At 73.9% G+C, this 112,385-nt stretch carries 99 protein-coding genes (1 of these 99 only partly in view); 54 read left to right on the top strand and 45 right to left on the bottom strand.

The features are described 5' to 3' along the window. Window positions 1–1,013, top strand: the 3' portion of a protein-coding gene (locus ACQPYD_RS21555; protein ID WP_433697406.1) for a DUF4352 domain-containing protein. The gene continues 250 nt to the left of window position 1, outside the view; only the last 1,013 of its 1,263 coding nucleotides appear in the window; the start codon falls outside the window, past its left edge; the stop codon is at window positions 1,011–1,013. A gap of 45 nt (window positions 1,014–1,058) precedes the next feature. On the opposite strand, the gene ACQPYD_RS21550 is transcribed toward ACQPYD_RS21555, so the two are convergent. The 4 genes from ACQPYD_RS21550 to ACQPYD_RS21535 all read right to left on the bottom strand — a co-directional run bounded on the left by ACQPYD_RS21550 (window position 1,059) and on the right by ACQPYD_RS21535 (window position 4,893). After that, window positions 1,059–1,919: a (2Fe-2S)-binding protein gene (locus tag ACQPYD_RS21550; RefSeq protein ID WP_433697405.1), complete on the bottom strand. Its 861-nt coding sequence runs from the start codon at window positions 1,917–1,919 to the stop codon at window positions 1,059–1,061. Between the two features lie 288 nt (window positions 1,920–2,207). Further along, window positions 2,208–2,942 (bottom strand): DUF2306 domain-containing protein, encoded by a 735-nt coding sequence (locus ACQPYD_RS21545; protein ID WP_433697404.1) that lies wholly within the window; start codon window positions 2,940–2,942, stop codon window positions 2,208–2,210. A 68-nt stretch (window positions 2,943–3,010) separates the two neighbouring features. Next, window positions 3,011–3,880: an ABC transporter permease gene (locus ACQPYD_RS21540; protein WP_433697403.1), complete on the bottom strand. Its 870-nt coding sequence runs from the start codon at window positions 3,878–3,880 to the stop codon at window positions 3,011–3,013. Continuing rightward, window positions 3,877–4,893, bottom strand: coding sequence for an ATP-binding cassette domain-containing protein (locus ACQPYD_RS21535; protein WP_433697402.1), 1,017 nt, complete (start codon window positions 4,891–4,893; stop codon window positions 3,877–3,879). The genes ACQPYD_RS21540 and ACQPYD_RS21535 overlap by 4 nt, the downstream gene beginning before the upstream one ends. A 119-nt stretch (window positions 4,894–5,012) precedes the next feature. Between ACQPYD_RS21535 and ACQPYD_RS21530 the strand changes: the two genes are divergently transcribed. After that, window positions 5,013–5,837 carry a TetR/AcrR family transcriptional regulator gene (locus ACQPYD_RS21530; protein WP_433697401.1) on the top strand — a complete coding sequence of 275 codons (825 nt, stop codon included), beginning with the start codon at window positions 5,013–5,015 and terminating at the stop codon, window positions 5,835–5,837. Window positions 5,838–5,939: 102 nt separating this feature from the next. Here the strand turns inward: ACQPYD_RS21530 and ACQPYD_RS21525 are convergent, their stop codons facing one another. Together ACQPYD_RS21525 and ACQPYD_RS21520 are read right to left on the bottom strand one after the other, a co-directional pair. Further along, on the bottom strand, window positions 5,940–7,142 hold the full coding sequence (locus tag ACQPYD_RS21525; protein WP_433697400.1) for a JmjC domain-containing protein: 1,203 nt from the start codon (window positions 7,140–7,142) through the stop codon (window positions 5,940–5,942). 254 nt (window positions 7,143–7,396) lie between these two features. Beyond that, entirely contained in the window at window positions 7,397–9,496 is a 2,100-nt protein-coding gene (locus ACQPYD_RS21520; RefSeq protein ID WP_433702096.1) for a prolyl oligopeptidase family serine peptidase, read from the bottom strand. A gap of 219 nt (window positions 9,497–9,715) precedes the next feature. Here ACQPYD_RS21520 and ACQPYD_RS21515 point away from each other — a divergent pair, with 219 nt between their 5' ends. After that, on the top strand, window positions 9,716–10,216 hold the full coding sequence (locus tag ACQPYD_RS21515) for a TspO/MBR family protein (RefSeq protein WP_433697399.1): 501 nt from the start codon (window positions 9,716–9,718) through the stop codon (window positions 10,214–10,216). A 90-nt stretch (window positions 10,217–10,306) separates the two neighbouring features. On the opposite strand, the gene ACQPYD_RS21510 is transcribed toward ACQPYD_RS21515, so the two are convergent. After that, window positions 10,307–11,527 carry an ABC transporter ATP-binding protein gene (locus tag ACQPYD_RS21510; protein ID WP_433697398.1) on the bottom strand — a complete coding sequence of 407 codons (1,221 nt, stop codon included), beginning with the start codon at window positions 11,525–11,527 and terminating at the stop codon, window positions 10,307–10,309. Window positions 11,528–12,141: 614 nt separating this feature from the next. Between ACQPYD_RS21510 and lnt the strand changes: the two genes are divergently transcribed. Together lnt and ACQPYD_RS21500 are read left to right on the top strand one after the other, a co-directional pair. Beyond that, window positions 12,142–13,833 carry an apolipoprotein N-acyltransferase gene (gene lnt / locus ACQPYD_RS21505; protein ID WP_433697397.1) on the top strand — a complete coding sequence of 564 codons (1,692 nt, stop codon included), beginning with the start codon at window positions 12,142–12,144 and terminating at the stop codon, window positions 13,831–13,833. Window positions 13,834–13,988: 155 nt separating this feature from the next. Next, window positions 13,989–14,573: an FxsA family protein gene (locus ACQPYD_RS21500; protein WP_267945292.1), complete on the top strand. Its 585-nt coding sequence runs from the start codon at window positions 13,989–13,991 to the stop codon at window positions 14,571–14,573. 95 nt (window positions 14,574–14,668) lie between these two features. Here ACQPYD_RS21500 and ACQPYD_RS21495 read toward each other — a convergent pair whose 3' ends face one another. Beyond that, window positions 14,669–15,148 carry a nucleoside deaminase gene (locus ACQPYD_RS21495; RefSeq protein ID WP_433697396.1) on the bottom strand — a complete coding sequence of 160 codons (480 nt, stop codon included), beginning with the start codon at window positions 15,146–15,148 and terminating at the stop codon, window positions 14,669–14,671. Between the two features lie 268 nt (window positions 15,149–15,416). Then, window positions 15,417–15,833 (bottom strand): MerR family transcriptional regulator, encoded by a 417-nt coding sequence (locus ACQPYD_RS21490; RefSeq protein ID WP_433697395.1) that lies wholly within the window; start codon window positions 15,831–15,833, stop codon window positions 15,417–15,419. 64 nt (window positions 15,834–15,897) lie between these two features. Here ACQPYD_RS21490 and ACQPYD_RS21485 point away from each other — a divergent pair, with 64 nt between their 5' ends. Continuing rightward, complete coding sequence (locus ACQPYD_RS21485) at window positions 15,898–16,866, top strand: NAD(P)-dependent oxidoreductase (protein ID WP_433697394.1); 969 nt, start codon at window positions 15,898–15,900, stop codon at window positions 16,864–16,866. Window positions 16,867–17,193: 327 nt separating this feature from the next. On the opposite strand, the gene ACQPYD_RS21480 is transcribed toward ACQPYD_RS21485, so the two are convergent. Next, the gene (locus ACQPYD_RS21480) at window positions 17,194–19,782 is read right to left on the bottom strand and encodes an HAD-IC family P-type ATPase (RefSeq protein WP_433697393.1); all 2,589 of its coding nucleotides are present in this window, start codon (window positions 19,780–19,782) and stop codon (window positions 17,194–17,196) included. A 314-nt stretch (window positions 19,783–20,096) separates the two neighbouring features. On the opposite strand from ACQPYD_RS21480, the gene ACQPYD_RS21475 reads away from it, so the two are divergent. Both ACQPYD_RS21475 and ACQPYD_RS21470 read left to right on the top strand, forming a co-directional pair. Next, a complete protein-coding gene (locus ACQPYD_RS21475; protein WP_433697392.1) occupies window positions 20,097–20,882 on the top strand; it encodes an NRDE family protein in 786 nt (261 codons plus the stop codon). A 423-nt stretch (window positions 20,883–21,305) separates the two neighbouring features. Next, window positions 21,306–23,060 (top strand): glycoside hydrolase family 6 protein, encoded by a 1,755-nt coding sequence (locus ACQPYD_RS21470; protein WP_433697391.1) that lies wholly within the window; start codon window positions 21,306–21,308, stop codon window positions 23,058–23,060. 114 nt (window positions 23,061–23,174) lie between these two features. Here ACQPYD_RS21470 and ACQPYD_RS21465 read toward each other — a convergent pair whose 3' ends face one another. Continuing rightward, window positions 23,175–24,176, bottom strand: a complete 1,002-nt coding sequence (locus ACQPYD_RS21465; RefSeq protein ID WP_433697390.1) for a LacI family DNA-binding transcriptional regulator — start codon at window positions 24,174–24,176, stop codon at window positions 23,175–23,177. Between the two features lie 239 nt (window positions 24,177–24,415). Between ACQPYD_RS21465 and ACQPYD_RS21460 the strand changes: the two genes are divergently transcribed. Genes ACQPYD_RS21460 through ACQPYD_RS21445 form a run of 4 tightly spaced genes read left to right on the top strand, consistent with a single transcriptional unit; the run spans window position 24,416 to window position 28,499 of the window. Further along, window positions 24,416–25,699 carry a sugar ABC transporter substrate-binding protein gene (locus ACQPYD_RS21460; RefSeq protein WP_433697389.1) on the top strand — a complete coding sequence of 428 codons (1,284 nt, stop codon included), beginning with the start codon at window positions 24,416–24,418 and terminating at the stop codon, window positions 25,697–25,699. Further along, window positions 25,696–26,640 carry a carbohydrate ABC transporter permease gene (locus tag ACQPYD_RS21455; RefSeq protein WP_433697388.1) on the top strand — a complete coding sequence of 315 codons (945 nt, stop codon included), beginning with the start codon at window positions 25,696–25,698 and terminating at the stop codon, window positions 26,638–26,640. The genes ACQPYD_RS21460 and ACQPYD_RS21455 overlap by 4 nt, the downstream gene beginning before the upstream one ends. 3 nt (window positions 26,641–26,643) lie before the next feature. After that, window positions 26,644–27,546, top strand: a complete 903-nt coding sequence (locus tag ACQPYD_RS21450; RefSeq protein ID WP_433697387.1) for a carbohydrate ABC transporter permease — start codon at window positions 26,644–26,646, stop codon at window positions 27,544–27,546. 29 nt (window positions 27,547–27,575) lie between these two features. Continuing rightward, a complete protein-coding gene (locus ACQPYD_RS21445; protein ID WP_433697386.1) occupies window positions 27,576–28,499 on the top strand; it encodes a nucleoside hydrolase in 924 nt (307 codons plus the stop codon). 243 nt (window positions 28,500–28,742) lie between these two features. Here the strand turns inward: ACQPYD_RS21445 and ACQPYD_RS21440 are convergent, their stop codons facing one another. After that, the gene (locus ACQPYD_RS21440) at window positions 28,743–29,435 is read right to left on the bottom strand and encodes a haloacid dehalogenase type II (RefSeq protein ID WP_433697385.1); all 693 of its coding nucleotides are present in this window, start codon (window positions 29,433–29,435) and stop codon (window positions 28,743–28,745) included. Window positions 29,436–29,690: 255 nt separating this feature from the next. Between ACQPYD_RS21440 and ACQPYD_RS21435 the strand changes: the two genes are divergently transcribed. After that, window positions 29,691–30,644, top strand: coding sequence for a GNAT family N-acetyltransferase (locus ACQPYD_RS21435; RefSeq protein ID WP_433697384.1), 954 nt, complete (start codon window positions 29,691–29,693; stop codon window positions 30,642–30,644). A 66-nt stretch (window positions 30,645–30,710) separates the two neighbouring features. Here ACQPYD_RS21435 and ACQPYD_RS21430 read toward each other — a convergent pair whose 3' ends face one another. From ACQPYD_RS21430 to ACQPYD_RS21420, 3 genes are all read right to left on the bottom strand, one after another. Next, on the bottom strand, window positions 30,711–31,082 hold the full coding sequence (locus ACQPYD_RS21430; RefSeq protein ID WP_433697383.1) for a VOC family protein: 372 nt from the start codon (window positions 31,080–31,082) through the stop codon (window positions 30,711–30,713). A 200-nt stretch (window positions 31,083–31,282) separates the two neighbouring features. Then, a complete protein-coding gene (locus ACQPYD_RS21425; RefSeq protein WP_433697382.1) occupies window positions 31,283–31,783 on the bottom strand; it encodes a DinB family protein in 501 nt (166 codons plus the stop codon). 39 nt (window positions 31,784–31,822) lie between these two features. Further along, the gene (locus ACQPYD_RS21420) at window positions 31,823–32,449 is read right to left on the bottom strand and encodes a class I SAM-dependent methyltransferase (RefSeq protein WP_433697381.1); all 627 of its coding nucleotides are present in this window, start codon (window positions 32,447–32,449) and stop codon (window positions 31,823–31,825) included. 87 nt (window positions 32,450–32,536) lie between these two features. On the opposite strand from ACQPYD_RS21420, the gene ACQPYD_RS21415 reads away from it, so the two are divergent. Beyond that, the gene (locus ACQPYD_RS21415) at window positions 32,537–33,127 is read left to right on the top strand and encodes a helix-turn-helix domain-containing protein (protein ID WP_433697380.1); all 591 of its coding nucleotides are present in this window, start codon (window positions 32,537–32,539) and stop codon (window positions 33,125–33,127) included. A gap of 157 nt (window positions 33,128–33,284) precedes the next feature. Here ACQPYD_RS21415 and ACQPYD_RS21410 read toward each other — a convergent pair whose 3' ends face one another. From ACQPYD_RS21410 to ACQPYD_RS21390, 5 genes are all read right to left on the bottom strand, one after another. Beyond that, window positions 33,285–33,884, bottom strand: a complete 600-nt coding sequence (locus tag ACQPYD_RS21410) for a DUF7691 family protein (RefSeq protein ID WP_433697379.1) — start codon at window positions 33,882–33,884, stop codon at window positions 33,285–33,287. A 184-nt stretch (window positions 33,885–34,068) separates the two neighbouring features. Continuing rightward, entirely contained in the window at window positions 34,069–34,815 is a 747-nt protein-coding gene (locus tag ACQPYD_RS21405; RefSeq protein WP_433697378.1) for a DUF3159 domain-containing protein, read from the bottom strand. 370 nt (window positions 34,816–35,185) lie between these two features. Beyond that, the gene (locus ACQPYD_RS21400; protein ID WP_433697377.1) at window positions 35,186–35,932 is read right to left on the bottom strand and encodes a phosphotransferase family protein; all 747 of its coding nucleotides are present in this window, start codon (window positions 35,930–35,932) and stop codon (window positions 35,186–35,188) included. A gap of 109 nt (window positions 35,933–36,041) precedes the next feature. Continuing rightward, window positions 36,042–36,203, bottom strand: coding sequence for a hypothetical protein (locus ACQPYD_RS21395; protein ID WP_433697376.1), 162 nt, complete (start codon window positions 36,201–36,203; stop codon window positions 36,042–36,044). Window positions 36,204–36,577: 374 nt separating this feature from the next. Continuing rightward, window positions 36,578–37,708 (bottom strand): methyltransferase domain-containing protein, encoded by a 1,131-nt coding sequence (locus ACQPYD_RS21390; RefSeq protein WP_433697375.1) that lies wholly within the window; start codon window positions 37,706–37,708, stop codon window positions 36,578–36,580. A gap of 637 nt (window positions 37,709–38,345) precedes the next feature. Here ACQPYD_RS21390 and ACQPYD_RS21385 point away from each other — a divergent pair. Together ACQPYD_RS21385 and ACQPYD_RS21380 are read left to right on the top strand one after the other, a co-directional pair. Beyond that, window positions 38,346–39,032, top strand: coding sequence for an RDD family protein (locus ACQPYD_RS21385; RefSeq protein WP_433697374.1), 687 nt, complete (start codon window positions 38,346–38,348; stop codon window positions 39,030–39,032). A gap of 102 nt (window positions 39,033–39,134) precedes the next feature. Then, window positions 39,135–39,731, top strand: coding sequence for a DUF6199 family natural product biosynthesis protein (locus tag ACQPYD_RS21380; protein WP_433697373.1), 597 nt, complete (start codon window positions 39,135–39,137; stop codon window positions 39,729–39,731). 111 nt (window positions 39,732–39,842) lie between these two features. On the opposite strand, the gene ACQPYD_RS21375 is transcribed toward ACQPYD_RS21380, so the two are convergent. Further along, window positions 39,843–40,622, bottom strand: a complete 780-nt coding sequence (locus tag ACQPYD_RS21375; RefSeq protein ID WP_433702095.1) for an SAM-dependent methyltransferase — start codon at window positions 40,620–40,622, stop codon at window positions 39,843–39,845. 154 nt (window positions 40,623–40,776) lie between these two features. After that, window positions 40,777–41,721 carry a DMT family transporter gene (locus tag ACQPYD_RS21370; protein WP_433697372.1) on the bottom strand — a complete coding sequence of 315 codons (945 nt, stop codon included), beginning with the start codon at window positions 41,719–41,721 and terminating at the stop codon, window positions 40,777–40,779. Between the two features lie 67 nt (window positions 41,722–41,788). Between ACQPYD_RS21370 and ACQPYD_RS21365 the strand changes: the two genes are divergently transcribed. Next, entirely contained in the window at window positions 41,789–43,306 is a 1,518-nt protein-coding gene (locus ACQPYD_RS21365) for a PLP-dependent aminotransferase family protein (RefSeq protein WP_433697371.1), read from the top strand. Between the two features lie 308 nt (window positions 43,307–43,614). On the opposite strand, the gene ACQPYD_RS21360 is transcribed toward ACQPYD_RS21365, so the two are convergent. Then, window positions 43,615–44,478 (bottom strand): glycoside hydrolase family 16 protein, encoded by an 864-nt coding sequence (locus ACQPYD_RS21360; protein WP_433697370.1) that lies wholly within the window; start codon window positions 44,476–44,478, stop codon window positions 43,615–43,617. 272 nt (window positions 44,479–44,750) lie between these two features. After that, window positions 44,751–45,548 (bottom strand): siderophore-interacting protein, encoded by a 798-nt coding sequence (locus ACQPYD_RS21355; protein WP_433697369.1) that lies wholly within the window; start codon window positions 45,546–45,548, stop codon window positions 44,751–44,753. A gap of 515 nt (window positions 45,549–46,063) precedes the next feature. Between ACQPYD_RS21355 and ACQPYD_RS21350 the strand changes: the two genes are divergently transcribed. Next, window positions 46,064–46,267: a hypothetical protein gene (locus tag ACQPYD_RS21350; RefSeq protein WP_433697368.1), complete on the top strand. Its 204-nt coding sequence runs from the start codon at window positions 46,064–46,066 to the stop codon at window positions 46,265–46,267. 367 nt (window positions 46,268–46,634) lie between these two features. On the opposite strand, the gene ACQPYD_RS21345 is transcribed toward ACQPYD_RS21350, so the two are convergent. After that, window positions 46,635–48,125 carry an NAD(P)-binding domain-containing protein gene (locus ACQPYD_RS21345; protein ID WP_433697367.1) on the bottom strand — a complete coding sequence of 497 codons (1,491 nt, stop codon included), beginning with the start codon at window positions 48,123–48,125 and terminating at the stop codon, window positions 46,635–46,637. A gap of 95 nt (window positions 48,126–48,220) precedes the next feature. Between ACQPYD_RS21345 and ACQPYD_RS21340 the strand changes: the two genes are divergently transcribed. From ACQPYD_RS21340 to mshC, 3 genes are all read left to right on the top strand, one after another. Next, window positions 48,221–49,078: a helix-turn-helix domain-containing GNAT family N-acetyltransferase gene (locus ACQPYD_RS21340; protein WP_433697366.1), complete on the top strand. Its 858-nt coding sequence runs from the start codon at window positions 48,221–48,223 to the stop codon at window positions 49,076–49,078. A 325-nt stretch (window positions 49,079–49,403) separates the two neighbouring features. Further along, window positions 49,404–49,586, top strand: coding sequence for a hypothetical protein (locus ACQPYD_RS21335; protein WP_433697365.1), 183 nt, complete (start codon window positions 49,404–49,406; stop codon window positions 49,584–49,586). 116 nt (window positions 49,587–49,702) lie between these two features. Continuing rightward, on the top strand, window positions 49,703–50,926 hold the full coding sequence (mshC, locus tag ACQPYD_RS21330; RefSeq protein ID WP_433697364.1) for a cysteine--1-D-myo-inosityl 2-amino-2-deoxy-alpha-D-glucopyranoside ligase: 1,224 nt from the start codon (window positions 49,703–49,705) through the stop codon (window positions 50,924–50,926). Window positions 50,927–51,074: 148 nt separating this feature from the next. Here mshC and ACQPYD_RS21325 read toward each other — a convergent pair whose 3' ends face one another. Further along, window positions 51,075–51,596, bottom strand: a complete 522-nt coding sequence (locus ACQPYD_RS21325; RefSeq protein WP_433697363.1) for a nitroreductase family deazaflavin-dependent oxidoreductase — start codon at window positions 51,594–51,596, stop codon at window positions 51,075–51,077. A gap of 119 nt (window positions 51,597–51,715) precedes the next feature. Here ACQPYD_RS21325 and ACQPYD_RS21320 point away from each other — a divergent pair, with 119 nt between their 5' ends. Together ACQPYD_RS21320 and ACQPYD_RS21315 are read left to right on the top strand one after the other, a co-directional pair. Next, complete coding sequence (locus ACQPYD_RS21320; protein WP_433697362.1) at window positions 51,716–52,912, top strand: hypothetical protein; 1,197 nt, start codon at window positions 51,716–51,718, stop codon at window positions 52,910–52,912. Between the two features lie 178 nt (window positions 52,913–53,090). Next, the gene (locus ACQPYD_RS21315) at window positions 53,091–53,501 is read left to right on the top strand and encodes an ABATE domain-containing protein (protein ID WP_267945254.1); all 411 of its coding nucleotides are present in this window, start codon (window positions 53,091–53,093) and stop codon (window positions 53,499–53,501) included. A 72-nt stretch (window positions 53,502–53,573) separates the two neighbouring features. On the opposite strand, the gene ACQPYD_RS21310 is transcribed toward ACQPYD_RS21315, so the two are convergent. Then, a complete protein-coding gene (locus tag ACQPYD_RS21310) occupies window positions 53,574–54,413 on the bottom strand; it encodes a PAC2 family protein (RefSeq protein WP_433697361.1) in 840 nt (279 codons plus the stop codon). Between the two features lie 281 nt (window positions 54,414–54,694). On the opposite strand from ACQPYD_RS21310, the gene metH reads away from it, so the two are divergent. The 7 genes from metH to ACQPYD_RS21275 all read left to right on the top strand — a co-directional run bounded on the left by metH (window position 54,695) and on the right by ACQPYD_RS21275 (window position 66,409). After that, window positions 54,695–58,168, top strand: coding sequence for a methionine synthase (gene metH, locus ACQPYD_RS21305; RefSeq protein WP_433697360.1), 3,474 nt, complete (start codon window positions 54,695–54,697; stop codon window positions 58,166–58,168). Window positions 58,169–58,436: 268 nt separating this feature from the next. Beyond that, window positions 58,437–59,144 (top strand): HAD family hydrolase, encoded by a 708-nt coding sequence (locus ACQPYD_RS21300; RefSeq protein WP_433697359.1) that lies wholly within the window; start codon window positions 58,437–58,439, stop codon window positions 59,142–59,144. 208 nt (window positions 59,145–59,352) lie between these two features. Continuing rightward, on the top strand, window positions 59,353–59,865 hold the full coding sequence (locus ACQPYD_RS21295; protein WP_433697358.1) for a cellulose synthase: 513 nt from the start codon (window positions 59,353–59,355) through the stop codon (window positions 59,863–59,865). Between the two features lie 723 nt (window positions 59,866–60,588). Next, window positions 60,589–61,629, top strand: a complete 1,041-nt coding sequence (locus ACQPYD_RS21290) for an ABC transporter permease (RefSeq protein ID WP_433697357.1) — start codon at window positions 60,589–60,591, stop codon at window positions 61,627–61,629. A 104-nt stretch (window positions 61,630–61,733) separates the two neighbouring features. Next, window positions 61,734–63,482: an ABC transporter substrate-binding protein gene (locus tag ACQPYD_RS21285; protein ID WP_433697356.1), complete on the top strand. Its 1,749-nt coding sequence runs from the start codon at window positions 61,734–61,736 to the stop codon at window positions 63,480–63,482. Between the two features lie 88 nt (window positions 63,483–63,570). Continuing rightward, on the top strand, window positions 63,571–64,584 hold the full coding sequence (locus ACQPYD_RS21280; RefSeq protein WP_267945247.1) for an ABC transporter permease: 1,014 nt from the start codon (window positions 63,571–63,573) through the stop codon (window positions 64,582–64,584). A 46-nt stretch (window positions 64,585–64,630) separates the two neighbouring features. Next, window positions 64,631–66,409, top strand: coding sequence for an ABC transporter ATP-binding protein (locus ACQPYD_RS21275; RefSeq protein WP_433697355.1), 1,779 nt, complete (start codon window positions 64,631–64,633; stop codon window positions 66,407–66,409). A gap of 95 nt (window positions 66,410–66,504) precedes the next feature. Here ACQPYD_RS21275 and ACQPYD_RS21270 read toward each other — a convergent pair whose 3' ends face one another. Beyond that, a complete protein-coding gene (locus ACQPYD_RS21270; RefSeq protein WP_267945245.1) occupies window positions 66,505–67,122 on the bottom strand; it encodes a TetR/AcrR family transcriptional regulator in 618 nt (205 codons plus the stop codon). Between the two features lie 65 nt (window positions 67,123–67,187). Between ACQPYD_RS21270 and ACQPYD_RS21265 the strand changes: the two genes are divergently transcribed. The 5 genes from ACQPYD_RS21265 (at window position 67,188) to rpmF (ending at window position 70,664) form a co-directional block, all read left to right on the top strand. Then, window positions 67,188–68,489, top strand: a complete 1,302-nt coding sequence (locus ACQPYD_RS21265) for an amidohydrolase family protein (protein ID WP_433697354.1) — start codon at window positions 67,188–67,190, stop codon at window positions 68,487–68,489. Continuing rightward, a complete protein-coding gene (locus tag ACQPYD_RS21260; protein WP_433697353.1) occupies window positions 68,486–69,223 on the top strand; it encodes a YqeB family protein in 738 nt (245 codons plus the stop codon). Before ACQPYD_RS21265 ends, ACQPYD_RS21260 begins: the two co-directional genes overlap by 4 nt. Window positions 69,224–69,931: 708 nt before the next feature. After that, complete coding sequence (gene rpmG, locus ACQPYD_RS21255; protein WP_267945242.1) at window positions 69,932–70,096, top strand: 50S ribosomal protein L33; 165 nt, start codon at window positions 69,932–69,934, stop codon at window positions 70,094–70,096. A gap of 79 nt (window positions 70,097–70,175) precedes the next feature. Next, a complete protein-coding gene (locus tag ACQPYD_RS21250; protein ID WP_267945241.1) occupies window positions 70,176–70,424 on the top strand; it encodes a type B 50S ribosomal protein L31 in 249 nt (82 codons plus the stop codon). Between the two features lie 69 nt (window positions 70,425–70,493). Then, window positions 70,494–70,664 (top strand): 50S ribosomal protein L32, encoded by a 171-nt coding sequence (rpmF, locus tag ACQPYD_RS21245; RefSeq protein WP_433697352.1) that lies wholly within the window; start codon window positions 70,494–70,496, stop codon window positions 70,662–70,664. 61 nt (window positions 70,665–70,725) lie between these two features. Here rpmF and ACQPYD_RS21240 read toward each other — a convergent pair whose 3' ends face one another. Continuing rightward, complete coding sequence (locus tag ACQPYD_RS21240; RefSeq protein WP_433697351.1) at window positions 70,726–71,682, bottom strand: NAD(P)-dependent alcohol dehydrogenase; 957 nt, start codon at window positions 71,680–71,682, stop codon at window positions 70,726–70,728. Between the two features lie 123 nt (window positions 71,683–71,805). Between ACQPYD_RS21240 and ACQPYD_RS21235 the strand changes: the two genes are divergently transcribed. The 5 genes from ACQPYD_RS21235 (at window position 71,806) to ACQPYD_RS21215 (ending at window position 78,229) form a co-directional block, all read left to right on the top strand. Beyond that, complete coding sequence (locus tag ACQPYD_RS21235; protein WP_433697350.1) at window positions 71,806–72,540, top strand: TetR/AcrR family transcriptional regulator; 735 nt, start codon at window positions 71,806–71,808, stop codon at window positions 72,538–72,540. Window positions 72,541–72,629: 89 nt separating this feature from the next. Further along, a complete protein-coding gene (locus ACQPYD_RS21230) occupies window positions 72,630–75,023 on the top strand; it encodes a lysylphosphatidylglycerol synthase transmembrane domain-containing protein (protein WP_433697349.1) in 2,394 nt (797 codons plus the stop codon). 381 nt (window positions 75,024–75,404) lie between these two features. Next, a complete protein-coding gene (locus ACQPYD_RS21225; protein ID WP_433697348.1) occupies window positions 75,405–76,238 on the top strand; it encodes a MetQ/NlpA family ABC transporter substrate-binding protein in 834 nt (277 codons plus the stop codon). A gap of 261 nt (window positions 76,239–76,499) precedes the next feature. Then, window positions 76,500–77,003, top strand: a complete 504-nt coding sequence (locus ACQPYD_RS21220) for a hypothetical protein (RefSeq protein ID WP_433697347.1) — start codon at window positions 76,500–76,502, stop codon at window positions 77,001–77,003. 227 nt (window positions 77,004–77,230) lie between these two features. Then, complete coding sequence (locus ACQPYD_RS21215) at window positions 77,231–78,229, top strand: MerR family transcriptional regulator (RefSeq protein ID WP_433697346.1); 999 nt, start codon at window positions 77,231–77,233, stop codon at window positions 78,227–78,229. A gap of 333 nt (window positions 78,230–78,562) precedes the next feature. Here ACQPYD_RS21215 and ACQPYD_RS21210 read toward each other — a convergent pair whose 3' ends face one another. The 5 genes from ACQPYD_RS21210 to ACQPYD_RS21190 all read right to left on the bottom strand — a co-directional run bounded on the left by ACQPYD_RS21210 (window position 78,563) and on the right by ACQPYD_RS21190 (window position 85,554). Further along, window positions 78,563–79,492 carry an alpha/beta hydrolase fold domain-containing protein gene (locus ACQPYD_RS21210; RefSeq protein WP_433697345.1) on the bottom strand — a complete coding sequence of 310 codons (930 nt, stop codon included), beginning with the start codon at window positions 79,490–79,492 and terminating at the stop codon, window positions 78,563–78,565. A gap of 319 nt (window positions 79,493–79,811) precedes the next feature. Beyond that, window positions 79,812–80,231: a CBS domain-containing protein gene (locus ACQPYD_RS21205; RefSeq protein WP_433697344.1), complete on the bottom strand. Its 420-nt coding sequence runs from the start codon at window positions 80,229–80,231 to the stop codon at window positions 79,812–79,814. A gap of 274 nt (window positions 80,232–80,505) precedes the next feature. Then, the gene (locus ACQPYD_RS21200) at window positions 80,506–81,618 is read right to left on the bottom strand and encodes a hypothetical protein (protein ID WP_433697343.1); all 1,113 of its coding nucleotides are present in this window, start codon (window positions 81,616–81,618) and stop codon (window positions 80,506–80,508) included. A 133-nt stretch (window positions 81,619–81,751) separates the two neighbouring features. Further along, complete coding sequence (locus tag ACQPYD_RS21195; RefSeq protein ID WP_433697342.1) at window positions 81,752–83,599, bottom strand: ABC transporter ATP-binding protein; 1,848 nt, start codon at window positions 83,597–83,599, stop codon at window positions 81,752–81,754. Beyond that, window positions 83,596–85,554: an ABC transporter ATP-binding protein gene (locus ACQPYD_RS21190; protein ID WP_433697341.1), complete on the bottom strand. Its 1,959-nt coding sequence runs from the start codon at window positions 85,552–85,554 to the stop codon at window positions 83,596–83,598. Before ACQPYD_RS21190 ends, ACQPYD_RS21195 begins: the two co-directional genes overlap by 4 nt. Window positions 85,555–86,070: 516 nt before the next feature. Between ACQPYD_RS21190 and ACQPYD_RS21185 the strand changes: the two genes are divergently transcribed. Further along, window positions 86,071–87,297 carry a glycosyltransferase gene (locus tag ACQPYD_RS21185; protein ID WP_433697340.1) on the top strand — a complete coding sequence of 409 codons (1,227 nt, stop codon included), beginning with the start codon at window positions 86,071–86,073 and terminating at the stop codon, window positions 87,295–87,297. 203 nt (window positions 87,298–87,500) lie between these two features. After that, window positions 87,501–88,100 carry a flavodoxin family protein gene (locus tag ACQPYD_RS21180; protein WP_433697339.1) on the top strand — a complete coding sequence of 200 codons (600 nt, stop codon included), beginning with the start codon at window positions 87,501–87,503 and terminating at the stop codon, window positions 88,098–88,100. Between the two features lie 26 nt (window positions 88,101–88,126). Here the strand turns inward: ACQPYD_RS21180 and ACQPYD_RS21175 are convergent, their stop codons facing one another. Continuing rightward, window positions 88,127–89,143: a glycosyltransferase family 9 protein gene (locus ACQPYD_RS21175; RefSeq protein ID WP_433697338.1), complete on the bottom strand. Its 1,017-nt coding sequence runs from the start codon at window positions 89,141–89,143 to the stop codon at window positions 88,127–88,129. A gap of 352 nt (window positions 89,144–89,495) precedes the next feature. On the opposite strand from ACQPYD_RS21175, the gene ACQPYD_RS21170 reads away from it, so the two are divergent. From ACQPYD_RS21170 to ACQPYD_RS21120, 11 genes are all read left to right on the top strand, one after another. Beyond that, entirely contained in the window at window positions 89,496–91,151 is a 1,656-nt protein-coding gene (locus ACQPYD_RS21170; protein WP_433697337.1) for a carbamoyltransferase family protein, read from the top strand. Next, window positions 91,148–92,650 (top strand): HAD-IIIA family hydrolase, encoded by a 1,503-nt coding sequence (locus tag ACQPYD_RS21165; protein ID WP_433697336.1) that lies wholly within the window; start codon window positions 91,148–91,150, stop codon window positions 92,648–92,650. Before ACQPYD_RS21170 ends, ACQPYD_RS21165 begins: the two co-directional genes overlap by 4 nt. Next, entirely contained in the window at window positions 92,647–93,669 is a 1,023-nt protein-coding gene (locus ACQPYD_RS21160) for a glycosyltransferase family 9 protein (protein WP_433697335.1), read from the top strand. The genes ACQPYD_RS21165 and ACQPYD_RS21160 overlap by 4 nt, the downstream gene beginning before the upstream one ends. Further along, a complete protein-coding gene (locus ACQPYD_RS21155; protein WP_433697334.1) occupies window positions 93,669–94,709 on the top strand; it encodes a glycosyltransferase in 1,041 nt (346 codons plus the stop codon). Before ACQPYD_RS21160 ends, ACQPYD_RS21155 begins: the two co-directional genes overlap by 1 nt. Continuing rightward, entirely contained in the window at window positions 94,706–95,965 is a 1,260-nt protein-coding gene (locus tag ACQPYD_RS21150) for a glycosyltransferase (protein WP_433697333.1), read from the top strand. The genes ACQPYD_RS21155 and ACQPYD_RS21150 overlap by 4 nt, the downstream gene beginning before the upstream one ends. Then, window positions 95,965–96,555, top strand: coding sequence for a D-sedoheptulose-7-phosphate isomerase (locus tag ACQPYD_RS21145; RefSeq protein WP_433697332.1), 591 nt, complete (start codon window positions 95,965–95,967; stop codon window positions 96,553–96,555). Before ACQPYD_RS21150 ends, ACQPYD_RS21145 begins: the two co-directional genes overlap by 1 nt. After that, window positions 96,552–97,940, top strand: a complete 1,389-nt coding sequence (locus tag ACQPYD_RS21140; RefSeq protein ID WP_433697331.1) for a PfkB family carbohydrate kinase — start codon at window positions 96,552–96,554, stop codon at window positions 97,938–97,940. Before ACQPYD_RS21145 ends, ACQPYD_RS21140 begins: the two co-directional genes overlap by 4 nt. An 80-nt stretch (window positions 97,941–98,020) precedes the next feature. Next, complete coding sequence (locus ACQPYD_RS21135; protein WP_330157124.1) at window positions 98,021–98,707, top strand: SDR family oxidoreductase; 687 nt, start codon at window positions 98,021–98,023, stop codon at window positions 98,705–98,707. Window positions 98,708–98,925: 218 nt separating this feature from the next. Then, window positions 98,926–99,936 carry a UDP-glucuronic acid decarboxylase family protein gene (locus tag ACQPYD_RS21130; RefSeq protein WP_433697330.1) on the top strand — a complete coding sequence of 337 codons (1,011 nt, stop codon included), beginning with the start codon at window positions 98,926–98,928 and terminating at the stop codon, window positions 99,934–99,936. A 6-nt stretch (window positions 99,937–99,942) separates the two neighbouring features. Further along, a complete protein-coding gene (locus tag ACQPYD_RS21125) occupies window positions 99,943–100,818 on the top strand; it encodes a glycosyltransferase family 2 protein (protein ID WP_433697329.1) in 876 nt (291 codons plus the stop codon). Next, window positions 100,815–101,720 (top strand): glycosyltransferase family 2 protein, encoded by a 906-nt coding sequence (locus ACQPYD_RS21120; protein ID WP_433697328.1) that lies wholly within the window; start codon window positions 100,815–100,817, stop codon window positions 101,718–101,720. Before ACQPYD_RS21125 ends, ACQPYD_RS21120 begins: the two co-directional genes overlap by 4 nt. Before the next feature lie 100 nt (window positions 101,721–101,820). Here ACQPYD_RS21120 and ACQPYD_RS21115 read toward each other — a convergent pair whose 3' ends face one another. The 10 genes from ACQPYD_RS21115 to ACQPYD_RS21070 all read right to left on the bottom strand — a co-directional run bounded on the left by ACQPYD_RS21115 (window position 101,821) and on the right by ACQPYD_RS21070 (window position 109,616). Then, window positions 101,821–103,056, bottom strand: coding sequence for an FUSC family protein (locus tag ACQPYD_RS21115; protein WP_433697327.1), 1,236 nt, complete (start codon window positions 103,054–103,056; stop codon window positions 101,821–101,823). 381 nt (window positions 103,057–103,437) lie between these two features. Continuing rightward, complete coding sequence (locus ACQPYD_RS21110; protein ID WP_433697326.1) at window positions 103,438–104,652, bottom strand: GTP-binding protein; 1,215 nt, start codon at window positions 104,650–104,652, stop codon at window positions 103,438–103,440. Between the two features lie 4 nt (window positions 104,653–104,656). Then, on the bottom strand, window positions 104,657–105,397 hold the full coding sequence (locus ACQPYD_RS21105) for a class I SAM-dependent methyltransferase (protein ID WP_433697325.1): 741 nt from the start codon (window positions 105,395–105,397) through the stop codon (window positions 104,657–104,659). A 137-nt stretch (window positions 105,398–105,534) separates the two neighbouring features. Next, window positions 105,535–105,840 carry a 30S ribosomal protein S14 gene (gene rpsN / locus ACQPYD_RS21100; protein ID WP_433697324.1) on the bottom strand — a complete coding sequence of 102 codons (306 nt, stop codon included), beginning with the start codon at window positions 105,838–105,840 and terminating at the stop codon, window positions 105,535–105,537. A 1-nt stretch (window position 105,841) separates the two neighbouring features. Further along, window positions 105,842–106,078, bottom strand: coding sequence for a 50S ribosomal protein L28 (gene rpmB, locus ACQPYD_RS21095; RefSeq protein WP_433697323.1), 237 nt, complete (start codon window positions 106,076–106,078; stop codon window positions 105,842–105,844). A 38-nt stretch (window positions 106,079–106,116) separates the two neighbouring features. Continuing rightward, window positions 106,117–106,374, bottom strand: a complete 258-nt coding sequence (rpsR, locus tag ACQPYD_RS21090) for a 30S ribosomal protein S18 (protein WP_433697322.1) — start codon at window positions 106,372–106,374, stop codon at window positions 106,117–106,119. Window positions 106,375–106,376: 2 nt separating this feature from the next. After that, window positions 106,377–107,477: a CobW family GTP-binding protein gene (locus tag ACQPYD_RS21085; RefSeq protein ID WP_433697321.1), complete on the bottom strand. Its 1,101-nt coding sequence runs from the start codon at window positions 107,475–107,477 to the stop codon at window positions 106,377–106,379. Between the two features lie 297 nt (window positions 107,478–107,774). Continuing rightward, window positions 107,775–108,179: a winged helix-turn-helix domain-containing protein gene (locus tag ACQPYD_RS21080; protein ID WP_433697320.1), complete on the bottom strand. Its 405-nt coding sequence runs from the start codon at window positions 108,177–108,179 to the stop codon at window positions 107,775–107,777. Beyond that, window positions 108,176–108,640: a hypothetical protein gene (locus tag ACQPYD_RS21075; protein WP_433697319.1), complete on the bottom strand. Its 465-nt coding sequence runs from the start codon at window positions 108,638–108,640 to the stop codon at window positions 108,176–108,178. The genes ACQPYD_RS21080 and ACQPYD_RS21075 overlap by 4 nt, the downstream gene beginning before the upstream one ends. Before the next feature lie 334 nt (window positions 108,641–108,974). Then, entirely contained in the window at window positions 108,975–109,616 is a 642-nt protein-coding gene (locus ACQPYD_RS21070) for a TetR/AcrR family transcriptional regulator (protein ID WP_433697318.1), read from the bottom strand. 284 nt (window positions 109,617–109,900) lie between these two features. Between ACQPYD_RS21070 and ACQPYD_RS21065 the strand changes: the two genes are divergently transcribed. Next, on the top strand, window positions 109,901–112,171 hold the full coding sequence (locus ACQPYD_RS21065; protein WP_433697317.1) for a glycoside hydrolase family 3 C-terminal domain-containing protein: 2,271 nt from the start codon (window positions 109,901–109,903) through the stop codon (window positions 112,169–112,171). Window positions 112,172–112,385 lie beyond the last annotated feature (214 nt).

The following is a 112,385-nucleotide window of genomic DNA, read 5'->3' as shown; positions in this document are numbered from 1 at the left end:
GGGACCGGCCCTTCGGGGCGCACCCCTACCGGGAGCAGCCCTACGGCGACCACCCGCAGGAGGACGGCGCACCGGGGGAGACCCCCGCCGGCGGATCGTCCGCGCCGGACACGGGTGAACTCTCCGAGGGACCCAACGGGCCCGCGCAGGCGGGCTACGAGCACGAGGGGTACCCGCCCGGCTACGGGGAGACGGACACCTCGGAGGCCGGCGCGGGAGGGGCCCCGGAGGGAGGCCCGCTCCCCGGGGACCGGAGCTCAGGCCAGGGACCCGGTTACGGCGAGGCGGGCGGCTACCCGTCCGGCCAGGGGCCCGGGTTCGCGTCGGACCCCGGATACGCGGCCCACCACGACCCCGGACAGGGCTACGGGCAGGGGCCCGGGTACGGCCCGGGCCAGCCGCCCGGGTACGGCCCGCCGGGCTACGGGCAGGGACCCGCCTACGGCCAGGGCTGGCAGCCGCAGCCCGGCTACACCTATCCGCCCCAGGGCGGTTACGGACCGCCGGAGACCAGACCCACGCCCTGGGGCAAGATCATCGGGATCGGCTGCGGCGTCCTGCTGCTCCTGCTCCTGCTCGGCGGCGGGTGCACGGCCATCGCGCTGATCTCGGCGGGCGTCGGCGACCGGGCAACGGAAGGGTCCGGGGAGCGGGCCCCCGGCGACGAGGGGCTGACCGAGACCCGGGGCGCGGAGGTCACCGCCGGCGAGACCGACTTCGAGCCCAGTCCGCTCTACGCCGAGGGCGTCTACACGAGCGTCTCCGTCTCGGTCACCAACTCCGGCGAGGAACAGCTGGACGTCAACCCGCTCTACTTCAGCATCGTCGACGAGGAGGGCTCGGTCCACAGCACCAGCGAGGCCATCGGCATGGACGCCAACGAGCTCGGCGCGCAGACCCTCGCCCCGGGACAGACCACGTCCGGGGCGGTCACGGTCGAGGGCCGGGTGGACGCGGCGCGCGTCGTCTTCGAGCCCTTCTACAGCGGCCCGGTCGAGGCGCCGGTCACCTGAGGCCGGCGGCGGGGCACAGGACCCCGGGCTGTGCGCAGGCGTGCGTCAGGGAGCCAGGGCGGGGTCGCGCAGCCACTCGGACAGGGCCTCCTGGCGCTCGCCGTCGCACTTGAGGGGGCAGGTGGTGCAGTAGCCGTGCTCGGGGTCGCCCTTGTAGTCGAAGCAGCACGTGCCCCGTACGGCCCAGGTCCCGCGCGGGTTCTCCGGGGCGAAGGGGAACAGGCGGGGCCGCTTGCGGGTCACGGCGCCCGCCTCGACCACGGCGTCCGCCAGCCGGGTGGCCAGCCCCCAGGCATCCTCGGCGTCGCGGCCCAGGTACCGGGCCGGGTTGAGCATGTAGAAGTGCAGGGTGTCGAGCACCCACCCCCACAGGGTGCGCCTGCCCGCGCGCGAGTGCGCGTGCAGGGCCTCGATCAGGGGCGAGAAGGTGGCGAACAGGCCCTCGGCGGCCAGGTGCAGCTGGTCGTCCTCGTCCCGGGCGACCACCGTCCCGGGACGGCCCGCGGCCGGGTCGTCCGGCAGCACCGCCAGCAGGGTGTCGACCGACGCGGGGGTGCGGAACCGCGCCTGGACGGTGTCCCAGGGCAGGTACAGGCGGTCCGGGGACAGCACCGGCGCGCGCCCGGTCAGGTACAGGGAGGCGGAGACCAGGAAGATGGGCTCGCGGAGGGTGACCCGGAGGAAGTTGGTGGCGGCCGGGAGCCGGTGCCCGGGACCGTGCTCGGTCTGCAGCTTGTCGAACAGGACCGGCAGCCAGCCCTCCGACGCCAGGGCGTCGGACCGGTACCAGTGCACGCCGCCGACCGTGTGGGAGTGCAGGTCGTCGAGGGTGACGAGGGCGGGCAGAGGCGCGAACCTGAGCCCCGCGCAGGCGTCGCGGAGCGTGTCGAGCGGGTCTGGAGTCACCGCGGAACCTGCCCTTCGTCGCTGATGCCGTCGTGTCCGGGGGTGCGTTGTCGCAGTTCACACCCCGGGGGTACGGGTACATCTGCGTCTCTTAAGTGAGGCTACCCTAACGAGTGGTGATGTCGCAATGAACGTCGGGGTGACCCGGATCCTTCCCCGAAGCGCGGTCGGAAAGTCCGGTTCGCTCAAAATCTGGGCAGTTTTAGTCTTTTGTCCGCTGTTTCGGGTGTCAGGGACGGGCGGTGCGGGGCCGCGGGAGCGCCGTCGCCACCGCGGCCCCGCACCGGATCACGCCGTCCTCGGGGCGCGTGCCCCGCGTCCGCGGGGGCGGCGGTACTTGAGCCACCACTCCACGAACAGCAGGGGGAGCACGGTGTTGAGGAAGGCCGCGCCCGGGGCGATGTCCAGGATCAGCGCCTCCATGTCACCGCCGTAGCCCGACTCCAGGCGGGGCAGCACAGCGAGCATCAGCAGGGGCACGCTCACCCTGGCGAGGGGGATGGACAGGATCAGCGCGAAGCTGCGCAGCATCCACTCCCGGTGCACGCCGTACCGGCGCCTGCGGGCCATCGTGTAGCCGATCGCGGTGAAGGCCAGCCACGAGAGGGCCCACACGGTGTTGATGAGGGCGACCGAGGTCCCGCCGTGGCTGTACGGCGCGATGAGCAGGGCCGGAACCCCGACGAAGGGGACGCCGAGCATGACGTAGGCGCGCCCGCTCCACCGGTGCACGGCGGGGTGCGCCAGGCGCAGCCAGGGCCACACCTGGAGGGTCACCAGTGCCATGAGCACGGTGCCGCCGAAGATGTGCGTCAGCAGCATCGGGTAGTACCAGCCCGGTTCCTCCCAGATCGGGATGGGCGCGGTCGCGGGGTCCAGCCGCGCGTAGGGCGGGACGGAGAACGCGGCGAAGGTCCCGCAGAGCAGGGCCAGCGGTGCGATCCAGGGGCGCTCCCACCAGCGCGCGGCGGGCCGCTCGCGAACGGCGCCCGTTCCGGGGGGCTTCGCGGTGGAGGTGGTCATGGGTCTTCTCCTCTGTCGTGAGGGGGCGAGGAGCGGGGCAGGGCTCGTGGTGGCGCGGCAGTCGCGGGTCAGCGGCTGAGCCGCCGGAAGCGCCGCACGGCCAGGGGCGCGGCCATGGCGACGGTGAGGACCGGGACGGCCAGCGCCAGCAGGAGGGCGTTCTCCGAGGGCCAGGCGTCGGAGGGCAGCGACGGGTTCCCGAACAGGTCGCGGGTGGCGGTGACCACCGCCGAGAGCGGGTTCCACTCGGACACCGGGGCCAGCCAGGACGGCATCGCCGAGGAGGGGATGAAGCTCGTCGAGAGCATGGTGACCGGGAAGACCAGCGGGTAGACGACCATGCTCACCGCGTCGGGAGTGGGAAGCAGAAGGCCCATGAGCACCCCCAGCCACACCAGGGCCAGCCGGAAGAGCAGGAGCACCCCGATCGCGGCGGCGGCGCCCCCGGGGCCGTCCTCGGCGCGCCAGCCCATCGCCAGCCCGACGAGGAGCAGCACGGCCACCTCGGCGCCCGCGCGGGCCATGTCGGTCAGGACGCGGGCGCCCAGCACGGCCACCGGGGACATGGGGAGCGTGCGGAAGCGGCTCATCACGTCGCGGTCGGTGTCGCGGGCGATGCCGGAGGCGGTGCCGCCGACGCCGTAGACCATGACCATCGCGACCATCGCCGGGACCAGGAACGCCCGGTAGCCGTCCGTCCCCGGCGGCGCCATCACGTCCCCGAACACGTAGCCGAAGAGCAGGACCATCATGACCGGCATGGTGATCGCGATGGCCGGCTCGAAGGGGTCGCGCGCCATGTGCAGGAGGTTGCGGCGGGTCAGGACCAGGGTGTCGGAGACCGCCTTGCGCCACCCGCGGCGGGCACCCGGCGGGCGGGGCGGGCCGTCCCCGGGCGGGGTCGGGCGGGGCGTGGTTCCGAGGCCGGCGGCGGTCATCGGTACTCCTTCCGGAGGGTGTCGTCGGAGGCGGTCGGGTCCCCGGTGCCCCCGCCGGAGCGGTCGGCGGCGGGCTCCCCGGTGAGGGCGAGGAAGACCTCGTCCAGGCTGGGGCGGCGCACGCCGACGTCCTCCACCCGCAGGCCCGAGCCGTCCAGAGCGCGGACCACCGCGGTCAGCACGGCCATGCGGTCCCCGGCGGGGACGCTGACGCGCTGCTCACGGCGGTGGACGCCGACCGCCCCGGGGACGGCGGAGCGCAGGAGTTCGGCGGTGGCCTCCAGGTCGGCGGGGTCGCGGACGATCACGTCGACGCGGTCGCCGCCCGCCCTGGACTTGAGGGAGTCGGGCGTGCCCTCGGCGATGACCCGGCCGCGGTCGATCACGGCGACGGAGTCGGCGAGCCGGTCCGCCTCCTCCATGTACTGGGTCGTGAGGAGCACGGTCGTGCCGGAGGCCACCAGGGCGCGGACCGACTCCCAGACCTGGAGGCGGCTGCGCGGGTCGAGCCCCGTGGTGGGCTCGTCCAGGAACAGCACGCTGGGCCCCTGGACGAGGCTCACGGCCAGGTCGAGGCGGCGGCGCATGCCGCCGGAGTAGCCGTCGGCGCGCCGGTCGGCGGCCCCGACCAGGTCGAAGCGCTCCAGGAGGGCCTCGGCGCGGTCCGCGGCCTCGCGGGGGCCGAACCCGTACAGGCGGCTGAACATGACGAGGTTCTCGCGGCCGGTGAGGAGTTCGTCCACCGACGCGTACTGGCCGGTCAGGCCGATCCTGGTGCGGACCAGGTCGGCCTGGGCGACCACGTCGTACCCCGCGACGAGGGCGTGCCCGGCGTCGGGGCGCAGCAGCGTGGCCAGGGTGCGCACGACGGTGGTCTTGCCGGCGCCGTTGGGCCCGAGCAGGCCGAGGACGGTCCCGGGCGGGACCGTCAGGTCGACGCCGTCCAGGGCCCGGGTGGAGCCGTAGCGCTTGCGGAGCCCCCGGGCGCTGATGGCCGGGGTCGGGTGGGTCATGGCGTGCGCCCTCTCAACTGTTTATCTCATACACGTATTAGTGTAATAGATACACAGTTTTAGGATGGGTGTCAACGCGACCTGGAAGCCGAAGGGGCGCAGCCGACGACTGGTGGGGTATGACGACCGAGCAGCAGCCGACGAGCCGGACGACGCGGGAGGTGGACCTCCTGTGGGGCCTGGACCGGCCCGCGCCCAGACGCGGGCCCCGGCCCAAGCTCAGCCGGGAGGCCGTCGTCGACGCCGCCGTCGCCGTCGCGGACGCGGAGGGCCTGGAGGCCGTCTCCATGCAGCGGGTCGCCAAGGAGCTCGGCTACACCACGATGTCCCTCTACCGGCACGTGGACAGCAAGGAGGACATGCTCGTCCTCATGAGCGACCGGGCCATGGACGGGACGCCGCCCGCGCCGCGTCCGGACCGGGGGTGGCGGGCCGGGGTCGAGGAGTGGGTCCACGAGGTGATGGAGGTGTACCGCCGCCATCCCTGGGCGATCCAGCTCCCGCTCAGCGGGCCGCCCGTCGGGCCCAACGGCCTCCGGTGGATGGAGGCGGGCCTGCGCGAGGTCGTCCGCTCGGGGCTCGACGTCGGGGGCGCGCTCCAGATGCTCTCGATGCTCTCCTCCCTGCTGCGCGACACGCTCCGCCTGGAGGCGGACATGGCGCGCGCGGCCAGGGAGGCGGGGAGCACGATGGCCGAGGCCGAGCGCGACTACAGCGTGGGCCTGCGCAAGGTCGTCACCCGCGAGGAGTTCCCCACGATCGCGATGATGCTGCAGAGCGCGGTGCTGGAGGAGGAGCCGCCTCAGGGGCGTCCGGACCGGCTCGGCGGTCCCGCGGAGGAGTTCGACTTCTCCCTCCACCGCGTCCTGGACGGCATCGAGGTCCACGTCGGACGGCTGCGCGCCGAGCGGGAGGCCGGGGACGGGGACGCGCCCACCCGCTAGCCGCGCTCCCGCGGGACACGCGACCCGTGCGCCACGGGCCGGGGCCCCGCTCCGGGGGCCGCGGCGCGGGGGAGGACGGCCGGCGCCCGCCCCCGCGACCGGTCAGCGCACCAGCACCAGGTGGTGCCTGGCCAGCACCGCCACGATCTCCGCGGCCCGCTCCGGGGCCACCCCCGCGCGGTCGGCCAGCGCGCCCACCGTCAGCGAGCGCTCCTGCGCCAGCACCGCCAGGACCGGCTCCACCTCGGCGGGGAACCGGTACCGCCGCCCGCTCACCGAGACCGCGACCCGCCCGTCCTCGCGGACGAGCGGCGGGGGCAGGACAGGCACGAACTCCACCCGGGCGTCCTCCGGCGGCGCCCCCTCCTGGACGGGCCACGGGAGCGAGAACGACGTCCGGCGCGGGAACCGGGCGTCCCGCTCCGCCAGGAAGTCGTCCACGCCCCACTCCTCGGCCAGCTCCACCAGCCGCGCCGCCAGCTCGTGCTGGTGCTTGCGCCGCACGTCGGGGTCGGAGAAGCGGGGCAGGTCCCGCCGGAACCCCTCCTCGGCGAACAGCCGCCGCACCAGCGCGTCCGCCCAGTCCACCCCGGTCGCGCGGGTGAACCCGAAGGTCAGGTGCATGCTCACGTCGCCCGTCCCGGTCACGGTGTGCCACCAGCCGCGCGGCACGTGGATCACCTGGCCGGGGCGCAGGACCCCCTCCCACACCAGGTGCAGCCCGCCGTCGGCGTCGCGGGGGGGTTCGTGGTCGTGCTCCAGGTCGTTCTTCATCGGGAAGGGGCGCGAACCGGGGCCGTGCACCTGCCAGTGCTTGGTGCCCTCCACCTGCACGATCACGGTGTCGTGGTCGTCCCAGTGGGTGTCGAAGCCGCGCGACTCGCCCCAGATCAGGTACAGGTTGGCCTGCGCGCGCTCGCGCACGAGCCGCATCAGGTCGTCGGCCGCGGCCCCCACGGGCGGGTGCATCCTGTCGACCCCGTCCAGGACCAGGCTCGCCCCCGCGCGCAGTTCCCGGTAGAGCGCCTCGGGGCGCACCACCCGGCGCTCGGTCCGCGAGGCGGTCGCCGTCTCGGTGTAGCGGTCGACCGGGACGGGCGACCCGTCGCGGTGGAGGCGCAGTCTCGGCGGTTCCGGCGAGCACGCGGCCAGCAGTCCGTTGAGGTCGTCGAAGGTCAGCAGCGAGCGCACCGCCTCCGCCCCCAGGTCGGCGAAGACGAACTCCTCCGACAGGCGCGTGGTGAGGGCCTCCCGCCCCACGATGTCGCACAGCGTCCGGGTGAACAGGTGGCCGGGGTCGGTCACGGGTCGTCCTTTCCGTACAAGGGGGCGGGGGCGCCGCCCGGCCCGGTCGCCCGGGCCGGGCGGCGCCCCGGTCCCGAAATCAGATGAAGTCGGAACTGGAGTCGGTACCGTCGCTGTCGCCGCCCGCGGTGATGTCGCGCGACGTCACGTCGGCCAGGTCCTCGATCTCGACCTCGATGGGGTCCATACGCACCGCACCTCGCTTTCTGTGTGCTTCTCGTGCTGTTTCCTCTGTCCAGGGCCGCCCGCGCGCGTCAGCGCGGGGACAGCCCCGTTCGGTGGGCCGCGAACGCGTGCGCGTCGGCGGCCAGTCCCACCGCCCGGCCGACCGCGCGCGGGCCGTGCCCGACGTCGCGTTCGTACCGGAGCAGGACCGGTGGGCGCCCCCCGTCCCGCGCGGCCGCCAGGAGCGCCGCGCACATCTTGCGCGGGTGGGCGGCGTCGGTGCGGGTGTCGCCGTGGAAGCCGGTGAGCAGGACGTCCGGGAAGTCCGGCCGCGGCGTGCGCGCGGCGGCCTCCAGGGCCCGGTGGTAGGGGGAGTAGGACATCAGGGCGGCGAAGTCGTCCGGGTCGGCGGCGGTGCCGAACTCCCGCGTCCACATCCGGCCCAGGCCCATCCGCTCGAACCGGGCCATGTCCGCGAGCGGCGCCGAGGCGATCACGGCCCCGCACAGGTCGGGACGGGCGGTCGCCGCGGCCAGGACGAGCAGGCCGCCCGCCGATCCGCCGGACAGGCACAGCCGGTCCCGTGTGCACAGCCCCGCCGCGACCAGGGCGTCGGCGGAGGCCACCAGGTCCTCGACGGCGCGCGGTTTGGCGCGGCCGGATCCGGCCAGGTGCCACGCGCGGCCGGCGTCGCCGCCCCCGCGCACGTGGGCGACGGCGTACCGCCCCCCGGCGAGCAGCCAGGCCAGGACCGTGGCGCTGAACCCGAACTGGCGCGGGCGGCCGAAGCCCCCGTAGGCGTGCAGGATGGTCGGGGCGGGGCCGGAGGGATCGGGCGGACCCGCGCCCGCCGCGTCGAACACCGTGACGGGGACCCTCGTGCCGTCCTCGGAGCCGCACCACAGCACGGTGCGCTCCACGGCGGGGGAGGGCGGGGCGTCCGGGGCGCCCGGGGGCCAGGGGCCGGGCCGCCGCTCCCCGGGCGCCAGGCGCAGGATCCGCTGCTGGGCGGCCACGTCCGCGTACGCCAGGTACACCGATCCGTCGGGGGCGGTCTCGGGGGTGGAGACCATGCCCTCGCCCGGCAGGTCCACGGGGTGCAGGAGCGCGCCGGTGCGGGCGTCGTGGACGGAGGCCTCGCTGATCCCCAGGCGGGTGCGCGACACGAACAGCGCCGGGGCGTCGGCCCCTTCGCCGGGGGAGCGCGCCAGGACCGCGAACGCGTCCAGGGTGGCGCCGCTCTCCTGCGCCACCACCTCGGTCCAGTGCTCCACCCCGGGTTCTTCCGGGGAGACCGCGCAGATGCGCCTCCAGGGCGCTCCCAGGGTGGTGCGCAGGTACAGGAGGCCGTCCGGGCCCAGTCGGGCCTCGGTCTCGCCCTCCTCGCCCACCTGGACGGGTCTCAGCGCGGGTCGCGCGGTCCGGCCGCCGGACAGGTCGGCGAGCCACAGGTCGGTGCGGTGCCCGGTGCCGTGGCTCTCGGTGACCAGCAGCCACCGGCCGCCCAGGACGCGGACCCCGGGCACGGTGCCGGGGGCGGTGCAGGCGTGGACGAGCGTCTCCGCCCCGTCGCGGACGCGGCGCAGCCAGAGGCCGCGCACCCCCCGCTCGCCGTCGCGGCGCACGTAGAAGAACGAGGGGTCGCCCTCGGGGGCCCACGCGACGTGGGAGTAGCGCACCCCCGGCACCTGCGGTCCGCACGGGTCGCCGGTGGCGGTGGAGAGCACCCGCAGGATCCCGCGCTCGACGCCGCCGCGGGAGGTCTGCACGGCGACCATGTCGCCGCCGGGGCCGGGTTCCCAGGCGTCCAGGGTGGTGCGTCCGGTGGGGTCCTCCGCCGCGGGGTCGTAGACGGTGCGCGGGGGCGCCGACCCCTCCAGCGCGACGAGGCGGGGGTGTTCGCTCCCGGCGGGGCGCACGGTGGCGAAGGCCCTGCCGGGCCGGTGCGCGGGGACGCTCCACAGGTCGGTGGCCACGAGGGAGCGGATCCGCTCGGCCAGGTGCTCGCGCAGGGGCCAGGCGGCGGCCTCGCGCTCGTACTCGCGGCGGCGCTCGTCGAGCCAGCGGGCGGTCTCGGGGGAGTCGGGGGTCTCGAGCCAGCGGTGGGGGTCGGCGACCCGGCGGCCGTGCAGGGTGTCGACGACGGGGCCGGGGGCGAGGGCTGCTCCGGGGGCTCGGTTGGGCACCATCACATGGTTCAGGTGGGCCGAGTCGGCGGTCAAGCAACAGCTACCTCACCCACAGGAACACGAATATGTCCGACTGGTCAGGTTTATGCACCGTTTGGTGAAGTGTGAGGGCTCGCGTCCCTTGTGGGCGGAGCGGGTCCGAACGGGTAGGACCCCGGACGCGGGACGGCCCCGTCCCGCGGACTCGACGGGCACACCGCCCGGGACCGGGAGGAGAGCATGGAGGAGACGGTGGAGCGGCGCGGGGCGCCGCTCGGTCGGTCCGTCCTGGCGGCGGCGGGGTTCGCCGCGGCCGTCGCGGCGGTGGCGGCCGTGGGCGGGGCGGCGGCGAGCGGGTCGGGCGCGGTCTACGCGGGACTGGAGCTGCCGGCCTGGGCGCCGCCCGCCTGGCTGTTCGGCCCCGTCTGGACCGCGCTGTACGTGGTGATCGCGCTGGCCGGATGGCTGGTGTGGAGGGCCTCCGGGCTGCTGGGGGCTCCGGCCTTCTTCGCCGTCTACGCCCTCCAGCTCGTGCTCAACGCGGCGTGGACCCCGCTGTTCTTCGGCGCGGGCCTGTACGCCGCGGCGCTCGCCGACATCATCGCCCTGGCCGTGGCGGTGGCCGCCGCGATCGCCCTGGGCCGCCGGCACAACACCGCCGCGGCGCTGCTGCTCGTGCCGTACCTGCTGTGGGTGCTCTTCGCCGCCGCCCTCAACCTCGCGATCGCGCTGGCGAACTGAGCCCCGCCCGCCGGCCCGGTGAACAGGGGAGGGGCGGCTCCCCGCGTCGCGCGGGGAACCGCCCACGGCTCGAAGAGCCGGAGGGACCGCTCAGGCGTTGGCGGGGTGGCCGATGGCCAGACCGCTCTCCTGGTCGAAGAAGTGCAGCTGGCTCACGTCCACCGACAGGCTGACCTTGCTGCCGGGGCGCACCTGGCTGCGGGGGCTCACCCGGGCGGTGAAGAGCGAGCGGTCGCCGCCCAGGGGCAGCGCGGCCTCGGCGCTCTCCTCGTCGTCGCCCGCGGCGTCCCGGGCCAGCGCGGTGGCGTCCTCGTGGCGCACCGGCGGGGCGTCGACGCCGAAGATGATGTTGATCTCGGTGCCCAGCTCCTCGGTGACGCCCGCGGTCACCTCGATGCGGGGGTCGCCGTTGCCGTCGAACTCGGCGTCGTTGAAGTCCGAGGGGCGGATGCCCAGGATGACCGAGCGGCCCAGGTAGTCGCGCAGCTTCGGACGGGCGTCCAGGACGCCCGCGGGGACGGGCAGCTTGTGCTCGGCGAACGTGAGGGTCGCCCCGCTGCCGTCGGCGGTCAGCTCGGCGTCGACGAAGTTCATCGCGGGCGAGCCGATGAAGCCGGCCACGAACAGGTTGACGGGGGAGTCGAACAGGCGCTTGGGGGTGTCGACCTGCTGGAGCCGGCCGTCGCGCAGCACCGCGACCCGGTCGCCGAGGGTCATGGCCTCGATCTGGTCGTGGGTGACGTAGACCGTGGTGACGCCCAGGCGCTCGTGGAGCTGGTTGAGGGAGGCGCGCATCTGCACGCGCAGCTTGGCGTCCAGGTTGGACAGCGGCTCGTCCATGAGGAACGCGCGCGGCTCGCGCACGATCGCGCGGCCCATGGCCACGCGCTGGCGCTGACCGCCGGAGAGCGCGCCCGGCTTGCGCTTGAGGTAGGGCTCCAGGCCCAGCATCTCGGCCGCCTCCTGCACGCGGCGGGCGATCTCGGGCTTGGCGACCTTGCGCAGCTTCAGGCCGAAGGCCAGGTTCTGCTCGACGCTCATGTGGGGGTAGAGCGCGTAGTTCTGGAAGACCATCGCGATGTCGCGGTCCTTCGGCGGGCGGTCGTTGACGATCTCGTCGCCGATGACCAGGGTACCGGCGGAGATCTCCTCCAGGCCGGCGATCATGCGCAGCGCGGTGGACTTGCCGCAGCCGGACGGGCCGACGAGCACCATGAACTCGCCGTCCTCGATCTTCAGGTTCAGGTCGTCGACGGCCTTGACGTCGCCGCCGTAGATCTTGTCAACGCCCTCAAGGACGATCTCCGCCATGGTTTCAGCTCCCGCGCTGGGCTCGAGGTGGGGGTGACGGGGATCTCGTGGCCGAAGGTCCGCGTCACCCGACCCGGTGTTTCCGAAGTTGATCGAAACGGGCCGATTTACTGATCACATCAGACACGATCGTGATCGAAAAGTCCAGGCTTGGCCTGATGTCGATCCGATTGCGGTCAGACACAAACGACACCGGTCCAGCTGGCGTGGCGGCCCCAGGTGCGTTAGCCTGTCCGACGGTTCATCGCTATCTCCCCTCCAGACGCTCGAAGCGGCGGTCACGACACGGCAGCCGGGTTGAGGCATCCGGTTGGGGAGTCTGGGTAACCTAACGACCAGTCCAGCACTGGACGGACCGGTTGTGCGGCCCCCGCTCGTCCGATCGGACGCTGCATCACGCGCCAGGTGCAGTTGGGATCGGGTGAGGGGCGGAGTACCACGACCGGGCGGGGGGTTGGACCCGGAAAAGGCCCGGACATCCAGTAGACAACGGTCTTCCGAGCTCGCCGCCGACGGGACGGAGCCGGTCCGAAGGGTGGCTCGGGCCTTTTCCGCGTCCCCCCAATATGCTGACCGCCAGCACTTCACCCGCCAGCGGAAAGCGAGCACCCCACGTGGTTGCCGAGCACATCGAGCAGGGCGACGCCCCCGGCTCCGACAGACCCTCGCCGGGACCGGAGGGGCGGGAGCGGACGGCGAACCCGGGACGCTCCCTCGCCTCCGCGCTGATGCCGGGACACCGCTGGGGACGCCTCGACCTCCTGTGGCGCGTACTCGCCGCGGTCGGCTCCGGCCTCGCACAGCTCCTCGCCCTGCCGCCCTTCGGCCTGTGGTGGCTGGGACCCCTCAGCGCGGCCCTGCTCGCCTTCGCCGTCGCCGGGACCCGCATGCGCCGCGCCGCCTGGATCGGCGCCCTCGCCGGAGGCACCCTCATGGTGCCGCTGGTGCACTGGCAGGACATCTTCGGCGTGGACGTGTGGCTGGCCATCGCCGGCGCCGAGACCGTCTACTTCCTCCCCATGGCCATGGGCGTGGCGCTCGTCATGCGCCTGCCCGGCTGGCCGCTCTGGACCGCGGCGCTGTGGGTGGCCCAGGAGGCCGTGCGCGCCCGCTGGCCCCTGGGCGGCTTCCCCTGGGGCAAGCTCGCCTTCGCCCAGCCCGACACGCCCTTCGTCGGCTACGCCGCCCTGGGCTCCTCCGCACTCGTCTCCTTCGCCGTCGCCCTCACCGGCGGGCTGCTGCTGTGGAGCGCGCTGCGCGCGGCCCACGCCCTCCTCGGCGCGCGGGGAACGGCGCCGGACGCCCCACCGGCCCCGCCGCCCCGCACCGGGTGGATCGGCGCGGCCGCCGGACTGGCCGCCTGCGCCGTCATCGTCGCCGGGGGCTCCCTGGCCCCCGCGATCGGCCGCCCCGCCGTCGACGACACCGTCACCGTCGGCATGGTCCAGGGCAACGTGCCCAACGTCGGCCAGATGTCCATCCTCGGCGAGCGCATGCAGGTGCTCAACAACCACGCCGACGGCGTCCACGAGCTCGCCGCCGCCGTCCGCGAGGGGGAGTACCCCCGGCCGGACATGGTGCTGCTGCCCGAGAACGCCACCGACATCGACCCCTTCCGCGACCCGGTCGCCCGTGAGGTCATCGACGCCGCCGCGGCCGACGCGGGCGTCCCCCTGCTGTGGGGCATGAGCCGCTTCAACGACGACGGCACCCGCTACGTCAGCAGTGTCGTCTGGGACCCGCAGACCGGGCCGGGCGAGCTGTACGACAAGCGCTACCTGGTGCCGTTCGGCGAGTACGTCCCCTACCGCGACTTCTTCACGCGGTTCGTCGACCGCCTGCAGCAGGTCAGCTCCGACGCCGTCCCGGGCAGCGAACCCGGGGCCCTGGACGTGGCCGGCACCACGCTGGCCGTCGGCATCTGCTTCGACGTCGCCTTCGACCCGCCGGTGCGCGAGTCCGTGGCCGCGGGCGGGCAGGTCATCGTCATCCCCACCAACAACGCCAACTACAACTTCACCGGCCAGTCCGACCAGCAGCTCGCCATCACCCAGCTGCGCGCGGTCGAGCACGGCCGCCCGGCGGTGGTCGTCTCCACCAGCGGCGTCAGCGCCGTGGTGGACCCCGACGGCAGCGTCGTCTACCGGTCCCCCGAGGGCGAGCCCGACATCCACGTGGCCGAGCTCGACGCCATGGACGGCACCACGGTGGCCACCCGGCTCGGCGCCGCCCCCGAGGCGGCCCTGAGCGCCCTCGGCCTGGCCGCGGTCGCCGCCGCCCTCGTGATCGGCCGCCGCCGGGCCTGAGGGCGCCACGGGACCCGCGCCGGGACGCCCCGCCGGGGCGTCCGGCGCGTTCGCCCGCGGATGAGCGGGCCCCGTCGGGGAACCATCGGGGCCCCGGGCGCGTTCACCCCTGTAAGGGAGGACCCGTTGGCCGACGACCCTGAGGATGGTTCCGCATGCCGCTGCTGACAGTGCTGGCGCTCATGGCGCTGCCCTTCCTCGAAGTGTGGCTGATGATCGTGGTGGGCGGCTGGATCGGTGTCCCCTGGACACTGGCGGCACTGGTCTCGCTGATGGTCCTGGGCGTGGCTGTGCTGCGCCGGGCCGGGACCAAGGCCTTCCAGGACGCCGACAGGGCCATGCGCTCCGGTGAGCCGCCGCGCGGCGGCCTGCTCGACCCGCTCATGCTGATGGCGGGGGGCGTCCTGCTCGTCATCCCCGGCTTCATCACCGCCGCGCTCGGACTCCTGCTCGCCCTGCCGTTCACCCGGCCGGCGCTGCGCTGGGCGTTCGCCGGATGGGCGCAGCGGCGGATGAGGAAGATGCAGGACCGCGTGAACCAGGAGTTCGTCGTGCAGGGCGTCGGCGTCCCCGGACAGGGCGGACGCGCGGGCGACCCCTTCGGAGGAGGCCCCGGAGCCGCCCCCTTCGGCCGCCGTCCCGGAGCCGACGCGGCGGGGGACGCCCCCGCGTCCGACCGCGGACGCGTCATCCAGGGCAGGTTCGAGCCCACCGACGGGGACGACGACACCCCCAGATGATCCATCCACCTCCCGGGGCAGGCGCGCTCCCGGGAGCGACGAGGCCCGCCGCGGATCGCCCCACGGCGGGCCTCGTCACGTCCGGTCCCCGGTCCTCAGTCCCGGTCGTGGAAGTGCGCCTGGAGCGCGCGCACCTCCTCGGCGAGCGCCTCCACGGGGCCCTCCACCTCGACCCCGGGCACGACGTCGTTGACGGGCAGCGCGCGCACGGGTCCCGCGGGCACCCCCCACCCCTCCAGCCAGGAGACCAGCTGCGCCGAGGAGCTCGCGTACACGATCCGGCCGAGTCCCGCCCAGCCGTGCGCCGCCGAGCACATGGCGCAGTGCTCCCCGGAGGTGTACACGGTCGCCGCCGCGCGCTCGGCCGGGGTCATGCGGGTCGTCGACCACCGGGCGATCGCGAACTCCGGGTGCTGGGTGCCGTCGCCGCCCGCGACGTGGTTGTGGTCCTCGAACAGCACGGTCCCGTCGGCCGCGACCAGCAGTGATCCGAACGGCTCGTCCCCCGCGGCCAGCGCCTCCGCGGCCAGTTCGACCGCACGCCTCAGGTGCCGCAGGTCGGTGTCGTCCACCATGCCCTCCCTCTCCTCGCGCCGCGGCCCCCGGCCGCGGTCCGCGCCACGGTACCGCCGGGGCGGCCCGGACGGCGAACCCCCTGGGGGAGGCGTCCCGGCGCCCGGCCGGGGTCCGCGTCCGCGGCCGGCCCGCCTTCCCGGTCCGCGCCCGCACCGCCCACGGCGCCATCGCCGCGGAGTACGCCGAACCCCACCGCTGCGGGCCGGACGGGCCCACCTGGCGGGTCCGCCCACGAGGACGGCCGCGCCGGAGCGCGTCCGGCGCGGCTCAGCGACCGGCGGGGGAGGGCTCCGCCGCGTCCGCCACGCAGGCGGGGTCGTCCGCGTCCTGCGCCGGTGCGGCGGTGATGAGGGTGTCCAGCACGTCCAGCGAGGACACGAGCTCGGCCACGGCGGCGCTGATCCGGTCGCGCTCCCGGTTCAGGTCGGTCACCAGGCCCGCGCAGCCGGGGGCCAGCTCGTCCCCGTCGTCGACCATGCACGGCAGCAGGTCGGCGATCGCGGCGGTGTTCAGCCCCGCGGCCAGGAGGGTGCGGATGTGCCGCACGGTGCGGACGTCGTCCTCGCGGTACTCGCGGTACCCGTTGGCCTCCCCGCGCAGGGGGTGCAGCAGGCCCTGCTTCTCGTAGTGGCGCAGCGAGCGCTCGCTGGCTCCGGTCAGCCGGGAGAGGGTTCCGATACGCACGTGACGACCACCACACAGGTTCGAGTTGACTCTGACACGGGTGTCAGACTCTAGCGTTTCGCCCATGACGACGAACAACATCGCAGGCCAGGACAGCACAGCACACGACGGACAGACCCAGGGGGCCGCGGAACGCGACGCCGCGGCGGGGGAGAGGGCCCCCGTCGCCCTCGTCGGACTCGGGCCCATGGGGGTGGCGCTGGGGGAGGCCCTCCTCCGGCGGGGGCACCCGCTCACGGTCTGGAACCGCACCCCCGGCAGGGCCGGGGCCCTCGTCGCCCGAGGCGCCCGCCTGGCGCCGACCGCGGCCGAGGCGGTGGCCGCCGCGCCCGTCACGGTCGTGTGCCTCAAGGACTACGCGACCACCCACGAGGTACTCGGCGCTGCGGACGGCACCCTGCGCGGGCGCACGCTGGTGAACCTCGCCTCCGGCACCCCGGCCGAGGCGAGGGAGGCCGTGGACCGGGCCGCCGCACACGGCGCCGAGTACCTGGACGGCGCGATCATGGTGCCCCCGCCGCTGGTGGGGCAGCCGGGGGCCGTCTTCCTGTACAGCGGCGCGCAGGAGCCCTTCGACCGCCACCGGGCGGTGCTGGAGAGCATGGGCGACCCGCGCCACCTCGGCGCCGACCCCGGTCTCGCGGTCCTGTACAACACCGCGCTGCTGGAGATGATGTACACGACCATGAACGGGTTCCTGCACGCCGCCGCCCTGGTGGGCTCGGCGGGCGTCACGGCGGCCCGGTTCTCCGAGCTCGCGCTCGGCTGGTTCATGCCCGTGATCCTGGACGCGTCCTTCGCGCAGCAGGCCCCCGACCTGGACCGGGGACACTACCCCGGGGACGAGGGGACCCTGGAGATGAACCTCAACGCGCTGGAGCACATCGTCCGCACCAGTGAGGAGCAGGGAGTCCACACCGCGCAGCCCAGGCTGCTCGTGGAGATCGCGGAGGCCGCCGTCGCCCGGGGCCACGGCGCCGACAACTACCTGGCCGTGTTCGAGGTCCTCAGGAGGGCGGCGCCCACGGCGTGACCCCGGCGGACGGGACGGGGCAGATCCGCGGCGCACAGGCAGGGTCCCCTCCCCGGAGGACGGCGGGCCGGCCGGGCGGGGCCCTTCACGCCCGGCCGGGCCCGGACGCGCGGACGGCCGCGCCGGAGCACGTCCGGCGCGGCCGTCGGGGTCCGGCGCGGCCCCTGGGGAGTGTTCTTTGGAGGCTTTCGGATCGGCGAGCGGCCGTCCGGGCCATCTCTCGCAAGCCGATGTGCGAAGTTCGGCCTGGTTGTGCCTCACGAGCGCAGAGGTGCAGCGAGAGGCAGCCCGGTGGACGCGAGCCCGGAAGAATCCACAGAACACGACCTAGACCATGGAGGCCTCCCGGTGCCCGTCCTCCTCACGGGCCGCCTCCTCGGCGGCGCGGGCCTCGGACCGGGCGATCCACCGGTCGTCCACCACCCGGATCACCGTGATCGCCACGATCGCCACCCCGGCCACAGCCAGACCGGTGAGGACCTTGGCCGGGTCGCTCACGTCCAGGTCGAAGAACCACTGGCCCAGCGGAGTCACCATGGCCAGTGTCAGCAGGCCGACCATGGAGCCCACCATCAGGACCTTCCACCACACGTACGGCTTGGCCACCAGCAGCAGGACCCACAGGGTGGTCGCGCACAGCGTGATCACCACCGCCGTGCGGTCCGCGGGGTCCGGGACGGTCCGCCCGCCCAGCACCAGCAGGTAGGTCGTCACCGCCGCGAAACCGGCCACCATCCCCGAGGGGATGGCGAGCCGCAGCGTGCGCATCACGAACCCCGGCTTGGCGATGTCGGTGTTGGGCGCCAGGGCCAGGAAGAACGACGGGATGCCGAAGGTCACCGCGTTGATCAGCGTCGCGTGACGGGGGAAGAACGGGTACGCGACCGCCAGCAGCCCGACGATGATCGCCAGCGTCATCGTGTACACGGTCTTGGTCAGGAACAGGCTGGCCACACGCTCGATGTTGCCGATGACCCGGCGGCCCTCGGCCACCACGCGCGGCAGCACCGCGAAGCGGTTGTCCAGCAGGACCAGCTGTGCCACCGAGCGCGACGCCGGGCTGCCGGAACCCATCGCCACCCCGATGTCGGCCTCCTTCAGGGCCAGCACGTCGTTGACGCCGTCGCCGGTCATCGCCACCGTGTGCCCGCGGTCCTTCAGCCCGCGCACCATGTCGCGCTTGCGCTCCGGGGTCACCCGGCCGAACGCCGAGCGCCTCTCGACCTCGCGGGCCAGTTCGCCCGCCTCGTCGGACAGGGATCGGGCGTCCACCGGGTCCTCCGCGCCGGGCAGGCCCAGCTCGCGGCCCACCGCGCCGACCGAGGCCGCGTGGTCGCCGGAGACGATCTTGACGTCGACGCCCTGGCCGGCGAAGTAGTCGAGGGTGGCCCCGGCGTCCTCGCGCACCTTCTGGTCCAGGACCACCAGCGCGACCGGCTCCACCTCGCCCGGGGCGTCGTCGGAGTCCACCCGGGCGGAGGCGCGGGCCAGCAGCAGCACCCGGAGCCCCTGCGAGCCGAGCCGTGCCGCCTCGGCCGCGGCGGGGGAGTCGGGGGAGGACAGCACGTCGGCGGCGCCCAGGACCCAGTGCTCCTCGCCGTCCGGGGTGAGGAAGCCGGCCCCGCTCCACTTGCGGGCCGACGAGAACGGCGCCAGCGCGGTGACGGTCCAGTCGGGGGCGGACACCCCGCTCGCCCCGAACCCCTGCGCGATGGCGGCCATGCTCGCGTTGTGGTCGGGGTCGCAGGCCGCCAGGGCGGCCAGCACCAGGGTCGGCGACGGGTCGTCGCCGACCGCACGCCCTCCCAGGTCGCGGATCTGGGCCAGCTTCATGCCGGCCTCGGTCAGCGTCCCCGTCTTGTCGGTGCACACCACGTCCACGCGGGCCAGGCCCTCGATCGCGGGCAGCTCCTGCACCAGGCACTTGTACTTCCCCAGCCGGATCACACCGACCGCGAAGGCGATGCTGGTGAGCAGGATGAGCCCCTCGGGGATCATCGACACCAGCGCCGCCACCATGCCGCGCAGCGCGTCCGCCAGCGGGCCGGAGATCTGGCCGCCCGCCGTGGGCTCCTCCAGCGTGACGTGGCCGCCCATGAACAGCTGGCTGTAGATCAGCAGGGCGCCGATCGGGAACAGCGCGTAGGTGATCCAGGTCAGGATGCGGTTGATGCCCGACCGCAGCTCCGAGTGCACCAGCGAGAACCGGCTCGCCTCCTCGGCCAGGCGTGCCGCGTACGCGTGCCGCCCCACCTTGGTGGCGCGGAAGCGCCCGGCGCCCGCCACCACGAAGCTGCCCGACATCACGGTGTCGCCGGGCCGCTTGAGCACGGGATCGGCCTCGCCGGTCAGCAGGGACTCGTCGACCTCCAGGCCTCCCGCCCAGGTGACGACGCCGTCGACCGCGATCTGGTCGCCCACGCCGACCTCGAGGACCTCGTCCAGGACGATCTCCTGGGTGGTCACGCGCACCGTCGCGCCGTCGCGCACGACCCGGGGGTGGGCTGCGTTGACGATCGCGAGCTTGTCCAGGGTGCGCTTGGCGCGCAGCTCCTGGACGATGCCGATCAGCGTGTTGATCAGGATCACCATCGCGAACAGCCCGTCCTGGACGGGACCGATCACGGCGATGATCGTGAACAGCACCGCGATCATCGCGTTGATCCGCGTGAACACGTTGGCGCGGATGATCTGCCCGACGCTGCGGCTGGCACGCACGGGGACGTCGTTGGTCCGGCCGGTGGCGACCCGCTCGGCGACTTCCGCCAGGGTCAGCCCGGTCTCGGACGGGGGGCCGTGGAGGCCCGGTCCGGCACGCTCGGGCCGGGCGCCGGTGACGTTCGGGGCAGCCGCCTGCGAATCCCTGTCCGAGGCGCCTTCCGCACCGTCGTCGGGTCGTTCGGGTTGGACGGGCACGCACACTCCTGGGTGGTACGGGAGACGGGTGGACGGGCCCCTGATCACGCGAGGGGGCGCATCGGCCACGGGCGTCCGGAGAGTAAGGAGATCCACAGCCTAGAAGACCCCCGGACCACTCGCGGGCGTCCTGCCCCCCGATGCCGGGTGGTACCCGCACCACCCGGCGTCCGGGAGGGCGGCAGGGGCCGTGTCCGGCGCCAGCCCCGCCCTCCCCGGCAGGCCCCGGGCGGACGTAGAGTCCGGGTACAGTTCCGTCCATCCTCCGGTCGGGCCTCTCGGGCCGTGCCTCCGGGGAGACAGCAGAGGTCCTCATGTGCACCGTCATCGTCGGATTCGATCCCGGCGCCGACACACCGCTCGTCATCGCGGCGCTCCGGGACGAGATGTCCCTCCGGCCCTGGGACCCGCCCGCGCGCCACTGGCCCGACCGGCCCGAGCTGGTCGGCGGGCGCGACCTCACGGCGGGGGGAACCTGGCTGGCGGTGAACCCCGGCCGCCCCCGGGTCTCCGCCGTGCTCAACGGGTGGCCCTGGGACGGGAGCATGCCCTGGGAGGGCGTGTACCCGGCGAGCCGGGGGGAGCTGCCGCTGCGCGCCCTCGCGCACCCGGTGCGGGACCCGCTCCAGGGGGAGGACCCCACCCGGTACGCGCCCTTCCACCTCCTGGACGCCGACGCCCACCGGGTCGGCCTGCACAGCTGGGACGGGCGGTGCATGGACACGAGGCCGCTGCCCGCGGGGGTGAGCATCGTGGTGAACACCGGCCTGGACCCGCACGACCCCAGGGCGGTGCGCCACACGCCGGAGTTCGCGGCCACCCGGCCCGATCCGGCGGACCTGGCCGCCGCGAAAGGCGTCGAGGAGGTGTGGGGCGAGTGGCCGCGCCTCATCACCGAGGCCGCCGGCGCGACCCCCCGCTCCGTGGGCGCCGACGGCCCGGGAGATCCGTCGGGCCTGGTCGCGCGGGCCGATCTGGGGGAGGGGCGGATCTGGGCGACGGGCTCGGTGACGCTGGTCGCGCTGGACCGGGAGACGGTCCGCTACGCCTTCACGGACGCCCCTGCCGACGCCGGGGCGTGGCGGATGGTCGAGGTGTGAGGGGCCGCCGCCGCCCCGGGACGGGGCGGCGGCGGGCCGTGAAGTGAAACCTCGGTGAAGGATTCCCGCAACGGGGTGTTTACAGGAGGTCGGCCGCTGGCTACTCTCATGGGAGCGTTCCCAAATGACTTGGGTCACATTCTCTCGACATCCCCCTCCCCCTGGCCTCCCCCCGGCATCCCCCTCCTCCCACACCCCTCGCCCGGCGTCGCACCATGGTGGTCGGGTTTTCTTCGCCTGCCGTTTGGGAGCGCTCCCATATCCCCCGGCGCATTGCGCCCCTGCCAGTACGAGGTCGTCATGCCCCGCGCGCCTCCGTCCCCGTCCACGTCTGAGCGGACCTCACGCAACCGTCGCCCGCACCCCCGGCCGACACTCCGCAAGCTCCTTTTGGTCACCCCCCTCCATGAGGAAGAAGACGACATGAGCAGGATCCACCGTGGCGCGAGCACACGCTCGCGGACACGACGAGGCCTCGCCGCGGCCTCGGCCCTCGTACTCGGCACCACCTTGGCACTCCTTCCCACCACGCCCGCGAGCGCCGCCCCGGGCTGCGAGGTGGACTACCAGGTCAACGACTGGGGCTCCGGTTTCACCGCGAGCGTCGAGATCACCAACCTGGGAACCGCCCTCAACGGCTGGACCCTCGACTGGTCCTTCCCCGGGAACCAGCGGGTCACGAACCTGTGGAACGGTACGCACACCCAGTCGGGGCAGGACGTGTCGGTGACCGCCGCCGGTCACAACTCGTCGATCTCCACGAACGGGACCGTCTCCTTCGGGTTCAACGCCTCCTACTCCGGGAGCAACGCCGCACCGTCGGAGTTCACCCTCAACGGCGTGGTGTGCGACGGATCGGTCGACCCCGGTCCAGGACCCGACCCGGACCCGGACCCCGACCCGGAACCGGGGGACCGCGTGGACAATCCGTATGAGGGCGCGGATGTGTACGTGAACCCGATCTGGTCGGCCAACGCGGCCTCCGAGCCGGGCGGGGACGCGATCGCGGACCAGCCCACGGGTGTGTGGCTGGACCAGATCAGCGCGATCGAGGGCAACGACAGCCCGACCACCGGGTCGATGGGCCTGCGCGAGCACCTGGACGAGGCGGTGGTCCAGGCCGCGGGCGAGCCGCTGGTCTTCCAGGTGGTGATCTACAACCTGCCCGGCCGCGACTGCGCGGCGCTGGCCTCCAACGGCGAGCTGGGGCCGGACGAGATCGACCGGTACAAGGAGGAGTACATCGACCCGATCGCGGAGATCCTGGCCGACCCGGCCTACGCGGACCTGCGGATCGTGACGACGGTGGAGATCGACTCGCTGCCCAACCTGGTCACGAACGTGTCCCCGCGCGAGACGGCCACGCCCGAGTGCGACGAGATGCTGGCCAACGGCAACTACGTGGAGGGTGTGGGCTACGCCCTGGCGCAGCTGGGCGCGATCGACAACGTCTACAACTACGTGGACGCGGGCCACCACGGCTGGATCGGCTGGGCCGACAACTTCACGGCGTCGGCGGCGCTGTTCTACGAGGCCGCCAACGCCGCGGGTGCTTCGCCGGAGGATGTGCACGGGTTCATCGCGAACACGGCGAACTACTCGGCGCTGGTGGAGGAGAACTTCTCGATCGGCCAGACGGTGGCGGGAACGCCGGTGCGGCAGTCGCAGTGGGTGGACTGGAACCAGTTCACCGACGAGCTGTCCTACTCCCAGGCGCTGCGCGAGGAGCTGGTCTCGCAGGGGTTCGCCTCCGACATCGGGATGCTGATCGACACCTCCCGCAACGGGTGGGGCGGACCGGACCGTCCTTCCGGTCCGGGGCCGCAGACGAGTGTGGACGCGTTCGTGGACGGGGGCCGCTACGACCGGCGGATCCAGTCGGGCAACTGGTGCAACCAGTCGGGCGCGGGGCTGGGCGAGCGCCCGCAGGCCTCTCCCGAGCCGGGCATCGACGCCTATGTGTGGATGAAGCCCCCGGGTGAGTCGGACGGCTCCAGCGAGTTGATCCCCAACCCCGAGGGCAAGGGCTTCGACCGCATGTGCGACCCGACCTACGAGGGCAACCCGCGCAACGGGTACAACATGAGCGGCGCGCTGGCCGACGCCCCGATCTCGGGGCACTGGTTCTCGGCCCAGTTCCAGGAGCTGCTGGACAACGCCTACCCGCCGCTGGACTGATCCGTCCCGTCCCTCCGGCGTGCGCCGCGGGGGACCGCCGAACAGGACGCCCGTCCGCTCACCGAGCGGGCGGGCGTCCGCCACGGGCGCCCCGGGCGGCGCGCGTGGCGCGGCTCACGCCGATCCGGGGGTCGGCCCGCCGCTGGAGGCGCGTGCGACGAACTCGAAGCCCAGGACCTCGTGCACGGGGTCGTCGTCCACGGTGCGGCCCGCGAGGATCTCCACCACGCGCCGCGCCATGGCCTCCGTGGGCTGCTGCACCGTGGTCAGGGCGGGGATGGACACCAGGCAGTTGCGGGTGCCGTCGAACCCCACGACGGCCAGGTCGTCGGGGACCGTCAGCCCCGCCCGGTGGGCCGCGTACAGGACGCCGAACGCCTGCTCGTCGGTGGTGCAGTAGACGGCGCGCGGTCGGTCCGCCCCGCTCAGCAGCGCGTAGGCGGACTCCGCGGCGTCGTGCCGTGAGATCTCCGAGCGGATCGTCCACGCACGCACGCCCTCCGCGCCCGCGACCGCCCTGTCGAAGCCCGCGCGGTGCTGCCGTGCCCCGGTGGACTCGACCGGGCCGTTGAGCAGCACGATGCTCCCGTAGCCGTGCGCCAGGAGGTGCTCGGTCGCCCGCTGGGCGGCGGCCTCGTAGTCGATGGTGATCGACGAGGCGCGCTCGCGGTCCGAGATCGGGTGCAGCGCGACGACGGGGATGCCGGCCTCGAAGAACTCGCCGAGGTCGGGTTCGTCGCACACCGAGACCAGCACGACCGAGTCGACCTGGCGCTCGACGAGCGAGCGGGTGTGGCGGCGCTCCTGCTCCGCCGAGAGCGCGGAGTCGGCGATGAGCAGCAGGTTGCCCCGGACCCCCGCGGCGTCCTCGATGGCGCGGGCCAGTTCCGCGAAGTAGGGGTTGCAGATGTCGGGCACGATCAGCCCGATCGAGTGCGTCCGGCCGCTGGAGAGGGAGCGCGCCAGCGCGTTCGGCCGGTAGCCGAGCTCGGCCGCCGCGTCGAGGACCTTCTGCCGGGTCGCCGGGGCCACCCCGCGCGGTCCGTCGTTGAACACGTAGGAGACCACGGCGGTGGAGGTACCCGCCCGTCGCGCGACGTCCCGTGCTGTCGCCATGCGGCACCAGTCCCTTCCGTTTTCCCTAGCGTGAGGGTAGCCGTCCCCGCGGGCGGTCCGGGTGCGGGGGCACCCGGAGGTCGCCGGGTCACGAATCGGGCCCCCGACCTTGTCATTTACCGTTCACATGAGGTTTGCTAGCTTATATCTAAGCGCATAGATCGCTGACTTCCCGGTGAAGGCCTCCGCGACCCAGCAGTGCCGTGCGAGCCGGAACCCGCCTCGAAAGGTCACCGTCCATGAGAAAACGACAGAGAGTCCTGGCGTCCGTCGCCGGAGCGGCATCCCTGGCACTGATCGCGGCCTGCTCCCCGGGCTCCGGTGACGGGGGCGGGGACGGGACGATCCAGTTCCTCGGCCCGGAGGACCCGGCCTTCTTCGAGCCCCTCATCGAGGCCTTCGAGGCCTCCCACGAGGGCTACACCGTCGAGTACACCCAGGTGCCCTTCGACCAGTACAACAGCACGGTCCAGCAGCGGCTCTCCGCCGGCGACGAGTCCATCGACGTCTACGCGGTCGACCAGCCCCGCGTGCCGTGGATGGCCGCCCAGGGGCTCCTGGAGGACCTCTCCGACCTGGAGGACCGCGCCCGCGAGGCCACCACGGAGGGCCAGTACTCCACCGGGATCCACCAGGACAGGCTCTGGGCCCTGCCCGTGTGGAACTCCACGCAGCTGATGTTCGTCAACCAGGACGCCCTCGCCGCCGCGGACGTCGAGGGACCGGGTACCGACCCCTCAGAGCGCTGGACGTGGGAGCAGACCGCGGAGGCGGCCGAGGCGGCCCAGGAGGCCGGCACCGAGTGGGGCCTGCTCCTGGAGCAGACCGACTTCTACTACCAGCTCCAGCCGCTCATGGAGTCCAAGGGCGGCGGGAGCGGGGTCGTCGGCGAGGACATGCTCGACCAGGACGTCGCCAACGCCGAGTGGGTCGAGGCCATGGAGTGGTTCGGCGCGACCTTCGAGGACGGGCTCTCCCCGCGGGGCGTCGGCACCTTCGAGACCAGCCCCCTCTTCTCCGGCGGGGACGTCGCCTTCTTCGTCGGCGGCCCCTGGGACCTGGGGGAGTTCGCCGACTCCGACGTGGACTGGACGGTCGCGCCGATGCCCTACTTCGAGGGCGGCGAGGAGGTCACCCCCTCCGGGTCGTGGTCCTGGGGCGTCAACCCCGCCTCGCAGGCCAAGGACGCCGCACGCCTGTTCCTGGAGTACGCGGCGCTGGACCCCGCCGGCAACCTCGCCAGCACCGAGCGCCAGACGATCATCCCGGCCAACACCGAGGCCGCCGAGGAGTACCTGCCGCGCATGGACGCCCTGGCGGGCGACCGGAGCGCCGGAGCCGCCGACCTCATCTCCTACGAGGTGGCCAACACCGGGGTGGTGCGGCCCGTCACGGTCGGCTACGCCCAGTTCGAGGAGGTCATGAACACGGCCTTCGCGGACATCCGCAACGGCTCCGACGCCGCGTCCCGGCTGGAACAGGCCGGGGAGCAGCTCGAAGACGCCTGGGCCCCGCTGCGATGAGCGGTCCCTCCACACGGGCCGGGGACGGCGGGCAGGCCGTGGGCGCCCGCCCCCGGCCCGGCCACTACCGGCGCCCGTGGTGGCGCGGGACCGCGGCGGTCGCGCTCGCGTTCCTGCTGCCCTCGCTGGTGGCGCTCACCCTCCTGCGGCTGCTGCCCGGCGCGACGGCCCTCTGGGAGAGCCTGCACCACACGTCCCTGCTGTCCGGCAGGAGCTTCGTCGGACTCGGCAACTACCTCGACCTGTTCGCCAACGCCGACTTCCGCGGCGCGGTGGCGGTGACCCTGCTCTTCACCCTGGTGGTGAACCCGCTGCAGGTGGCGGTCTCCGTCGCGCTGGCGGTGCTGTACACGCGCCGCCGCATGGCCGGCTCCAAGGTGTGGCGTGCGCTGGTGATCCTGCCGATCGCCACCCCGCCCGCGGTCTCCGCCGTGGTCTGGAGCGTGGTCTTCCGTCCCGAGGGCGGGCTCGCCAACGCCCTGCTGGCGGTGGTCGGGCTGCCCCCTCAGGGGTTCCTGACCTCGCCCGACCAGGCGCTGGCCTCGATCATCGTCCTGCTGTCGTGGATCGGCGTCGGCTACTGGATGCTGTTCCTCATCGCGGGGATCAACGACATCCCGGCCGAACTCTACGAGGCGGCGGAGCTGGACGGGGCGTCGCCGATGCGCGCGTTCCTCAGCGTCACCCTGCCGATGCTGCGCAGGCCGCTCTCGTTCGTCCTGGTCGCGGCCACCGTCTCCAACCTGCTGGTCTTCGCGCCCGTGCAGATCCTCACCGGGGGCGGGCCGGAGGGGTCGACGAACCTCCTCATGTACGACATCTACTCCCGCGCCTACTCGCTCGGCGACATGGGGCGCGCCCAGGCGGAGGTGGTCGTGCTGGTGGTGATCACCCTCGTGATCGTCGCCGTCCAGTTCCGCATGCTGCGAAGTGAGGACTGAGCGATGCCGACGAACACCTCCTCCGCCCCCGGGGCGCCGGCCGCCCGGGCGGACCGCCCCGCCGGGCGGACACGGCGGCGCCCCCGCACGCGGAGGGCCCTGATCACCGCCACGGGCGCCGTGGTGGGACTCGTCTTCGTGGTCCCGCTGCTCTGGGTGCTCACCAACTCCCTCAGACCGAGCGCCGACACGTTCCGCTTCCTGTCGCCGGTCGGCTGGGAGACCTTCCTGACCCTGACACCGGCCCTCGACAACTACACGGCCCTGGTGGGGACGGGCCTGGGCCGGGGCATCCTCAACTCCCTGCTCATCAGCGCGGTCACGGTCGTGGTGGGCCTGGTGCTGTGCGCCACGGCCGCGTTCGGGCTCTCCGCGCTGCGGTTCCGCGGCCAGGGCGCGGTGTTCGCGGTGATCGTGGTCAGCTTCCTGATCCCGTTCGACGCGATCGCCATCCCGCTCGCGGACCTGTTCCGCGACTGGAACCTCCAGAACACCTTCACCGGGCTGATCCTGCCCGGCCTCGGCAACGGCATGGCGATCTTCATGCTGCGCAACTTCTTCCTCGCCATCCCGGAGGAACTGGTGGAGGCCGGCCGCCTGGACGGCCTCAGCTGGTGGGGCGTGTTCTGGCGGATCTACCTGCCCCTGTCCAGGCCCGCGCTCATGGGGGCGGGCCTGATGCTGTTCCTGTTCCAGTGGCAGGCCTACGTGTGGCCGCTGCTCATGGGGACGGACGCCGAGCACGTCGTCGGCCCCGTCGCCCTGGCCAACATGCAGGGCCAGTTCAGCGTGGACTACGGCCTGATGTTCGCCGGGTCCGTCGTGCTGATCCTGGTGCCGCTGGTCGTGATCCTCTCCCTCCAGAAGTACTTCATCCAGTCCGTCTCGACCTCGGGGCTCAAGTGAGCCCGTCGAACCACACGAAAGGCTCCTCCATGCCCGCCGCCCCTACCGCCCGCGCCGTCGTCCTGGACACCGACATCGGAACGGACGTGGACGACGCCATGGCGCTCGCCCTGCTCCTCGGACTGCCGGGGGTGGACCTGCTCGGGGTCGCGACGGTGTACGGGGACACCGCGCTGCGCGCGCGGCTGGCCCGGCGCTACGGGGCCCTGGCCGGGATCCCCCTGCCCGTGCGGGCCGGGGAGGGGGCGCCGCTCTCCGGCCGCGAGGTGTGGTGGGCGGGGCACGAGGGGTCGCTGCACACGGGCCTGGACGGGGAGGCCTACGAGGACGGGTCCGCCGTCGAGTGGCTGGTCCGCACGGTGGCCGAGCGGCCCGGGGAGGTCGACGTCCTCGCCATCGGCCCGCTGACCAACATCGCCCTGGCCCTGGAGGCCGATCCCGGCTTCGCGGAGAACGTGCGCACCCTGTGGGTAATGGGCGGCGCGTTCGACGACGTGGAGAGGACCGAGCACAACTTCCGGAGCGACGCCCTGGCCGCGCACCGGGTCTTCTCCTCGGGCATCCGCGCCGTGGTCACCGGCCTGGAGGTCACGCGCAGGGTGAAGGTGCTGGAGCCGCACCTGCGCCGACTCGGGGCCGCGGGCGCGCTCGGCGGCGCGCTGGCCGCCGACATCGACCAGTGGTGGAAGTTCTGGGACGAGCAGTGGAACGTGCCCCACGACCCGGTGGCGGTCCTGAGCATGGTCAGACCGGAGCTGTTCACACTGTCCGCGCCGGGCACGGTCCTGATCGAGACGGAGGGGGAGGACGCCGGGGCGAGCGTCTTCAGGCCCGGCGGGTCCGGTCGCACCCGCCTGGTCCGGGACCTGGACACGGCCGCGGTCCCGGAGGAGATCGTGCGGGGGATCGTCGCGGCGGGAACCGGGCGCGAGCAGGCGGCGGCAGAGGCCTGAGGCCCCCGGGCTCCCCGGGAGGGGGTGACGGGGCCCGCGCGTCCGGGGGCCGCTGCGTTCCACGGCCCCCGGGTGCGGGCCCCGGCGCCGCGGGGGAGCACCGCGCGCGGGCGGCGGTACGACCGGGCCGACGCCGAAGCGATCATCCGGCGGTGAACGCCGGACCGCGCGGTCAGCGGCCGGTCCCGGAGCCGGGACAGGTGTTCGTCATGGTGAACGCCGGGCCGCGCGCGGTCGGTGGCCTCAGGCCGCCCCGAGGGCAGCGGCCAGGTCGTCGAGGCTCTTCGCCTCCAGGTCGAACGCGTCCGCCGCCCCGGGCGGGTCCCCGACGGGTCGTTCGACGTAGGCGGTCCTCATGCCCACCGCCTGGGCGCCCCGGAGGTCCCAGGCGTGGGCGGCGACCATGAGCAGGCGTTCCGGCGCGCAGCCCGCGTTGGCGATCGCGAGCCGGTAGACGTCGGGACGGGGCTTGTAACTGCGCGCCTCCTCGGCCGAGAGCACCTGGTGCCAGCGCAGACCGGCGTGCGCGCCGATGCGGGTGAGCGCCGCGCGGCTCGCGTTCGACAGACCCACCACCGGGAAGCGGGAGGCGATCCTGTCCAGTGCCCGGACGGAGTCCGGCCAGGGGTCCAGCCGCTGCCCGGAGGCCGCCAGCGCGCGGATCGCGTCGGCGTCGCCGACACCGGCCAGGGCCGCGACGCGCGTCGCCGCCTCGAGGTCGAGCACCGTGCTGTCGGCGTAGGCGCGGCGGCCCGCGAGGATCTCCCGCTGCTGCTCGTCGACGTGTCCGTGCCACAGCGCGGCGAGCTCGCCCACCCTGGCCTCGTCGGTGTCCGGGAGCAGTGCGCGCAGGCCGCGCCTGATACCGGCGGGTTCGTCGACCATGGTCCCGAGGATGTCGAAGACGACCACGTCGATGTCGGGGTGGGGTGTCACGGGAGTCGCTCCTGGGCGTCTCGGCCCGCGCGGTCCGGCGCGCGGGGCCCCGTCGGAGGGGCGCGGGGTTCGGCGCTGTGCCGGGTTCGCGGGCGAGCATAGTGCGCCGGTCCCCCCGTGTCAGGCGCGTTTATCCGACCTGCCGGTCCCGGGCCCGCGGACCCGCGGCCGGGCGCCGACCCCCGGCCGCGAGGAATGCGCGGGCCCCGGAAAATGGCTCGACGGCTGCGCGGAGCCCTGCCACAGTGACGCGGTATGACGAACTCCGAGCTTCTGACCGCCGCGGACGTGCGGCTCATGCAGGGTCTGGCGCAGCGTGTCACCGCCGTCCGCCCGGACCTGGTGAACAGCGACGCGTCGTTCGGCGAGCTGGCGTGGAACTGGGGCAGGGGGCACGCCGCCGTCGGCGCGAGCTGGCGGCGCCGGCTGTGGTTCTCCGGCGGGGAGCTGGTGGCGTGGGGCTGGGCCCACCTGCCGCGCCGTGTGGAGCTGAGCGACGGGTCGGTGAAGGACGTCACCAGCACCTATCTGGCGTACCAGGTGCATCCCGACCACGCGGGGCTGGTCGACGAGGTGATCGACTGGTACGACACCACGGCGGCCGGTCTCGAGCGCTCCGTGCTGCCGGGAGCCGCCGACGGGTTCGCCCTGCGGCGGTGGACGGAGCACGGGTACGTGACCGATCCGGCCTCCCTCGGCGACACGGGGGACTGGACCCAGCTCAACGTGCGGGACCTCGCCGACGTGGAACAGCCGGCGCTGCCCGCCGGATACCGGTTCCGCACCGCCGACGAGGCCGGGCCGGAGGCCGTGGTCCGGGCCCACCTGGACGCCTGGGCCCCCTCGGCGTACACGGTCGAGGGGTACCGGGGCGTCCGGCAGACGGACGGGTACCGCGGCGACCTGCACCTCCTGGTGGAGGCGCCGGACGGGACGATGGCGGCCTCGGCCGTCATGTGGCTCGACGAGGCGAACAGGACCGTCGAGTTCGAGCCCGTCGGGACGCACCCGGACCACCGGCGCCTGGGACTGGGAAGGGCGATGCTCCTGCACGGGATGCTTCTGGCGCGGACGGCCGGGGCCGTTCAGGCGACGGTCGCCTGTCTGGGCGCGCCGGGTCGTCCCGGGGCGCGCGGGCTGTACTACAGCGTCGGGTTCAGGGAGTTCACACGGGACGCGCCGCTCGTCAAGGCCGGGACCCCGGGCTGAGGGCCGCTCGTCCGGGCGGCCGACGGACCGTCCCCCCGCACAGGGCGCCGGAGACCCGGCCCCGGTTCAGGGGGACCCGTCGCGCCCGTGCAGCAGGCAGAACTCGTTGCCCTCCGGGTCGGCCAGCACCGTCCACCGGGCGTCCTCGGGCTGTCCCACGTCCACCTGCACCGCACCCAGCCCCATCAGCCTCTCCAGCTCCTGGGCCACCGTCAGCCCGCCCGTGACCCTCAGGTCCAGGTGCAGGCGGTTCTTGACGGTCTTGCGCTCGGGCACGGGAAACACGTCGATCCCGATCCCGGCGTCCCCGGACGGGGCGAGGACGATCCCGTCCTCCTCCTCTTCCACGATCGGCCAGTCCAGGACACGGCTCCAGAACCCGGCCACGATCCTGACGTCGATCGCGTCGATGGCGACCACTGCGATTCGGCTTCCCATGGCCGGGACCCTACAGGACGGCCCCGCGGACCGGTCGCGCGCTCCCCGGGCGTTCCCGGGGGCGCGTCCTCGAGCTGGAAGCCGCTCGCGCCCGTGCGCAGGGCGAGGACCAGCGCGGTCCGAGTCCAGGGTGGCGAGGACGAGAACGGGCGGCGCGGCGGTGCGCCCCCGGCCGGGGGCGCACGCGCCGGGAGCCGGGATCAGCGCCCGGTCGCGCCGTCGATCTGCTCGCGGAGGATGTCGGCGTGGCCGGCGTGGCGGCCGGTCTCCTCGATCATGTGGACGAGGGCCCAGCGCACGCTGGGGGCGGGACGGCCCGGCCGCGCCCGGGGGACCGGGGCGCCGAGGTCGGCGCACCCGTCGAGAACGGCGTTCGCGCGCTCGACCGTCCTCTCGTAGCGGGCGACGACGTCGGCCACGCCGTCCTCGGGCCCCGCCCGGAACGTCGCCTGCCAGTCGGTGACCTCCTGCCCGAGGAACATCGCGCCCTCGACCGAGGCCAGGTGGTCGAGCAGGCCGAGCAGGTTCGTGCCGGAGGGAACCCCGGCCGACCGGACCTGCGGTTCGGGGGCGCCGGCGACCTTCGCGGCCATCGAGGCCCGCAGGTAGTCGAGGAACCCGCGCAGGACCTCGGCCTCGCCGCCGCCGGTCCGCGGCGGAGGGGTGTCGCCGCGGCGGTCGCGGCGGTGGAGGGTGGGCACGGTGGCCTCCTTCGTCGGGGAGCGGTTTCCGGTACCGGGTCAGGCGGTGCGGCGGACGATCAGGACGTGGTCGGTGACCTCGGCGGTGCGCCCGTCGGGACCCGTCGCGATCCGGCGGGGGGCGTCGGCCCGCTCGACCGTCCACGACGCCGGGTCCAGGGCGATGCCCTCGGCGACCTCCTGCGGGGACGGGAACCGGGCGTCGGGGTCCTGGTTCCACGACCACGGCGCGACCGAACCGTGGTCGACGACCAGGAGCCGTCCACCCGGACGCAGCGCGTGCGCCGCCGAGCGCAGGACGGCCGCCCGGTCCAGGGCGAAGAAGGTCTGGAGGTAGTGGGCGCTGACCAGGTCGAACCGGCCCTGCGGGAAGGACGCGTCCAGGTCGTGCCGCTCGGCGGCGACCAGGTCGCCCAGGCCGAGTGAGCGGGCGAGACCGGTGAGGCGCTCGACCGCCACGGCCGAGATGTCCGCGGCGGTGACCTGCCACCCGCGCCGGGCGAGCCACAGGGCGTCACCGCCGCCTCCGCACCCCAGGTCCAGCACGCGGCCGGGCGGCAGGTCCGCGACCACCTCGGTGAGGCGGACGTTGGGCCGCGGGTCGGTGGCCGCGGGGTGGGCCGCGTGGACACCGTCCCAGAACGTGACCGCATCGGTGGTGTTCATAGGGGCTCCTTCTGTCGGAATGCGCCCAGTCTCACCGCACCCACCACGATCTGGCACGGAAAATTGCGGTTCTGGCAAGATGGCGGGATGGACCGCGAAACAGAAGACGTTCTCGACGTGGTGGGACCCCGGCTGCGCGCGCTGCGCCGCGAGCGCGGCATCACCCTCGCAGACCTGGCCGCGACGACCGGGGTCTCGGAGAGCACCCTGTCCCGGTTGGAGAGCGGTCGGCGCAGGGCGACCCTGGAGCTGCTGCTGCCGCTGGCCCGCACCTACGACGTCCCCCTGGACGTCCTGGTCGGCGCCCCGCGCACCGGGGACCCCCGGATCCACCTGAAGCCGATCCGCCGGTTCGGGATGGTCTTCGTGCCGCTGTCCAGGCGGCCGGGCGGCACCCAGGCGTTCAAGATGGTCATCCCCGCCGTGCCCGCCCCGCTCGAACCGACACCGCAGACCCATGAGGGGTTCGAGTGGCTGTACGTGCTCAACGGGCGCCTGCGGCTCGTGCTCGGCGAGCGGGACCTGACGCTGGCGCCCGGAGAGGTGGCCGAGTTCGACACGGCCCAGCCGCACTGGCTGGGCAGCGCCGACGGAGGCGCGGTCGAACTCCTCATCCTGTTCGACCTGCAGGGGGTGCGTGCGCACGTGCGCACGGGCGCCGCGTCCCAGGGCGGCTGAGACGCGGGCGGGACCGGGGGCCGGCACGGTTCGGGGCCGGGACGAACGCCCGGGCGGGCGCCTTCGGCCGCCCCGCTCCCGGGGCCGGGAGCGGAGCCGCGCACGGCTCGGGCCCGCCCCGCGGCTCACGCCGCCCCGGAGCGGGCCCGGGCACCGCTCAGAAGAAGAACCCCGCGACGCCCCGTCCGGCCGCGACCGCGGTCCGGCACCAGTCCATGCAGGACTCGGCGGCGCTCAGGACGGCGGGGTCGAGGGCGGCCTTGCCCTCCTCGGTGGCGGCCTCCCACTGTTCGAGGGCCTTCCGGCACTCGGTGAGGCTCCACTCGCCGTAGCACGGCTCGAGCTCGGGGTCGGGAAGGGGCGAGGGCACGCGGCCGAAACCGAACTCCTCGACGCCGACCGCCGTCACACCCAGCTCCGCCAGGCCCTTGTCGACCGTCTCCAGCCACCCCGACCTCATGGGGCTGAAGTCGTTGTTGAACAGGGTGCGACCGTGGAACTCGCAGATCCACTGGTAGGCGTAGCCGTACACGAAGCCGTACTGCTCGTCGAAGGGGCCGCCCTCGATGACCGCGCGGATCGCGTCGCGGATGGAGGGGCCGCCCGCTTCGGAGACGTGGGAGAAGTGGTCGTCGAAGCCGCTCAGGCGCTGCTTGAACCGGCCGCCGATCATCCGGCGGAGCTTGTCGTCCTTCGACCCCACGGATGCGTGCAGGACGTCGAGGTCGACCACGTATGTCGTCAGCGAGTAGCTCATAGCGGGGAAGCTATCGCCCGGCGACGACATCGGGGAGCGGAGGGCGGCGCCGGTGGTCTCCGGGGGCAGGGGGAGTGGGCCCGTACTGTCGACGCCCGTCTTCGTCGGAGCGCTGTGTCCCATGTCGGTCCTTCTCCCCTCCTGTGGCCCGCCGGGGCCGGTCCGGTCCCAGTGCCGGAACCGGTCAGTCCTGCGCGGTGGCGGTGTCGGTCTTGGCCAGGCGCTTGGTGGAGCGGCGGAAGGCCCAGACGACGGCGACGGCGGCCAGGGCGGTCAGGGGGAAGCCGGTCACGGTGTCGGCGATGGCCAGGCCGGCGGTGGAGTCGGCGACGTAGAGCCACTGGCGGACGATGAACCGGCTGGCGAAGACCGCGGTGACGGCGAGGGTCGCCAGGTCGTGCACGAGCAGGGTGGGACGGTCCTCGCGCCAGGGGTGGGCGCCGCCGTGGACGGCGTTCCAGATGACGCCGGTGAGCGGGCGGCGCGCCAGGAGGGAGAGGAGCGTGATGATCCCCCCGGCGAAGGAGGCCCAGATCCCGATGAGGAAGAAGTCGTTGGCCGATCCGGTCATGGCGGAGACGCCTCCGGCGACCGCGACGCCGAACACCCCTCCCAGCGCGGACATGAGCTTCTCTCCGCGCCACATCCGGAAGACGGCCAGGACGGCGGCGATGGCGATCGCGGCGCCGATGGCGGCCATGAGCGACATGAAGGGAACCGCGAGGGCGAAGGCCACGACCGGCAGGGTCGTGTAGACCATCCCGGAGAGGCCGCCCATCCCGTCGAGCACGGCCTGCTTCACGTCCACCGGCTGCTCCGGGGCGTCGGCCCCGTCGGCGCGGTCGGGCTCGGGCTCGGGGGCGGGGTTCGGGGTGAGGCCGGGGGTGGTCTCGTGGGTGAGGCCGGTGTCGAGGTCCTTGGCTGCGGTCATCGCGTCCTCCCGGTGGGTCTGTCGTGCGTGGTTCTGTGCCGCTGTGGGACCAGTCAAAACCGTGCCGCTGCGGCACGGTCAACCTCGGCATCACGAAAAGCTCCCGGGGGCGACGGTGAGTGACGACCTCTCCGGGGTCCTGAGCTGCGGAGATCCCGCGCGATGGAAAAATCGAACTTTCCGTCGATCCCCGACGGTTCTCCGCCGCATCCGTGCCGGGGAACCCTGTCTTTCGGCTGAGGTCGTGCCGTTCGGACCCCGTCGTGACACTCTCCGTCATGGGTCGGGCGAGCCGTGCCGGGGGCTGCCCGCGCCCGGAAACCGGGGGAGCGGGGGAACCGAGGTGCTGCGCAGTCGGGCCCACGCAGCCTCACATCCGGGATCTCAGCACGTCGACCTCACAGCCCGGCGCGAAGGGGTCGAAGCCGTGCTCGACCAGCCAACGAACCCCCAGCAGGCTTCGCAACGACCACCACGCGCGGATCACGTCGAGGTCGACGTCGGGGCCGTAACCGGCGATGACGTCGTCGAGGTGCTCCTCGTGTCCGAGAGTCAAGGTGGCAAGGTCGAACAGGGCATTGCCCCGGCCCGCCTCGGACCAGTCGATGATGCCGGTGACCTCGTCGCCGTCGACAAAGACGTGGTCGATCTGCAGGTCGCCGTGTGTGAACACCGGAGTCCACGGCCGGAGCGCGGCCTCGGCGACCTGGCGGTTGCGGGTGACCAGGTCAGCGGGCAGGACACCGTTCGTCACGAGCAGCTCGCACTCGCCGTCGAGTTCCGCCGCCAACTCGTCGGGACCCCGGCGGCGCCTGCCGGGCCAGGGCGGCAACGGCGCCTCGTGCAACTGCCGGATGACGGCGCCCGCCGAGGCCCACGCCGCCGACGGCGCGGTCGACGGCTCACCGAGACGGCCGAGCACTGTCCCCGGGACGGCGGCGATCGCGAGCACAGGCGGTTTGCGCCACAGGATCTCCGGGGTCGGGACCGGCGCGAGGGACATCGCCTCGACCTCGACGTCGATGCGCGCCTGGTCGGCGTCCACCTTCAAGAACACGTCGCCGGCGCGCAGGGTCGCGCGCTCGGAATGGGCGACGACGACTTCGATCTCGTCCATGGGCGACCAGTATCCCGGGGATGATCGCCGACGTCGCCGGGTTTTCCGCGTGCGATGACGTGGCCGAGATGACGGAAGCCCGCCCCCGAAGAGGAGCGGGCCTCGGTGCCTACATGAGGTCGGCGTGTCGAGCCAGGATGTGGGCGGTGACGACTCCTGCGGCGGTCAGGGTCCAGACGGCCCAGGCCCACCACACTGCGCCCGGAACGAGGGTGATCAGGGCCAGCGCGAGCGTCGCCCACGAGATCCAGACCCACGTTTTCGTGCTCATGGTCTTCCTCTGGGGGTTGGGGGCGAGGGAGAGTCCACGCCGGATCATAGTCCGGGTGGCCGGTGCAGGGGGCTGCGATCAGGCGGAGCAGGTACCCGCTCGCGCGCAGCCCGTACCGTTCGCGTCTTAGGGCAGCTCTCCTTCTTCTGCGGCGCACGTCGCTCGCGTGCTTGCTGCCGAATCTGTGTCATGCGCTGGTGCCTGAGGCCGGTCGGTGAGCCCCGCCTATGTGGGGATCGCGCCGTGGTCCACCGGGTTCGGTCCGCGTGGCGGGGCTTGTCGGCCCTCGTTGCAGGGGGAGACGCTGAAGGAGTACGGGCCTCGGCGACGTGATGGAAGGCCCTGCCGGCGCCGGTCCGGCAGGGCTCTTCCCGTCAGGGGGGCGGAGCCACCCGGTTGTCGGGCTCGTCGATCCACACCTGGTGGCCGATCGCGGTGATAGTGAGCCCGAAGCGGTCCCGGCCGGGCATCCCCCATCCCGCCCAGGTGAGGTAGGCCGTCTCCACCTCGTCCCACAGGTCGCGCGGGCCCCGCTGCTCGACGCCTGTCCGGGCGTAGCCGGGGTCGTAGGCGATGCGGGCCTGTGAGGAGCCGTCCCACATCCACACCTGGAAGGCGCCGTCCTCCCCGTCGGCCCCGTGCGCCTGGACCCCGGGGACCATGGCGCTGACGGTGACGTGGGCACCCGGTGCGGCGCGCATGACCCGGCGGGGATCGAGCAGTGTCGACTTCTCGCGCCAGCCCTCTCCGTCGAAGTCAGGGCCGGCGGGGCGCTGGGCCCGCATCAGCATGTAGGTGCTGCCGCCCGTGAACCGGCCGACGGCGCGGCTGTCGTCGAGGACGGTGAGTCTCACCTGGTGGCCGTGGCCGAACCCGGGCACCCACGGCGCGACCACGGTTCCTCCCGGCCTGGTCTGCTCCACCCACGCCATCGGGACCTCGCGCACGCCGCAGGTGGCGTGGACCCCGTCGTAGAGGGCACCCGGCTGCCAGCCCAGCGCCCCGTCGCCCGTGACGAGGGTGGGGGTGAGACCGACCCGCTCCAGGTTCACCGCTGCCTGCCGGGCGACCTGTGCGTCGACCTCGATCGAGGTCACGGCGTCGGCGCCGAGCACGGTGGACAGCAGCGCGGCCGTCCACCCGGTCCCGGTGCCGATCTCGAGCACCCGGTCGCCGGGGTAGGGGTCGAGCAGTTCGAGGAAGGCGGCCACCATGCCCGGCGCGGACGCGGAGCTGGTCCCCGTGCCCTCCCCGAGGGTCAGGTCGCCTTCGCCGTCGTCGAGCTGGGTGACGACCGCGGTGTCGGTGTAGACCGCCGTGCTCCAGGCGTCCCGGTCCCGGTCCCGGTCGATGGGGTGGGGCGGAGTGCCGTCCGTGGGAACCGCCCACGCCCGGGTCGGGACGAACTTCTCACGCGGTACGGAACGCAGTGCGTCGCGCCAACGCGGTTCGGTCAGGTACCCCGACCGCGTCAGCGCGTCGAGCAGTTCGTCGGTCCCGGGCATTACTTCGGCTTCTCGCGGGTTCCGCCGCCCGGGGGCGGCGTGTCCGGGGACTGCGGCGGCGGTTCGTAGGGCTTGCTGGGCTTGGGGGCACCCTGGTGCTTGGCCGTCATGGCACTGTCCTGTCGCTCAAGGAGAGGATTCAGAGTGACGGTAACTCACCGTGACTGATCTGTCAGTGGACCGGCCGGTGCCGGACAGAGCGGGTTGCACCGCGTCGGGCAGGGGTACCGCCGTCTTCCGGGGCGCCTCACTCGCGAAGGCCGGATTCTCGAGCGTCCATTCTTCGCCGGTACGAGCCCCACGCCTGTGGGGACGGATCACCCCGAACGGACCACCAGGGGGACCCATGACGTGAGCCCGCGTACGTCGGGACGGGCCGGCGTACGTCGCCGGGGCCGCGATCCCGGCACCGACGGTCTTCTTCCCGCCGCGCCTTTCGTGTGGGGAGCTGCTTTCTCGGTGGCGGCGGTGTCGGGGGAGGGGGGTAGGGTGCGGTTGCGTTTCCAGGAATCCCGAGCAGTCGGGGCCCCCGAACCGCATCCGGTTCTACCGCATCCGACGGCTCGTGCACCGCGCCCGGCCGTGCCGTGAGACGACTACACACGGACACCCCCCGACGACACTCGGCAGGAGAGCCATGCAACCCCCCTACCAGCACGCCGCCGGACAGCCGGAGCCCGCGCACCCCTACCCCGGCGCACCTCAGCCGGTGTGGCAGGCGCCCGCCTATCCCGCACCGCCTCCCCACCACCAGCCCCACGCCCCCGGCTACGGTCATCCGGGGTACTACCCGCCCGCGCAGAACTGGCTTCCCCCGGCGCTCAACGATCCCGGGCAGTGGAATCCGGACAACCCCGAGGTGGGCAGGGCCGAGCTGGGGGTGCGCTTCGTGGCCCGGTTCGTCGACTCGTTCTTCGTCGGCTTCGTCTGGTACGCGATGATGCTGCTGGGAACCGGTGTCAGCGTGGCCATCGGTGGCGGCGACATGAACGGCGGACCCGGCGAGGCCGCCTTCATGGTGGTCGTCGTCTTCAACTTCTTCCTGCTGGCCATCGTGGCGGAGTGGCTCCAGGTGCGCCTGTGGGGGCGGTCTGTCGGCAAGATCCTGCTGGGTCTGTGGGTGGTGCGCTCCGACGGTAGCGGAAGGGTCAAGGCAGGCCGCGCGCTCGTGCGGGCGCTCCTCTATGCCCCGGGCGTCAACATCATCACCCTGATCCTGCCCTGGTCGCTCCCCAACCTGCTGTGGCCGCTGTGGGACAAGAGGCTCCGCCAGTGCCTGCACGACAAGGTCGCGGGCACCGTGGTGGTCAAGGTCCGCCGCTGACACAGTGCCCGCGCTCCCGCGCACGCTGCGCACAAGCGGTCGGAGGCCGACGACGCGTCCGGCGTGGGAACGCCGCACCGACACTTCGAGAGGACTTCACCTGTGATCCCCCTGCTCCTGCTGCTCCTGGTCTTCATGGCCGGAGCGGTGGCCGTGCTGATCAATCCGCGCCTGGTGTGGCGCATGAACTCGTGGCAGTACCGCAATCCGGAGTACAACGAGCCCTCGGACGCCGCGTACACGGGTTACCGGATCGGCGCCGTCGTCATGATGTTCGCGATCGTCGTGATGCTGGGCGCGGTCTGGGAGCCCCAGAGGCAGGAGTCCCCGCAGGCGGCAGGGGCGCCGGAGCCGACACCCTCACCGACGCCGGCCTCACGGCAGGAGGTCACGGCCACGGCCTCCGACGCGGGACGCATCCGCGCCTACAGCGTCAGTGGCGAGACCGCTCTGACCGTCCACATCTACCTGGGCGAGTGCACGTCCGGCCATGTGCCGGCCAGTGCTCGGGAAGAGGACGAGACCGTGACGATCAGCTTCGCGGTGGGGGTGGACGACGTGTGGTGCGCCCCCGAGCGGGACTCCCTGATCGAGCACACGACGGAGTTGGACGAGCCGTTGGGGGGACGCGAGGTGGTGGACACCGACGGGGAGCCGATCCCGCCCTGCGGGGAAGAAGAGCAGAGGCGCTGCCCCTGACCCCGGCACGGAGGTCCGGGTGACCGGACGGGGAACCGTGGCGCACCCCGCCGCGCTGTGTTCAGGGGCCGGGCGGGGACACGGGCGGCACCGCAGGTGCGGGAGCACGCGTCAGGGCTTGCGACCCACTCCGCAGTGCTCGTCCACGTCGTTGGCGGAGCCCACCTCGGTGGGGTCCGGCCGCCAGCGGGGACAGGAGACCACCCCGGGTTCGAGCAGTTCCAGGCCCTCGAAGAACGCCGCGAGCCGTTCGGGGGTGCGGTTCACGCGGGGGCTCCCGCCCGAGGCGTTCCACTGGCGCACCATCGCGTCCATCTCCTCGGGATGGACCACGTCGGTGTCGTCGGAGACGACCAGGAGGCTCCCCGGGGCCAGGGCCGCCATGAGCCCGGCCACCAGGGCGCGGGCCTCCCCGTCGTCGGTGACGTGGGCCAGCACCCCGGCCAGGACGAGCGCCACCGGTCGGGAGAGGTCCAGGGTCCGGGCCGCCTCCCGGACGATCCTCCCCGTCTCGCGGATGTCGGCCCCCACGTAGCCGGTCGCGCCCTCCGCGGTCCCCACGAGCAGGGCCCGTGCGTGCGCCAGCACGAGCGGGTCGTCGGCCACGTAGACCACGCGCGACTCCGGGGCCGCCGCCTGGGCGATCACGTGGACGTCCTGCGCCGTGGGCAGCTCGCTGCCGACGCACAGGAACTGGCGCACCCCGTGCTCGTGGACCAGCCGGGTGATCGCCCGGCGCAGGAAGTCGCGGGCGGCCCTGGCGATCTCCAGGACGTGCGGGTTCGTCTCCAGGATCTGGTCGGCGACCGCCTTGTCCGCCGGGTAGTAGTCCTTGCCGCCCATCCAGTAGTTCCAGACGCGGGCCGACTGCGGCACGGACGCGTCGATCATCGGGGGGCGTGCCTCGGAGGGGGTCACATGCGGCTCGCTTCTGTCCTCACGGGTCGACCGGGGAAGGGGACCCTGTCCGCCGACCAGAGTGGCACAGCGCGGCAAGCCCTGCCACCACGGGACTCCGGCGCCCCCGGCGAGCTGCGGCGGACGGCTACCGCCGCTCGGGGACGGCCGTCGCGCGGCGCCGCAGGGGGGCGAAGCCGACGGCCAGGCCGAGCCCGATCACCGCCATCCCCAGCCAGGTTCCGAGCGTGGGGAGGGGCGCGCCGAACAGGGCCCCGATCAGCGCCGCGGCCGGTGCGGCCGCGCCCGCGGCGAGCCCCGCGCCGCCCGCCCCGATGCGCCCCACGCCCGTGAACCACAGGACGAACGCCAGTGCGGTCGCCACGACCCCCAGGTAGGCGACCGCCCCGAGCGACGCGGGGGTGAGGAGCAGGCCGAGTTGCGCGCGCTCGGTCGCGGCGGACAACACGGCGAACACCAGCGCGGCCACGGCCGCGGTCGAGGCCGTGTAGCTCCACGCCCCCATGCGCGGCAGCGCGGGTGCGCCGAACAGGGTGAGTCCCGCCTCCAGGGCGATCAGGGACAGGGCCATGAGGATGCCGAGGGCGTCGGCGGCGCCCCAGCCGGTCACCGCGACCGCTCCGAGGCTGACGACGACGGCCCCGGCGACGAGCCGCCGCGACGGGCGCTTCCCGCGGGTGAGCGGGCCGGCCACCGACAGGACGATCGGGATGCAGGCGACGGCGGCGCCCAGGACGGCTGGTTCGGCGTGCGCGGTGCCGATCACCACGGCGATGTTGAAGCCGACCAGGCCCGAGAGGGCTCCTCCGGCGACCCAGAGGAGGTCGCGGCCCCGGGGAAGCACGAGGCGCTTGCCGAACAGGCGGGCCAGGGCCGCCACCGTGAGGGCGGCGACGGCGTACCGGGCGCTCTGGAGGCCGAACGCGGGGAGTCCTGCGGTCGCTCCGATGACCGCGACGCTGCTGCCCAGCAAGGCCATGCCGGCCAGGGCGGGCCACAGCCCCCACAGGAGACCGGGGGAGCCGGGGAAGGTTCGGGGAAGCGGGGAGGACGGGACGGGTGTCGTCTGCATGCGGTCCAGACTGGTCCCTCCTTGGTCCCGCCGACAGGGCCAAATACGGCGCAATAGAGTGGTCCATATGAGCCGGGGTTCCGACTTCCTCCAACTCGACGCGGCCGGGGTCCCCAGGGGCGGGCGCACCGCCTGGCTGGCCTCCGCCCTGCGCGAGGCGATCGGTACCGGCGTCCTGGGGCCGGGGGCGCGCATGCCCGCGACGAGGGCCCTGGCCGAGGACCTCGGCTTCGCTCGAGGCACCGTCGTGGAGGCCTACCAGCGCCTCACGGAGGAAGGGCTCCTCGCCGCCAACCGGGGAGCCGGGACCACGGTGGCGGCGAGGCCCGTCCTCCGGGAGCCGGCACCCCGCGTGGCGGCCCGCACCCGCTCCGGGGCCGACGCCCTCCCGGGGGCGGGGGAAACAGGCGGTCCCGCCGCCGCACCCTCCCCCGAACCGGGACGACGGCCCGAGGAGGGACCCGGGCGGACGCTTGGCCCCGGTGGTGCCGCCCCCGGCCGCACCGCCCCCGCCGAGGTCACGGACCTCTCCACCGGCCTGCCCGACCTCGCGGCGTTCCCGCGCGGCGCCTGGCTGCGGGCCGAGCGCGAGGTCCTGGCCACCGCGACCGCCCGCCAGCTCGGCTACGCCCCGCCCCAGGGCACCCCCGAACTGCGCGCCGAACTGTCCGCCTGGCTGGCCAGGTCGAGGGGCGTGGACGCCCCTCCGGAGCGGATCGTCGTGTCGGCCGGGGTGACCGGGGCGCTCAGCCTCCTCGCCCAGGCGCTGCGCGACCGGGGAGTGGAGGAGGTGGCGCTGGAGGACCCCGGGGCCGACGGCAACCGCCGCATCCTGGGCTACTGGATGGACCGCGTCACGCCGGTCCCCGTGGACGGCGAGGGGATCGACGTGGCCGGGCTGGCGCGCACCTCCGCGACGGCGGTCGCCGTGACCCCCGCACACCAGTTCCCCACGGGTGTCGTCCTCTCGCCCGGCCGCCGGCGCGACCTGGTGGCCTGGGCGGGGGAGCGGGACGGGATCGTCATCGAGGACGACTACGACGCCGAGTACCGCTACGACCGCTCACCGGTCCGCGCCATGCACTCCCTCGCCCCGCACGCCGTCGCCTACACCTCCAGCCTGTCCAAGACCCTGGCCCCGGCGCTGCGCCTGGGCTGGCTCGTCCCGCCGCCGCGGCTGCTCGACGCGGTGGTGGAGCGGCGCTGGGCCACCGACCTCGGCTCGCCGGTGCTGCCCCAGCTCGTCCTGGCCGCCCTGCTGAGGGACGGGACGCTGGCCCGGCACCTGCGTTCGATGCGTACCCGGCACCGGGCCCGCCAGCGCGCGGCCGTCGCGGCGGTGCGCGAATACATGCCCGGGTGCTCGGTCCTCGGGGTGGCGGCCGGGGTCCACCTGCTGGTCATGCTGCCGGACGGGGCGGACGACGAGGAGGTCGCGGCCCGCGCCCTGCACGCGGGGGTCGCCGTGCAGCCGCTGAGCCGCAACCGCTCGGCTCCCGGTGCTCCGGGCCTGGTGGTCAGCTACGCGGGCCACGACCCGGAACGGCTCCGCGACGCCGTCGCGCGGCTCGGCCGGGTCGTCTGAGGGGCGGCGGACCGGAGGTTGTCCACAGGGCGGCGGCCGGGGCTGGTCGAGGGCGCGGACGGGCGCCTACGCTGGAAATCGGGGGGGACCCCACGCGGGCAGCCCATATGACCGGGCCCCGATGCGCGAACACGTCGACGTCCTCCCGCACCCTCCTGCCCCGCCCCGGCTCCCGAGCCCTCCTCCCATGCCCCCGCCGCTGCCCGCTGCCCGGGCACAGCCGACGGCCGCCGCCCACCGGGTGGGGAAGGCCCGGTGGGCGGCGGCCGTCGCGCCTGTGTGCCGGTCGAGAGCGACGTGACTCCGGTTCAGAGCGAGTAGACGCGCACGTAGTCGACGACCATCCGCTGCGGGAGCTGGGTGCTGCCGTCCGGGTAGCCGGGCCAGTTGCCGCCGACGGCCACGTTGAGGATCATGAAGAACTGCTGGTCGTAGACCCAGGGGTTTCCGCGCGTGTCGGCGGAGGTGTAGGTCTGGTAGGCGTTGCCGTTCACCGACCAGGTGACCGAGCCGGGCCGCCAGTCCACGGCGAACGTGTGGAACGTGTCGGCGAACGACCAGCCCTGCGGGTGCATGTAGGAGCCGGTCAGCGGGTTGCCGCCCGAGTAGCCGGGGCCGTGGAGGGAGCCGTGGACCAGGTGGGGTTCGCGGCCGATGTTCTCCATGATGTCGATCTCGCCGGAGTTGGGCCACGGCGTGCCCGGGAAGCTGCCGCCCAGCATCCAGAACGCGGGCCAGATGCCCTGGCCCCGGGGGATCTGGATGCGGGCCTCGATGCGTCCGTACTGCGGCTGGACCTTGCCCTGGGTGGTCATGCGGGCCGACGTGTAGGAGCCGTTCGCCTCCTGGCGCGCCGTGATGACGAGGTTGCCGTTGCCGTCGAGGGCGGAGTTGTTGCGGCTGTTCGTGTAGTTCTGCAGCTCGTTGTTGCCCCAGCCGTGGTTTCCGGTCTCGTGGTTCCAGTTGGCCGGGTTGGGCGCGCTGCCCGACGGGCCGTTGAACTCGTCGGACCACACCAGGGCGGCCTGGCTGTCCACCGTGTCGGAGGCGGGCGCCGCTGAGGCGGGTGCGGTGGACGCGGAGGCGGCGCCGGGGGAGAGGAGGGCCAGCAGGGTGAGGGCCGCCGTGGCCACGGGGGCGAGGAACGTGCGGGGGGAGCGCTCGGTGCGCATGGTCTGCTCCGGGGGGAGGCCCCGCCTGGGCGGGGCGGTCAGCGGGCGGAGTCGGGCCGTCGGACGCGGACCCTGGGAGGTCACGGCGGGAGGCGACCCAGCGTGGTCGCCGCGTGACCCGTTGGATTGTAAAGTTACTGTACGTTTAGTCACCTTGGTGTGCAAGGGGTGGGAACCCCGCTCTTGCCCGAACCGGGCGGAACAGCCCCGGTGCCGGGCGCTCCGCGTCCCCCGGCCGTGCCCCGCACGCCCTCCCGCCCCCGTCCCGCCCCCTACTTGGAGGCCGCCGCCCCGTGGCGCCAGTAGCCGACGAAGGAGACGTTGGCCTTGGGGACCCCGCGCTCGCGCACCAGGGCGCGGCGCAGGCCGGTGGGCAGGCCCCGCTCCCCGGCCACGAAGCAGTAGGGCGTCCCCGGGGGGAGCTCCGCGGACAGGACGGTCTCCAGGGCGAGCGCCCCGGGTACCGCCGCCGACCCGTCACGGGGCAGCCAGTGGACGCGGACGCCCTCGGGCGCCGCCACCTCCCGGGCATCCCCTTCCTCGGGCACCTCGAGGAAGACCTCGGCCCGCAGGTCCGCGGGGGCCTGCTCGACGATGGACAGCAGTGCGGGGACCGCGCTCTCGTCCCCCACCAGCAGGTGCCAGTCCGCGTTATCCGGCGGTAGGTAGTAGCACCCCTCCGCGAACAGCCCGGCCTCGTCGCCGGGCTCGGCCGCGGACGCCCAGGCGGAGGCCGGGCCGCCGTCCCCGTGGGTGACGAACTCGATGTCCAGTTCCCGCCTCCCGGCGTCGAAGCGCCTGGCGGTGTAGTTGCGGATGTGCGGCCGTTCGGCGAGGGGGATCAGGTAGTACTGGGCGATCCAGCCGTTGTGCGCGGCCGTGGGCATGCGCAGGGTCTCCTGTCCCGCCCGGGGCAGGAAGAGCCGGACGCACTGGTCCAGGCCGAGGAAGTCGAACTCCGCGAGCCCGTCGCCGCCGAAGGTCACCGTGACGAAGTTCCGCCCCGTGGGGCGGACGCGGACGACGTGCGCGCGGACCATCGCGCGGCGTTCGGGTTGCTGGATGCGCATGGCGTTCTCTTCTCGACGGGGCGGGGGAAGGGGCGGAGGCCGCCGGGGTCGGGCGACCTCGGGCGGACCAGGAAGAAGTTAGGTTAGCCTACCCAACATTGTCCTCTCCGTGCGGGGTCCGCCGTCCCCGCGGAAGCGGCCACGCGTTCCCGCGGCCCCTGGACGGCCGGAACCACCGCGTCCGCCCCGGTCGGGCGAAGCCTTCCCGCTCCGACCTGCGGCGATGTCCGGCCCGGCCCGGCCGGACGGAGCCGGTGGCAGGAACCGCGGCGACGGGGGCATAGGGGAGGTCCAGAAGGGGAGGGAGAGAGCAAGAGTTGCCGGAAAACGGTGTTGGAGGGACCGGAGTGATCTCCGGGCCGATGCGTCGTCCGCGAGGGCGGCGAAAGGATTCCGAAACCGCGTCATAGGCGCGGCGCGGGACCGTGTACTCGGTGAACCCGGGGCACGCAAACCGTGTCGAACCGTGAACCCGGGGCTTTCCTGAACACCGACCCACCTCAAAGGACCATCCCATGAGCGCCACCGCACCCCACCAGGCCCACTCCGTCTCCGACCAGTTCGCGCGAGCCGCCTCCCGCGACACCTCCCGCGCCCGCTGGCGTCTGCGCGCGGTCCGGGCGGAGATCGTCGAGTTCGGCCCCGACGGCGACCCCGACCTCGTGCGCGTGACCGACGAACTGGAGCACCTGGAGCTGGCCGCCGCCGCCAGGCCCTGACCGCGGCGGCCTCCGGCCGCCCGAAGTCCCCGGGCCGGAGCGCCGGACCGTCCGCGACCCGTGTCGCGCGGTCCCGACCGGTGGGTCGCGCGGACTCCCCGCACGTCCGCGCCCACACCGGCCCCTTTCCGATCCCCGCCCGCCCTCCGACCGCCCCCGGGCGGTCGAGGCCCCGGGCAGGGCGGGCGGCAGCCCACGCCCGCCCCGCGCTCCGCCGCCTCCCTACCCCGCCCTGCCCGAACTCTTCGCACCCCGCACGTCCCGGGGCCGTGTGCGGAGTCCCCGCGCCCGGGCGGGACGCGGTGTCACGCGGAAACGGGAGGGGAACACCACGCCCCCCGGCTCCCGCGCCCGCTCGTGCGCGGTGTCACGGGGCCGGCGCCGGTTCGGCCGTTCCGGCGTCCGAAGAGGGTGCGCCGCCGCAGCAGCCGGCCGGGGCGGCCGCCTCCGTGCCGGCCACGGGGAGCAGGCTCCGGCGGAGGGAGGGCACGGACGCCTCCGCTCCGTGCGGGCCGCCGTGGAGACCTCCCCGTGCCGCGGCGGGCTCCGCCACCGATCCGGCGGGTCCGCAGCAGCCGCCGGCGTCGGCCTTGGTGGCAGTGGGGTCGTCGAACAGCCCGGCGCCGCCGCACACCCCCGTCTCGGGCAGGGTCAGCTCCACCCGGGCCGCGGCCTCGTGGTCCCCGGCCAGGTGCGCGGCGATGCTGCGGACCTGCTCGTAGCCGGTCAGGGCCAGGAAGGTCGGCGCGCGACCGTAGGACTTCATCCCCGCGAGGAAGAACCCCTCCTCCGGGTGGGACAGCTCGGCCGCCCCGTGGGGGTAGACGGTGCCGCAGGAGTGCTGGTTGGGGTCGATGAGCGGGGCCAGCCCCACCGGGGCCTGGAGTGTGCTGTCCAGGCCGAGGCGGATCTCGGACAGGAAGGACAGGTCGGGCCGGAACCCGGTCAGGGCCACCACCTCGTCCACCGGCTCCAGCTCCCGGCCGTTCTCGTCGATCAGCACGAGGTGCCCGTCCTGCTCCGCGTGGACCTCGGTGGTGCGGAACCCGGTGACCACCCGGACGTGTCCGGCCTCGACCGCTGCCCTGGCGCGCTGTCCGAGTGCGCCGCGCGCGGCGAGCTGGTCGGCGGCCCCGCCGCCGAAGGCGTCGCCGATGCCCCCACGGCGCAGGACCCACACCGCCTTCGTCCCCGGGCTCTCCCGGGCCAGTGAGGCCAGGGCCACCAGCGCGGTCAGCGCCGAGTGCCCGCGCCCGACCACGGCCGTGGTCCGCCCCGCGTGACGCGCCCGGACCGCGGGGGCGGCCAGGTCGGGGATGCGGTAGGACATCCGTTCGGCCGCGGCCCCTTCGCCGAGAGCCGGCAGGCCGTCGCCGCCCGCGGGGTTGGGCGCGTTCCAGGTGCCGGAGGCGTCCACGACCGCGCGGGCCGTGATCCGCTCCTCCCCGGCGCCGGTGCGCACGCGCACGGTGAAGGGCTGGTCTTCGCGTGCGGCGTCCACGACCCGGTCCCGGCCCAGGCGGCTCACCCCCGTCACCTCGGCGCCGAACCGGATTCGATCGCCCAGCACAGTGGCGAGTGGGGCCAGGTAGGCGTCGACCCACTCTCGGCCGGTCGGGTACCCGCCGTCGTCCGGGCGCCGCCACCCGGTGGCGGCCAGGAGCTTCTCGGCCGCCGGGTCGACCAGGTCGCGCCACATCGAGAACAGCCGCACGTGACCCCATCCGGACACGGCCGCCCCGGCCCGGCCGCCCTTCTCCAGGACCAGGACGGGAAGGTCGCGCGCGACCAGTTCCGCTGCCGCCGCCAGCCCCGCGGGGCCGGCGCCGATCACCACGACAGGAGGTTCCTCGGCCATGACACACCTCTTTCATCGACTGATGTCTATGAAACGGGACTCTATCGATGTCCATCGATGGAATCAACCATAGATCGTGGTCGATAATGTGGGGCATGACCGTGACCCGGCCCGAGCGCGCCGCACCCGCACTGCCCCAGCACGAAGCCGAGACCTACGCCGCCTGGTTCGCCTGCCTGGCCGAACCCATGCGCGTCCAACTCCTGCACGCCATCGCCACCGCCCCGGGCACGGTCGGCGTGGGGCAGCTCGCCGAGATGGTGGACGTGCGCCAGCCCACCGTCTCGCACCACCTGCGCAAACTCGCCGACGCCGGCTTCGTGACCCTGACCAGGGTGGGCACCTCCACCCGGGTCGCCGTCAACCCCGCCTGCTGCACCGGTCTTCCCCACGCCGCCGACGCCGTCATGGGCATGCTCAACGCCCGGCCCTGCTGCCCCACCGACCTGCCAGCCGACACCACCACCCGCGCCATGGCCGACGCCGACCTCGCCGAGGTGCACCGCATCTACGCCGAGGGCATCGCCACCGGCGACGCCACCGTCGAAACCGAGGCCCCCGCCGTCGAGGAGCTGAAGGCCCGGTGGCTCCCGGGGCACCGCTGGGTGGCCGAGACCGGCGGGACCGTGGTGGGCTGGGCCGCCGCCTCACCGGTCTCCACCCGCGAGGCCTGTGCCGGGGTGGCCGAGACGTCGGTGTGCGTCGCCGAGGGCGCCCGCGGCCGGGGCGTGGGCAAGGCGCTGCTGCACCGGCAGGTCACCGAGGCCGACGCCGCGGGCCTGTGGACCCTGCAGGCCTCGGTCTTCCCCGAGAACCGGGCGAGCCTGGCCCTGCACCACCGGGCCGGCTTCCGCACCGTCGGGGTGCGCGAGCGCATCGCCCGCCACCACGGCGCCTGGCGCGACACCGTCCTCCTCGAACGGCGGAGGCCGGAGGACGACCGGGCCTGCTGACACGGCGGGGGCGGCGCGGGCCGAGGCGCGACGGCCCGGCCGGACGGGCCGCCGAGGGAGGGCGCGGGCGGTGGTTCGGGACGACGGGGCCCGCCCGCGGGGCCGATCACTCCAGCCACACGGTGATCACGCCCCCCACCTCCCCCAGAGCAGCCCCACAGCTCCTCCTCCCTGGTGAACAGGGGTGCGGCCGTCTCCATAACCACCGTCACATTGTTGGTGGGAAAGATCTGTCAACCCCCTGTGTGACCACGGCGTCTCTGAGAGAGACGGTGCTCGCAGCCGTCGAGCGCGTGGGAGCCACGCGTACGAGGTAGGGGGAAGCATGGAGGGCCGTCACGGCAACCTGGTGGAGAGCGGAGCGTACTGGCTCCTCTACGTGGTCTCGGTGAGCGGTGCGCTGCTGCACTGGCGGCTGGGCAACGAGGGCCTCGCGGCGGTGTGCGCCGCGGCCGCGGTGTCCGGCGCGCTCCTCATCGGCAGGGGGTACCGCGGCATCGCCGCATAGCGCGGCCGGAGCCCCGGCCGCGGCCCTATTCCCGGCTGTGCTGGGGGGATTTTCACCCACCGCCCGCACCCGTCCCCGGGCGTTCGCCGCACGGCCGTGCGGATAGTCTTCCGGGTATGCGTTCATGGTCTGCGCCTGACATCGTCCCCCTGCCGGGTACCGGCGGCCCCCTCCGTATCCACGACACCACCACCGGACGGATAGAGACGACGACGCCGGGGCCCCGGGCGGGGATGTACGCCTGCGGGATCACCCCCTACGACGCCGCCCACCTCGGACACGCCTTCACGTACCTCACCTTCGACCTGGTCAACAGGGTCTGGCGCGACGCCGGCCACGACGTCGACTACGTGCAGAACACCACCGACATCGACGACCCGCTCCTGGAGCGGGCCGAGGCCCTGGGCGTGGACTGGCGCGACCTCGCCCACCGCGAGATCGACGTGTTCCGGGACGACATGGCCGCGCTGCGGATCATCCCCCCGACCTCCTACGTCGGGGTCGTGGAGTCCGTCGACCTCATCAGCGAGCTCGCCGCGCGCATCCGGGGCACCGGCGCCGCCTACGAGATCGACGGCGACCTGTACTTCTCCATGGCCGAGGCCGAACACTTCGGCGAGATCAGCCACATGAGCCGCCAGGAGATGCTGGAGGTGTTCGGCCAGCGCGGCGGCGACCCCGGGCGGGCCGACAAGAAGGACCCGCTCGACTGGCTGCTGTGGCGCGCCGAACGCCCCGGCGAACCCGCCTGGGAGAGCCCGCTCGGTCGCGGCCGTCCCGGCTGGCACATCGAGTGCAGCGCCATCGCCCTCGACAGGCTCGGCCCGAACTTCGACCTCAACGGCGGCGGCAGCGACCTGATCTTCCCGCACCACGAGATGGGCGCGGCCGAGACCCGCGCCACGACGGGCGGCCCCAACGCCCAGCACCACCTGCACGTCGGCATGGTCGGCCTGAACGGCGAGAAGATGTCCAAGTCCCTGGGCAACCTCGTGTTCGTGTCCAAGCTGCGCGAGCAGGGCGTCGAACCGGCCGTGATCCGCCTGGCCATGCTCACGCACCACTACCGCTCCCCGTGGGAGTGGACCGACGTGGAGCTCCCCGCCGCCACCGAGCGCGCCTCCCGCTGGCGCGCGGCCCTCGCCCTGGGCGCGGGTCCGGACGCCGCTCCCGTGCTGGCCGCCGTGCGCGCCGCCCTCGCCGACGACCTGGACTCGCCCGGCGCGCTGGCCGCCGTGGACGCCTGGGCCGACACCGCGCTCACCGCGGGCGGCACGGACACCGGGTCCCCCGCCCTGGTGCGGGCCACGGTCGACACCCTCCTGGGCGTCGCCCTGTAGGGCTTCCCGGCCGGGGCCCCGCCCCGGCCCCGGGGCGCTCCGACGCCCCGTCCGACGCAGGGAGGGCGCACCGCGTCGCGCGCGGGCGGCGCCGCGCCCCCTTGCCGGGCGCGGGCCCTGCCGGGGCACGGGGTCGCCGGAGGCCCCGTCAGGGCGCCGAGAAGTCCGGGTAGGGCGACCGGGGCGGGTCGTCGGGGCTCAGCCGCACCACCGGGATGCCGTTCTCCGGATCGGCCCCCACCCTCGCGAAGGACTCCGGGCCGCCGTCCACCTCGTGCCCCAGCCCCCGCATCAGCGCCACCGCGGCCTCGGGGTGGCGCTGCGCGTAGTGCGCCAGCGCCTCCCCGGACTCCTGCGGGGAGAGCACGGTGGCCGTGCCCCGGTGGCGCCGCCCGCCCACCTGGAACAGCACGCGCGGCTCCGCGAGGATGTTGCGGAACCACTGGGAGCGCCGGCCATAGCCGGAGGCGATCAGCACCGACCCCGTGGTGTCGTTGCGTCCCACCACCTCCAGCACCGCCTGGCGGGCCTTCCCCGTCGTGCGGCCCCGGTGCGTCAGCAGCACGAACCGGCCTCCGAGGGCCCCGCCCAGTCCCAACCGGTAGATCCAGATCGGCGCGCGGAACAGGGCCCGGCTCAGGGGTGTGGTGGGCGGTTGGGCGAACGGCATGGCGTGGCCTTCCTGGGTACGGTCCCGGGCACGGGCGCCCCGAGTGTAGCGACGACGCCGCCCCGCCCCGCCGCCGCCACGCCCGCGAACCGTCCGAGGGCGGTGCCACAATCCCGGTCATGCAGACAGGACCGGACGTACTCCGCGACACCGACTGGACCCGTACCTTCCACGCCTACGGTTCCGCCGCCGACGCCCCCGACCACCTGGCCCCCCTGCTCACCGGCGACCCCGGCGGGAGCGAGCGGGCCCTGGGCTACCTGTACAGCGCGGTCCTCCACCAGGGGACCGTGTACTCCGCGACCGTCCCCGCGGCGCTGTTCGTCGCCGGGATCCTGGACCGCCCCGCGCTCGCGGCCCCGGCCACGACGCCGTTCACCGCCTCCGGGGAGTCCGCGCCCCTCCGGCAGCTCCTGCTGGGATTCCTCGCCTCGGCCGCCGAGGGCGCGCTGCACTGCCCCGCTCCCGGGGAGCAGGCGCCGCCCGAACCGCCCTCCGAGGCCGACCTCGACCGCGTGTACGCGGCGCTGAACGCCCCGGACGCCGCCGAGGACGCCGAGATCTGGGAGGACCCCGTGATGGACGCCCTCATGTACCGGGTCGGCCCGGACATGCGCGCCGCCGCCCCCGTCCTGTACGAGGCGGTCCGCCCCCACCTCACCCACCCCGACCCGGCGACGCGCATGCGCGCGGTGGAGGCCGCGACGGCCGCCGCCCGCCTGGGCGGGTTCGACCCGGACCTGTCCGGCGCGGCCGACATGGCCGAGTCCCGCGACGAGGGCGCGGTGATCGTCCTCGCGCTGGGACAGGCCGGGCGGGACACCGCCGAGTTCCTCGCCCACGCGGACCCGGCGATCCGTGCCTGCGCCGCCCTGGCCCCCTCCCAGGCCGCCAACCCGGCCGCCACCGACGAGCTGGCCGCCGCGCTGGCGGACCCGGCCGCGGCGGACGCCTGGTTCGGGAGGCGTCCGGCGTACTTCCCCGGCCACGTCCGGTTCACCCTGGCCCGGGCGCTCGCCGAGCGGGCGGCCCCCGACGACGCCGAACGGCTGCTGCCGGTGCTGCGCGCGATGGTGCCGCTGTCCTCCACGCACGTCGGCGCCCAGGACGTCGGCCCGCTCCTGCGGGTGGCGTTCCCCGCGGCCGGGGAGGCCGGCGAGTGCCGGGACCTCACCGGGGTACAGCGCGCCTACCTGTCGGCCCTGCTCGACAACGACGCCCTGTGGGAGGGCGGGATCGCCAACTTCCGGGTCCACCTCAAGGGGTTGGGCCTGCCGCAGGACCGCGTCGGGATCAGCGCCCTGGCCGGGGTCTGAACGCGGGGGCGGCCACCGGTTGCGGGGTCCGGCCCGCAGGGGCCCCGTACGCTCCCGGCAAGACTCGGAGGGGATTTGTTCATCTTCGTCTCGATATGCACGTGCAGGGTGACCACCTGTGGCCACGACCTCGGCCAAACACCCGTATCAGGGCTCCAGGCGTGGTGGGATAACCCCCATGACAACCCCCACGCGGCACAGCGCGGCCGCCGAACTCATCGCGGACTTCGTCTCCACCGGCGGTCACCTGACGGACCGGGCCGACCTCGCGCGGTTCCTCCGCCGGCACCACCTGGCCACCGAGGGGGCCATCCCCATCACCCTCGCCGACCTCGACGAGGCCATCGCCCTGCGCGACGGGATCCGGGCCGTCCTGGACCGGGACTCCGAACCGGACACCGAGGCGATCGCGCGGGGACAGAAGGTCCTGGACGGCCTGCGGGTCACCGTGCGGCTGGAGCCCGCCCGCGACTCCGGGGGACAGCTGGCCCCCGCCGTCGTGGACGAGGTGCGGCGCGGCCTGGCCCGCATCGCCGGGGCCTGGGCGGCGGTCCTGGCCACGGGGGAGTGGCGCGGCCTGCGGGTGTGACCGGAGCCCTCCCGGTCAGGGGCGGGCCCCGGCGGCGGGGCGGCCGGGGCCCGTGGGCGTCGCGCCCGCGCCTCAGCCGTCGTCGCGGCGGCGCAGGTAGCGCTCGAAGTCCCGGGCGATCGCGTCGCCCGAGGCCTCGGGGAGCTCCGCGGTGTCCTTGGCCTCCTCCAGGCCGCGCACGTACGACGCGATGTCCTCGTCCTCGGCGGTCAGCTCGTTGACGTTGGCCTCCCACGTCACCGTCTCCTCGGGCAGCGAGCCCAGGGGGACCTGGACGCCCAGGAAGTCCTCCACCCACGCGAGCAGCGCCAGGGTGGCCTTCGGGCACGGCGGCTGGGCCACGTAGTGGGGGATGGCCGCCCACAGCGACACCGTCTCGATGCCCACGGAGCTGAACGTCTCGTGCGCGACGCCCAGGATCCCGGTCGGCCCCGAGTAGGTGGTCGGCTCCAGTCCCAGGTCGGTGCCCAGGTCCACCGGCGTGGCCATCCCGGTCACCGGGATCGGCCGCGTGTGCGGGGCGTCCGCCAGCAGCGAGCCCAGCATCACCACGCGGGTGACGCCCAGCTCCCGCGCGATCGCCAACAGGTCGGCCGCGTACGAGCGCCACCGCATGTTCGGCTCGGGGCCGGTGACCAGCACCACGTCGCGCCCGGCCCCGGGCGGAGAGGCCACCTGGACCCGCGTCGTCGGCCATTCGACCTCGCCGACCACGCCCTCCACCACGGACATGCGCGGACGCGTCACCTGGAAGTCGTAGTAGTCGTCCGGCGCCAGGGCGCACAGCTCGTACGCGCCCCACTCCTTGGACAGGTGTTCCACGGCGAGGCTCGCGGCCTCCCCTGCGTCGTTCCAACCCTCGAACGCCGCCACCATGACAGGCTCGACAAGCTCCCGGGCGAGCTTGATCATCGGTGGCCCCTTCCTGCACGTGGACGGAGTCCACCCTATGGGGTGCCGCCCCACCCGGGAAACCGTTATGCGGGCCCGGCCAGGGGGGCCTGGCGCACGCGAGGTGGGACACCTGTCTCACGTGCTGAAACAGCCTATGGGGTAGCCTCGGGGACAGCGACTGAAACGGACGCAGCTGTCCCCGGACGCCCGACCCGCCCCGCGCCGCGGGTCGACCCAGTGCCACGCATCACGGGGACAGAACTGGGCCGCCCCGGTGCTCTTACATAGAGTTGCTGAACATGAGAGCTCGCCTCACCTTCCGTGAAGCACTGTCCCGACGCGTCCTCGTGGCGGACGGAGCTATGGGCACCATGCTCCAGGCTCACGATCTCGACCTCGACCAGTTCGAGGGCCACGAGGGATGCAACGACATCCTCAACCTCACCCGTCCCGACATCGTCCACGACACCCATGCCGCCTTTCTTGCCGTGGGTTCCGACGCCATCGAGACGAACACCTTCTCCGCCAACTTCTCGGGTCTGGCCGAGTACGGCATCGAGGAGAGGACCTACGAGATCGCGGAGGCCGGAGCACGGGTGGCCCGAGAGGCCGCCGACGCCTACTCCACCCCCGACCAACCCCGCTACGTCCTCGGCTCCGTGGGCCCCGGCACCAAGCTGCCGACCCTGGGCCACGCCCCCTACGCCCTCCTGAGGGACTACTACGAGCAGTGCCACCGGGGCCTCATCGACGGTGGCGCCGACGCCATCCTCATCGAGACCTGCCAGGACCTGCTCCAGGTCAAGGCCGCCGTGGTGGCGGCCCAGCGCGCCCGCAAGGCCCTGGGCAAGGACATCCCGATCATCGCCCAGGTCACCATCGAGGCCACGGGCACCATGCTGCTCGGATCGGAGATCGGCGCCGCGCTGACCTCCCTCGAGCCCCTGGGAATCGACGTCATCGGCCTCAACTGCGCCACCGGCCCCGCCGAGATGAGCGAGCACCTGCGCTACCTCTCGCACCACTCGCGCATCCCCATCTCCTGCATGCCCAACGCGGGCCTGCCCGAGCTGGGCGCCAACGGCGCGGTCTACGCGCTCTCCCCGGCAGAGCTGGCCGACGCCCACGACACGTTCACCTCCGAGTTCGGGCTCAGCCTGGCCGGCGGCTGCTGCGGCACCACCCCCGAGCACCTGCGCCAGGTCGTGGAGCGCGTCCAGGGGCGCGGCATCAAGGACCGCAAGCCGTTCGTGGAGGCCTCGGCCGCCTCGCTCTACCAGAGCGTGCCCTTCCGGCAGGACGCCAGCTACCTGGCGGTCGGCGAGCGCACCAACGCCAACGGGTCCAAGAAGTTCCGCGAGGCGATGCTGGAGGGCCGCTGGGACGACTGCGTGGAGATGGCACGCGACCAGATCCGCGACGGCGCCCACCTGCTCGACCTCAACATCGACTACGTGGGCCGCGACGGGGTCAGCGACATGCGCGAGCTGGCCTCCCGCTTCGCCACCTCCTCCACCCTGCCGATCATGCTGGACTCCACCGAGCCCCCCGTCCTGGAGGCCGGGCTGGAGTCCCTGGGCGGCCGGGCGGTCGTCAACTCCGTCAACTACGAGGACGGCGACGGCCCCGACTCCCGCTTCACCCGCATCATGGAGCTGGTCAAGGAGCACGGCGCCGCCGTGGTCGGCCTGTGCATCGACGAGGAGGGCCAGGCCCGCACCGCCGAGTGGAAGGTCCGGGTCGCCAGCCGCCTCATCGACGAGATCACCGGCGACTGGGGCCTGCACACGGGCGACATCCTCATCGACTGCCTCACCTTCCCGATCACCACCGGGCAGGAGGAGACGCGCCGCGACGGCATCGAGACGCTCGACGCGATCCGCGAGCTCAAGCGCCGCTACCCCGAGGTGCAGACCACCCTGGGCCTGTCCAACCTGTCCTTCGGCGTCAACCCGGCCGCCCGCATCGTGCTGAACTCGGTGTTCCTGCACGAGGCGGTCCAGGCGGGGCTCGACTCTGCCATCGTGCACGCCTCCAAGATCGTGCCGATCAACCAGATCCCCGAGGAGCAGCGCAAGGTCGCGCTCGACCTCGTCTACGACCGGCGCGAGGGCGACTACGACCCGCTCTCCACGTTCATGGACATGTTCCAGGGCGTGGACGCCAAGTCCATGCGCGCCTCCCGGGCGGAGGAGCTGGCCGCGCTGCCCCTGTGGGAGCGGCTGGAGCGCCGCATCATCGACGGTGAGCTCACCGACATCGAGGCCGACCTGGAGGAGGCCCTCCGGTCCAAGCCGGCCCTGGCCATCGTCAACGAGACGCTCCTGTCCGGCATGAAGACCGTCGGCGAGCTGTTCGGCTCCGGCCAGATGCAGCTCCCGTTCGTCCTCAAGTCCGCCGAGGTCATGAAGAAGGCGGTCGCCTTCCTCGAACCGCACATGGAGAAGACCGACGACGACGGCAAGGGCCGCATCGTCCTGGCCACCGTCAAGGGCGACGTCCACGACATCGGCAAGAACCTCGTCGACATCATCCTGTCCAACAACGGCTACGACGTCGTCAACATCGGCATCAAGCAGCCCGTGTCGGCGATCCTGGAGGCGGCCGAGACCGAGCGGGCCGACGTCATCGGCATGTCCGGTCTCCTGGTCAAGTCCACGGTGATCATGCGCGAGAACCTGGAGGAGATGAACTCTCGGGGCATCTCCGAGCGCTTCCCCGTCCTCCTCGGCGGCGCGGCGCTGACCCGCTCCTACGTGGAGCAGGACCTGGCCGAGACCTTCGACGGCGAGGTGCGCTACGCCAAGGACGCCTTCGAGGGCCTGCGCCTGATGGACGCGTTCATGGCGGTCAAGCGCGGCGAGGAGGGCGCCTCGCTGCCGGCCCTGCGCCAGCGCCGCGTCAAGACGGGGGCCAGGCTCAAGGTCACCGAGCCCGAGGAGATGCCCGCGCGCAGCGACGTGTCGACCACCAACGCGGTGCCCACCCCGCCGTTCTGGGGGGACCGGATCAGCAAGGGCATCCCGCTGGCCGAGTACTCCGCGTTCCTGGACGAGCGGGCCACCTTCATGGGCCAGTGGGGCCTCAAGGCCGCCCGCGGCGGCGAGGGACCCTCCTACGAGGAGCTGGTGGAGACCGAGGGCCGCCCGCGCATGCGGATGTGGCTCGACCGTATCCAGACGGACGGCCTGCTGGAGGCGGCCGTGGTGCACGGCCACTACCCCTGCTACAGCGAGGGCGACGACCTGGTGGTCCTGGACGACGACGGGGTCACGGAGCGCACGCGCTTCACGTTCCCGCGCCAGCGCCGCGACCGCCACCTGTGCCTGTCCGACTTCTTCCGGCCCAAGGAGTCGGGGGAGCTGGACGTGGTGTCCTTCCAGGTGGTGACCGTGGGGGCGGCGATCAGCCGCGCCACCGCGGAGCTGTTCGAGAAGAACGCCTACCGCGACTACCTGGAGCTGCACGGGCTGTCGGTGCAGCTCACCGAGGCGCTCGCCGAGTACTGGCACACGCGGATCCGCGCCGAGCTGGGCTTCGCGGGAGAGGACCCGGCGGAGCTGGACGCGTTCTTCAAGCTCGGCTACCGGGGCGCGCGGTTCTCCCTGGGCTACGGGGCGTGCCCCGACCTGGAGGACCGGGCCAAGATCGTGCGCCTGCTGGAGCCCGAGCGGGTGGGCGTGAACCTGTCGGAGGAGTTCCAGCTGGTGCCGGAGCAGGCCACCGACGCGATCGTCATCCACCACCCGGAGGCGACGTACTTCAACGTCTGAGCCGGACGCGCGGCCCCGCCCCCCGCACCGGGGGCGGGGCCGCGCCCCTTTTCCCGGGCGCGGACTGTGGGGCAGCTCTCCTCCCGCCCCCGCCCGAGTGTTCGTAGTGTGGAAAGGACGCCGACAGGTCCTCTTCACGGCGCGGGCGCACCCGGTTCGGCACGATGAACGGCAGGGGCGCCCCGCGGGCGGGCTGGGGTACCCATCACACACGAGGGGAGAGTGCGGCGCTCCGCCCGGCCGGGTGCCGGGACGCGCCGCCGAACGCATGAGTGAACCGAGCACGCTGAGCCGTGAGACCTCCGAGACCGGGACCGGGAGACGGCTCCAGGCCGTGCTGCTGGACATGGACGGCACCCTCATCGAGAGCGAGCACCTGTGGGGTGAGGCCGAGGCCGAGCTGGTCGCCGAGCTGGGCGGGGTGTGGACCGAGAGGGACCACGAGGCCAACGTCGGCAACGCCGCCGAGCCCGTGGGCCGCTACATCGTCGCCCTGACCGGAGCCGACCACCTCACCCCGCGCCAGGTGGCCGACCTGCTCTACGCGAAGTTCCGGACCAAGCTCGAGGGCGGGGCGCAGCTGCGCCCGGGGGCCAAGGAGCTGGTGGACATGCTCTCGCTGGCCGGTGTGCCCGTGGTCCTGGTGACCTCCACCGAAAGGCAGCTCATCCAGGCGGCGATCGGCGGCATCGGCATCGACAGCTTCGACGACTCCGTGGCCGGTGACGAGGTCGAGGCCAACAAGCCGCACCCCGACCCCTACCTCAGGGCCGCCCGGCGCCTGGGCGTGGACCCCGAGCGCTGCGTCGCCTTCGAGGACTCGGTGGTGGGCGTGGCCTCGGCGGCCGACGCCGGGTGCGTCACGGTCGCCGTGCCCAACCACGTGGAGATCCCGCCGCGTGAGGGCGTGGTCTTCCGGGACAGCCTGGTGGGCGTGGACCTGGAATGGCTGGAGTCGCTGGTCGCCGACCGCTGACCGTCCTCCCCGGCCCGGGCCCGCGCGGTCGCTCCGCGGCGGGCCCGGCGTCCGTTCGCCGGGATTCCCCGCGGTCCCGCTCCCTCCTCCCGGCCCGCCGGCACGCGGGTAACGTGGGAGAAGGGCCCCGGCACGGGCGCCGGATCGGGGGCAAGCCCTAAGGGATCGACCGGATGTGCGCTCCGGCGCCGGATGGGAGACTGGGCCCATGCCTGAGAACCTGACGTGGATGACCGGTGTGATCCTGGGAGGCGGCCTCACCCTCGTGGGGCTGGTGATCTCCTTCGTCGTGTGGCGCGCGAAGGGCGCCGCCCACGGTCTGCGGGGGGTGGCGTGGTCGCTGCTCCCGCTGGCCGCCGGTCTGATCGGGTTGATGAACGCCGTCTGGCAGTTCGTCATGAGCATCGTCGGCATCCTGGTGGGGCTGCTGTTCAACCCCGCCGTGTGGGCGGGCGTGGCCCTGGCGGGCCTGGCGGTGGTCCTCTACGTCGTCTCCGGCGTCATGGCGGCCCGGGGTGTGGGGACCCGGTCCAGGGGCGGGCCCTCCGAGGAGCCGAAGGCCGCCCGGGGCGGCGGACAGGCGGGCGCCGCCGGTGCGGCCAAGCCCGCGGCCGGCCAGGTGGGCGCGGCCCCGAAGAACCCGAAGAAGACGGCTGCCGACGACGACCTCGCCGACCTCGGCGACATCGAGGCCCTCCTGCGCAAGCGCGGTATCGACTAGGTCCTCGCGATCGCACCGGCCCCGCGCCCTCTTCCCCAGGGCGCGGGGCCGACTGCTGTGTCCGGTTTCTCCCGATACCACGGACCGGTCGCCGTACGGACCGGGGGCCGGTTCCCGGTCCTGTGGCGGGTGGCCCGGTTCCGGTGACGGAGCGTGCGGACCCCCAGGTTCTCGGGGTGATGACGGCACAGTAACGGCCGAGTCACTGCTCGCTTTGCGCGTTCATACCGTCACTCTTCGACGCATAGCACTTGCCATAGGACGCCGTTCTCGGGATGGACGCGGGCGGAAGCGGACGTATCGTGGGGGATCGCGCCAGTGCCACATCGCCCCAGCTCGCGGCCGGTCGTCGGATGAATGCGAACTCTGTCATCTTTTGTTGTTATATACGTTTTTTGACAGTGTTTGTCACGATTTAGATACATGGCCAGGGATTGGACGATATGCGCTCAAAGGGCGAGTAGGTTTGTCGCTGTGTAACAGCCCGGGCGTGACGGTCCCCGGATGTGCCCAACTCCTCATGTGAAGCGGCGCACCCCGGCGGCCAGAGTCGGCGAAGGCGGGTCACCCACCCGCCGCGCGGACCAGCGCCCACGCCAGCCAGCGTCGAGAACCGGCCGGCCCCACCGTGAGATCCCCGACGGGTCAACCCCCGGAGGTCTCACGTGTGGGATCTGCGCGTTCCCCTCGGCCAGAAGCGTATGAGTGGAGAGTGGTGGCCTGATGAGCGCGCCCTCGCATGTCCCTGAGTCGGCGGAGCAGTCCGACGCTGTGGACGTCGCAGTGACGGCCCCCGTGGGCCGCAGTGACGCGGGCAACCGGTCCCTCCGGCAGATCGCCTGGCAGCGGCTGCGCAAGGACAAGGTCGCGATGGTCTCCGGGATCGTCGTCGTACTGCTCATCCTGGCCGCGATCCTCGCGCCCCTCCTGGTCAAGTGGTTCGGGTACCCCCCCACCCAGTTCAACCAGGACCTGATCGAGCCCAACACGGGCCTGCCGATGAGGGACCCCGACAACCCGGACCCCTTCGACACCGACCCGTGGGGCGCCATCAGCGGCGACCACCTGCTGGGCATCGAGCCCAAGACCGGTCGCGACCTGTTCAGCCGCATCCTCTACGGCGCCCAGATCTCCCTGCTGGTGGCCTTCCTCTCCACGCTGCTGTGCGTGGCCCTCGGGACCATCCTCGGCATCATCGCGGGCTACAAGGGCGGCTGGGTCGACACCCTCATCAGCCGGGCGATGGACGTCTTCCTCGCCTTCCCGCTGATGCTCTTCGCCATCGCGCTCGTCGGCGTCATCCCCGACGGGGTCCTCGGCCTCGAGGGCAACGGGCTCCGTGTCGGCGTCATCGTGTTCATCATCGGGTTCTTCAACTGGCCCTACATCGCGCGCATCGTCCGCGGACAGACGCTCTCGCTGCGCGAGCGCGAGTTCGTCGAAGCGGCCAGGAGCCTGGGCGCCAGCAACCGGCACATCCTCTTCCGGGAGATCCTGCCCAACCTGGTCACGCCGATCGTGGTCTACTCCACGCTGCTGATCCCGACCAACATCCTCTTCGAGGCGGCCCTGAGCTTCCTGGGAGTGGGCATCAACCCGCCCACCCCGAGCTGGGGAAAGATGCTCTCCGACGCGGTCCCCCTGGCCCAGTCCGCCCCGTACTACATCCTCTTCCCGGGCCTGGCCATCTTCATCACCGTCCTGGCGTTCAACCTCTTCGGCGACGGCCTCCGGGACGCCTTCGACCCCAAGACCTCCGACTGACCAAGGCCGGTGTGGCTGCCCCGCCCAGACCACGCCATCCAAGGCACGGGTCCGACCACTGGTCGATCCCATCCCCACATCAGGTTCGCAAGAGAGGCAGTTCCTTGAGGAAACGCACCCTCGGATTCGTCGCGCTGGGCGCGGCGGCGTCCATCTTCCTTTCAGCTTGCGGCGGTGGTGGCTCCGAGGGCGGAGACACCCAGGCCAACGGCGCCTACGACCAGGGCTCCACGGAGATCGTGAACCCGTCCGACCAGACCGGTGGCACCCTGCGCTACGCCATCTCCTCGGACTTCGACTCCACCGACCCGGGCGACACCTACTACGGGTTCAGCTGGAACTTCACCCGGTACTACGCCCGTACGCTCCTGGCGTTCACCCCGGCCCCGGCCAACGCGTCCACCGAGCTGACCACGGACATGGCCACCGGCATGCCCGAGTCCAACGACGACTTCACCGAGTGGACCGTCAAGATCCAGGAGGGCCTCAAGTACGAGGACGGCTCCGAGATCACCGCCCAGGACATCAAGTACGCGATCGCCCGCTCGAACTACAACGGCGGCGAGCTGCCCAACGGGCCGCGCTACTTCGAGGCGCACCTGGACCAGGAGCCGTTCAACGTCTTCGAGAGCGACGACCCGATGGCGGAGTTCACCGCCGTCGAGACGCCGGACGACTACACCCTGGTCTTCCACCTCAAGGACTCCTTCTCCGAGTTCCCGTACATCCTGACCCAGCCGCAGACCGCCCCGGTCCCGCTGGACAGCGACCGCGGCGCGCTCTACAAGGAGAACGTCGTCTCCTCCGGGCCGTACAAGTTCGACGGGGCCTACCAGCCCGGCGTCGCGCTCAACCTGACCCGCAACGAGCACTGGGACGGCGAGACCGACCCGATCCGCCCGGCCCTGCCTGACGAGATCACCGTCGAGATCGGCGTGGACCAGGACGAGATCGACCAGCGCCTGGTCAACGGCGAGATCGACGTCGACCTCTCCGGTGTCGGCGTCGGCCCGGCCATGAAGAGCACGCTGCTCACCGACGAGGCGGCCCAGCCCAACCTGGACAACCCGCTCTCCGGCGCCCTGCGCTACGTCAACATCCACACCCCGGTCATCGAGGACGTCGCCTGCCGCCAGGCGATCATGTACGCGGCCGACCGTGACAGCCTGCACCGCGCCTGGGGCGGTGAGAGCGGCGGCGACCTCGCCACCAACCTGCTCCCGCCGACCATCCCCGGCGCCGACCCGGAGTCGGACCTCTACCCGTCCACGGACAACAAGGGCGACCTGGAGGCCGCGCAGGCCAAGCTCGAGGAGTGCGGCGAGGACGAGGGCTTCGAGACCACCATCGCCGTCCGCGACGGTCGTCCCAACGACATCGCCACCGCCGAGGCCCTGCAGGAGTCCCTGACGCGCGTCGGCATCCAGACCGACATCCAGACCTTCCCGGCCGAGGACTTCTTCGCCCAGTACGCCGGCTCGCAGGACTACGTCCGTGAGAACAACATCGGTCTGAGCGTCTCCGGCTGGATCCCCGACTGGGCCACCGGCTACGGCTTCGCCTCCAAGATCACCGACGGCGACGCCATCCAGGCGACCGGCAACTACAACACGTCCGAGCTCGACGACCCCGAGGTCAACGGCCTCTGGGACGACGCCCTCAAGACCGAGGACCCGGACGAGCGCGCCAACATCTACTCCCAGATCGACACCCTGGTCATGGAGCAGGCGGCCATCCTGCCCGTCGTCTTCGACCGCGCGATGTTCTACCGCTCGGACGAGCTGACCAACGTCTACTACACGTCGTCGTACGCCATGTACGACTTCATGGCCATCGGTGTGGACCGGGGCTAGAGCCCCAGCCGGCCTGAACTAGTACGAGAAGGCAGGTGAACGCGGCGGGGGTCCCACGGCCCCGTGGGTACCCCCGCCGCCGACCGCGATGCTGAACTATATTCTTCGCCGCCTCGGAGCGGGGCTGCTGCTGCTCGCCGTCGTCACGGCGGTGACCTTCTGTATCTTCTACGTCCTGCCCCGGTGGGCGGGCGTGACCCCGCGCGGCATGGCCGCCATGTACGTGGGCAAGGCGCCCACGCCCGAGGCGCTCGACGCCACGGTGGCCCGGCTCGGCCTCGACCAGCCCATCGCCGTGCAGTTCTTCGACTTCGTGAAGTCGCTGCTCTTCGGTTCCGAGTACACCTTCGGTCGGGAGACCGTGGAGTGCGCGGCCCCCTGCCTCGGCTACTCCTTCACCACCAACAGCCCCGTGCTGCCCCAGCTGCTCGACCGCCTGCCGGTCACCATGTCGCTGGCCTTCGGCGCGGCCGTCATCTGGGTCATCGGCGGCGTGGCCGTCGGCGTCCTGTCCGCGGTCAAGAAGGGCAGCCTCTTCGACCGCCTGGCCATGGGAACCGCCCTCGTCGGCGTCTCCATGCCCGTGTACTTCACCGGCCTGCTGGCCCTGGCCTTCCTCGTCCACGAGTGGAACCTGTTCCCCGTCTCGCGGTACGTGCCGCTGGGGGAGGACCCCGTCGGCTGGTTCCAGGTCATGATCCTGCCCTGGGTGACGCTGGCGTTCCTGCACGCGGCCCAGTATGCGCGGCAGACCCGCGCGGGGATGCTGGAGACCCTGGGCGAGGACTACATCCGCACCGCCCGCGCCAAGGGGCTCAGCGAGCGCCGCGTGATCTTCAAGCACGCGCTGCGCCCGACCCTGACCCCCATCGTGACGATCTTCGGCCTGGACCTGGGCCTCGTCCTCGGCGGCGCGATCCTCACGGAGAAGGTGTTCTCCCTCAACGGTGTGGGCGCCTACGCCATCGACGCGATCATCGGCAAGGACCTGCCGGTGGTGCTCGGCGTGACCCTGCTGGGAGCCGTCTTCATCGTCATCTGCAACCTGATCGTCGACCTGCTGTACCCGATCGTCGACCCGCGGGTGCGGATCGCGAAGTAACGCGCGACAGCGTTCGACCAGACCAGCTCTAATGAAGGAATGTGACATGGCCTCGACCGAGCCCGTCGTCCGCGTGGACGACCTGAGGGTGACGTTCCCGACCATGGACGGCGACGTCCAGGCGGTGAACGGGTTGTCCTTCGAGGTGCCCGCCGGCGGCGCCCTCGGCATCGTGGGCGAGTCCGGCTCGGGCAAGAGCGTGACGTCGCTGGCGCTGATGGGCCTGCACCGGGGCAGCCGGGCGCGGATCAGCGGCGCCATCGAGGTCGTGGGCAAGGACGTGGTGTCGGCGTCGGACAAGCAGCTGCGGCGGATGCGCGGCAACGACATCGCGATGGTGTTCCAGGACCCGATGCAGTCGCTGCACCCGCAGTACACGATCGGCAACCAGCTCGTCGAGGCCTACCGGATCCACAACCCCAAGGCCTCCAAGGCCGACGCGGTCAAGCGGGCGGTCGAGTCCCTGGACCGGGTGGGCATCCCCGACCCGGCCAAGCGGATCAACTCCTACCCGCACGAGTTCTCGGGCGGCATGCGCCAGCGCGTGGTCATCGCGATGGGGCTGATGTGCGATCCCAAGGTGCTGCTGGCGGACGAGCCGACCACGGCCCTGGACGTGACGGTGCAGGCGCGCATCCTGGACCTGCTGGACGAGCTGCGCCGCGACCTGAACATGGGTCTGATCCTGGTCTCCCACGACCTGGCCGTGGTGGCCGGGTCGGTGGACGAGGTCGTGGTCATGCGCCACGGCGTGGCCGTGGAGCGCGGCGACGTGCGCCGGGTCCTGTCCGCCCCCGAACACCCCTACACCCAGGGGCTCCTGGCCGCGGTGCCGCGGGTGGAGGTCTCCCGCGCCCAGCGACGCGCCCAGGACCGCGCGGACCGGATCGAGAAGGAGCAGCGCGAGGGCACGGTCACCGAGCCCGGCGAGTTCAAGGCCTTCGTCCCGCCCGTGAGCGGTACCGGCGACAACACCGGCGAGCCGCTGCTGCGGGTCGAGGACGTGGCGCAGCGGTTCAAGGTGCGCGGCGGCACGTGGGGCAAGGCCACGGACTTCTGGGCGGTCAAGGGTGTGTCCTTCGATCTGCACCAGGGGGAGACGCTGGGGATCGTGGGGGAGTCGGGGTCGGGTAAGAGCACGTTGTCGCGGATGGTGATGCGTCTGCTGGAGCCCACCCGGGGCCGGGTGGAGTTCGAGGGGCGCGACATCACGCACATGTCGGAGCGGGCGCTGCGTCCGCTGCGCCGTGATGTGCAGATGGTGTTCCAGAACCCCTACTCCTCGCTCAACCCGCGTCTGACGGTGGGGGACGCGATCGGTACGGCGCTGCGGGTGCAGGGGGAGAGGGACGGCAAGAAGGTGCGCCGGCAGGTGCAGGAGCTGTTGGAGCGGGTGGGGCTGGAGCCCAACCACTACAACCGTTTCCCGCACGCGTTCTCGGGCGGTCAGCGTCAGCGGATCGCGATCGCGCGGGCGCTGATCCTCAAGCCGAAGCTGATCATCTGCGACGAGCCGGTGTCGGCGCTGGACGTGTCGACGCAGGACCAGGTGCTGCGGTTGTTGTCGGAGCTGCAGGACGACTTCGGGCTGACGTACATCTTCGTGGCGCACGATCTGGCGGTGGTGCGCCAGGTCAGCGACCGCGTCGCCGTCATGCGCGCCGGCGAGGTCGTCGAGTCCGGTGACAGCGACTCGGTGTACGAGAACCCGCAGAGCGACTACACGCGCCAGCTGCTCACGGCGGCGCCCGTGCTGGACCCGGACGAGGCCCGCCGCCTGCGCGCGGAGCGCGTGGAGAAGCGCGCCAAGGGCGAGGCCGCCTGAGCCCGGCCCGGCCGGGACGGGCCGCCGGCCGGGCGGAACGGTAGGACGCGGAGGCGCCGCGGGGGACACCCCCGCGGCGCCTCCGCCGTTGCGGCTCACCCCCGCCCGGTGGCAGCCTCGGCGAACAGGTCCGCCATCTCGCGGGCGTAGGCCCCGTGCTCCTCGGCGGGGCGCCGTGCCACGGACCGCGGGGCGGAGCTGAGCGCGGCGAACAGGGCGTCGGTGAAGACCTCGGGGTCGAAGGGGCGGAACTCCCCGTGGCGCTGCCCCTCGGTGAGGAAGCCGACCAGCTCGGCCCGGCCCGCCTCGTTCCCCCGGGCGACGTGCTCCTGGAGCGCGGGCGGGAGCGCGGCGGAGAGCACCTCCCGGCGCGCGACCATCTCCTGGGGGTGGCTCGCGCAGTACGTGACGTGGCCGGTGACGATCCGGCGCAGACCGTCCTCGAAGCCCTCCAGGGGCTCGGGTCCGCCTTCCATCGCGCGGTCCAGGCGGGCGTCGATGTGGCCGAGGACCTCTCTGATCAGGTTCTCCTTGGTCTTGAAGTGATAGGTGATCAGCCCCGGGCTGATCGAGGCCCGTGCGGCGATGCGCACGAAGGAGGCGCGGGAGTACCCCTCCTCGGCGATGGCGGCGATCGCCGCCGTGACGATCTGTCGGCGGCGGGCGTCCTCGATGAAGGACCGGTCTCCGTCCGTCCTGTCGACTGGTTGCATGTATAGAATCCTATATGCTCAACTAGGAACATGGCGAACACCGGAGGAGAGGATCTCGGAACCCCGTGAAGAACGACCGCGTACTCGCCCTCACCGGAGCGACGGTGCTCGTGGGCGCCTCGCTCACGCCACGACGGGACTGCACCGTCCTGGTCTCGCAGGGCCGCGTCGGCGCGGTCGGGGCCGACGTCGTGGTCCCGTCGGCGGCCCGGGTCCTCCACCTGCCCGGACACACCGTCCTGCCAGGTCTGATCGACACCCACGTCCACCTGGGCGCGCCCGAGGAACCCCCGCGCCGTCCCGCCCGCGGAAGGGCGGGACGGCCCGGCACCGGTAGGGGCGCAGGAGGACGACGGACCGGGGCGGGCCTCGCGGGACGGCTCTCCACCGGAGCGGCGCAGGTCCGGGCCGTCGCCGACCGGATGCGCTTCCAGCCGCGCAAACGCCGTGCCTTCCTGGAACACGGGGTCACCACCGCGTGCAGCCTGGGGGACGACAACGCCTGGGCGCACGACTTCCGGAAGAGGACCGCGGAGGGCGGGCTGGTGGGACCGCGCCTCCTCATCGCCGGGCCGCTCTTCACCGCTCCGGGCGGGCACCCCGTCGCCACCCTGGGCGCCGAGCCCGGCGCCGACTGGGTCCGGGTGCCCCGCTGTCCGGAGGAGGCGCGCGAGCAGGTCGCGGCGCTCGTCACCGGCGACGACCCCGTGGACGTGGTCAAGGTCGTGCAGGACCGGGGCGACCCCCGCCGACGGAGCCTGGAACCGATCGAACCGGGCGTCCTGGCCGCGATCGCGGACGAGGCCCGCCGGCACGGCGCGCCCCTCGCCGCCCACTGGGGGACCCTGGAGGACCTGTCCGAACTCCTCGACGCGGGCGTCGACGTCCTCCAGCACCTCGAACCGCGCGGCCCCCTCCACGGCTGGCCGCCGCGCCTGCTCGACGCCATGGTCCGGGGAGGCGTCGCCCTCGCCCCGACACTGGCCGTCACCGAGGCGCTGCTGGACGAGGAGGTCGCCGCCTCGCTGCGCGCGAGGGCCGCCGAGTTCCTCGACGCGGGCGGCACCCTTCTGGCGGGCAGCGACGCCGGGATGCCCGCCGTGCGCGCGGGGGCGGGGCTGGTCCGCGAGATCGAACTCCTGGCCTCCTGCAAACTCACCCCGCGCCAGGCGCTCACCGCCGCGACCTCCGCTGCGGCCCGCGCCCTGGACGCGCCCCACCTCGGCGCGGTCGAACCCGGCCGCGCCGCCGACCTCCTCGCCGTGCGCGGGGACCCGCTGGCCGACCTCGGCGCGCTGCGCCGGGTCGCGCTGGTACTGCGCGACGGGCGAGCCGTCGTCGACCGAACCCGAGAGAAGGCGTCATGAGCAGGGCCGAGCAGGCGACGAACCGACCGACCGTGGTCCGCGACGGAGCGGTGACCCACGTGCTGCTGTGGACGTGCTTCCCCCTGCTCGGGGCGGCGGCGGGCTGGGTCCTGTCCGTGGTCCCGGGGTGGCTGGCGGCGCTTCCGGAGTGGGTCCACGCGCTTCCCATGGTGCCGGGGCGGGAGCAGCTCGACCTCCTGGCCGGACTGGCCGGACCCGTCCTCACCACTGTCCTGACCGCCGTCGGCCTGGGGGCCGGCGCACTGCTGGCGCTGCTGTCCTACGACGACATGGTCGTGGTGGAGGTCGGCGACGGGGGCGTGCGGATCACCCGCGGGGGGAAGGGGTCGGAGGTCGGACGCGACCGTGTCGGCACGGTCTTCCCGGACGGCAAGGACCTGGTCGTCCTCGGCCCGGACACCGCCGAAGCCGTCCGCGAGCGCACCGACCACAGCGCCGGGCGCCTCCGCGCCGCCTTCGAGGCGCACGGCTACCGGTGGTGCGACGACGACCCGCACGCGGACGAGTTCCAGCGCTGGGTGGACGGGATGCCCGGCCTCGAACAGCACGCGCAGGCGGTCCTGAGGGCGCGCCGGACCGCGTTGGAGTCCGGGGACGCGGACGACTGCGCGGAACTGCGCGGCGAGCTCGCCCGGCTCGGCGTGGTCGTGCGCGAGGAGGGGAAGCGGCAGTACTGGCGCCCGGTGCGGCGCGGAGCGGTGGAGGAGGGCTGACCCGCGCCCGACGGGGGAGCGGGGGGCGGCCGGAGCCGGAGGGCGCGCCCGGCGCGCCCTCCGGGACGCTTCAGGGGCGGGGACGCGGCGGAGGCCGCCCCCCTTCCCGGGGGTCGGGCGCCCCGTCCCGGCGCCGCGCTGTTCCCCGGGCTCCTGTCTCCCGGGGGCCGGGACGGTGCGGTGGCGCGGTGTCGGGCCCCTGCGCCGACCGGCCCGGTTCCTGCGCCCCCTCGCCGATGCGGTGGTTGCCGCGCGGCCCGTGCGCGGGCGAGCCGATCCTGCGCCTGCAGTACGGGCAGTGTCCTGAGACGACCACGGTTGCTCCTCAGTCGTTGACCATGGCCAGGAACAGGACGCCGCAGAAGACGAGGAAGGCCGTGGTCGGCCATGACGAGAACTGACCCTTGAAGTTGCGTGCGGTCACAGACGCCTCCGTGTGCCGAGGGAAGGGGAAGACGGAACCTGAGTACCACGCCACGGTGACACTCCGCAGTTCCCCGCTACGAAAAGTCACCCTCTGTCCTGCTTGTCGGGTGTCCTCCGCCGCGACCGGGGTGGAAGACCCCCGGGCGTCGGGGGCGGCCGCTGTGCGGCGGGTCCGCCGTGCGCCGCCTCCCGCCGGTCGGCCCGTCGTCATCGGAGCGGTCGATCCGGGAATGAAAACGGTTATCATTGGCTTATTAGGCGTGAGACCCCGAGGAGGCATCCATGGCACGCAACGAGGTACGCCCCATCATCAAGCTCAAGTCCACGGCGGGCACGGGCTACACCTACGTGACCCGCAAGAACCGGCGCAACACACCCGACCGGCTCACCCTGAGCAAGTACGACCCCCGGGTCCGCCGCCACGTCGAGTTCCGCGAGGAGCGCTGACCCGGCCCGGCCGCCCGCACAGCCGCCGCGCCCCGGTCCCGGCCGGGGCCGGCGCCGAGGACACCGCCAGGAGGCACGCATGAAACCCGGAATCCACCCCGCCTACGGGCCCGTCGTCTTCCGCGACCGCGCGGGGGACTTCTCCATCCTCACCAGGTCCACCGCCACCAGCGACAAGACCATCGAGTGGAGCGACGGCAACACCTACCCGCTGATCGACGTCGAGATCTCCAGCGCCAGCCACCCCTTCTACACCGGCAACGCCCGGGTGGTCGACACGGCCGGGCGCGTGGAGCGCTTCCAGCGCCGCTACCAGCGCAAGGGCTGACGCCCGACCGCGGCGGGGCGAGCGCCCCGCCGCCCGACCCACCCCACGACAACGACGAGGACAGGGCCGATGGCCGTACCCAAGCGCAGGATGTCGCGCTCCAACACCCGCACGCGCCGCTCCCAGTGGAAGGCCGCCACCCCGGACCTGGTGCGCGTCACCCTGGGGGGACGCGAGCACCTGGTGCCGCGCAACCTCGTCCGCGCCTACCGGCGCGGACTGCTCTCCCCGCCCGCCTGAGCGGGACGCGACGACCGCCGCCGCGCGCCGGGCCGCCCCCGGTGCGCGGCGGCGTCCGTGTTCAGACCACCCGGACGACGTGCTTGCCCCGCACGCCCCCGGCCTCCAGCGCCCGGTGCGCGGCGGCCACGTCCGAGAGCGGGTGCACCGTGTCCACCACGGGCCGCAGGGAGCCCTCCTCGACGTACCGGGTCAGGTCGGCGAACAGCGCGTGCCGGGGCTGGCCGCTGAAGAACCGCACCCGCCGTGAACCGAACGCGTACGAGGCCAGGACGTAGCCCACCATGGCCGCCGAGTCGAAGGACAGCCCGATCATGCGCCCGCCGGGCGCCAGCAGCCGCCGCAGGGCCGGCAGGTCCGACCCCACGCTGTCGACGACGACGTCGAACCTCCCCAGCTCTGCCAGGGGGGTCGCGGCGTAGTCGAAGACCTCCTCGGCGCCGAGCCCGCGGACCAGGTCCAGGTGGCGCGCGGACGCGAGTCCGGTGACGCGCCCGCCCATCGCCTTCGCGAGCTGCACCGCGGTGTTGCCCACGCCGCCGCTCGCCCCGCGCACGAGCACCCGCTCGCCGCTCCTGAGGCGGGCCTTGTCGCGCAGGGCGGTGATCGAGGTCGTGCCGACCGGCAGGGCGGCGGCCTCGACCAGGTCCACGCCCTCCGGCGCCAGGGACACCTGCCGGGTCGGCACCGCCACGTACTCCGCCGCGCTGCCGAACCCCATGTTCGGCAGCAGGCCCCACACCCGGTCGCCCACCCGGTAGCCGGTGGCGCCCGGCCCGGTCTCCGCGACCTCGCCGGTGAAGTCCATGCCGACCCGCTTGGGGAAGGAGCGGCCCGTCACCCACCGGAGCCTGCCCGAGCGCAGCAGCCGTTCACCGCCGTTCACGCTGACGGCGTGGACCCGCACGAGCAGCTGCCCGGGGCCGGCGGTCGGGACCGGGACCCGGCCCTCGTACAGGACCTCCGGAGGGCCGTACTCGTCGTACAGCGCCGCTCTCATCAGGCTCGCCGATCCCATCGCCCACTCCTTCGGATGTGCGGAGGACACGCTCCCCGCCTCATGTGGACAGGGCCGTCCGCTTTCTCTCCACGCTAACGCGCTAAACGGACAGCACCATCCGTTTGCCGTAAAGTGAGAGGCATGGCAGAGCGGACCTCTCGGATGGAGCCCGGCGGCGGCGCCCGCGTCACGGAGAACCCCTCGGGCGCGGGGGCGGAGCCGCCCGCCGCGGGCGAACCCCCGACCGGCGGCCGGGGCCTGCGCTCCGACGCCCGGCACAACCGCAGGCGCATCGTGGAGGCCGCACGGGCGGCGTTCGCCGAGCGCGGGATCGACGTGCCGATGGTCGCGATCGCGCGCCGGGCGGGGGTGGGGCCGGCGACCCTCTACCGCCGCTTCCCGACCAGGGAGGCCCTGGTCGCCGAGGTCTTCGCCGACGAGATGACGGCGTGCGCCGGGCTGGTGGACGAGGCGCTCGCCGACCCCGACCCCTGGCACGCCTTCTGCACGGTGATCACCAGGGTGTGCGCCATGCAGGCGGCCGACAGGGGCTTCACCGAGGCCTTCCTCGCGGCCTTCCCCGACTCCCCCGGCTTCGACGAGCGGCGCGCCCACGCCGAGCGCGGCCTGGCCGAGCTGGTCCGCAGGGCCAAGGAGTCGGGGCGGCTGCGCGCCGACTTCGCCCGGGAGGACCTCGCCCTGGTGCTCCTGGCCAACGGCGGCATCGCCACATCCGACCCGGAGACGACCCGGGCGGCCTCGCGGCGCCTGGTCGCCCACCTGATCCGGTCCTTCGAGAGCGCGGGCGGCTCCGGGGAGCTGCCCCCGGCGCCCCCGATCGGCCTGGGCGGTCTGTACCGGTTGCCGGGGGACTGACGCCGACCGGGGCGCGTACCCCGACCGCGCGTACGAAACGCCCCCACCCCTGGCATCCGAATCCCCGTGAGTCGGGCAGGCTTGGACCCGTGACGACCCGAACCGCTCCGGACGCCCCCGCCCCGGACCCCAGCACCGCGCGCACACCGCGCAGACCCGTCGACCTCCTCCTGGGCACGGCGGGCCTGCTGCTGGTGGCGGCGATCATGCTCGCCGTCCGCGTGGCCACCGACAGCGGCGACGCGGCCGACCCCGACCGGCTCCGAGCGATCATGCCCTCCGGCCTGCTCCTGCTCGTCGCGGTGGGCGCGAACCTGGTGATCATCGTCCTGGTCTGCTACGTCGTCCTGCGCACCCTGTTCACGGGGAGGCCCCGGGACCTCGCGCGCGCCATGGCCTCGGGCGTCGCCGCCTACGTCCTCGCCTCCCTCATCAACGCCGCCCTGGCCACCCTGATCAGCCCCGGCCAGGTCCCCAACCCCCTCACCCCCGCCCCCGACGACGTCTTCACCGGCGCCACCCTCGGCTACGTGGCCGCCGTCCTCGCCTTCATCCGCACGATGCCCACGGGCCTGCCGCGCACCCGCTCCGTCCTGTGGGCGGGGAACACCGCCGTCGCGGTCTGCGCCCTCCTGGCCGGGGTCACCAGCCTGCTCGCCCTCGTGCTCACCGTCCTGGTCGGCCTGACCTGCGCCTTCCTCGCCCGTTACGCCATCGGCGCGGGCGCTCCCGCCCCGGCCGACGACCGGCGCCTGCGCGCGGAGCTGGAACGGTTCGGCATGACCGCGACCACCGTCGCCCGGGCGGGCGAGGACCGGGAGGGCAACCCGCGCCACCTGGCCGAGCTCGACGACGGCGGCCGGGTCGAGGTCACCGTGCTCAGCTCCGAGAACACCTCCGGGTTCTGGCGGCGCCTGCGCGACCTGGTGTTCCTGCGCGGGCCGGTCGCCCCCCGGATGCTCTACGGCGTGCGCCGCCGGGCCGAGCACGCCGCGCTGATGAGCTACTCCGCCCGGAACGCCGGCGTCACCGTGCCCCGGGTCCTGGGCGTGGGCGAACTCGGCCCCGGCACCGTCGTCCTCGTCCGCGAACTCCCCGGCTCCCTGCCCCTGGAGGACCTGGACGACGACGCCCTCACCGACGACGTCCTCGACCTGTGCTGGAACGGGCTCGGGGCCCTGCACCGCCACCGCATCGCCCACGGCGGGCTCAGCGGGGCCACGGTCGGGATCCTGGGGACCGCCCCGGAGAGGGCGGGGTTCACCGGCATCGACCGCGGCACGGTGGCCGCACCGCAGATGAGGATCTCCCTCGACCACGCCGCGATGGTCACCCTGCTGGCGATGCGGGCCGGCGCCGAACGCGCGGTGGACTCGGCCGTGCGCTCCCTCGGGGTTTCCGCCACGGCGGCGATCCTGCCCTTCCTGCAACCGGCCGGCCTGCCCTACCCGCTGCGCTCGGGCCTGCGCGCGAACCGCGGGCTCCTGGGCCGGCTGCGCGAGCGCATGGTCGAGATCGCCCCCGAGGCGCCCGCCGAACCGGCCCGCCTGGAGCGCATGCGGCCCCGCACGATCGTCAGCTTCGTGGTCGCGACCGCCGTCGGGCTGGTGCTCCTCTACCAGCTGACCGGGGTCGACTTCAGCACCATCGGCCAGGCCGACCCGGTGTGGGCGGCCGCCGCCTTCGTCATGTCCACCGTGTGCATGGTCGCCGCGGCGATGATCCTGGTCGGGTTCGTGCCGGTCCCGCTGCCCTGGTGGCGCACGGTCATGGTCCAGTACGCGGCCTCGTTCGTGCGGATCGCCGCCCCGGCCGGGCTCGGGTCCATCGCGGTCAACACCCGCTTCGTCACCAGGGCGGGAGCCCCCACCGCGCTGGCGCTGTCGGCCGTGGGCCTCACACAGCTGGTCGGGTTCCTCGTCCACGTGCCGCTGCTGCTGGTGTGCGCCTACCTCACCGGCTCCTCGTACTGGACGGGCTTCACCCCCTCGCCGACCGTCGTGGGGGTCAGCATCGCGGGGACCGCGGTGGTCGCCGTGGTCCTGCTGTCGCCCCGCATGCGCCGGGCGATCGCCTCCCGGACCCGCCCCTACCTGCAGGGGGTGCTGCCGCGGCTGCTGGACATGCTCCAGAGCCCGTCCTCCCTGCTCCTGGGGTTCGGGGGGACTCTGCTGCTGACCGTGGGGTTCGTGCTGTGCCTGTACGCCTCGGTGTCGGCCTTCACCGACCCGGGCACGCAGGTGAGCCTGGTCGCGGTCGCCGTGGTCTTCCTGGCGGGCAACGCGATCGGCTCGGCCGCGCCCACCCCGGGCGGCCTGGGCGCGGTCGAGGCCGCGCTGATCGGCGGGCTCACGGCCGTGGCGGGCGTGCCCGCGGCCGTGGCGCTTCCCGCGGTGCTGCTGTTCCGGCTGCTGACCTTCTGGTTCCCGGTCCTGCCGGGCTGGGCGGCCTTCAGCCACCTCCAGCGCCGTGAGGCGATCTGACCGGGCGGGCTGCGGCGGGGGTGCGCGCCGGACCCCGCCGGGGGCGGGCGGGGAGCGCGGTGGCCGGCGCCGCTAACCTGGGAGGACGGGGCCCGTGCGAGCGTGCGGTCCGCGATCCCCGGCCCCTCCCCGCCCGAGGGCGGAGCCCGACGGCGGGACTCCTGTCCCGGCGCGGGGGCGAGGGCGTCGAACACCGCGGCCCCGGCTCCGGAGGCGAGCGGTTCGGGCAGGTCAGGCGAGTGATCCCATCATGTGCCGTTTGTCACTGGCGGGCATCGGCGGGGGCAATCCTGAATTAAGATCGGGAAAATAGGAAATTCTGATGGAAGGTCGGGTGAGTCCCGTTCCCTCCATCGCACCGCACCCGTGAGGATCCCCTTCATGCGCCGCACCGCCATCGCCGTCCCCGCCACCGCAGTACTCCTGGCGGTGGCCGCCTGTGGCGCCCCGTCCGAGAACGCCTCCGAAGCCGCCTCCGGCGAGGACACCCTCGTGGTCGGCGCGACGGCGGTCCCCGCCGGGGACATCCTGGAGTTCGTCGACGCGGAACTGGCGGCCGGGGCCGGGCTGGACCTGGAGATCGTCGAGTTCTCCGACTACATCGCCCCCAACGCCGCCCTCGACGAGGGGCAGCTGGACGCCAACCTCTACCAGCACGCCCCCTTCCTCGACGAGTTCAACGAGGGCAACGGCACCGACCTCGTCTCCGTCCAGGAGATCTACCTGCCCCCGCTGGGCCTGTACTCCAACGAGGTCGACGCGGTCGAGGACCTGCAGGACGGCGCCGAGGTCGCGCTGCCCAACGACCCGACCAACGAGTTCCGGGCGCTCCTGCTGCTGGAGGAGGGCGGCCTGATCACCCTGGCCGAGGGCGTCGACGAAGCCACCTTCTCGCTCTCCGACATCGAGGAGAACCCGAAGGACCTGGAGTTCCGCGAGGTCGAGGCCGCGCAGCTGCCCCGCTCGCTGGACGACGTGGACGCCGCGATCGTCAACAACAACTACGCCCAGGAGGCGGGCCTGGACTTCGAGGAGGACAGCATCCTCCTGGAGCAGGTCGAGGGCAACCCGTACGTGAACGTCCTCGCCGCCCGCGCCGACAACGCCGACGACCCCCGCGTGGCCACCCTTGTGGAGCTGCTGACCTCGCAGGAGACCGCGGCGTTCATCGAGGAGGAGTACGCCGGCAGCGTCATCCCCGTCACCGCCGGCTGATCCCGGCCTCCCGCGCACCCCGTCCGGAGGCGCACCCCGGCCTCCCGCGCACCCGCACGGCCGTCCCACCGCACCGGTGGGGCGGCCGTCGGCCGTGCGGGCGGCCCCGTGGTCGCCGCGGGTCTCCCGGAAGGCATCGGTTCCGGCCGGAAGGACCCGCCACCGGGTGCGACCGCTCGAACCCGTGGCCGGATGGGGCCATCTCCCTCCGTGGCGGCCCCGCGAACGCATACCGTGATGGGCCCCTACTTCGGAGGTCCTATGAGAGGCTGTCTCGTCTTCCTGGCTCTGGGCATCGCGGGCGGCATCGGTTACCCGCTGGTGGCAGGGGTGGCGGGCGGCGACCTGTCCGCCCTGCTCCCGCTCACCGCCCTGGCGGCGGTGACCGCGGCGCTGGTCCTGTTCACCCGCACGCGGTGGAAGGGGGCAGCGGGTGACGGCAGCACCTCCGTGGTCGTCGCCGCCGCTGCCGTTGACGCCATCGACGGCAGCAACGGCAGCGACGGCAGCGACGCCAGCGCCGACGGTGCCGGGGGCGACGACCGGGAACGCGGTGGCGGTGGCCGTGTCCGGAACCGCGTGGCCAGGGCCGGGCTCGTCCTGTTCATCGGCATGTTCCCCGTCCTGTTCCTCCTCGCGTCGTTCGAGGCGGTCTCCTGGCTCGCCCCCTACGCGATGGGCGCGGGCGGCGTCGGGTTCGCGCTCTCCCTCCTCGGGGACGGCGGCAGCACCGGCGGGGACGGCGGTGACGGCGGCGGTGAGTGACGGTGGCCGGGCCCGCACCGTGCCTGCTCGGGCCGGTGGCCCCGAAGCCGCGGCCGGGGGCGGGGGCGGGGCAGCCGGGCCGGGCAGGAGGGAGACGGCGGCGGTGGGACGGCCGTCCGGGGCCGCGCGGAACCACCCCGCCCCGGGCCGGGAGGCGCCGACGGCACGGCGGGTCCGCGCTCCACGGCGGTTGAGTCTCAAGCCGCTCGAGACCCGATAGTGGCGGTATGCACGACAACGACCTGTACCCGATCGGGGACGCCGCGCGCCGGGCCGGCCTGAGCGTCAGCGCCGTCCGGTTCTACTCCGACGCCGGGGTCATTCCCCCCACAAGCCTGACCGAGGCCGGCTACCGGCTCTACGACGTCCACGCCATCGCCCGGCTGGAGCTCGTGCGGACCCTGCGTGAGCTGGACGCCGGCCTGGAGGACATCCGCCAGGTGCTCGACGGCGAGAAGACCCTGCACGACCTCCTCACCGCCCACCTGGGGATCGTCGAACGCCAGGAGCGCGGCCTGCGCGCGAAGCGCGCCGTTCTGAGGACCCTGGTCCGGCAGGAGGGAACCGCCGCCCAGGCGGCGCTCCTGCACAAACTCGTCTCGATGACCGACGAGGAGCGCGAACGGCTCGTCGACGACTTCTGGAACGAGGTCGGCGCCGGCCTCGACGTGCCCTCCGGGTTCGTCGAGCGGTTGCGGCAGCTGCGGCCGCAGCTGCCGGAGGACCCCACCGCCGCCCAGCTCGAGGCCTGGATCGAGCTGGCCGACCTGGTCCGGGGCCGGGAGTTCCGCGCAGCGGTCCACGACTACCTCCAGGTCACCTACACGACCGAGCCGGGGAAGCTCCTCGCCGCCTCACCGGTGCAGGAGTTCATGTACGAGACGGGGGTGCCGATCATCGAGGAGATCATCGCCGTGCACCGGTCCGGGGAACCCGCGGACTCCCCACGCGCCCAGGAGGCGGTCGTCCGCCTGGCCGATGCCGCCGCCGCGCTCGGCGGCGGTCCGGCCACCGCCGAATCCCGGGACAGGATGGCCTCGTACTTCGTCGAACTCCTCAGGCTGGAAGAGGAGGAGCCGCTGGAGGACCCCTGGTTCGACAGCACGCACGGCAGGTACATGAGCCTGGTGGCGGTGATCAACGGGGCCCCGCCCGGAGGGGAGGAGGACCCGGTGCCCTGGCCCTGGATCATAGCGGCCCTGCGCGCGTCGGTCCCCGGGGACTGACGCGCGCGGGGACGGCGCGAGGACAACCCGCACCCGGGCCGGAGCGCCTGGTCGTCCTGCGGGGCAACGGCGGAAGCGCCTCCGAGGAGTGGGGGTCCCGGACGCGGAACGGTCCCGCGTTCTGTGCCGTGGGTTCCGGCGGTCCCCGCGACTCCCTGGATTTCAGGGAGTTGCGGGGACCGTGGATGTCGAGGGGTGGAAGGCAGGGTTCTTCGAGGCGCTGGACCGGGAGGACGGCAGCATCTCGGGTGCTGCTCGGGCGGTCGGGACGAACCCTCGCACGGCGGCCGACCGGACGCGGAAGGCCGGAGTGCGCGGTCGCCGCGGCACGGGTCAGTCCGTGAGGGCCTCGGCGAAGAAGGCGAGCGAGCGGTCGACCTCCCCCAGGGAAGGGCCGCGGTTGAGGTGCCCGTGCGGCATCCCCGCCGCGAGGTAGGTCCTGTGGGGAACCCCCGACTCCTCCAGCTGCCTGGCGAGCAGTTCACCGGAGGGCCGCAGGTCGTCGTACTCGGACAGCAGGATGCTGGTCGCCGGAAGGCCGGACAGGTCCGCGGCCCCGGGCATCGCGTCGGCCGGGAGCCCGCCCACGCGGCCCACGTAGTTGCGCACCATGGCCTCGATCGACTCCGGGGTGAACCGCAGGACCGGCGGCAGGACCTCCATCCGGGCCGCGCCGTCCGCGTCCAGCGCCGGGGTCGGGAAGTGGACGAAGGGGTAGGCCAGCAGCACGGAGCGGGGGAGGGGGAGGCCCCGGTCGCGCAGCCGCAGCGCCGTGGACAGGGCGAGCGCGGAACCCGCGCTCGCCCCTCCGAGGGCGACGGCGCCGGCCTCCGCCCAGCCCGTTCCGGCGAGCCACGTCCACGCCGCGTACGCGTCGTCGACGGGGACCGGGTAGCGGACGCCGTTCACGGCGAGGCGGTAGTCGACGGAGACGACCAGGGCCCGGGCGCGGGCGGCCAGCTCCGAACCGACGGTGTGCGCCTCCGGCATGTCCAGGTCCCCGGCCATGAACCCGCCGCCGTGCAGCCACAGCAGCGCGCGGCCGCTCTGCTCCCGCGGCCGGTAGATCCGCACGGGGACCTCCCCGTGGGGGCCGGGGACGGTGCGGTCCTCGACCGAGACGTCGGGCATCCGCCACTCGGCGGGGTCGCGGTGGTACTCGGCGAAACTCCGCGCCGCCTCGGGGTCCGACCGCGCCATGGCGCGGTCGCCGAGGCCGTCGAGGTGGTGCAGCCTGCCGGCGAGGTAGGGGTCGAGGGTCATGCCGTCTCCGGGTTCTCGGGTCGGTGCGTCCCGGGTGCGTTCCGCGGACCGCGGGGAGCGGCCGGACCGGGCACGCGGAGGACGGCGGTGTCCGTGGCGCACGCGGCAGCGGGGTGGGACGCGGTGATCCTGTCATACCTGGGGGACGGCGCCCCGAACCGCTCCGGGCGGTACGGCCGTTCCGGGTGCGGGTCCCGGTCGACGCGCCCCCGGGGCCGCCCGCCGCCGGCACGGGAGTCCCCCGAGGCGCCGCCGGGCACGGACGAGCCCCGCCCGGGCTCCCCAACCCGGACGGGGCTTCTCTCCTGTGATGGTCTCGTCAGCGGTTGGGCGGGGCCGCGCTCACGTCCGCCAGCGCGGAGTCCTCGTCGATCGTCCGCGCCAGGTCGCCCATGGTCACGATGCCCACGACCTCCGGCCCGTCGACGACGGGCAGGCGGCGCACGCTGGACGTGCGCATGGCGTGGACGGCGTCCCGGAGGCTGCTCTGCCGCGGAACGGTCACGACCTCGGCGCTGCAGACCTGGCCGACCGTGACCCTGTCCGGGTCCCCCTCGTCGGCCACGCAGCGCACCACGATGTCCCGGTCGGTGAGCACCCCGCGGATCCTCCCGGAGTCGGTCACCACGACATCGCCCACGTCCTCGTCCCGCATGATCCTGGCGGCCTCGCGCAGGGTCGTTTCCGGTGCGACCGTGTGAACGGTCTCGCTCATCACTTCGGCGATACTGTCCGCCATGGTCAGCTCCTCTCACGGTTGCCGGCCTCGCACAGGGCCCTAGCCGACTTCCCGACGCCTAAACGTTCCCTTCCCCCCTTCCTCGCGTGTCCGGGCGCGGCTCCGACGCCCGGGAGGGCGCGGTCCGGGCGATACCGGGTGCGGGCCCGCAGATGGGGGCCGTGCCGCCGGAGAGGACCGGTTCGACGGCCGGGGGTCGCGCCGGACCGGTGGGGGCGGCAGACCCCTGCCGGTCGGGGCCGACGCGTTCCGGGAACGGGGTGCCTCGGCGCGCTCAGGAGCGGGGGGCCGCGGCGCCCTCGGCGGCGGTGGCGGCCGCCCGTGCCCCGAAGGCGAAGCCCGCGGCCGCCAGCGCCCCGAGGGCCTCGACCGTCCGGGGGTCCTGGGCCGCGTCCGGGGTGACGGTGCGCAGCCCTCCCGGACCGAGGGACGCCAGGGCCCTCGTCAGGTCCGGGGACGGAGGGGGCGCCGGAGCCCTGAGGGGGAACGGTGCGAACACGGCGAGGGCCGCGGCCACCGTCCACAGTTCGTGGAGCAGGCCGTAGCCCAGCGCCCCCTCCAGGGTGCGGCCCGTGGGGGAGTCCGCCCACAGGTCCAGCGCCCCGCACAGGTCCGCGTGCTCGACCCCCGCCTGTCGCAGTTCGTTCCGCATCAGGGACTCGTGGCTCTCGTAGCGGTGCGCCGCGGTGTCCCAGCGGATCGCCGCGGCGCGGGCACGGCGCCAGCTCACGAACGGCACCAGCCCGGGCGCGTGCAGGACGTCCCCGGCCACGGCCTCCCCGGGGCGCGCGAGCAGCGCGGACCGCCGGGCGCCCATCGCGTGGTCGTTGCCCACCAGGCTCGTGTCGCCGTCGTGCTGGACCAGGTTGGGCACCGTGACGAACGCGCTCCGGCCCCGCCCCTCCAGGAACCGGGCGATCACCTCGTCGTCGGCCTCGGCCGGGTCGCGGGAGTCGATCGTCCCGACCAGGGCGGAGGCCGTCGCCGCGGGCAGCACCAGGCCGACGGTGGGCACGAAGGCGTCGACGCACTCGGCGAGGCCGAACCCGCCCATCGACGCCCACCGCGCCATCGACCCCGTTCCCGACCCCCATTCACAGAACAGGGCGACGGGAAGGTCCGGGTGGGCGGACAGGACCCCGGCCAGGGTGTCCGCCATACCGGCCACCGGTACGGCGTCGTCCTGGAGCACCAGGTGGTGGGTGGCCTCCGGCGGTACCGCCGCCCAGGCGGCACGTGCCGTCCGCAGGGTCGCCGGAGGGCCGTCCGGTTCCGGGTCGAGGACGACCCGGGGGGAGAGCCCGGGGAGGGAGGCCGCCAGGCGGCGGGCCGCCGCGGAGCGCTTCGGGTGCGCCATGATCGCGCAGGAGAGGTGGACGCCGGACATCAGTGCCCCCGGTGGGTGGAAGGAAGGGCGTCCCCGGACTCGGGGACGACGGTGTGGTCGTGGGATCTCGCGGTCGTCCGCGGCCGCGCGGTACACCCGGTGGGGCGGGGGCGCCGGCGCGGGGAGGACGCGGTCATCGCTCCGGCTGCCGGGGCCAGCCCTGCCCCGGCGCCCCGGGGGGCGGGTCCTGGCGGTACTGCTCGGCCTGCAGCCGGTACAGCTCCGAGTACAGTCCCCTCCTCCCCATCAGGTCGTCGTGGCTCCCGGACTCGGCGATCCGCCCGTCCGCCAGGACGAGGATCAGGTCGGCCGTGCGCACGGTCGAGAAGCGGTGGCTGACCAGGAGGGTGACGGCGCCGTTGCGCAGCCCCTCGGCCCTCGCGGTCCGCGCGTAGCCCTCGAAGAGCTGGTGCTCCGCCCTGGCGTCCAGGGCCGCAGTCGGTTCGTCGAGCATCAGCAGCAGCGGTTCCTCCCGCATCATCGTCCGGCCCAGCGCGAGTTTCTGCCACTGCCCGCCCGACAGCTGCACCCCTCCGGGCAGGCTGTGTCCCAGGGGCGTGGCCGCTCCGGAGGGCAGGTCGCGGACCACCGCCCCGGCCCCGGCCCGTCGCAGGGCGCCGTCCACCGCGTCCGCGTCCGCCAGGCGCGGCAGGTCCCCGACGCCGACGGTCTCCCCTGCGGTCAGCTCGAAGCGCGAGAAGTCCTGGAACCCCGCCGTGATCCTCGCGCGCCACCGCTCCACCGGCAGGTGGCGCAGGTCGGCGCCGTCGATCTCGATCGTCCCCGCGGTGGGGAGGTAGAACCGGCTCAGCAGCTTGACCAGGGTGGACTTCCCGGCGCCGTTCTCCCCGACGACGGCCACCACGGACCCGGCGGGTATCCACAGGTCCACGCCGTCCAGGACCGCCTCCTCCCGGTCCGGGTACCGGAAGGAGACCCCCCGGAAGCGGATGCCGCCGGACAACCGGGCGGGCACCTCGGCGGGCGGCTGCCCGCCCCGGTCCTCCCGGCGTCCGATCAGGGCCCTGACCCAGCGCAGGTCCGCCAGCGTCCGGGAGAGCCGCTGCAGCTCCTGGAGGAGCGCGACCACCCCGGACACCTGTTGGCTGACCTGGGCCGCGAGCACGACGGCCAGGACGACGTCGCCCACGGTGCGCTCCGCGGCGACGGCCTCCCGTACGACCAGCAGAGTGCCGGCGAGGTAGGCCGAGGCGAAGACCAGCTGGCCGGCGACACGCACGAGGACGGCCCTGGTCTCCCCGCCCCACAGCAGCCGGGTGGCGGCCCGCCAGTGCTCGGCGTGCCTGTCCTGGACGAAGTCGCGCATGCCCAGGACGCGGAGTTCCTTGGCCGTCGCGGCGTCCCCGGTCAGCTCCAGCACGTGTTGCGCGCCCCTGGTGTGCGGCGCGGCCCGGCGCCGTCGTCGCGCCATGAGGGTCTCGGCGTACCGGCCGGTCAGCAGGGGCGGCACGGCCGCAAGGGGGAGCAGTAGGAGCCAGGGGCTGAGCTCGACCAGGAGCACGACGGTGATCACCAGGCCGCACATGAGGCTCAGGCCCGACATCAGCGCGGTCATCCCGCTGGTGGAGACCCTGCTCAGTTCCTGGCGCAGGACCGTGATCCGGTCGGCGTACTCCGGGCGTTCGTGGTGCTCCAGCCCCTCGGAGCCGTTCGACAGGCCGATCAGCTCCCTGTCCAGCCGCAGGAAGGCCTTGTCGCCCAGTTCCATGTACAGGACGTGGGCGAAGTGGGCGCCGACGAACGCGACGATCATCAGCAGGCCCGCCAGGGCGCCCGCCCACCCGGCCCGCTCCGTCTCCCCGGCCACGGCGGCGTCGGTGAGCACCCCCAGGGCGAGCGCCGTGAGCGGCTGGGCCACCGCGGCGGCGAGCATCAGCGCCGCCGCCCCCAGCAACCGCGCCCGGTCGGCCGACCACGACAGCCGGGTGAGCTCCCACACGGCCCGCAAGGTGTCCCTCATCGTGCCCCGCCCCTTCCCTCGCCGCGGCCGGCGGGGGCGAAGCGCTCGGCCTGGAGCCGGAACATGCGCGCGTAGCGGTTCCCCAGGGCCATGAGCTCCTCGTGCGTGCCCTGTTCGACCACGCGCCCGCCCTCCACCACGACGATCCCGTCCGCCCTGCGGACGCTGGAGAAACGGTGGCTGATCAGGACCGAGGTGACCCCAGCGGTCAGCTCGATGAAGGAGTCGAAGAAGGCCGCCTCCGCGCGCACGTCCAGGGCCGAGGTCGGCTCGTCCAGGACCAGCAGCCTGGCGCCGGCGTCGAGGGCGTAGAGGGACCGGGCGATGGCGACGCGCTGCCACTGCCCGCCGGAGAGCTCCGCCCCGCCCTCGTGCTTGCGGGAGAGCACGGTGTCGATCCCGTGCGGCAGGGCCTCCAGGGTGTCGAGGATGCCCGCGCGCCGCGCGGCGTCGCGCACCCTCTCCCGGTCGGCGGGGAGGTGGACCGCCCCGCAGGCGATGTTGTCCGCGGCGGAGAACTCGTAGCGCACGAAGTCCTGGAACACGACGCTCACCTGCCGTCTCCACAGCTCGACCGGTGTCCGGCGGACGTCGCGCCCGTCCACCACGATGTCTCCCGCGTCGGGTTCGTGGAGCCGGGTGAGCAGCTTGACCAGCGTGGTCTTGCCGGCCCCGTTGACGCCGACGACGGCGGTGCAGCGGCCGGGGGCCAGGGTCAGGTCCAGGCCGTCGAGGACCGCTCTTCCCGTGTTCGGGTAGGAGAAGCGCACGGACCTCAGCTCCACCGACGCCGGCGCGGGGCCGGTGACGGGCTCCTCCCCGGAGCCCGCGGCCTCCGGGGGCGGTACCTGCCCCCCGGCCCGCGACATGCGCTCCTCCAGGGTGTCCAGGGACTGCCAGGCCCGCATGCCCAGGGAGGTCTGGAGGTCGGCCTCCGGGTAGTTGGCGCCGCACATCACCATCGCGGCGGTCGCCTGCAGCGCCAGCGCGAGCCCGGTGAGCGAGACGGTCCCCTGCGCCGCGTCGGAGGCGAGCAGGGCCAGGACGGAGCAGACCGCGAGCAGTCCCAGGGCGGTGTAGCCGAGGTACGGGACGAGGAACACCCGTCGCCTGGCCCGGGACACGCGGTCGTGCGCCCTCGTGTGCTCGTCGACGTAGCGGTCGGTGAACCAGGCGGTGAGCCCGAACAGCCGCAGCTCCTTGGCGTCGCGGGTGCCCATGGCCACCCCGCGCAGGTGGTTCGCGCGGCGCAGCACCGCGCCCACCCCGGTGTCGTACACACGGGACAGCACCCGCAGGCCGCCGCGCTGCCCCGTCCGGAAGACGAGTACCGCCGCCAGGAGCGCCGCCGCCACCGCCCAGGAGGCTACGACCCCCAGGAGGGCGGTGAGGGCGGCGAGACGCACGTAGCGGGCCACGAGTGCCAGCATTCCGGCGCAGGCGCCGCCCGGGGTGTGCGCACGGGCCTCGAACCAGCGGTTCACCTCGTCCAGGGAGTCGAGCACGGCCGGGTCCTCCAGCGGGCCGATGCCGGTGCTGCGCAGCGACGCCCGGATGAGGCGCTGCTGCAGGAGGCCGTCCATCCGCCGGGTCATGAGCTCGCCCAGCATGTGCTGCACGGGGGTGAGAAGGGTCTGGAGGGCGAAGAGCGCGGCGGCGGCCAGGAAGGTCCGCACGAGCGCGGACCAGGCCGGTGACCCCACCCCCGCCGCCACCGCCGCGGGCACCTGGCCGATCACGACCGAGGTGGCCACGACGAACGCGACGGGCAGCACGCCCAGGACCACGTTGACCAGGAGCAGCGCCGAGGCCGGCGCCGGGCCGGTCGAGGGGATCGCCCGGATGATGCGGACGCGGGCCAGGACGGCCTCGTCCCACCAGCGCTCCACGCCCGGACGCAGGTCGCGTGTCCCGGCCCGGGAGGAGGGTGCGTGCTCTCGGTTCCCACTGCTCACGGGCGGCTCCAGACGGGGGTGTGGCGCGGACGGGGCCCGGGTGCGCGGCCTCGGGGCCCCGTGCCGTCGGGTCGACGAAGGGGGATTCGGGGGAGACGGAGTGCTCCTGCTCGTCGGGTCTGCGGGGCGCGCGGCAGGCCTCTTCCGGCCGACGGCTCCAGATCGTAGGCCACGGAGCACCGTGTGTCCGGGGTCCGTCCCCGGTGGAGGACCGCCGTCGGAGTCCGTTCCGGTCGACCGGACCCGCTTGACGTGGGAGCGCTTCCACCCCAGGGTGAACAGAAGGAAACCCTGGCCACATCCGGCCAGGGGCGGGGCGTTCGGCCAGGGGCCCGGACCGGTGGCAGACGCGAGGGGCGGGGACGGGCGCCGTGTTCCCCGTGGTCGTCGCGGGACGGGGCCTCGCACGCTCCGTCCCCGGTCGGCCGCCCGCGCCGCCCGGCCTGCCCCGCTGCCGACGGGCCGTGCCCGGACGGGTGGAGGATGGGCGGTGTCCGAAGGAGGAGCGGAGGGCGGATGGCGTTGCGGATTCTGTTGGTGAGCGGGATCAGGCCCTGGGACCCGTTCGGCGGGGCCATGCGGACCAAGGTGATCGCCGGCGCCCTCGCCGGGCTCGGCACCGTGGACCTGCTGGTGCTGCCGCTCGACGGGAAGCACGAGGAACCGCCCGCGGACTCCGTCTTCGACCGGGTGCTCACCGTGCCGCAGGAGTTCTCCCCGTTGGACCAGGACAGGTCACCGGCGCGCCGGGTCGCCGAATTCCTCAGGGGCACCCTCGCCGCGCAGATCGGCAGGACACGCGGGGCCGTCCTGGAGAAGGCGCCCGACTGGCTGGCGGGGACCCGGTACGACCTCGTCTGGTACATGCGCGAACACGTCTGGTTGATGACCCGTGGCCTGGTCTGCGCGCCCTCCGTCATCGACGTGGACGACCTGAGGGACGTGCTGCTGGCCCGCTGGCTCTCCATCGGCAAGGCGGACCGGGGCATGGAGCTCACCCCGGTCCGCAGACTGGACATGCACCGGGCCATCGCGCGCTGGCGGCGTATCCACCGCCAGGCCGCGCAGGGTGCGGACGTGCTCGTCTACTCGGGACAGGGCGACCTCCTGCGCTCCGGCTTCCCGAACTCGCTGGTGGTCCCCAACACGTACACGCCTCCCTCCGCGGACGGCGGTGCGGAAGCGGCGGAGGAGAGGGGGCCGGGGAGGCCCACCCTCCTCTTCCAGGGGGTCCTGTCCTACGCCCCCAACGCCGACGCGGCCGCGTGGCTGGTGAAGGGGATCGCGCCCCTGGTCCGTGAGCAGTTCCCGGACCTGCGCGTGCTGCTCGCCGGCCAGTCCTCGCCGCGCATCGACGCACTCGGCCGCTTCCCGGGGGTCGAGGTCACGGGCGCCGTTCCCAGCATGGCGCCCCACCTCCGCCGGGCGGACCTGGTGGTCGCGCCCCTGCGCGTGGCCGGGGGCACGCGCATCAAGATCCTGGAGGCCTTCGCCCACCGGGTGCCGGTGGTCTCCACCACCGTGGGGGCGGAGGGGCTGGAGGTCCGGTCCGGCGAGCACTGCGGGATCGCCGACACCACGGAGGCGATCGCCGACGAGTGCGTGCGGCTGCTCTCCGACCGCGCCGCAGCCCGCGCCATGGCCGACCGCGCCCACGGACTCTGGGACTCCTCCCACCGACCGGAGAAGGCCGCCGAGCAGGTGGGCCGGGCGGTCGACAGGGCCCTGTCCGGGGGGCGCTGACGGAGGGAGGCGCAGCCCCGGCCCCGGGGGCCCGCGCCGCCGGGGCGGATCCCCCGGGGCCGCGTGGACCCCCCCCGGGACCGCCGAACGAGTGGACCGCCGAGCCGGAGCGCTGAACCCCGCCGGGGGCGATCCGGCCCCGGGGCGGACCCGGCCCGCGCGCCTGCGTGTGCCGGCCCGGGGACTCGCCCAGCATGGTCCCCATGAACGCATTGGCTCTCGTGTGCAGCCTCAAACCGTCGCCCGCCCCGTCGAGCAGCGAACTGATGGCGCGGCAGGTCCTCGACGCCCTGGCCGACCACGGTGTCGCCGGCGACCTCGTCAGGGTCGTGGACCACGACGTCCGCCCCGGCGTGGAGACCGACATGGGCCCGGGCGACGCCTGGCCGGACCTCCGGCGGCGCATCCTGGCCGCGGACATCCTCGTGATGTCGACGCCGACGTGGGTCGGCCACATGTCCAGCGTCGCCCAGCGGGTCCTGGAGCGGCTCGACGCCGAACTGGGTGAGACCGACGAGCAGGGGCGGCCGTCCATGTTCGGCAAGGTCGCCGTGACGGCGGTCGTCGGCAACGAGGACGGCGCGCACAAGATCACCGCGGACCTGTTCCAGGCCCTGGGGGACACGGGATTCACCATTCCGGCCCAGGGCGGCACCTACTGGAACAACGAGGCCATGAACCCCAAGGACTACAAGGACCTGGAGCAGACCCCGGAGGCGGTCGCCTCCACGACGGCCACCCTGGCCCGCAACGCGGCCCACCTGGCACGGAGCCTGCGCGAGAACCCCTACCCCGCGCCCTGACGCGGGCCGGGGGAGCGGTGCCGGCGCTACCGGCCCGGCCCCTCCCCGTACACCGGGGCCGGCGCCGGGGCGTCGAGCGCGGCGGCGCAGGCGGCCAGGACCTCCTCCGCACCGATGGACCCCAGGCCCGGGTCGAGGTAGTCGGAGTGGGGGTCCCCGCGGCGTCCCGCCCACAGGCAGCGGTGCGAGTCCCGGTCGACGAGCGGCCCCCACAGTTGCGGGGAGACCGGGCCGAAGAGGCGGACCGACGGGGTCGAGTAGGCGGTCGCCAGGTGTCCGACGCCCGTGTCCCCGCACACGAGCAGTCCGGCCCCGGCCACCAGCCGCGCCAGCTCCACGAGACCGGTGCGGCCGGCCAGGACCGAGCCGGGGCCGAGCCCCGCCTCCGCCGCCACCGCCTCCGCCCGGGAGAGCTCCTGCCGCGAACCCGTCACCAGCACCCGGAGTCCGGAGCCGGCCAGGTGCCGGGCGACCCGCGCGAAGCGTTCCACGGGCCAGCGGCGGGACGGCGCCGCCGCACCCGGGTGCACGATCACCGTGTCCGGCAGGCACGTCGTCCGCTCGGGCCGGGGCCACCGCAGGTCGGTGGGGTCGGCGGCCGTCCCGTGCTCCCGCAGGAGACGGCACCAGACCTCCGCGTCGTGGACGCCGGAAGGCCAGTCGGGGCCTTCCCGGTCGACCGCCGTGCGGTGCCCGAAGGCCCACATCACGCGCGGTGAGAGGGCGGCCAGGGCGGCCGTGCTCTCGGGGCCGCGCCCGTGCAGGTTCACCGCCAGGTCCGGCGGGGGCGCGGAGTCCCACCCGGGCACGGCCAAGGGCTCCGTGGGCAGGACCTCCCAGGACAGCCCGGCCAGGGCGAGCAGGTCGCGGTACCACGGCGGGCCGGCCAGGACGCGGCGCCAGGCGGGGGCGGCCCTCTCCAGCGCGCGGAGCGCGGGCACGGCGGTGGCGAAGTCGCCCAGGCCGAGCGCCCTCAGCGCCAGCAGCGCGGGGCCGTGCCCGTCCGCCCCCTCCCGCCCGGGCGGGAACGGGAGCCCGTTCACCGGCGGCCGCCCGGACGGGGGAGCGCGGTGCCGGCCCCGGCCGGAACCGGGTCCCCCTTCCACGCGCGGGGTCCGCCAAGGCACGCCCCAGGGGGCTGACCGCCGGTCCTGCCGTCCACGGATCCCACCACGGTCCCGCTCCCTTTCGTCCGCGCACCCGTGCCGCCTGACCTGCACCGCCACTAACCCGTCGGCGCGAGAACAAACATGGTGGGCCGAAGGCGCTGCGGGCGCGCGGTTGCGGAGCCCACCGGGCCGGGACCCGCCTCGGGGCCATGTTTACCGGTGACCGCCTTCGGTAGTCGACAGGGTGCGTTCGCCATCACACCCCAGTCTCGGAGGGAGCGGTCGCATGCGAATCCTCGGGGTCAACGCCGTGTTCCACGACCCGGCCGCCGCGCTCGTCGTGGACGGGCGGACCGTCGCCGCCGCGGAGGAGGAGAGGTTCTCCCGGCGCAAGCACGGCAAGGAGGCCGTCCCCTTCTCCACCTGGGAGCTGCCGTCGGCGTCGATGCGGTGGTGCCTGGAGCGGGCGGGACTGCGCCCCGCCGACCTGGACGCGGTCTCCTACTCCTACGACCCGGCCCTGGCCGACCCCTCCGGGCCGGGGCAGGACGTGGCCTGGGAGCAACTGCGGCTGTTCTACGTCGAGCGGGCGCCCCACTTCCTGGCCTCGGAACTGCCGGGCCTGGACCCGGCGAAGGTGGTGTACGTCCCCCACCACGTGGCGCACGCCGCCTCCGCCGGGCTCGCGGCCCCACCGGAGGCGGGGGGCGGGGACTGCGCGGTGTTCGTGGCGGACGGCCGGGGCGAGGCGACCTCGCACCTGGCCGGCTCCTACACGGACGGGCACCTGGAGGTCCTGGCACGCCAGCCCCTGCCGGAGTCCCTCGGACTGGTCTACGAGGAACTCACCGAACACCTGGGGTTCCACCGCTCCAGTGACGAGTACAAGGTCATGGCCCTGGCCTCCTACGGTACGCCGACCATGCTCGACCGCGTGCGCGAGCGCATCGGCTACGAGGGGGAGGGGCTGGTCCGGGCGTCGGGCGTGGACTGGAAGTCCCTCACCGAGCCCTGCCGGAAGGGCGGGGAACCCACCCGGGAGCACGCGGACCTGGCCGCGAGCGTCCAGGCCGCCATGGAGGAGGCGCTGCTCGGCGTCCTCGGCTGGCTGCACCTGCGGACGGGGAAGAGGCACCTGACCATGGCCGGGGGCGTCGCGCTCAACTGCGTCGCCAACAGCCGCATCGCCGCCGAGGGGCCCTTCGACACCGTGTGGGTCCAGCCCGCCGCCGGGGACGCGGGCACGGCCCTGGGCGGGGCGATGCACCTGGCCTCGCTGGCGGGCGAAACGGTCGAGCCCATGCCCGGGGCCGAACTGGGCCGCTCCTGGGACGAGGAGGAGCTGCGGGCCCTGCTCGACGAGGCCGACATCGAGTTCGAGCGCCCCTCCGACCTCGCCGACGCCGTCGCCGCGGAACTGGACGCCGACGCCCTGGTCGCCTGGTTCCAGGGAGGGTCGGAGTACGGCCCGCGGGCCCTGGGCCACCGGTCCCTGCTCGCCAACCCGCTCAACGCCGGCAACCTCGAACGGCTCAACAACGTCAAGGGGCGCGAGCAGTTCCGGCCCGTGGCGCCCATGGTGGCCGAGCGCAGGGCGGGGGAGATCTTCTCCGGCGGCCCCCTGCCGAGCCCCTACATGCTCTTCGTCCACGAGGTGGAGCCCTCCTGGCGCGAGCGCCTGCCGGCGGTGGTCCACGTGGACGGCACCGCCAGGGTGCAGACGGTCTCGCCCGAGGACGACCCGCTCACCGCGCGGCTGCTGGACCGTTTCGAGGAGCGCAGCGGCCTCCCCGTCCTGGTCAACACGAGCCTCAACACGGCGGGGCGGCCCATGGTCGACTCACCGCGCGACGCCCTGGAGTGCTTCGGGTCGGCGCCGGTGGACGTCCTCGCGATCGGCCCCTTCCTGGTGCGCCGCCACGCCCGGGCGGGGCAGCGGTGAGCGGCCCCGGGTACGCGGTCGTCATCCCCACGGTGGGCCGCCCCAGCCTCGCCCGGGTGCTGGAGGTCCTCCTCGACGCGCCGCCGGAAACGGCGCCGGAGGAGATCGTCGTGGCCGACGACCGGAAACAGGGTTCCGACAGCCCGCTGCCGGGAGCCGACCACGCCCGCGTGCGCGTCCTGCGCACGCGCGGCGGCGGTCCCGCGGCGGCCCGGCAGGCCGGGTGGCACTCCTGCCGCAGCGAGTGGATCGCCTTCCTGGACGACGACGTCGCGCCGCCCGCCGACTGGCCGGCCCGGCTGCGCTCCGACCTGGCCGCACTTCCCGCGGAGGTCGCCGGGAGCCAGGGCCGGATCACCGTGCCGAGACCGGAGGGGCGGGCGCCCACGGACGCGGAGCGCGCCACCGTCGCCCTGGAGGACGCCCGCTGGATCACGGCGGACATGGCCTGCCGCAGGAGCGCACTGGAGGCGGTCGGCGGGTTCGACACGCGTTTCCCGCGCGCCTACCGGGAGGACACGGACCTGGCCCTGCGGATGATCGACGCCGGGTTCGTCCTGGTCGGCGGCGACCGGGAGTGCCTCCACCCCCTGCGGGAGGGGGAGCGCGGGCTCAGCCTCGCCGCCCAGCGCGGCAACGCCGACAACGCCCTGATGCGCCGCGTCCACGGCCCGGGCTGGCGGCGCCGGATCGGTGAGCACCCCGGAGGACTGCGCGCCCACGCGGTGACCACGGGCGTGCTCCTGGCCGCGGTCCTGTCCTGGCTGACCGGTCGCCGTGCCGCCGCGGGCGTGCTCGGAGCGGCCTGGACGACCCGCACCGCCCTGTTCGCCCTGCGCCGCCTGGCCCCCGGCCCGTGGACCGCGGAGGAGATCGCCGACATGGCACTGACGAGCGCGCTGGTGCCGCCGCTGGCCTGCTGGCACCGCCTCGCCGGCGAGGTCCGCCACGCCGGAGCGGGGCCGGGGCCGGGACCGGCGGTCCGGGCCGTCCTGTTCGACCGGGACGGGACGCTGGTCGAGGACGTCCCCTACAACGGGGACCCCGACAAGGTGCGGCCCATGCCCACCGCCGCCCGCGCCGTCGCCCTGGCCCGCCGGGCCGGGCTCGCCGTCGGCGTGGTCAGCAACCAGTCCGGCGTCGCCCGGGGCCTGCTCTCCGCCGCAGAGGTGGAGGCGGTCAACCGGCGCGTGGACGAACTGCTGGGACCCTTCGACCTGTGGAGGGTGTGCCCGCACGGCGAGGACGACGGCTGCCACTGCCGCAAGCCCGAACCCGGCATGGTCCTCTCGGCCGCCGCCGAGCTGGGCGTCCTCCCCTGCGAGTGCTCCCTGGTCGGCGACATCGGCGCCGACACCGACGCGGCGTCGGCCGCAGGGGCGCGCGGCATCCTCGTCCCCACCGCGAAGACGCGGGAGGAGGAGACGGAGGCCGCCGCGGAGACCGCCCCCGACCTGGAGTCGGCCGTCCTCCGGCTCCTGGCGGGGGCACACCGGTGAGCGGCCGCAGCGTGCTCGTGGCACGCCTGGACAGCATGGGCGACGTCCTGCTGTCGGGTCCGGCCGTGCGCGCCGTCGCCCGAGGGGGCCGCGAGGTGGTCTACCTCGCCGGGCCGCGCGGCGCCGACGCGGCCGCGCTGCTCCCCGGCGTGGACCGCGTCCTGACCTGGTGCGCGCCCTGGATCTCCGCCGACCCGCCGCCGGTCGACGCGGAGGACGTCGCCCGCCTGGTCCGGCGGATCGCCGCCCTCGACGTGTCCGAGGCCGTCGTCCTGACGTCCTTCCACCAGTCGCCGCTACCGCTGGCGCTCCTGCTGCGGATGGCGGGGGTTCCCCGCGTCTGCGCGACGAGCGAGGACTACCCGGGCAGCCTGCTCGACGTCCGCCACCGCGTCGGCCACGGCGGCCCCGAGGCGCAGAGGATGGTCTCCCTGGCCCGGGCGGCGGGGTTCCCCCCGTCGCCGGAGGACCGGGGGCTCCTCGCGGTGCGGCGTCCGCTGCCCGACACGCGCCGCCTGACGGGGCCGGACGGCTACGCGGTGGTGCACGTCGGAGCGGACGCGCCCTCACGGGAGATACCGCCCGCGCTGGCCGCCAAGACCGTCGCGGCCCTGGCCGGGCACGGCCACCGGGTCCTGGTCACGGGCGGCGCCGGGGAGGCCGGGAGGGCGGAGGAGGTCGCCGGCCCCGGCGGTCCGAGCCTGGCCGGCCGCACCACCGTGGCGGAACTGGCCGACGTGCTCGACCGCGCCTCCGTCCTGGTCGCGGGCAACACGGGCCCCGCCCACCTCGCCGCCGCGGTGGGAACGCCCGTCGTCTCGCTCTTCTCCCCGGTCGTCCCCGCCTCGGCCTGGGCGCCGCACGGCCCGCGGGTCCGCGTCCTGGGGGACCAGGGGGAGGCCTGCGCGGGGACGCGGGCCCGCGTGTGCCCCGTGCCCGGGCACCCCTGTCTGACCTCGGTCACGGCCGACGAGGTCCTGGCCGCCGTGGAGGACCTCCTCGAGGAAGGGGAAGAGTGATGACCGTAGACGAGCGCCTCTCCCGCCGCGCCCCGGACGGGGCGGACGAGGGGGTCCGCGTCCCGCGGAGGACGCTCCGCGTGCTGATGTGGCACGTCCACGGCTCGTGGACGACGGCCTTCCTGCGCGGGGGCCACACCTGCCTGCTGCCCGTGACGCCCGACCGGGGCCCCGACGGGCGCGGGCGGGCCCGCACATGGGACTGGCCCTCCAACGCCGTGGAGCTGCCCTGGGGCGAGATCCGGGGCTGCGAACCGGACCTGGTCGTGCTCCAGCGCCCCCACGAGGTGGAGCTCGCGGCACGGCTGCTGGGACGCCCCATCGGCAGGGGGCTGCCCGCCGTCTACGTCGAGCACAACACCCCGCGCGACGACGTGCCGGTCAGCCGGCACCCGCTCGCGGACCGCGACGACATCCCGGTCGTGCACGTCACTCGCTTCAACGACCTGTTCTGGGACTGCGGGCGCGCGCCCACCGGGGTGGTCGAGCACGGGGTCCCGGACCCGGGCCACCGCTACACCGGAGAGGTCCCGCGGGCGGGGGTGGTGCTCAACGAACCCCTGCGCCGCTGGCGCTTCACCGGGACCGACCTGCTCCCGCGGCTCGCGGAGGCCGCGCCCCTGGACCTGTACGGCATGGGCGTGGCGGACGTGCCCGGGCGCCTGGGGCTCCCGGAGTCGCGGCTCCGGGCCCACGAGGACCTGCCCCAGGCCGCCATGCACGGGCAGCTCGCGCGGCGCCGCGCCTACGCGCACCCGCTGCGGTGGACCTCGCTGGGGCTCTCCCTCATCGAGGCCATGATGCTCGGTCTTCCCGTGGTGGCCCTCGGCACCACCGAGGCGTACGAGGCGGTGCCGGCCGGGGCGGGGGTCGTCTCGACCGACACCGGGGTGCTCGTGGAGGCCTTGCGCGCGTTCAACGGGGACCGCGCCCTGGCCGCCCGCACCGGTGCGGCGGCCCGGAGGGCCGCTCTGGACCGCTACGGGCTCACACGGTTCCTCGACGACTGGGACCGCGTGCTACAGGAGGTGACGTCATGAGGATCGCCATGGTCTCGGAACACGCCAGTCCGCTGGCGGCGATCAGCGGAGAGGACGCCGGGGGCCAGAACGTGCACGTGGCCGAGCTCGCCACGGCGCTCGCCGCACGCGGTCACGAGGTCGTCGTCCACACGCGCCGCACCGACGGCGGGCTCCCGGACACCGTCCCGCTGGGACCGGGGGTGTACGTGACGCACCTGCGCGCGGGGCCGGCCGGCCCGATCAGCAAGGACGAGCTGCCCCGGTACATGCCCGAGTTCGCCAGGAACCTCCGGGCGCACTGGCGGACCGACCGGCCCGACGTCGTCCACGCCCACTTCTGGATGAGCGGGTTCGCCGCGCTGCGGGCCGCCCACGGCCTCGGCGTCCCCGTCCTGGAGACGTTCCACGCCCTGGGCACCGTCAAGCGCCGCCACCAGGGCGCGGCCGACACCAGCCCCGGGGAGCGGATGCCGACCGAGCGCGCGGTGGCCCACCGGTGCGACCTGGTCGTGGCCACCTCCACCGACGAGCGGGAGGAACTCGGCGGGTGGGGGGTCCGGCCGGAGCGCGTGGAGGTCGTCCCCTGCGGGGTCGACACGGAGCGCTTCACACCCGGGGGACCGAGCGCGCCGCGCGGTGACGGGCCGCGGCTGCTGAGCCTGGGACGCCTGGTCCAGCGCAAGGGCGTCGAGACGGTGGTCCGCGCCCTGGCCGAGATCCCCGGCGCCGAGCTGGTGATCGCGGGCGGCGCGGACGCCGAACGGCTGTGGACCCAGCCCGAGGCCGTCCGGTTGCGCATGGTCGCCGAGCGGATGGGCGTCGCCGACCGCGTCCGCTTCCTGGGGTGCGTCCCCCGCGAGGAGGTCCCCGCGCTGCTCAGGTCGGCCGACGTCGCCGTCAACGTGCCCTGGTACGAGCCCTTCGGGATCTCCACCGTCGAGGCGATGTCCTGCGGCGTCCCGGTGGTCGCCTCCCGTGTGGGCGGCCACATGGACACGGTCGACCACGGCCGGACGGGGCTCCTGGTGCCTCCGAGGTCCCCCGGGAGGCTGGCCGCCGCCGTGCGGTGGGTGCTGTCGGACGACGCGGCCAGGGCGGCCCTCGCGGAGGCCGCCGCGGAGCGGGCCCGCGAACGGTACTCCTGGCAGGAGGTCGCCCGGCGCACCGAGGAGTGCTACCTGGGGGCCGTCGCACGGAGGCGGACGGCGGTGCCGGCGCCGAGGGAGGCCGACACCGCCCCGGTCGGGACCACGGCACTGGGAGGCGAGAAGTGATGCACACGCACCTGAGGCGGTTGAGCGCGGTCCTGGACCGCACGGACGCGGCCCGCGTCGAGGAGTGGGGGCGCCGGGCGGCCCGCGCGCTGCGCGACGGACAGCGCCTGTTCGCCTGCGGCAACGGCGGCAGCGCGGCGGAGGCACAGCACCTGACCGCCGAGCTGACGGGGCGCTTCGAGGACGAGCGGGCCCCGCTGTCGGCCATCGCCCTGCACGCGGAGACGTCCAGCGTCACCGCGATCGCCAACGACTACGGCTACCGGCAGGTCTACGCGCGCCAGCTGCGCGCGCACGCACGTCCGGGAGACCTCCTGGTCTGCCTCTCCACCAGCGGCGACAGCGAGAACGTCGTCGCCGCCGCCAAGGCGGCGCGGGAGCTCGGCGTCGTCTCCTGGTCGCTGACCGGCCCCGGGCCCAGCGCCCTGGAGGCGCTCAGCGACGAGACGGTGGCGGTGCCCGCGCCGAGCACCTCGACCGTGCAGGAGGTGCACCTGGCGCTGGTCCACGTGTTCTGCGCGTCCGTGGACACGGAGTTCCGCGTCGCCGGACACACCGTGTTCGTCCCGGAGGGGAGGGCGGCCACGTGAGCCCCGCCACCGGGCCCGTGGTCGTGGTCGGGGACGCCCTCCTGGACGTCGACCTGAGGGGCTCCTCCGGACGCGACTGCCCCGACGCGCCCGCGCCGGTGCTGGAGGGGGTCTCCGCCTGGCACCGCCCGGGCGGCGCAGCCCTGGCCGCGACACTGGTCCGCGACCACGGCCGCGGCGTCGTCCTGCTGACACCGGTGGGCCGCGACGCCGCCGCCGACGACCTGGCCGCGCTCCTGGGCGACGGCGTCACCCTGCTCGGACTGCCGCTGATGGAGCGCACGCCCACCAAGACGCGGGTCCGGGCCGACGGCCGCACCGTGGCCAGGATCGACGAGGGCTGCGACGGCGTGGAGGAGGCCGCGTCCGCCCGGGCGGTGGCCCGGGCGCTGGAGGGGGCCTCCGCGGTGCTGGTGGCGGACTACGGCCACGGGTTCACCCGCCAGGGCGCGGTGCGCGCGGCACTGGCCGCGTGCGCGGAGGGCGTCCCGCTCGTGTGGGACCCGCACCCGCGCGGGGCCGAGCCGCTGCCGGGGTCGCGCCTGGTCACCCCCAACGCGGCCGAGGCGGGGGCTGCCGAGGCCACGGGAGGGGACGCGCTGCGCAGGGCCGGGGAACTGGCCCGGCGGTGGGGGGCGCGCGCCGTCGCGGTCACCCTCGGCGAGCACGGGGCGGCCTGGGCCGGGGGAGACGGGGCCGGCGCCCTCGTGCCCGGTGCGCCGGTGCGCGCGCCGTCCGACACCTGCGGCGCCGGGGACGCCTTCGCCGCCGCGTGCGCCGCCGCCCTCGCCGCGGGGGCGGGCACCGGGGACGCGGTACGGGAGGCGGTCCTGGCCGCGTCGGCCTTCGTCGCCGGGGGCGGGGCCTCCTCCTGCGCTGTGCCCACCGGAGGCGCGGGGGCGCCGCTGCGGGAGCCGGCCGCTCCCGGACCGGGGACCGCGCACCGCCGGGGCGGGGGCGTCGTGGCCACCGGCGGCTGCTTCGACGTCCTGCACGCGGGCCACATCGACCTGCTGCACCGGGCCCGCGCGCTCGGGGACCGGCTCGTCGTCCTGCTCAACAGCGACTCCTCCGTGCGGCGCCTCAAGGGCGCGGGGAGGCCGGTCGTCGGTGAGCGCGACCGCGCCAGGGTCCTGTCGGCGCTCGACTGCGTGGACGAGGTGGTCGTGTTCTCCGAGAGCACGCCCCTGCGGGCCCTGGAGCGGCTGCGGCCCGACACGTGGGTCAAGGGAGGGGACTACGAGGTGGAGGACCTGCCGGAGACACCCCTGGTGAGGGGCCTCGGCGGGGAGGTGGTCACGGTCCCGCTCGTGCCGGGGCACTCCACGACGGAGCTGATCACCCGTATACGCGGAGGCGGCCGCGACGGCGCCGCCGTCCGCTGACGCGGCCGGCCGCGACGGGCCGCGCCACGGCCCGGCAGGGCGACGACGGAGCACCCACAGGAAAGGAACGGGATCAGGAAATGCGTCCACTCGGAAACACCCTCATCACCGGAGGAGCGTCCGGCCTGGGAGCCGCGACGGCCGAGGCCGTGGCGGCCGAGGGCGGCCGCCCGATCGTCCTCGACAGGCAGCACCCCGGCAACGACCTGCCCTTCGAGCAGGTCGACCTGGCGGACCGCGAGGGCGTCGAACGCGCCGTCCACCGCGTCGCCGTCCAGCACGGACGCATCGACGCACTGGTCAACGCGGCCGGGACCGACGCCTGCGGCACCCTCCTCGACGTGTCGGCCGAGGACTGGGAGCGCGTCGTCCAGGTCAACCTGATCGGCACCGCCTCCGTGACCAGGGCGGCCCTGCCGCACCTGCGCGCCTCCCGGGGGACGGTGGTCAACTGCGCCTCCACGCTGGGGTTGCGCGCGCTCAGCGACGCCACCGCCTACTGCGCCTCCAAGTTCGGGGTCGTGGGCTTCACGAGGGCGCTGGCCGCCGAACTCGCCGGACAGGTGGGGGTGACCCTCCTGGTGCCCGGAGGCATGAGCACCTCCTTCTTCGACGACCGCCCCGACCAGTACAAGCCGGGGCCGGACGCCAAGCTCAACACCCCGGAGAACGTGGCCCGGACGGTGCTGTTCGCGCTCCGCCAGCCGCCCGGCTGCGAGGTCCGCGAGATGGTCGTGTGCTCCTCCGAGGAGTCCTCGTGGCCCTAGGACGTGTTCCGCGGACCGTTCCGGGCCCGTGCCGGTCCACGGGGGCGCCGGGCCTGCCGGGGGCGTCCGCGGACCGCGCCGGACGTCCGCGCAGGGGGCGCCCCGCCGCCGACCGGGTGAGGCGGGCGCCGCCGGACCGGTCGCGGGACCCCGGGAGCAGTGCCTGGCTCCCCGCCGCGCATGACGGCGGGGCCGACCCTTCGAGGAGGTGGGCAGCAATGCGAGAGCCCGTAGCGACAAAGACGGCCCTGGTCACCGGTGGAGCCGGATTCCTCGGTTCCCATCTGTGCGACCGGTTGCTGGAGAGGGGGATACGCGTGGTGTGCCTCGACAACTTCGCCACAGGACGCGCGGAGAACGTGGAGCACCTGGCCGGACATCCCTGGTTCGAGCTGACGGAGGCGGACCTGACGGAGCCGTTCAGCCTCGACACACCCGTCGACACGGTCTTCCACCTGGCCTCGGCGGCCTCGCCGCCCGACTACCTGAGCATGCCGGTGGAGACGCTGGAGGTGGGGAGCCTGGGCACCCGCAACGCCCTGGCTGTGGCGCGGGAGCACGGAGCGCGCCTGGTCCTCGCCTCCACCAGCGAGGTCTACGGCGATCCGCTGGAGCATCCGCAGCGCGAGACCTACTGGGGCAACGTCAACCCCGTGGGGCCGCGCAGCGTGTACGACGAGGCCAAGCGCTACGCCGAGTCCCTGACGATGGCCCACCACCGGGCCTACGGGGCCGACGTGGGCATCGCGCGGATCTTCAACTGCTACGGGCCCCGCATGCGCCCCGACGACGGGCGCATGGTGCCGACCTTCGTGAACCAGGCGCTGGAGGGGCGCCCGCTGACCGTCGCCGGGGACGGGCACCAGACGAGGTCGCTGTGCTACGTGGACGACACGGTGCGCGGCCTCATCGCCCTCGCCGAGAGCGACGCCACGGGCCCCGTCAACATCGGCAGCGACGAGGAGCTGACCGTCAGGTCCCTGGCACTCGCCGTCCTGAACCTCACGGGGGCACGGTCCCGGATCACCTTCGTCGACCGCCCCGAGGACGACCCGCACTACAGGCGCCCCGACATCCGGCTGGCCGGCGAACTGCTGGGCTGGCGTCCCCTCCTGCGGCTGGACGAGGGGCTCAGACGCACCATCGCCTACTTCCTGGACCAGGACGTCCGCGTGGCGGGCTGGGTCGAGCGGGCGGTGCCCGTCAACGAGACGGACCGGGCGAGGTGAACGGCCATGGGCAACGCCGGAGGGGAGCGGGTCACCGTCGTGGTGGCCACACGCAACCGGGTCGAGGAGCTCCGGCGCACACTGCGCCACCTGGAGAAGCTGGACCCGCGGCCCGCCGTGGTGGTCGTGGACAACGCCTCCGCCGACGGCACGGCCGAGGCCGTCGGTTCCGCCTTCCCGGACGTCCTGCTCGTCAGGAGACCGCACAACACGGGGTGCGTCGCCCGCAACACGGGGGTCCTGTACGCGGACACGCCCTATGTGGCCTTCTGCGACGACGACTCCTGGTGGGCCCCGGGAGCGCTGGAGCGGGCCGCCGATGCGCTCGACGCCCATCCCCGACTGGCACTCGTCGCGGCCTCGGTGGCGGTGGGGGAGGAGGAGCGGCCGGACCCGGTCAACCAGGACCTGCTGCGGAGCCCGCTGCCGCGGTCCGAGGGCCTGCCGGGCCCCAGGATCCTGGGCTTCCTGGCCTGCGCAGCCGTGGTCCGGCGCAGCGCCTTCGAGGAGGTCGGCGGTTTCGACCCGCTCCTGTTCTTCGGAGGGGAGGAGGCGCTGCTGGCCCAGGACCTGGCGGCGGCGGGTTGGGAGCTGTGCCACCTCAGGGACGTGCTCGTCCACCACCACCCCTCGGCGGCCCGGCCGCCGGGGGTGTGGCGCAGGTCCCTGGAGGAGCGCAACGCGCTGCTGACCGTCTGGCTGCGCCGCAGCCCGGGGACCGTGCTCGCCCGGACCGCGCGCCTGGCGGCGCGTTCGCTGCGCGACCCCGCCTGCCGCCGGGGGCTGGCCGGCGCCGTGGCGCGGCTGCCCTCCGCGGTGAGGCGGCGGCGACCGCTGCCGGGCCGCGTGGAACGCGACCTGGCCCTGTTGGAGCGGGCATGACGGGCGGGGGGAGGCCTCGGATCGGGGTCGTCGTCATCACGCACAACCGGCGCGACACCCTGCTCCACACCCTCCGGCGCCTGGAGGAGCTGGAGCCGAGGCCTCCCGTCGTGGTCGTCGACAACGCCTCCGCCGACGGGTCCCCGGACGCCGTCGCCCGGGAGCACCCGTGGGCGGTGCTCGTCCGTGCCCGTGTGAACCTGGGCGGGGTGGGGCGCAATATCGGGGTGGAGGCCCTGGACACGCCCTACGTGGCGTTCTGCGACGACGACACGTGGTGGGGGCCGGGCTCGCTGGAGCGCGCCGCGGACCTCCTGGACGCGCACCCCGGCCTGGGCTCGGTGACCGCGCGCATCCTGGTCGAACCCGGGGGGCGGGAGGACCCCATCACGGCCGAGCTCCGCGACTCGCCGGTCCCGGCGCCCGCCTGGCTCCCGGGACCGGCGCTCCTGGGCGTCCTCGCCGGAGCCACGGTCTTCCGCGGCTCCGCGTTCCGGCGGGCCGGGGGCTTCTCGCGGCGGCTGTGGATCGGGGGCGAGGAGGAGCTCCTCGCACTGGACATGGCCACGGACGGGTGGTGGATGTGCTGGGACGAGGGCATGGTCGTCCACCACGCCGCCTCACCGGTGCGCGACCCCTCCGCACGCCGCCGGCTGGGGCTGCGCAACACCCTGTGGACGGCGTGGTTGCGCCGTCCCGCCGGCGGGGCCCTGCTCCACACGTGGTGGGTGCTCCGGTCGGCCCCGTTCGACGTCTCGACCCTGAGGGCGGTCCTGGCGGCGGCGGGGGGAGCGGGATGGGTCGCCCGGGAGCGGAAGGTGCTGCCGGCCGAGGTCGAGAGCGGGCTCCGGCTGCTCCAGGGCCCGCGCAGCCGCTCCCGGGCCCGCCGCTACGTCGGGTGAGGCAGCCGTGGCGCGGGCCGGATGCGGGCGCGCCCCGCCGGGGGCGCACGGGAGGGGCCGTCCGGGGGCGGCCCCTCGGCCCCTGCCCCCGGCCCGGCCCTCACGGCCGGTTCCCGCCGAGGAGCTCGTCGACGTGCTCGAACTCGTCGAGCAGGCGCCGGGTCTCGATGAGGAACACCCCGTAGGGCCGGGTCGGGTCGCCCAGCGGCGGGGTGCGGTCGCCGCCGTCCGCGCAGACGCCCTCCAGGGCGGACTCGTGCCGCCGGACGCCCTCGACCGCCTCGTGGAACCGCTCCGCCTGCGCACGCGCGCGCAACCCGTCCGGCTCCTCCAGCACGCGCAGCGACGAGGCGACCGACTGCACGAGCTCGCCGCACCGCACCAGGAACTCCCAGTGGGGGTCGGCGCGATCGTCCTTCTGCCACCGGTCCAGGGCCCGCGCCAGGGACTCGACCTGTCTGACGGCCCTCTCCAGGCTGTCGACGAGCTGCTCGTAGAACTGCGGCCGGGGCTCGGAGCGCCCCCGCCTGCCCAGGACCCGGCGCGGGTTGTAGTACACGCTCTCCCGGGCGGTCCCGACGGCCAGCCGGGCCTGCCGGACGGCCGGGTCGAGCGCGTCGGCCCGCTGCCTCCACCACGCGGTCGTGGACTCGTCGGTCCGCCCCTCCAGCAGGCCCCGGCTCATGTCCGCGCACAGGTGGCGCAAGGAGCCGACCAGGGTCCGCAGGGCGGACTCGGCGCTGCGGAACCGCAGGGGCGGGAACACGAGGAGGTTGACGGCCACGCCGATCGCGCTCCCCACGAGGACCAGCAGCACGATCTGGCCGAGCTGGGAGAGCCGCTCCACCGTTCCCGAGGCGGACACGTACGTGGCGAAGGCGAAGAACGCGGCGGTGGCGACCTGGGTCCCGTACTGGCCGAGGGCACGCCACTGCCCCACGCCCAGGGCGACGAGCGCCACGAGGACGAACGTGAGGATGTCCGGGCCCGCCGTCAGCGCGGACACGGCCTGGAGGGCGACCCCCAGGACGATGGCGCCGACGAAGCGCAGGGACTGCACGACGGACTGGTAGACGGTCACCTGCACCATCAGCACCGCCGAGAACGGGGCGAACGCCGGGCTCGGCGCCGCCATGAGGTGGTGGGCGACGAGCCACGCCAGGGTGGCGGCGAGGGCGCCCTTCGCCACCAGGGCCAGGGTGTGCCGCTCGTAGTTCCCCGAGGCCGTGGACCTGGTCAGCCATACCCGGACCCGTGTGTACCAGTCCGTCCCGGATCCCGCCCGCTCGCCGGAGCCCCTCGCCCCCACGGCCCTCTTCAGGAAGTCTCCTCGCACATCCTCCCCCTCGGTTCGTACGGAACGGCCGACGCCGCGTCGGGCCCTGCGGAGAGCCGGCCCGCGCGGCACGAGGTTCTTCCGGTCCTTCGGAGGCAGGACGGTCGGGGGGCGCGCACCGGACGCGCCGTCCGGCCTCCGGCCCCCGGCGCCGGCGCGCCCGGGGGCGATCGTGCATGTAGCTGCCCCACAGGGAGCCGCCGAAACGGCCGGGGCGTGCGAGGCCCCGACGACGTCGGCCAAGGGCCTCCGACCGCCTCTTCGAGAGGGAGGGGCCGGCGGGAGGCGTTCGGGAACGCGGCCGGAACCCCCACGGGCCCGGGTTCGCCGTCCCCGGGCGCGTGCGGTGCGCCGTGCCCGGGGACGGCGGTCCCGGGAGCCTCAGGCGCGGGCGTGCGCGTGGTCGTGCAGGCCGTGGACGTCCCATTCCGGGAAGGGGTCCCGGAGCGATTCCCAGGGCGCGGCGAGTTCGTCGTCGGTGAGCAGGCAGGAGCGCAGGGCCCGGTCCAGGGAGTCGCGCCGCAGGGAGGCGCCGATGAACACCAGCTCCTGGCGGGGTTCCACCGGTTCGCTGTCCGCCAGGTCCTCGGGCGCGTAGCCCAGGGCGGCCCCGTCGGCCGGGTCCCACACCCCAGCGGGCTCGAACCGGGCCACCGGTCCCGCCTGGGACCACAGCCCCGTGGTCCGGGCGCGGGTCGCCAGCCAGAAGAAGCCCTTGGTCCGCAGGATCGTGCCGTGCCGGTCCCCGTCGAAGCCCGCCGAGACCAGCTCCCAGAGCCGTTCGGGGTGGAAGGGGCGGTCGGCGAGGAACACCAGGCTGGAGATCCCGTACTCCTCCGTCTCGGGCACGTGGTCGCCGTTGAGCTCGGCCACCCACCCCGGTGCGCGGGAGGCGCGTTCGAGGTCGAACCGGTCGGCCCCCACCAGTTCGCGCGGGTCGACGCGGCCGTGCGTGACGCGCAGGACCCGGGCGAGGGGGTTGAGCCTGCGCACGGCCGCCTCCACCCGCTCGGCCTCCTGCGCGGTGACCAGGTCGGTCTTGGTGACGAGGAGGAGGTCGGCGAACTCCACCTGGTCGACGAGCAGGTCGCTGACCGTGCGCTCGTCGTCCTCGTAGGCGTCGAGTCCGCGTTCGGCCAGGTCGTCGCCCTTGTCGAGTTCCGTGAGGAAGTTCGCGGCGTCGACCACCGACACCATCGTGTCCAGCCGCGCCCCCTCCAGGAGGGGGCGTCCGTCCGGGCCGGGGACGGCGAAGGTCGCCGCCACCGGCATCGGTTCGGAGATGCCGCTGGACTCGATCAGCAGGTGGTCGAACCGGCCCTGTTCCGCGAGTCGGGAGACCTCCTCCAGCAGGTCGTCGCGCAGGGTGCAGCAGATGCAGCCGTTGGTCATCTCCACCAGGCGCTCGTCGGTCCGGGACAGGCGGCCCTCGCCCCGGACCAGCTCGGCGTCGATGTTGATCTCGCTCATGTCGTTGACGATGACCGCGACCCGCAGGCCGTCCAGGTTGCCGAGGAGGTGGTTGAGCAGGGTCGTCTTGCCCGCGCCGAGGAAACCGGACAGCACGGTCACCGGGAGCCCGTCGGGTGCGCTCATGGCCTCAGCCCTCCGGGAGGAGCTTGTACAGCCCGGCCCCGGTGGGGCCGTGCGGCACGGCCCGCAGGCCGTGGGGCGAGGTCTCGGCGCGCAGCGCGTCCTCGGTGATCGTCCACCAGTCGTAGCGGACGTCGTCGGAGGCGATGACCCGCCCGCCCCCGTGGACCTCGTAGGTCATGTGCCAGTTCACCCGCTCCGGGCCGCTGGGCTCGGCGGCGGCCCAGCCGACGTAGGAGCGGTCGCCGAGGCGGACCTCGCTCATCCGCGCCCGTTCCACCCGCTCGGGCTTCAGCGGTGCGGCGAGGTTGAGCAGGATGAACGCCCCGGGGGCCAGGCGCGGGGCCAGGTCCTCCCAGAGCCGGTCGCGCTCGTGCGGGCTGAAGTGCCCGATGAGGTTGGCCATCACCATCCCGCCGATCCGGTCGGGCAGGTAGGCCGAGAGCAGGTCGTCGCCGTCCACGGTCACCCGGTCGCGCAGGTCGGCGTCCTCGGCGATCCGCGAGAGCAGCACCGTCCTCAGCGGGAGGGAGGGCTCGACGGCCAGGATCCGGGCCCCGGGCAGGGCGGCGGCCACGAGGCGGGTCCCGTGGCCCCCTCCGGCGCCGGCGTCCACCACGGGGCCGGCGCCGGAGGGGAGTTCCCACAGAGCCTCGACGAGGGTCTCCCCGTGGTGCTCCCACCAGCCCGCGATCATGATGTCGATGTACTGCCCGGAACGGGCGTAGGGGTCGTTGTGTTCAGGCACGGTGCGTCTCCTCGCCGAGGTGGTGCGCCCTGGTCGGGGTGGTGGTCGTGGCCGTTCCCGAGGCGCCGCGGCCCCTCGGGAACGGCCGGGGCCGGGCGCCCCGCTCCGGCCGGGGCGGGGCGCCCGCGGGTCTTCCGCTACCAGCTGGACTTGGTGATGCCCGGCAGCTCCCCGCGGTGGGCCATCTCCCGGAAGCGGATGCGGGAGAGGCCGAACTTGCGGAGGTGCCCCCGCGCGCGGCCGTCCACCGAGTCGCGGTTGCGCACCCGGGTCGCGCTGGCGTCGCGGGGCTGGCGGCGCAGTTCGGCGAGGGCCGCGGCGCGCGTCTCCTCGCCGGTGCGGGGGTTCTTGACGAGCTGCTTCAGCTCGGCGCGGCGCTCCGCGTAGCGGGCGACGACGGCCTTGCGCTGCTCGTTGCGGGCGATCTTGCTCTTCTTCGCCATCTCAGACCTTCTCCCCGCGGGCGCGGATGTCCGCGACGACGCGCTCGATCCCGCGCGCGTCGATGACCTTCATGCCCTTCGTGCTCACCCGGAGCCTGACGAAGCGCTGTTCGGCGGGCAGCCAGTACCGCTTGCTCTGGATGTTGGGGTCGAACCTGCGCTTGGTCCGCCTGTGGGAGTGGGAGACGGCGTTTCCGAAGGAAGGGGACTTCCCCGTGACCTGGCATACGCGGGACATGTGACTCCTTGTCTTTCCAGGACCGTTTCCGGTCCTTCTCAGGCCTTCTGCGTCGGCGTGTTGGAGGGGTAGGGCAGCAGGGCCGTCTCGCGGGCGTTCTTGACCGCCGCGGCGATCAGCCGCTGCTGGCGTGCGGTGACCCGGGTCACCCTGCGGCTGCGGATCTTCCCCTTCTCGGAGATGAACTTGCGCAGGAGGGCGGTGTCCTTGTAGTCGACGTAGTCCTGTTCGCCCAGGGGGTTCGTGAAGTTCCGCGACGTCTTGCGCTTGTCGGAACGGCGTGCTGAAGCGGTCATGCTCACCTTTCTGAGAACTCCGCGAAGGGGTCGGTGCTGAATTCCTGGCCCGTCTCCTCGTCGGTGACCAGGCAGGAGTCCAGCAGTGATTCCAGGGCCGCGGTGTCGAGGCCGACACCGACGAAGGAGAGGTGCTGGCGCCGGTCGCCCGCCTCGGGGTCCCAGTCCAGGAGCGCGGAGACGCGCCTGGCCTCGGGGGCGAGGTCCATGGCGGCCGGGGGCAGGGCGTCCATCCACGGGCCGCCGTCCTCCACCAGGAGCAGCGCCCCGAACGACTCCCAGACGAGGAGGGTGTCGGCCTGGCTGGCGAGCCAGAACCGCCCCCGGCCGCGGACGCTCGTGGACAGCACCTGTTCCAGGGCGTCGGCGAACCTCTGGGGGTGCAGGGGGCGGGTCCGGGTCCAGGTGAAGGTGCGCACGCGCCCGTCGATGCGGTCGCCGTACTGGGCCCAGGCCGGGTTGGACCGGGCGTGGGCGGCCCCCGGGTCGAAGAGGCCCCGTGTCGGGTCGATCGCCCGGGACCCGGGGAGCGCGACGACCGCCGCGGGGTTGAGGTGCTCCACCAGGGCGTGCGCCTCGCTCCCGGCGTCGGCCCCGTACAGGTCGATCACCGAGGGGTACTCGATCTGCCTGGTGAGCACCTCGCTCACGGTGCGGTTGTCGTCCTCGGCGATGTCCAGGCCGCGGTCGCCCAGGTCGTCGTCGCTGAGCAGGTCCTCGACCAGGCGGCCGGCGTCCACCGCGCCGACGACGGCGACCAGGCGAAGGGTCCCCTCGTGGGCGATCGCCTCGGCGATCAGCTTGGGTTCGACGCCGTCCCAGGCCTCCACGACGCACAGGCCGGGAGGGTCCTCCGCCGCCATGCGGAGCAGGTGGGGGATCAGGTCCTCCCGCAGCGTGCACGAGGCGCAGGCGTGGACGAGGTCGACGTGCTCGCGTTCGACCCGTCCTGTGGCGTCCCGGACCACGCGGTGGACGATCCCCTCCCCGATCTCCTCCAGGTCGTGGTGCACGGACACCGATCCTGGGGACGTGGCGAGCAGTTCGTCGACCGAGAGTCCACGTGCCGACCGGTGTATGCCGGTGACCAGGACCACGCGCATGTGCCCTCCTTCCCGTAGGGGCTTTCACCAAGGAAGTGAAAACGATTATCGTTTCCGAAAGTCTACAGGGTGTTCGGAGGGGTGCGTCCACGGCCCCTCGGGGGCGGGGTCCGGTTCGTCGGTGCCGTGCGGCCGGGCCGGGACGCCGGGGTCCTGCCCCGGCCGCGCGGGTCCGGGGGCGGCGCGGGCAGCACGAAGCCCCCGCTCCGGACCGGGGGTCCTGTGGGGAGCGGGGGCTTCTCGTGCCGGGGCGGCGGGCCGGGCGGCCCTACCGGTCGGGGCGGGCCGCGGGGGAGGTCACCGCCGACTCGGGTCCTCTTCGCGGGCGGGTTCGGCCGGAGAGGCGTCCGCGGGCTGCCCGTCGAGCGTCCGGTCGACGGCCGAGGCCAGCTCGGCCAGCCAGGCCAGGTGGCTCCGCAGAGCCGTGCGCCCCTCGGGGGTCAGGCGGAACCACGTCTTGGGGCGGCGTCCGACCGCTCCCTTGCGGACGTCGAGGTAGCCCGCGGTCTCGAGGGTGCGGCTGTGCTTCGACACCATCGGGTCGCTGACGCCGAGCAGGTCGCGGACGGTGGCGAAGTCGACCCAGTCGGCGCTCTGCAGGAGCGCGCACATCGCCAGCCGGGGGCCGGTCTCCAGGATCGGCCGGCGCCCGGTGGCGCTTGCACCGGGTTCGCCGTCGCCGGGGCGGTCCGGCTCGGTCACGGCTTGACCCGGCCGGCCTCGATGCTCCGGCGCATGGCCGCGCGGACGAGCATGTACCCCACGAGCATGACGGCCGCGACGGGGACCAGGGCGGCGAGCGCGAGGCCCATGTGTCCGTGGTCGACCAGGGCCTGGATGCCGAGGAAGCCGGCGCCGGTGGCGGCCAGGGTGGCGACCCACAGGATCCGGGCGCCGGGGTAGGAGGTGACGCGGCGCGGGAGGTACACGCCGGTGCGCCGCCGCCGGACGATCGCGTAGACCGCGGACGCCGCGGCCAGGACGACCAGGCCCCAGTCGAGGTAGGCGCCTTCGGTGGGGAGGAGCGCCCTCCAGATCGGAAGGCCCGCGATCAGCGTGCCGGCGAACGCGAGGAACACCCAGTAGGAGCCGGGCAGTGAGGCGTGGGCGGCGATCCTGCTGCGGGCCTCGGCGACTTGGTCGAGCTCGGGAGTGCTGGCCATGTCTGTCTCCTCTTTGGTATCTACTTTCCTTTTGGAAAGTAGATACCAAAGAGTGGGTGATGTCAACGGCAGAGGGGCCGCCGCGGGCCGTCGGCTTCGCCGGTGGGCGGGTGTTCTCCCAGGTCGGGGCGGGGCGGGGCGAATCCACAGAAAAACGGGGGTCCGGCGGTCCCCTCGGAGGGGAGCGGGGCGGACCGGTCGGGAAGACCGGCCGGTTCCGGCTGCCGCGTGCGTGAGACGGGCCGTTGCGCCGGGAGGGCGGGCGCCCCGCAGTCGCCCCGGCCGCAGGAGGTTCGCGGCCCCGGTCACCGGGGCGTCGGAGTGTCCTCGCGCGTCACACGCCGACGGAGGGGTCCAGGAGCACGGCCCGGCCCTCCATCCAGTTCTGTCCCGTGAGGCGGCGGAACGCCTGGACGAGGTGGTCGCCGAAGTCGAAGGAGGGGTCCAGGAGCCACTGGGCCTGGAGGCCGTCCCAGGTCGCGAGGAACTGGCGGGCGACCCCGACCGCGTCGAGGCCGGGGTGGGCCGTGCCCGCGCGCTGGCGGTGGCGCACCACCCGGGCGAAGTGCGCCACGGCCTCCCGGTTGTGGTGGGAGAGGAACTCCTGGGCCGGGTGGTCGGGGGAGGTGGCGCGGCCCAGGAGCGCGGTGTGCAGGCGCATGATGTGCGTCCGCTCCGCCGTGGTGTCCACGAACGCGCGCAGGTCGTCCAGGCTCATGGCGGGGTCGGACGTGAAGGGCCGCAGCGCGGTCTCCTCGTCGGACAGCTCCAGGGCGGCGACGAGGAGGTGCTCCTTGGTGGGGTAGTGGTACAGCGCGGTGGCCTCGCTGGTCCCGGCCCGCCGGGCGGTCCCGGCCGTGGTGACCCGCTCGTGGCCCTCCTCCAGCACGGTGTCGAGCACCGCTCGGGCGATGCTCCTGCGGCGCTCGGTCGAACGGGCGTAGGGGCCGCGCGACCCGGTGGAGGTGGTGCTCATGGTGATCACTCTAGGCTTCCCCCAAAACCGATGTCGACTCGAATTTCCTCGAAGCGATGCCCTTGTTCCGACTTCTGACAGGCCGGTATGCTGCGAATCCCTCGCGAAAACACATCTTCACTCAGTTTTGATGGACCGTCCCGCGCCGTCCACCGCACGGCGGCGGCACCGCCGTCCCCCGCGCCCGCGGGGCGCGGAGCGGTCCGGGCCCGACGCCCGGCCCCGGCACGGTCCGGGCGGCGCGCCGCGGGGGAACCCACGACCGACACGAAGGAGCTCGTGCCTTGAACGCACACCCCGGACCCGTCCCCGACCTGAGCGGGCTCACCCTCGCGGAGCTGGCCTCGCTGAGCGGCGGCGCCGACTTCTGGAGCACCAAGGCCGTGGGGGAGGTCCCCTCCCTCGTGCTCACCGACGGGCCGCACGGGGTGCGCCGCCAGGCCGGCGCCACCGACCACCTCGGGCTCGCCGAGAGCCTGCCCGCGACCTGCTTCCCCCCGGCCGTGGGCCTGGCCCAGAGCTGGGACCCCGACCTGGTCCGGCGGGTGGGCGCCGCCCTCGGGACCGAGGCCGGCGCCCTGGGGGTCGACGTGCTCCTGGGCCCGGGGATCAACATCAAGCGCGACCCGCGCGGCGGACGCAACTTCGAGTACTACTCCGAGGACCCCTTCCTCACCGGCGTCCTCGGCGGCGCCTGGGTGACCGGGCTCCAGGGCACCGGCGTGGGCGCCTCGCTCAAGCACTTCGCCGCCAACAACGCCGAACACGACCGGATGCGCTCCAGCTCGAACATCGACCCGCGCACGCTGCGCGAGATCTACCTGCGCGCCTTCCAGAAGGTCGTGCGCACGTCCGCCCCGTGGACCGTGATGTGCTCCTACAACCGCATCAACGGCGTCTACGCCTCCGAGGACCACTGGCTGCTCACCACCGTGCTGCGCGAGGAGTGGGGCTTCGACGGCGTGGTCGTCAGCGACTGGGGCGCGGTGCGTGACCGCTCCGCCTCGGTCCCGGCGGGGCTGGACCTGGAGATGCCCGGCGACGGCGGCGCGAGCGACGCACGTCTGGTCGCCGCGGTGGAGGACGGCTCCTGCTCACCGGAGGACGTCCGCACGGCCGCCTCCCGCGTGGCCGCGCTGGCCGCGAAGGCGGCCGGCGCCCGCGGGGAGCGCGCGGCACAGGAGGCGGGGACCCACGAGGTCGGGGCTCGGGACGCCGAGGCGCACCACGCGCTCGCCCGCGAGGTGGCGGCGCGGTGCGTCGTCCTGCTCAGGAACGAGGGGGGACTCCTGCCGCTGGCGCCGGGCTCCTCGGTCGCCGTGATCGGCGGGTTCGCCCAGAACCCGCGCTACCAGGGCGGCGGCAGCTCCCACGTCAACCCCACGCGCCTGGACGTGCCCCTGGAGGAGATCCGCGCCCTGGCGGGGGAGGGCACGGTCACCTTCTCCCACGGGTACACCGAGGGGGAGGACGGCGACGCGGGCCTGCGCGAGCAGGCGGTGCGCGACGCGGAGAACGCGGACGCCGCAGTGGTGTTCCTCGGCCTCGCCGAGCACCAGGAGTCCGAGGGCTTCGACCGGGACCACATCGAACTGCCCGCCGAGCAGCTCGACCTGCTCGCCGCCGTCGTGGGCGCGCAGCCCCGCACGGTCGTCGTGCTCTCCCACGGCGGCGTGCTGCGCCTGGCCCCGGTCGCCGAACTCGCCCCGGCGATCCTCGATGGGGCACTGCTCGGCCAGGCGGGCGGCGGCGCGATCGCCGACGTGCTGTTCGGCCGGGTCAACCCGTCCGGGCGGCTGGCCGAGACGGTGCCGGTGCGGTTGCAGGACACCCCCGCGTACCTGAACTTCCCCGGGGAGAACTCGGCGGTGCTCTACGGCGAGGGCCTGTACGTGGGCTACCGCTGGTACGACGCCCGCGAGACGGAGGTGGCCTTCCCCTTCGGGCACGGGCTGTCCTACACCAGCTTCGCCTACTCCGACCTGGGGCTGGAGCAGGACGGGACCGGCGTCACGGCGAGCCTGACCGTGACCAACACCGGCGACCGGGCCGGGCGCGAGGTCGTGCAGTTCTACGTCTCCAAGCCCGACTCGGCCGTGTCGCGGGCGCCCCGCGAGCTGAAGGGCTTCGCCGGCGTGACCCTGGAGCCCGGACAGAGCGAGCGGGTCTCCGTGCTCCTGGCCCGTGAGGACCTGGCGTACTGGGACGTGCGGGTCGACCGCTGGGTGGTCGAGGGCGGCGAGTACACGGTGTCGGCCGGCGCGTCGAGCCGCGACCTGAGGGCCGAGGCCGCGGTCACGGTCGAGGGCGACGAGCTGCGGCTTCCCGTGACGCTCGACTCGACGCTGGGCGAGGTCATGGCCGACCCGCGGGCGGCGGCCGTGCTCGGCGAGGTGCTCTCCTCCTCGCCGCTGGCCTCCGACGACTCCTCCGCGCTGGGCATGGACATGGTCCGCATGATGGCCTCCATCCCGCTGGGCCGCCTCGCGTCCTTCGGGCCGGTGGGGCGCGAGGAGCTCGAAGCCCTCATCGCCCGCATCAACCAGGAGGCGTGAGCGAAGGGCCGCCGTCCCCGCAGCGGGACGGCGGCCCCCTTCCCTCCGGTCCCGGCCGCGTCCCCGGCGGATCCGGGACCCGGCGTTCCCTCACCGCGCCGAGCGCAGGGAGAGCCCTCGCGAACCTGCGTTCCCCGAATGAGAAGGCGGGGTGAACGGAGGTGGACCTTCGTATGAAGGACCACGTCAAACGAGCTGAGGAAACTTAAACGCT

This window comes from Nocardiopsis sp. CA-288880 (assembly GCF_050955985.1).
Taxonomy (GTDB): domain Bacteria; phylum Actinomycetota; class Actinomycetes; order Streptosporangiales; family Streptosporangiaceae; genus Nocardiopsis; species Nocardiopsis tropica.
The sequence above is the reverse complement of the archived record's forward strand: the minus strand, read 5'-3'. Positions and strand labels throughout refer to the sequence as shown.

Excerpts from the sequence above, each read along its gene's own strand:
- ACQPYD_RS21545 (WP_433697404.1), bottom strand. The coding sequence starts at position 2,942 with ATGACCACCTCCACCGCGAAGCCCCCCGGAACGGGCGCCGTTCGCGAG.
- ACQPYD_RS21540 (WP_433697403.1), bottom strand. The coding sequence starts at position 3,880 with ATGACCGCCGCCGGCCTCGGAACCACGCCCCGCCCGACCCCGCCCGGG.
- ACQPYD_RS21535 (WP_433697402.1), bottom strand. The coding sequence starts at position 4,893 with ATGACCCACCCGACCCCGGCCATCAGCGCCCGGGGGCTCCGCAAGCGC.
- ACQPYD_RS21530 (WP_433697401.1), top strand. The coding sequence starts at position 5,013 with ATGACGACCGAGCAGCAGCCGACGAGCCGGACGACGCGGGAGGTGGAC.
- ACQPYD_RS21520 (WP_433702096.1), bottom strand. The coding sequence starts at position 9,496 with ATGGTGCCCAACCGAGCCCCCGGAGCAGCCCTCGCCCCCGGCCCCGTC.
- ACQPYD_RS21515 (WP_433697399.1), top strand. The coding sequence starts at position 9,716 with ATGGAGGAGACGGTGGAGCGGCGCGGGGCGCCGCTCGGTCGGTCCGTC.
- ACQPYD_RS21510 (WP_433697398.1), bottom strand. The coding sequence starts at position 11,527 with ATGGCGGAGATCGTCCTTGAGGGCGTTGACAAGATCTACGGCGGCGAC.
- ACQPYD_RS21500 (WP_267945292.1), top strand. The coding sequence starts at position 13,989 with ATGCCGCTGCTGACAGTGCTGGCGCTCATGGCGCTGCCCTTCCTCGAA.
- ACQPYD_RS21495 (WP_433697396.1), bottom strand. The coding sequence starts at position 15,148 with ATGGTGGACGACACCGACCTGCGGCACCTGAGGCGTGCGGTCGAACTG.
- ACQPYD_RS21485 (WP_433697394.1), top strand. The coding sequence starts at position 15,898 with ATGACGACGAACAACATCGCAGGCCAGGACAGCACAGCACACGACGGA.
- ACQPYD_RS21475 (WP_433697392.1), top strand. The coding sequence starts at position 20,097 with ATGTGCACCGTCATCGTCGGATTCGATCCCGGCGCCGACACACCGCTC.
- ACQPYD_RS21470 (WP_433697391.1), top strand. The coding sequence starts at position 21,306 with ATGAGCAGGATCCACCGTGGCGCGAGCACACGCTCGCGGACACGACGA.
- ACQPYD_RS21465 (WP_433697390.1), bottom strand. The coding sequence starts at position 24,176 with ATGGCGACAGCACGGGACGTCGCGCGACGGGCGGGTACCTCCACCGCC.
- ACQPYD_RS21460 (WP_433697389.1), top strand. The coding sequence starts at position 24,416 with ATGAGAAAACGACAGAGAGTCCTGGCGTCCGTCGCCGGAGCGGCATCC.
- ACQPYD_RS21455 (WP_433697388.1), top strand. The coding sequence starts at position 25,696 with ATGAGCGGTCCCTCCACACGGGCCGGGGACGGCGGGCAGGCCGTGGGC.
- ACQPYD_RS21450 (WP_433697387.1), top strand. The coding sequence starts at position 26,644 with ATGCCGACGAACACCTCCTCCGCCCCCGGGGCGCCGGCCGCCCGGGCG.
- ACQPYD_RS21445 (WP_433697386.1), top strand. The coding sequence starts at position 27,576 with ATGCCCGCCGCCCCTACCGCCCGCGCCGTCGTCCTGGACACCGACATC.
- ACQPYD_RS21435 (WP_433697384.1), top strand. The coding sequence starts at position 29,691 with ATGACGAACTCCGAGCTTCTGACCGCCGCGGACGTGCGGCTCATGCAG.
- ACQPYD_RS21430 (WP_433697383.1), bottom strand. The coding sequence starts at position 31,082 with ATGGGAAGCCGAATCGCAGTGGTCGCCATCGACGCGATCGACGTCAGG.
- ACQPYD_RS21420 (WP_433697381.1), bottom strand. The coding sequence starts at position 32,449 with ATGAACACCACCGATGCGGTCACGTTCTGGGACGGTGTCCACGCGGCC.
- ACQPYD_RS21415 (WP_433697380.1), top strand. The coding sequence starts at position 32,537 with ATGGACCGCGAAACAGAAGACGTTCTCGACGTGGTGGGACCCCGGCTG.
- ACQPYD_RS21410 (WP_433697379.1), bottom strand. The coding sequence starts at position 33,884 with ATGAGCTACTCGCTGACGACATACGTGGTCGACCTCGACGTCCTGCAC.
- ACQPYD_RS21405 (WP_433697378.1), bottom strand. The coding sequence starts at position 34,815 with ATGACCGCAGCCAAGGACCTCGACACCGGCCTCACCCACGAGACCACC.
- ACQPYD_RS21400 (WP_433697377.1), bottom strand. The coding sequence starts at position 35,932 with ATGGACGAGATCGAAGTCGTCGTCGCCCATTCCGAGCGCGCGACCCTG.
- ACQPYD_RS21395 (WP_433697376.1), bottom strand. The coding sequence starts at position 36,203 with ATGAGCACGAAAACGTGGGTCTGGATCTCGTGGGCGACGCTCGCGCTG.
- ACQPYD_RS21390 (WP_433697375.1), bottom strand. The coding sequence starts at position 37,708 with ATGCCCGGGACCGACGAACTGCTCGACGCGCTGACGCGGTCGGGGTAC.
- ACQPYD_RS21385 (WP_433697374.1), top strand. The coding sequence starts at position 38,346 with ATGCAACCCCCCTACCAGCACGCCGCCGGACAGCCGGAGCCCGCGCAC.
- ACQPYD_RS21375 (WP_433702095.1), bottom strand. The coding sequence starts at position 40,622 with ATGATCGACGCGTCCGTGCCGCAGTCGGCCCGCGTCTGGAACTACTGG.
- ACQPYD_RS21370 (WP_433697372.1), bottom strand. The coding sequence starts at position 41,721 with ATGCAGACGACACCCGTCCCGTCCTCCCCGCTTCCCCGAACCTTCCCC.
- ACQPYD_RS21365 (WP_433697371.1), top strand. The coding sequence starts at position 41,789 with ATGAGCCGGGGTTCCGACTTCCTCCAACTCGACGCGGCCGGGGTCCCC.
- ACQPYD_RS21360 (WP_433697370.1), bottom strand. The coding sequence starts at position 44,478 with ATGCGCACCGAGCGCTCCCCCCGCACGTTCCTCGCCCCCGTGGCCACG.
- ACQPYD_RS21355 (WP_433697369.1), bottom strand. The coding sequence starts at position 45,548 with ATGCGCATCCAGCAACCCGAACGCCGCGCGATGGTCCGCGCGCACGTC.
- ACQPYD_RS21350 (WP_433697368.1), top strand. The coding sequence starts at position 46,064 with ATGAGCGCCACCGCACCCCACCAGGCCCACTCCGTCTCCGACCAGTTC.
- ACQPYD_RS21345 (WP_433697367.1), bottom strand. The coding sequence starts at position 48,125 with ATGGCCGAGGAACCTCCTGTCGTGGTGATCGGCGCCGGCCCCGCGGGG.
- ACQPYD_RS21340 (WP_433697366.1), top strand. The coding sequence starts at position 48,221 with ATGACCGTGACCCGGCCCGAGCGCGCCGCACCCGCACTGCCCCAGCAC.
- ACQPYD_RS21335 (WP_433697365.1), top strand. The coding sequence starts at position 49,404 with ATGGAGGGCCGTCACGGCAACCTGGTGGAGAGCGGAGCGTACTGGCTC.
- mshC (WP_433697364.1), top strand. The coding sequence starts at position 49,703 with ATGCGTTCATGGTCTGCGCCTGACATCGTCCCCCTGCCGGGTACCGGC.
- ACQPYD_RS21325 (WP_433697363.1), bottom strand. The coding sequence starts at position 51,596 with ATGCCGTTCGCCCAACCGCCCACCACACCCCTGAGCCGGGCCCTGTTC.
- ACQPYD_RS21320 (WP_433697362.1), top strand. The coding sequence starts at position 51,716 with ATGCAGACAGGACCGGACGTACTCCGCGACACCGACTGGACCCGTACC.
- ACQPYD_RS21315 (WP_267945254.1), top strand. The coding sequence starts at position 53,091 with ATGACAACCCCCACGCGGCACAGCGCGGCCGCCGAACTCATCGCGGAC.
- ACQPYD_RS21310 (WP_433697361.1), bottom strand. The coding sequence starts at position 54,413 with ATGATCAAGCTCGCCCGGGAGCTTGTCGAGCCTGTCATGGTGGCGGCG.
- metH (WP_433697360.1), top strand. The coding sequence starts at position 54,695 with ATGAGAGCTCGCCTCACCTTCCGTGAAGCACTGTCCCGACGCGTCCTC.
- ACQPYD_RS21300 (WP_433697359.1), top strand. The coding sequence starts at position 58,437 with ATGAGTGAACCGAGCACGCTGAGCCGTGAGACCTCCGAGACCGGGACC.
- ACQPYD_RS21295 (WP_433697358.1), top strand. The coding sequence starts at position 59,353 with ATGCCTGAGAACCTGACGTGGATGACCGGTGTGATCCTGGGAGGCGGC.
- ACQPYD_RS21290 (WP_433697357.1), top strand. The coding sequence starts at position 60,589 with ATGAGCGCGCCCTCGCATGTCCCTGAGTCGGCGGAGCAGTCCGACGCT.
- ACQPYD_RS21280 (WP_267945247.1), top strand. The coding sequence starts at position 63,571 with ATGCTGAACTATATTCTTCGCCGCCTCGGAGCGGGGCTGCTGCTGCTC.
- ACQPYD_RS21275 (WP_433697355.1), top strand. The coding sequence starts at position 64,631 with ATGGCCTCGACCGAGCCCGTCGTCCGCGTGGACGACCTGAGGGTGACG.
- ACQPYD_RS21270 (WP_267945245.1), bottom strand. The coding sequence starts at position 67,122 with ATGCAACCAGTCGACAGGACGGACGGAGACCGGTCCTTCATCGAGGAC.
- ACQPYD_RS21260 (WP_433697353.1), top strand. The coding sequence starts at position 68,486 with ATGAGCAGGGCCGAGCAGGCGACGAACCGACCGACCGTGGTCCGCGAC.
- rpmG (WP_267945242.1), top strand. The coding sequence starts at position 69,932 with ATGGCACGCAACGAGGTACGCCCCATCATCAAGCTCAAGTCCACGGCG.
- ACQPYD_RS21250 (WP_267945241.1), top strand. The coding sequence starts at position 70,176 with ATGAAACCCGGAATCCACCCCGCCTACGGGCCCGTCGTCTTCCGCGAC.
- rpmF (WP_433697352.1), top strand. The coding sequence starts at position 70,494 with ATGGCCGTACCCAAGCGCAGGATGTCGCGCTCCAACACCCGCACGCGC.
- ACQPYD_RS21240 (WP_433697351.1), bottom strand. The coding sequence starts at position 71,682 with ATGGGATCGGCGAGCCTGATGAGAGCGGCGCTGTACGACGAGTACGGC.
- ACQPYD_RS21235 (WP_433697350.1), top strand. The coding sequence starts at position 71,806 with ATGGCAGAGCGGACCTCTCGGATGGAGCCCGGCGGCGGCGCCCGCGTC.
- ACQPYD_RS21225 (WP_433697348.1), top strand. The coding sequence starts at position 75,405 with ATGCGCCGCACCGCCATCGCCGTCCCCGCCACCGCAGTACTCCTGGCG.
- ACQPYD_RS21220 (WP_433697347.1), top strand. The coding sequence starts at position 76,500 with ATGAGAGGCTGTCTCGTCTTCCTGGCTCTGGGCATCGCGGGCGGCATC.
- ACQPYD_RS21215 (WP_433697346.1), top strand. The coding sequence starts at position 77,231 with ATGCACGACAACGACCTGTACCCGATCGGGGACGCCGCGCGCCGGGCC.
- ACQPYD_RS21210 (WP_433697345.1), bottom strand. The coding sequence starts at position 79,492 with ATGACCCTCGACCCCTACCTCGCCGGCAGGCTGCACCACCTCGACGGC.
- ACQPYD_RS21205 (WP_433697344.1), bottom strand. The coding sequence starts at position 80,231 with ATGGCGGACAGTATCGCCGAAGTGATGAGCGAGACCGTTCACACGGTC.
- ACQPYD_RS21200 (WP_433697343.1), bottom strand. The coding sequence starts at position 81,618 with ATGTCCGGCGTCCACCTCTCCTGCGCGATCATGGCGCACCCGAAGCGC.
- ACQPYD_RS21195 (WP_433697342.1), bottom strand. The coding sequence starts at position 83,599 with ATGAGGGACACCTTGCGGGCCGTGTGGGAGCTCACCCGGCTGTCGTGG.
- ACQPYD_RS21185 (WP_433697340.1), top strand. The coding sequence starts at position 86,071 with ATGGCGTTGCGGATTCTGTTGGTGAGCGGGATCAGGCCCTGGGACCCG.
- ACQPYD_RS21180 (WP_433697339.1), top strand. The coding sequence starts at position 87,501 with ATGAACGCATTGGCTCTCGTGTGCAGCCTCAAACCGTCGCCCGCCCCG.
- ACQPYD_RS21170 (WP_433697337.1), top strand. The coding sequence starts at position 89,496 with ATGCGAATCCTCGGGGTCAACGCCGTGTTCCACGACCCGGCCGCCGCG.
- ACQPYD_RS21155 (WP_433697334.1), top strand. The coding sequence starts at position 93,669 with ATGACCGTAGACGAGCGCCTCTCCCGCCGCGCCCCGGACGGGGCGGAC.
- ACQPYD_RS21150 (WP_433697333.1), top strand. The coding sequence starts at position 94,706 with ATGAGGATCGCCATGGTCTCGGAACACGCCAGTCCGCTGGCGGCGATC.
- ACQPYD_RS21145 (WP_433697332.1), top strand. The coding sequence starts at position 95,965 with ATGCACACGCACCTGAGGCGGTTGAGCGCGGTCCTGGACCGCACGGAC.
- ACQPYD_RS21135 (WP_330157124.1), top strand. The coding sequence starts at position 98,021 with ATGCGTCCACTCGGAAACACCCTCATCACCGGAGGAGCGTCCGGCCTG.
- ACQPYD_RS21130 (WP_433697330.1), top strand. The coding sequence starts at position 98,926 with ATGCGAGAGCCCGTAGCGACAAAGACGGCCCTGGTCACCGGTGGAGCC.
- ACQPYD_RS21125 (WP_433697329.1), top strand. The coding sequence starts at position 99,943 with ATGGGCAACGCCGGAGGGGAGCGGGTCACCGTCGTGGTGGCCACACGC.
- ACQPYD_RS21120 (WP_433697328.1), top strand. The coding sequence starts at position 100,815 with ATGACGGGCGGGGGGAGGCCTCGGATCGGGGTCGTCGTCATCACGCAC.
- ACQPYD_RS21110 (WP_433697326.1), bottom strand. The coding sequence starts at position 104,652 with ATGAGCGCACCCGACGGGCTCCCGGTGACCGTGCTGTCCGGTTTCCTC.
- rpsN (WP_433697324.1), bottom strand. The coding sequence starts at position 105,840 with ATGGCGAAGAAGAGCAAGATCGCCCGCAACGAGCAGCGCAAGGCCGTC.
- rpmB (WP_433697323.1), bottom strand. The coding sequence starts at position 106,078 with ATGTCCCGCGTATGCCAGGTCACGGGGAAGTCCCCTTCCTTCGGAAAC.
- rpsR (WP_433697322.1), bottom strand. The coding sequence starts at position 106,374 with ATGACCGCTTCAGCACGCCGTTCCGACAAGCGCAAGACGTCGCGGAAC.
- ACQPYD_RS21085 (WP_433697321.1), bottom strand. The coding sequence starts at position 107,477 with ATGCGCGTGGTCCTGGTCACCGGCATACACCGGTCGGCACGTGGACTC.
- ACQPYD_RS21075 (WP_433697319.1), bottom strand. The coding sequence starts at position 108,640 with ATGGCCAGCACTCCCGAGCTCGACCAAGTCGCCGAGGCCCGCAGCAGG.
- ACQPYD_RS21070 (WP_433697318.1), bottom strand. The coding sequence starts at position 109,616 with ATGAGCACCACCTCCACCGGGTCGCGCGGCCCCTACGCCCGTTCGACC.